Source organism: Paenibacillus sp. FSL R5-0887 (assembly GCF_038002305.1).
GTDB lineage: Bacteria > Bacillota > Bacilli > Paenibacillales > Paenibacillaceae > Paenibacillus_AQ > Paenibacillus_AQ odorifer.
The window spans coordinates 2,766,755-2,882,097 of the sequence record NZ_JBBOCE010000001.1 but is presented as its reverse complement, the minus strand read 5'-3'; the positions used below and the strand labels follow the sequence as shown (position 1 = coordinate 2,882,097).

The window sequence follows — 115,343 nt, the reverse complement described above, 5'->3', positions numbered from 1 at the left end:
TGGGTCTGGTTCTCGGTGGCATGATGGCCATAGATATGGGTGGACCTTTCAATAAAGCTGCTTATACTTTTGCCATCGGTGTATTCACTACCAGTGGCAATACCAACGGCTTCATGATGGCTGCTGTAATGGCGGGGGGGATGGTGCCTCCACTTGCAATAGCACTGGCTTCTACTTTCTTTAAGAATAAATTCACGGAAGAAGAACGTAAATCAGGCTTAACGAACTATGTGCTGGGCTTGTCGTTCATTACGGAAGGGGCCATTCCATTCGCCGCAGCCGATCCGCTTCGTGTCCTAACCTCTTGTATTCTTGGTTCGGCCGTTGCTGGAGGTCTTACACAGCTTTGGAATATCAACGTGCCGGCTCCGCATGGCGGGATCTTTGTAGCTGCCCTTTCAAGCCACGCGCTGTTGTTCCTCTTAGCTGTTCTGATCGGTTCGGTCATCTCCGGATTGATGCTCGGATTATGGAAGAAACCGCTTGAAGCAAAGTAACTTTATAAATAAATTGAACTGCTGGGTGCCAGAATTTTCATTCTGGCACCCAGCAGTTTTTGCATGGACATTAATCACCCACCTCCTCGCCCATAGGTAGATTTATCTCCATAAATGAGGTTTAATTTTATATAATTGAAAATATATATAATCAGAAGGAAAAGGAGCGAGCGAGATGATATTACATAAGGGGGAAGTCTTGTTCCGCCAAGGAGACAGCTGTGATTTTTTATTTAAGGTAAAAAGCGGGCTGTTCAAGGTCACAAGACTTCATGAGAATGGGAACATGGTGTTATTCAACATCCTGTATCCCGGTGAGATGGTTCCCCATCATTCACTCATTTCGCCAAAGGAGGCGCATGGAACGGCAGTTGCGATGATGAAGAGCGAGGTGGAGGCAGTTCCATCAGCAGAATGGTATCAACAACTGCGGGATGATTCTGGTCAAGCGATGGAAATCGCCAGACTGCTTCAGGAGAAGGTACGGTTTATGCAGACACGGCTGGATCATCTGACTGTAGGTACACCTGCAGAACGTATGGAATTGCTAACCCGCTGGTTTAATGACTACTCTCATGGCGCAGCGCTAACAGAGTTATTGACCCAGGAAGAAATAGGACAATTGATCGGTGTAAGACGTGAAACAATCAACCGTTTGCTGCGGAGTACAGAGTGATTCCTGCTTTTTTCTGGCAAACTGTTTAGAGTAGGGTGGCTCCGTGGTATAATGTAAACAGAACTTATCAAATTAGAGAAAGGATCAGGATACCATGTGTCCCCGAAGGACGATTCCCCAAAGGACGATTTGGAAACGTTATGATCTGTCTTATACTTAGCTTCCCTGTAGAAGGTGCGTAAACCGTTGTTACTTGACGAACCGCCTCTGCGAGGGGAAGGAGTATATATATGCGAAGGAGCAATACCTCCGGTTTTACCCGTCGTAGAGGTTGGTGGGACGTCTAGCCGCCATATACGATAAGGGGAGACCTGTATGAGGAACCACAATTACGGAGTGAATGTACTGCTCCGATTGACAGTCATTTTGTTTGGAACATTTTTGCTTGCATTTACTTATTATCACATCAATTTTCAGAATCATTTGTCAGAGGGCGGATTCGTAGGATTATCGCTGCTTGGCAAATACGTATTAGGAATTTCACCTTCGATTTCAACTCTGCTTCTAGACGTTCCAGTACTCTTGATAGCATGGATGTTCAAAGGGAAAGCGTTCGTGTGCAACACTTTTGTTTCTGTAGGAGCTTTTACAATCTTCTATGGTCTCATGGAACGTTATTCCGGTTTGGTCATCAACTTGCAGGACAATTTGGCATTAGCAGCTCTATTGTCCGGCGTACTGACAGGTTTAGGAGCGGGAATTATCCTGCGGAGTGGCGGGGCTAGCGGTGGAGACGATATTTTGTCGCTGCTGGTTAGTGAATGGAAGGGAATCAAAGTAGGTACGGTATTCATCATGATGGATGTAATCGTTCTGGCACTATCACTCTTTTATATGCCTGTTAAAGAAACGATGTATACAGTGATGGCAGTAGTCGTAGCCGGCTATGTGATCACCTTTACAACCTCTTTAGGCAAACCAAAGCTAGTGAAGGCGCCAAAGATTCAATCTACACTGCGTAAACCGCATGATGGTACGGTAATGTGAAGAAGGCTGGTATAAACAGCTTATTCGGGGATATACTACATTTAAGGTCAGCCAGAGTTTCTGGTTGACTTTTTTTTGCTGGATATGACGTAATTTAAAGGGTGTAGTCCTTAGGGTCGTTGCTCGGACGTTTCGCTCATAACAAAAGGTGGCGTACAGTGAAAATCCTGTACGCCACCTTTTAGTTAACTTAAGACTCACTAGTGCTCGTAATTGAATCGTGCAGAAACATTTGCGGCCAGCTTGTCCTTTTATTTAGCCCACAGCATTCGTGATAGCTTCGCATTCGTCCGAGCAATGACCACTGTGCTGTGTTTCACAGTCCTCACAGCAAATATGCTGAAGATGACAAGCATCGTTAGCACAATTGATAAATTGGTCAGCTGGCTGACCGCAGTGATGGCATCGTCCGACAACGATATCCTCGTCGGTATGATTAATCTGTACGGAAATCCGCTCATCGAAGACATAACATTTGCCATCAAACAGTTGGCCCTGTACCTCAGGGTCTTTACCGTAAGTCACAATGCCGCCATCCAGCTGGTACACCTGTCCAAAACCTTCCTTCATCATAAACCCGCTTAATTTCTCGCAGCGGATCCCGCCTGTACAGTAGGTCAGGATTGGTTTATCCTTAAGGTCGCTCATATTCTCGCGAATCCAGTCCGGGAATTCTTTGAAGCTGTCTACTTCGGGGCGGATGGAGCCGCGGAAATGACCAAGATCGAATTCGTAGCCGGTACGACCATCCAGAATCACCACATCGTCGCGCTGCATCATTTCATAGAAATCTTTAGGCGCCAGATGCTTTCCGGTAATCACGTTAGGGTCCAGTTCATCCTCGACCCGGAACGTCACGAGTTCTTTTTTATAACGAACGAAGATCTTTTTGAAGGCATGACCCTCAGCCTCATCGATCTTGAAGATGATGTCGCTAAACAGAGGGTTTGCGCGCAAATCCTTCATATATTGCTCGGTTTGGGCAACCGTACCTGATAGTGTTCCGTTAATGCCTTCATCTGAGATGAGAATTCGTCCCTTTACATCAAGCTCTTTGCAGTAAGCCAAATGCTCCTGGGCGAATTGTTCTGCATCCGGCACTTTTACAAATTTATAGTATAGCAGAATTGCATATTCCGATTGTGGATTCATTCATTTCACCTTTATCATTAGAATTAGACTACTAAATAAACATTTAAGTATAAAAAGTATTGTAACATATTATCAAGTATTGACAAGAGATGTGGTACAGTAACCTCAAGAAAGCTGGAATAAATAACATTTTTCAGGGATACCGGATTAAGGTCAGCCAGAATCTCTGGTTGATTTTTTTGCTGAATATAGGAGGTTTTCATGGATAGTTAGGATTAGCGAAACCGTGAATCGCCACGCACGTATATATTTTCATTCATAAGTCACATGTTGACTTTAATTATAAGGAGGAACTGCGGGATGAGTGCTCATGAGATTGATTATGCCATTATGGGTGAGGAAATACAGTGTGTAGAGGTGCAGCTTGACCCAGGAGAGAGTGTAATTGCCGAAGCCGGGAGCTTCATGATGATGGATCAGGAAATAACAATGGAGACGATATTTGGCGACGGCAGCGGAGGCTCGCGTGGAAGTGGCTTGATGGGGAAGCTGATGGGCGCGGGCAAACGTCTGTTGACAGGTGAAAGCTTGTTTATGACTGTCTTTACACACAGTGGTTCTTATGGACGTAAAAGTGTCACCTTTGCTGCTCCGTACCCAGGCAAAATCATCCCGCTCGACCTGCAGCAATACGGTGGAAAAATCATCTGTCAAAAGGATTCATTCCTTTGCGCGGCAAAGGGAGTTTCAATCGGTATTGAATTTCAGCGTAAGCTGGGTACCGGCTTTTTTGGTGGTGAAGGTTTTATTATGCAAAAGCTGGAGGGTGACGGACTTTCATTTGTACACTCTGGCGGTTATGTTATGGAACGCACACTTCAACCGGGAGAGACGCTTAAGCTGGACACTGGCTGTTTAGTCGCTATGACGTCTTCGGTGGATTACAATATTGAGTTTGTAAAAGGGGTCAAAACCGCGCTGTTCGGCGGCGAAGGCCTGTTCTTCGCAACGTTGCGCGGACCCGGCAAGGTGTGGGTACAGTCGCTGCCATTCAGCCGAATGGCCGATCGCATCCTGTCCGCTGCCGGCAACAGCGGTCGGAAAGAAGAAGGAAGCGTGCTTGGCGGGCTCGGCAATCTGCTGGATGGTAGATAAGTCTGCGTGAGCGCATTGCACAGCGTGGAAGTAGAGGATATAGAATGTGGAGTGAGCGTGTGAAGTGCTGAGTAGGTGAGGCAGAGAGCGTGCGAAATATGGAGTGAGCGTGGCATTGCTGAGCATATGAGGCAAAGAGCGTGCGAGATGTGGAGTGAGCATGGAAATGCTGAGCATATGAGGCAAAGAGCATACGAAATATGGAGTGAGCGTGGAAATGCTGAGCATATGAGGCGATGAGCGTGCGAGATGTGGAGCATACGAGGTATACAACATTACAAGAGGACGCGTCGTTTCAGCGGTGGCGCTATAGGGTGTGGTGAAACAAGGGCAGAAATGCCCTTGTTTTGCTGTAAAGGTTTAGTATCGCGCGAAAGAAGGGCAAAACTGCCTTTAATTTACTCGACACTGTCAAATGTACGGTATAAATCCCGTAGAATAGAGCCGATGGAGCACATATAGCCAAATGTACGGTATAAATCCCGTAGAATAGAGCCGATGGAGTACATATAGCCAAATGTACGGTATAAATCCCGCAGAATGGAGCCGATGGAGCGTATACGGTCAGATGTACGGTATAAATCCCGTAGAATGGAGCCGATCGAGCGTATACGGTCAGATGTACGGTATAAATCCCGTAGAATAGAGCCGATCGAGCGTATACGGTCAGATGTACGGTATAAATCCCGTAGAATGGAGCCGATGGAGCATATATAGCCAAATGTACGGTATAAATCCCGTAGAATAGAGCCGATCGAGCGTATACGGTCAGATGTACGGTATAAATCCCGCAGAATGAAGCTGATGGAGCACCTACGGTCAGATGTACGGTATAAATCCCGTAGAATAGAGCCGATCGAGCGTATACGGTCAGATGTACGGTATAAATCCCGCAGATAGAGCCGATGGAGCACATATAGCCAAATGTACGGTATAAATCCCGTAGAATGGAGCCGATAGAGCGTATACGGTCAGATGTACGGTATAAATCCCGTAGAATGGAGCCGATGGAGCATATATAGCCAAATGTACGGTATAAATCCCGCAGATAGAGCCGATGGAGCACATATAGCCAAATGTACGGTATAAATCCCTTAGAATAGAGCCGATGGAGCACATATAGCCAAATGTACGGTATAAATCCCGCAGAATGGAGCCGATGGAGCACTCCTACAGTCAAATGAGCGGTATAAATCCCGCAGATGAGCTACTCCAACAAGCAATAAGTTACTTATGTTCGATGGGATATCACCGTTCGGCGTCTGCAATATCAACTTTAAATTGTCCTCCACTACCGCTACCACTACTACTGTTACTGCTACCACCACCACTCCTGTATCTTTAAACCAATTTATAGTTTGTTAGAGCCGTAATGAGCTATGCTCATTTACGGTTTTTTATGTTTTTTAAGTAATGGTTGGCCGAAGTAGATGACCACTCAGGTACAATTGGGATAGTTTAATTGATAACTATATAATACCAGCTCATGAGTAGCTGGTTCAGTTATGATGTGTTCAACACTATTTCGTACTTTGGAGGAATGTATATTGCTAATGGACGTGGAATTTGGCAAGGAAATTGAGAGTGCTATTTGTTGGGCTAAGGAGCGGCTGGGGTCGCAGGAGTATCCGCTGCGTTGTCTTGCTTTTGTTGAGGATGCATATGAAAGAAGCAATGGGATCGAAATGTGGGGAGGCAGCGATGCACGCGAATCCGCAGAGCTGTACGATGCGCACAAGAATCCGGGGGCTCCGCCAGCTGGCGCGTTTGTTTTTTATGCTTGCTCAGGTTTGGTGGACGGTGAGCTTAAGGATTGGGGGCATGTAGCTTTGGCCCTTGGGAATGGCGAGGCCATTCATGCCTGGGATATAGTTAGGATAGATCACTACATGGAAATTTGCCATCTGCAAGCTGCTCCGGGCTGGAGCCAACCAGAACTTATCGGCTGGGCACCTGTAGAGAGAGTTCTTGCCGGGATTCAGAAGAAACAATGGGACTAGTTGATATCCTTAAACCTAACTTATCCAAGAACCTAGAAGGTGCCGTAAACAGGTGCTTCATGGGTTCTTTTTTCTTCCTTCCGATTTGACTAACCCTATGCACGGTGTATATATTATTTGGCAGACCCCCTTATATTGTTAAGGCTGGACCGGAGGCATGATATGTTCAAAATATTTATTATAGAAGATGACCGTGGACTTGTGGCTTTGCTGCAGGATTATTTACATAAGTTTGGATATGAAACGCAGGCGGTGAGTGATTTTGAGCGGGTCCGCACTCAGTTTGAGGCGTTCACGCCACATCTGGTACTCCTTGATGTTAATTTGCCCAAATATGATGGTTATTACTGGTGCCGCCAGATTCGCGGAATTTCAACCTGCCCTATTCTTTTTATATCTGCCCGCGATGGCAAAATGGACCAAGTAATGGCGCTGGAAAATGGAGCCGACGATTATATCACTAAGCCTTTTGATTACGAAATCGCGATGGCCAAAATCAAAAGTCAGCTGCGGCGCGCCTACGGCACCTATGCCGGTGGGAATAATGAACGCACACTAAACGTTGCCGGAATGACGCTGGATGTAGAGCGGCTAATCCTTACCCGAGGCGAAGCTAAAGTGGACTTAAGCCACACGGAAGCCAAGATACTAGATGAGCTAATGCAAAAATCAGGCGTCATCGTTACCCGGGACAGGCTGCTCGAAAAAATATGGGATGATCAAGCCTTCGTGGATGAAAATACCTTAAATGTATATGTTACACGTGTACGCAAAAAACTTGCCGCTCTCGCTATCACAGATGGACTACAAACCGTGCGCGGTCAAGGCTATCGTTTGATTCCGAATTGGGGGGATGAGGAATGAAATTGTTATTACGGGAACAGTTCCCCCTGATCGTGGTCTATCTAGCCCAGCTAGTCCTGATCACATTAGTGTATCGGCTGGATGGAGGCAGCGGTCTGAATGTAAGTTTATATGCCGCGCTGCTCAGCACTTGTCTACTGATTGGCTACCTCGCTTACCGTTACGTCACCAATCGCACGTTCTATGAACGTTTGGAGACTACGCCCTCCTCTCTCGATGAGGCAGGTGGCCCTACACAGGATTCTCCGCTAGCCGTAAGCTTGCGAGGTTTACTGGGGTCGCAATTCCGCCTCTACAAAAATGATTTGCACAGCTACCGCCACAAATTAGAAGAGCATATTCACTTTATTAATCAATGGGTACATGGCATGAAGACGCCGTTGTCTGTCATTCATCTGATCATTCAGGATAAGGATGGTCCGCCTTTTACGGCAATTGGTGATGAACTGGATCGTCTGAAAAAAGGACTGGATACCGTGCTTTATACGGCCCGTCTGGATACTTTCGAGCACGATTTTTATGTGGAACGGCTGAATTTGGAGACCATCGTACGTGGTGTGACCTCTGAGCAGAAGCGTCTTTTTATTCGAAAAAGAGTATTTCCAGCTATACAAATAGATGAGCAGATTACCGTAACCACGGATGAAAAATGGCTCACTTTTGTCCTTACGCAGCTGATTACGAACGCTGTACGTTATACGACAGAAGAGGGCAAACATGTTTATTTCCAAGGGATGGTCACGGAAGATAAGCAGACTGTGCTTGAGATCCGGGATGAAGGAGTAGGCATACCAGCAGGAGATCTGCCGCGCGTGTTCGATGCTTATTTTACCGGGGTGAATGGACGAACCTTCCAGGAATCTACGGGGATGGGTTTATATCTCGTGAAGCAGATCTGCGGCAAGCTTGGACATGAGGTGAGTATCCGTTCCGAAGAAGGAAGCGGGACCACCGTGCGGATTGTATTTAGGGAGCAGCATATAACAAACCTTACAAATGTGTAAGGGCATTGTAAGTTTCAGAAATAGCAGCCTATGTGTACACTTTGTATAATGAAGGCAATCCAGTCGAAAGAAGGAGAGGTAACACTTGCCCATTCTAGATGTTCATAATTTATCAAAAATATATGAGGGTAAAGTGTCCACTCAGGCGCTGAATCATATCCGCTTTTCTGTAGAAAAGGGGGAGTTTGTTGGCATAATGGGTCCATCCGGGAGCGGGAAAACAACGCTGCTCAACACGATTGCCACCATCGACCAACCGACCTCCGGTCAGATTCTAATCAAAGGCCGAGATCCTAATCTGCTTAGCAGAAAAGAAAAGGCGCTTTTTCGCCGTCATGAGCTAGGCTTCGTCTTTCAGCATTTTAATCTACTGGATACGCTCACTGTAGAGGAAAACATCGTATTACCTTTAACGCTTGCAGGTGCTCGTGTCCCAGAGATGGAGAGCAGGCTGAAAGAGGTCACTACCTTGCTTGGCATCGAACATTTGCTGAAGAAGCGCACGTACGAGGTCTCAGGCGGACAAATGCAGCGGGCGGCTATCGCCCGGGCGATGATTCATCGTCCATCGTTAATTTTGGCGGATGAGCCCACAGGCAATCTGGACTCCAAAGCCTCAGGGGAAGTCATGAATATGTTGACAGAGGTGAATAAGGAAGAAGGAGCTACGGTGCTGATGGTCACACATGACGCAGTGGCGGCAAGCTTTTGCAACCGGGTCATCTTTATTAAAGACGGACGTTTCTATAGTGAAATGTACAAGGGCAGTAATAGAGGCGCTTTCTTCCAAAGTATTATTGATATGCTGTCTCTGCTTGGGGGAACCAGCCATGACCTTTCGGCAATTCGCTTATAGGAATGTAACACGTAATAAACGCAAATATGCCGCTTATTTTGTCGTCAGTGCTTTTTCGGTGATGATCTTTTTCGTGTGCGCTTTGTTTATTTACCATCCGGATATTTCAAAGAGCTTAATTTATAGTACGGCGGCTCATACGATGATGGTGGCAGAGGCAATTATTTATGTCTTTTGTTCTTTGTTCGTACTCGTATCCGTTGGATCCTTCCTGCAGTCGCGCAAGATGGAGTTTGGAATTTTATTGATGCATGGAATGACGAAGAGACAGCTGAACACCATGGTTTTTCTGGAAAATATGATGATCGGCACCTCTGCCATCCTGACAGGTACCCTTCTCGGGTTACTTCTGGGCAAATTATTTTTGATGATCGGATCTACTTTTTTGGGAATTCCCCTGTTAACCTTTCATCTCCCATGGCAGGCACTTGTGCTTACGATTTGCAGCTTCGTGTTATTGTTTTTTCTGATATCGCTTTGCACCTTTGTTTTTATCGGCAATGAGTCACTGATGCATCTGTTTCAGGGAGAGCGTAAGGCAGAAGAAGAACCCAAAGTATCCTTTGTATTATCTATTATTTCTGCTGTACTGCTGATCAGTGGTTATTATATGGCGGCTACTGCAAAAGCTGCTTCCGTAGAGAAAGTCATGTTTCCGGTCGTTGCGATTACGGTTATCGGGACGTATCTCTTTTATACCCAGCTAAGTATTTGTTTGGTTAAGCTGCTTAAGGACATTCGGCGCTTGTATTGGCATCGTACGAATATCATCACTTTATCCGGTTTGTCCTACCGCTGGAAAGAGAATGGCCGGATGTTTTTTATGGTGACGATTGTATCCGCAGTCTCCTTCACTTCCGTAGGGGTATTTGCATCGATACATACACTTTCCAGAGAGCTGAAATTGGATTATCCCGCAGCAGTGGGTTATGTAGCCAAAGGAAATCAGACGGGTGTACCCTTTGATCAGCATCTGAACGAAATTAAGGAAGAGCTCAAGACGCACGGACTCCCTTATGAAGCGCTTAGTATCCCGATTAAATATGCTGAGGTCGAAGCTCAGACTGGACCCGATCGCACTTTACGCCTTCCCTTGATTGCTTTCAGTGATTATAATCTCGCCCTGCAACGTGCAGGTTTCCCAACAGATGAGCGTGCTCTGGTGGGCAACGAAGGTCTGGTGATGATTGGTTCGCAGCGGGATCGCAGTTTAACAGAAGGCAGAGTAAAAGCGGTCTATTCCTTGCAGCAAGGACTTGCCATTAAAGAAATAGGTTATACCGAGCAAGTCCCCATTGCCGAATATTTATTGCCGGAGCTGGATGGTAGAGATGGCGGGGATTTTAGTGGTGTCGTGATCAGTGACGAGCTTTACAGTGCTATTGATCCCGTGCAGACGGATCTTTATACAGGTTTTTATGTAGAGGATTTTCCGCAGACGGTAGGTATCGCAGCTGATCTTGCCCATAAAGGCAAACAGTCCTATGAAAGTGATTCTCCGTATGCGATTGTGATCAGCGGCACGCTGTTTGAGCTTCAGAAAACATTGTATAACACAATGCTTTTTGCTTCCTTGCTGGTGGGTACTGTCTTTTTTATTGCGGCAGGCAGCTTTCTTTACTTCCGGTTATATACCGATCTTGATCATGATCGCAATCAATATTCCACTTTGTCCAAGATGGGGCTTACGGATAAAGAACTCAATCGAATAGTTACGATTCAGCTGTCTTTGTTGTTTTTTGTGCCGGTCGGAATAGCTATTTTACACAGTGTGTTTGCCTTTATTGCGCTTCAACGGTTGTTCTACTTATCTATCGCAACGGAGACAGGCGCGGTGTTACTCGGATATTTGGCTGCTCAAGGACTATACTTCTTTTTTATTCGCAGCCGCTATTTACGCAACCTGAAGAAGAACTTGATATGAGAAATGGGGATAACAAGATGCAAGCATGGATTACAGATTTTATGGAGCAGTTTGGTTACTTCGGTATTTTTCTGATGCTGGCCTTTGAAAATATATTTCCACCAATTCCTTCAGAAGTGATCCTGCCCTTTGGAGGATTTATGACGACTACGACGAGCTTGACGATCCTTGGTGTAATCATTGCTGCCACGGCTGGTTCACTACTGGGTGCAGTAATTCTCTATTATATTGGCCGATTATTGGATGTGAGCCGGTTAGAGAAACTGGTTGAACGCTGGGGGGGCCTAATTCGCGTCACTAAAAAAGATATCCACAAGGCTGACGCCTGGTTTGATAAATATGGCTATTGGACTGTATTGTTTTGTCGGATGGTTCCGCTGGTCCGCAGTCTGATTTCGATTCCGGCGGGAATGTCGGGCATGAAATTTGGAGTATTTATGATCTTCACAACGATTGGCACATTGGGATGGAATTTGCTGCTTGTGCTTATTGGCGCGGCTTTAGGAGAATCCTGGGAAGACATTGCTATGTACATGGACGTGTACTCCAATGTAGTCTATGTACTAATTGCTGGTGGATTAGTTATTCTTGGGTTTCTGTACTTCCGCAAACGCAGCCGGAGAATGAACACTGAGGGCTAAGCGGGTAGTGGACTGATAATAGAAATGACTATTAAAAAGGAGGGAAACACATGGAGCTATTAACGATTATTAAAGCCATTATTTTGGGGCTTGTTGAAGGTTTAACCGAATTTGCTCCAGTATCCTCCACGGGTCATATGATTATTGTTGATGATATGTGGCTGAAATCACAGGAGTTATTTGGACAATATACGGCAAATACCTTCAAAGTAGTTATTCAACTGGGTTCAATATTAGCGGTTGTTGTGATTTTTAGAAATCGGTTCATTGATTTGTTAGGCTTAAAGCGTTTCAGCCGTAAGCAGTTGGATCCTGTAACAGAGGAGCTACCGCAGTTGGAGCAGGGCGGGCATCTCAAGCTGACTCAGGTTCTGGTAGGGTTAGTGCCTGCAGGTGTGTTAGGTGTTCTGTTTAATGATTATATTGATGAGCATTTATTCTCTACCTCAACAGTGTTAATTGGTCTAGTGATTGGGGCTGTATTAATGATTATTGCCGATCTGTTTGGGCCGAAGAAGATCAGAACTGAGAGTGTAGATCAGATTACATACAAACAGGCACTTGGTGTAGGTCTTGTACAGTGTTTTTCGTTATGGCCTGGATTTTCACGCTCGGGCTCGACGATTTCTGGTGGCGTACTCCTCGGGATGAGCCATCGTGCCGCTGCTGATTTTACGTTTATTATGGCAGTACCCATCATGGCAGGTGCCAGTTTGTTGTCACTGATGAAAAACTGGCAATATTTCACCATGGATGCATTGCCGTTTTTTATCGCAGGCTTTATTAGTGCCTTCCTATTTGCGCTGTTATCGATGCGATTCTTCTTAAAACTGATCAATCGTATCAAGCTCTTACCGTTTGCTATATACCGTATAATTCTTGCTGCTGTAGTATATTTCGTATTTTTCTAAGTCCGTTATAAGGAATCGATATAACAGAAGCCCCAGTAATCTATTGCAGATTGCTGGGGCTTTCACGTATGATGACATCAGATTAAGACACTCAAATGATGAATGATATCGGAGACAGGTGCTGACCGGGAAATAGTAATTCGGTAGGCTTAATAGGGAAATTCGGTTCGAAGCCGATGCGGTCCCGCCACTGTAACGGAAGAATCTCGAGCAACAGAGGTCACTGGCAATTTACTACTGCTGGGAAGACTGTTCAAGATGTTGACGCCGCTAGCCAGGAGACCTGCCTGTTTCAACAGCACTGCTTCACCTACGGAAGATAGGGAGGTGTTAGACGTTAACCATGGGTATATCATGGGCGTCTTTCCCTTTGACTTTTTTAGGGAAGGGCGCTCTTTTTTATAGGAAAGCAAGTAGCTTTGGAGTTTGAAATAAGAGATGGAAGAGGGAGTGTATCGAGATGATGAATAAAGTAAAAGTAAGCAATCTTGGATATCCGAGAATCGGAAAGAACCGCGAGTGGAAAAAGACACTGGAAGCCTACTGGCAGGGGAAAATAAATGAGGAGCAATTCCGCTCCGAAATGGCAGCAATTCAGCTGCAGCATTTGAAGACCCAGCAAGAGGCAGGAATTGAGCTTATTCCGGTGAATGATTTTACTTTTTATGACCATGTGTTGGATACGGCTGTTATGTTTGGAATTGTACCTCCACGGTACACGTATGATGGCGGCGACATCGGGCTTGATCTTTATTTTGCAATGGCCCGTGGTAATGCTGAGGCTACTGCCTGTGAGATGACCAAATGGTTCAATACGAACTATCACTATATCGTTCCAGAGATCGGCACACAAACACCACGCCTGACTGAAAATAAACCTCTAGCGGCTTATCGTTTTGCTAAATCGCAGGCAGGGATTGAAGGTAAACCGGTACTTTTAGGTCTGTATACCTTCCTTAAGCTGTCCAAAGGTTACGCAGCGGCAGATATCGCCAAGATTGCTGCACGTTTTGTTCCAGTCTATGTTCAACTGCTACAGGAACTGAAGCAAGAAGGGGTAAGCTGGGTACAAATCGATGAGCCAGCGATTGTTACAGGCATAAGTAAAGAAGAATTAACACTGCTTAACTCGATATACACAGAAATTGCCGGCTCCGTGCCGGGCTTGAATATTATTTTACAGACGTATTTTGAAGCTGCTGAACCGTTGGAAGCACTGCTAGAGTTGCCTGTTCAAGGCTTGGGTCTTGACTTTGTGCACGATGGTGGAGCAAATCTGGCTTCTATCGAACGTCTTGGCTGGCCGAAGGACAAATGGCTGGGTGCCGGAATTATTGATGGACGGAACATCTGGCGTTCCGATTTAGACGCTAAGCTGCAACTGGTAGAAAAGCTCAGTGTTCATGTGCCGCTTGATCGTCTTATTCTTCAGCCTTCTTGCAGTCTGCTGCATGTCCCAGTCACCGTTCAAGGTGAGGTGAAGCTGAAGGCGACAGTTAAGAATGCGTTAGCTTTTGCCGATGAGAAGCTTGCAGAGCTTAGTCTGCTCGGAGCAGCCCTCGCAGATAAAGGAGAAGCTTCTAAAGCAGCGCTGGCCGCTAGTCGTGAAGCTATTGCAGCATTCCGCGCACTACCTGAGCGTGGCCGTAAGGATGTGGCGGAGCAAGTGCTTGCACTTGCAGCTTTGCCGGACCAACGCAGTTTGCCTTTTGCTGAACGCTTAAAGGTGCAGCAAGAGAAATGGCAGCTTCCACTTCTGCCAACCACTACAATTGGTAGCTTCCCGCAGACAGTAGAAGTGCGTCAGGCGAGATTGAAATGGCGTAAAGGGGTCTGGAATCAGGAGCGTTATGATGGATTTGTTCGTGAGCAGATCGCGGATGCAATTACCTTCCAAGAAAAGCTAGGTCTGGATGTTCTGGTCCACGGTGAGTTCGAGCGTACAGATATGGTGGAGTTTTTCGGAGAAAAGCTGGACGGATACTTGTTTACTAGTAATGGCTGGGTTCAATCCTACGGTTCCCGTTGCGTTAAGCCACCGGTGATCTACGCGGATGTTGCATTTATACAGCCTATGACTGTTAAAGAAAGTGTCTATGCACAATCGTTGACGAAGCTTCCGGTTAAAGGAATGTTGACGGGTCCTGTAACTATCCTCAATTGGTCATTTGTACGTGATGATCTCAGCCGGGAAGAGGTAGCCAATCAAATTGCTCTTGCCCTTCGCCATGAAGTAAAAGCGCTAGAAGATGCAGGCATCGAAATGATTCAAGTGGATGAGCCGGCTATACGTGAAGGACTTCCGCTTAAGGCAGAAGACCGTGAGCATTACCTGAACTGGGCAGTGAAGTCGTTCCGCGTTGCTACGAACCATGTGAAGGCTACGACACAAATTCATACGCATATGTGCTATAGCGAATTCAATGACATGATCGATTCCATATCGGCTATGGATGCTGATGTAATCTCCATTGAGACTTCACGTAGCCATGGGGAGCTGATTATCAGCTTTGAGGAGCAGGCCTATGATAAAGGAATCGGTCTTGGAGTGTATGACATCCATAGCCCGCGGGTTCCGGCTGTAGAAGAAATGACGGCGAATATCGATCGTGCGCTGCGGGTGCTGGACCCTGAACAGTTCTGGATTAATCCGGATTGCGGTCTGAAAACACGTGGCTGGCAGGAGACAGAGGATGCACTACGTAATATGGTAAGCGCTGCTGCTATTGCGAGGGAAAAGTCAGGGGTTATTGCTTCAAAATAGACATAAATAAATTAGAGCCAGGGTAATTTACCCTGGCTTTTTAGTTCACTTATTTTTTTATAATCAGCTACTTGATAATAATTCTCAATCTTGTTAGAATGAAAAAGAAAAAGAAGGAACCGTGGAGGGTCCCTTCAGGCATTTACTTATTTACTTTCGAAAGTTTTGCAATCTGTTTCTTCTGCGCGTTTTGGTTCTTGGGAGCTGTGGAAAGCTACGAAGATCGATTCAGCGCTGCATTTGTTCTCTTCTGCCCAGTGGGTGCAGGAGTTAACTTCACAAACTACGTCTTTTGCCATGAGGGTTCACCTCCCCTTATAGTAATTGATAGTATCATTCAATGAACGGCTCTGTTCAGCAAGGTGGAGCTTGTCTCAACAAAGCCGTGTCACGCCCTCATTCATTATGAATAGAGGGTATTTGGCTTTTTTACTAGGTTAGACGTGGTAATTGTACCAAATAATGAGTTTGTAAGCAAATGAGTTCTTTAACTTTCGGGTCACCTTCCCACATCAAAAATATGTCCAATAAGAGCCGCAGAAATGCGGCTTTTTGTGTATTCAACATGAAAGACCAAAAGAAATTTACCGAAATTCCATATTCCAGTGCAACCTTCCAAGTTTTGGGGCGTTATAGAAATGAGAGACGGAAGAGATCTGTACAAAACATGACATTCCGTAACGTTACAATGCTAGGGATAACCACTACACTTTTGGAGGAATGAGAATGCGCAAATGGGGTCTGCATTACTTATGTTTATTAATTCTTGCGGTGGTATTGGCAGGTTGTGGCTCGGGTGATAACAATTCGGCGGCAGACAAATTAGCTGGTGACGGCGGAAATACGAGTAATTCTGCTGCAGCAACCACTGAGCAATCTTCGAAAGCTACATTAGCGGATAAGAGCACCTCAGCAGAAGCTGAGACAGCAGCGGGAGGCAACGAAGCCCCAGTTGAAAAAGGTTTGACATCAGAGAACACGGATCAAGGGAACGCGGGATTCACGGGCAGTGATGTCGTGGAAGGATTGAACAAGAAGCTAATCTATCATGCCAATCTGACTATGGAAGTAGAAGATTACGGTAAAGCTCAGACTGAAATCCGCAACATGGTAACGATGGCTAAAGGATATATTATAGAGTTTAACGAAAACATGTCGCAATATGAGCAAGGAGGGACGTTTATCCTTAAGGTGCCTGCCTCCGGGTTCTCTCCTTTTCTGAATAATTTGGAAAAAGTAAAACACGAATCGCTACAGCGCAGTATTCAAGGTCAGGATGTCTCGGAGGAGTATGTTGATCTGGAGTCGCGTCTAAAGGCAAAGCAGTTAATGGAAGCTCAATACACAGAGTTTATGAAAAAAGCAACGAAATCAAGTGATCTGGTCGCCTTTGCAAACGAGCTTGGTTCGATTCAAGAAACGATTGAGCAGATCAAAGGCAGAATGCGATATATAGATCAGAACGTATCCTTTTCAACGGTAGAGCTTAGAGTGTACCAGACGGATGAGAGCTTAGCCGTGAAGGAAAAGGCAGAGCAAGGTCCATTGCTAGAACGGGCATCGGATGCTTTAAAAGGAAGCCTGAACGCACTATCTGTTATGTTTCAGTGGATTTTTGTAATTCTTGCAGGTGCATTGCCGATTCTAATCGGTGCGGGCATTATTTTAGTCATCGTTTGGTTTGCCCGCAAAAATATCCGTGCACGACGGGAGCAGCAGACCCAGCGGATACGGCAGGAAAATCGGGAACTGAAAAAGGCGGTACTCCCTGGACCAGCAGAGCCAAAGGTGACAACCTCAATAAAGGATAAGAAAGCTAACGAGGACGAGAATAAAGAATAAGCTTCTATGAATTAAAAAGCCTCCAATTCATGGTATACCGTGAATTGGAGGCTTTTCTTTTCTGTAAGACAGTACAGTATTCGCTTTTATCGAAGATTAGGCAGGCTGGAAGAGTACACGATACTCGCCATAGCCCTCTTTCTCCAGATCCTCTTTTGGTATAAAGCGCAGTGCCGCTGAATTAATGCAGTAGCGCAGGCCGTTTTCCCCTGGACCATCGTCGAAGACATGACCTAGATGGGAATCTGCTACTTTGCTGCGCACTTCTGTGCGAACCATCAAATGGCTGAGGTCCGTCTTTTCCTTCACGGCGTAATCGCGAATCGGACGTGTAAAGCTGGGCCAGCCACAACCGGAATCGTATTTATCCTGCGAACTGAATAATGCTTCACCAGATACGATATCTACATAAATGCCTTCTCCGTGGTGATCCCAAAAATCATTTCGGAAAGGTGACTCTGTAGCGCTATTCTGAGTGACTTCATATTGAAGTGGCGTCAGACGTTCTTTTAAGCTTAGTTTGTCTTCTTTATGTGTCCAGTGGGTTTCGATAAAATCCTCTCGGCCGGAACCCTTACGGTAACGTTTGTAGTGGCCCGGGTTCTTACGATGGTAGCCCTGATGATATTCTTCGGCAGGATAGAAGGTTGCTGCCGGGAGGATCGGGGTAACAATCGGGCTAGCGAATCGGCCGCTTTCTTGCAAAGCTGCCTTGGAAGCCTCTGCTTGTTGCTTCTGCTCTTCAGAATGGGTGAAGATAGCCGTTCCGTAAGAGGTGCCGCGATCATGGAATTGTCCACCCGCGTCGGTTGGGTCAATTTGCTGCCAGAATAACTCAAGCAGCTTGCTATAAGGGAAAATTTCTGGATTGAACGTAATTTGTACGGCTTCAACATGTCCTGTAGTTTCGGAGCATACCTCTTCATAGGTAGGATTCACTGTATGCCCGCCAGTATAGCCGGAGACGACACTAATAATGCCTGGCAATTCCTCGAACGGCGAGACCATGCACCAGAAGCATCCACCTGCAAAGGTTGCTTTTTCCGCCTTGGAATTTATATGGTTAGTCTGATGTTCACTCATTAATATCCCTCCATTCATGTAATGCAATTAAATAGATCACAATCTAATTATAAAGCAAATAACCACAGCCTGCCAGCTTACGCCAAATAAGCTCTCTGTTACCTAGTGTTTTTTACTTCCTGTGAACTGTAACGAAAGCTTAGTCCGGCTATAATAAGCACAATGGCATAAACAATGATGGCTATAATCGCATTTCCAGGGTTCTGGAACAGTTGATCCCCAAGGAAGGCATACAAGGCGATGCCTGGGATTTTTCCAATAGCTGAGGCAGCAAGATAACTCCAGAAGGGCAGTCCGGCTGCTCCGGCATAGATGTTAACTGCTGTCTGCGGGATAATCGGCAAGAGACGTGCTAAGACAATAGAAGCAAAGGGCCGCCGTTCTATGCCTTTTGTGAATTTTTCGAGTAGGGGAATAGAAGTCAGATAAGCTCTCGCTTGATCTTGAAATAAGAACTTCACTACGCCGAAAAGGAATGCGGCAGCAAGGGTTGTAGCTACCCAGCAAATTAAAGCACCTGCCAAACTTCCGTATGCATAACCAAAAAATCCGATGACCGCTTTGTACGGTACAACTGGAAAGAGAGCCAGTAAAGTTGCGATCCCTATAGAGCTGAAAAGATTATGATCCTCTTTCATCCAGCTAAGGATGTCATATCTGTAGATAAACGCAAGGATTGTGCCCGAAACATAAAGAATAATCGAGAACCATTTTCTCATAGCTAATATACCCTTTCTTCCACTCATTCATCTCATCATACGGGATAAAAAGTAAATATTGAAGTGAAGATCATTGTCGGCGAACGCCAAGCAGGTATAATAGCATTTATAGAGAACAAAGAGAGAGATAAATTCTTGAATTATAAAGAGGGGAGTTAGATCAGTGATCGTTTCTGCACGCAAAAGAGTCGCCATCATCGGGATTGGCAATATCGCCCGCAAAGTATATTTGCCACTGCTCTCTCAGCATGGACAAGTTGAGGTAGTGGGGGTTCTCAGTCACTCATCCACAACAGTAGAGCAAGCTGTTAAAGCCTACCGTTTTCCTAAAGGTACGACAAATTTGGACGAGCTGTTGTCTTGGGATCTGGATGCAGTATTTGTGCATAGCCCAACGACGACCCATTATGATATAGTAACAAAATGTCTCGAACATGGGATTTCGGTGTATGTAGATAAGCCGCTGTCCTATGATCTGGAAGAATCCAGAAGGATGGCAGAGCTGGCAGAAAATAAAGGGCTGCTGCTAGGCGTGGGCTTTAATCGGCGTTTTGCCCCAATGTATGTCACTGCCAAGAGTTGGCTCGAGGAAGCCGGAGGCATTAGCCATTGCCACGCGATTAAACATCGCACGAAGCTGCAGTTAGGCAGCAGCCGTGAGACTGTGCATGACGACTTGATTCATATGCTTGATCTGCTGTTATGGTTATGTGGAGATCAGTATGAGCTGCTTCGCAGTAATCTTCAATCCAATGGAGAGGGACGACTTGTGCAGGCATCTGGAATGCTGGGTTGGAAGCAAGGCTCAGTGGGGATGTATAGTATGGTTCGTGAGGCGGGTGTTGATTTGGAGAAGCTGGAGCTGCACGGTAATGGACGTTCGGTGGAAGTGGCAGATCTGGACCAAGCCATCCTATATGAAAAAAATGCTTTGCCACGGACCCAGAGCTTTGGAAGCTGGGATACGGTGCTGGATAGAAGAGGTTTTGGTGGAGTGGTAGATCATTTCCTGAACAATATAAATACACCAGAGTTATGCAGTATTGCTGCTTCAGCAGTTCTGCCTAGTCATAGATTGGCAGCTCAGCTTGCTGAATGAGGTCTCTAAGAAAGGAGTAAAATATGGAAGACAACCGTAAATTAGTGGAGGAACAAATCATCGAAAGCTATAAGCGTGAGGAAGAGATGATGATCCTTGTATTCGCCCAGTGGTGCGTGAATCAAGGACTCGACCCGCACAGTTTATATTTACAGGCTTATCCACAGCAAGAAGGGAATGAAGCCTTGCGAAAAGCGCTTGCCCTAACGGTTTCTGCGGAGGAAGCAGGGGATATTTCTGATGACACAGTTCTGGGCGTACTCTCCTTATTCGGAAATGATGACTTGGCGCAAATCGTGACAGAAGCGATCTCTAAAAGGGAATCTAAAGCACATACAGGGGATTGACAACGAGGATATAATGATAATGTCAGATGAACTTTTTTTAGTAAACGATGTTCATCAGGGATGAAATGTGTTAATATTATATATACTAACTAATAGTAAGTTTCGCTAGTGAGAGGTGAGAACAATGGAAGAACATCAAATTTCGATGTGTCCCAGATTTGAGACAGCCTTCTCTTTCTTAGGCAAACGTTGGAATGGACTTATTATTCAGACATTGATGAGTGGACCGAAGCGGTTTAAAGATATTTCCGGCCTCATTCCTTCAATGAGCGATAAGATGCTGTCCGAGCGGATGAAGGATTTGGAAGGTGAGGGTATTCTGGTTAGACATGTATACCCGGAAACACCTGTGCGTATTGAATATGAACTAACAGACAAAGGCCGTGCGCTGGAGCCTGTTATGCAGCAGATTCAGTCTTGGGCTGAGAGCTGGGTAGAGTAGAAATCAAAGTCGTGTTGTGGCCCTTTTTCCTGAAGAACGGAGGAGGGCTTTTCAATTTTTAAATAAAAACCTTGCACAGATCGAAAAAATCTGTAATATAATAGAAAAAACGTTGTATGTTCCTTGCATGGAAACGCTTGCAATATTGGTTTTTGCTCAAATCTACTCAGCTGGAGTACAGGCATAGCAAAACTATTAGGAGGCGAGGGAGATGAAGACCACCCTGTTTTCCCGGGAAATAACGTATGGAAAAAAGGATGTTGCTGAGCTGGAGAACGCTTCGATCAAAGTACAGCTCATCTATGACAAGACGTTGTTCATGCTGCATAGCCATCTTCCAGATTCCTTATGGGATGCGTGGATTGGCGTGCCTTACAGCATTATCTCTTCACTCTACAAAGGCAACAATGATAGCGGGACTATTTTTCAAAAATGGATTCAAAGTCCTTCTGGCTGGAAATGTATTGGCTGTGAACGGCATTGCCTGGAGTCGACGGAACCTCTTCAAGAAGTGAATGTGGCGAGTAATCAACGACAATATAAGTTCCATAATGGCATTCGCCAAAGCATGGTGCTACAAGCCCTAATTTGGTCCATGTACGAGAATACCGTATTATTCAAACCCTTTTTAGGGGATGAGCCCTTTTTTGATGAAGATGATTTGCATACGATATCCTCTTATTTCGTGCCAACTTACCTTAATGATCTACGTCTTCTGGAGCAGTCTAAGCCTTGTAAAGAGTACAAAGATCAGAATATAAAGATATATCAGGAATGGATATCCGCCCCTGACCTTGTCCTCAAATGGAACGGAGGCCTAACAGAAGGCCGATGGATGACTGGTGTTTATATGGATCACTCCCGCTTTGCTGGCTTAGGACCTTATTTGAAGGACGCAAAGGGTAAGCGAACGTATATGCAGGCTTATGTTCAATAGAAGATACAGATTTGGTGTGATCAAATAGATAAATGTAAGACAAATAACATTATTGATGCCCGTGTGGTAAACAAAGGACAGGTCAATTGTGGGGATTTATCACCATAATTGACCTTTTTCGTTCAACAAAGAGATACAATTTTCGTGAGTACAATCACAAGTCAAAACTCCTTTCAGGGTTAAGGTGAACAGGTAGAAAAGATTTTTTCAGAACCTGATCACATATCCCGAGGAGGAACTATTATGGAAACTAAACAACCTAATGATAGAATTTCGGATTTACAGCATAAGCAATCGGTGCAACCTGGATTTACTCCAGATGCCCTGGTAAAAGATATTGTGCTACAATTCCCAAAAGCTGCGGATTATTTCAAGTCCAAACGGATTGATTTCTGCTGTGGAGGCGCCAAACCTCTTGCTGAAGCAGCTGTAGAGCGTGGACTAGATCAAGAGATGATCATTAGTGATCTCAACAAGCTGTTCGAGGAATATCCGGTACCTCAAGAAGAACTCGCATGGAACACAGCACCTTCTGCAGAGTTAATCGAGCATATCGTGAGTAAACATCACCATTACCTGCGTGAAGAGCTGCCCCTGATTAGCCAAAATGTAACTAAGGTATACCGGGTTCATGGCGGAGATTCCCCTCATTTAGAAGAGTTATATAGTTTGTTTAATGCACTCAAGGAAGATCTGCTTCAGCATACAGCTAAAGAAGAGGAAGACGAGTTTCCAAAATTATTAGCGTATGATGCCAATCCAAGTGAAGAAGGGCTGACCATACTTCGTGAGGCATTAGTTGACCTTGAGAGTGAACATGACACAGCAGGCGATATATTGAGACAAATACGCAAAATAACAGCTGATTTCACCCCACCGGCTCATGCTTGTACAACCTATCGTTTGACTTATGCCCGGCTAGAGGAGCTGGAGAGCATGACTTTTGAACATGTTCATCTGGAGAATAATATATTGTTCCCTAGATTCCAGTAGAAAAAATGAGTTTTCATAGAGTCCCTTAGGGGACTTTTTTTATATTTGAGAACAAAGCTTATTTACGTTATTCTTAAATAGACAGTATGCATAACTTACTACAAGCCTGAGACGCTGTGTGGTCATTAGGCGGGACAAGGCGGTGTCACTATGCCCACGAAATATATGTGGAGGTTGTTACTAGGATTAGTCATCGTATTCATAATAGGTGGGTGTTCCACTCTTGCTGACATTAATAATGAAGGGAATAATGGCTTAGCAGGATCAGACGGGCCTACGCTTTCGCTTATCGTTGCGGGAAATGACTTGCTTACCAACCCTTTGGACAAGCAGCTTAGCGAGAGCTACAGAAAAGGGATAACGATCTTTGACCTACTGAAAGGTAGTGGGAAGGCCACCTTTTCTGAGGATAACACAAGCATTCTAACGGTGAATAATATTTCACTCGGTCCAGGAATGAATTGGGAGCTGCAAATGGATGGGGAGACCATTGGACCTGAGGATTGGGGTCGAACAGTCGGGCATGAATCAAAATTAGTAATTACGGCGATGTCTAAGGAACAAGAGGAACCCCTTCAAATTGTGTTGTTGACCGTGAATGGTGGAAGTGAGCAAGTGAATTTGAATCATTCATATGTTATGGGATTTACTGAAGATTTAACAGTGAGAGGTTTGTTGAAGAACAGCAGTGTGGTGCAGTTGACCGAAGACAACAAAAAGGTGTTATCCATTGGTGATTATACTCCTCTTAGCAATGAAGTTTGGAAGATGAAGGTGAATGGGAAGCAGCTGCTTGAGAATGGAATGGACATGAAGCTTAGAGTGCAGGATGAATTGGAGATTTTATTGGCTATACGTTAAAAAAAAGTACATAAATGCCAGATCTACGGTTGCTCAGAATCCGTGATCTGGCTTTTTTAATTGGAAGTTATAACCTAATAAAGTTGTCTTATTTTTATGTGAAAACATTCACATTTAATGTGACTGTAATCACAATCTCTCTTAAATTTTGAAATGTATAATTCCATTATGTAGAAGAGAAGTTGAAGCAAAGTTCAACAAGAACGGATAAGACTGAGGAGGCACCTAACCATGGCAGCGAAGAGAGAAAAATTAGTATTAGTCGGCAACGGTATGGCAGGCATAGGTACGCTAGAGCAAATATTGAAGCTAGGTGGAGCTTATGACATTACGGTCTTTGGAAGCGAACCTCATCCCAATTATAATCGGATCATGTTGTCCTATGTTCTCGAAGGCAGCAAAACCATCAACGATATCATCCTAAACGACTGGAATTGGTATGAAGATAACAACATTACCTTGCATACAGCAACAACAGTTACACGAATTGACGAGCATTCCAAGCAAGTAATTGCGGATAACGGTATGGCTGTTTCTTACGATAAAGTGATTATTGCAACGGGTTCGAATTCATTTATTTTACCTGTACCTGGTTGTGATAAGGAAGGCGTAGTGGGTTTCCGGGATATTGCAGATTGTGATGCGATGCTGGCTGCGGCTAAACAATACAACAAAGCGGCGGTAATCGGCGGGGGTTTACTTGGATTGGAAGCGGCAAAGGGTCTTGTGAACCTTGGCATGGACGTTACTGTAGTACATCTGATGGAAGATCTAATGGAGCGCCAGCTGGATCGTAATGCCTCTTCTATGTTGCAAGCTGAGCTAGAGCGTCAAGGCGTGAAATTTGCCATGGGCAAACAAACAGTAGAATTGACCGGGGAACAGAGAGTAAGTGGATTACAATTTAGTGATGGCACTTCACTTGCGGCTGATTTTGTAGTTATGGCTGTAGGCATCAAACCGAATATAACTGTGGCAAAAGAAAGCGGAATTGCCGTTAATCGTGGGATTGTAGTGGACGATTATTTGCAGACCTCTATGCAAAATGTATATTCCATTGGCGAATGTGCCGAACATCGCGGAGTTTGTTACGGATTAGTAGCGCCGCTCTTTGAGCAGGGGATGGTTCTAGCTAAACATCTCTGCGGAAGTGATACAAATCCATATGAAGGTTCTGTTGTCTCCACCAAATTAAAAATTTCCGGTGTGGATGTATTTTCTGCAGGTGAGTTTATGGATTCTCCTGAACATACTGTAATCTCAAGCAAAGATGAATGGAAGCGAACCTATAAGAAAATTCTGCTCAAAGACAATGTCATTGTTGGTGCAGTCCTGTTCGGGGATGTGACAGAGTCGGCTAACCTGCAAAAGTTAGTAAAACAAGGCGCTGTAATGACCGATGAAATTTATACAGAGGTTATGGGTACGGGCTGCTGCGGAAATGGAGCCAAAAAGAGCACATCCGTAGAAGCGATGGCGGACGAAGAAATCGTTTGTGGCTGTAACGGGGTTACGAAAAAAGCGATTGTGGATGCGGTCATAGAAAATGGTTTTACTACTGTGGACGAAATAAAAGCATGTACAGGAGCGACGCGCTCTTGCGGAGGTTGTAAACCGGTTGTAGAACAAATTTTACAATTTGTCCTGGGTGATAGTTTTGAGCAGTCTGCCAAGCAAGGAATTTGTAGCTGCACAACGCTTAGCCGGGATGAGATTGTTGCTGAGATTACAGCTAAAGGTCTTAGTACTACTAAAGAGGTTATGCATGTACTGGGTTGGAAACAAGAGGAAGGCTGCTCTAAATGCCGTCCGGCGATTAACTATTATCTGGGGATGATAAATCCGGATACACATCAAGACGAGAAGGAATCACGCTTTGTTAATGAACGTATGGGAGCCAATATTCAGAAAGACGGAACCTATACCGTTATTCCACGCATGTACGGCGGGGTAACGACACCGGAGGATTTGAAGAAAATCGCTGATGTCTCCCTTAAATATGATGTGAAAGTTGTGAAGGTGACGGGTGGGCAACGCCTGGATCTAATCGGGGTGAAAAAAGAGGATCTGCCGAAAGTATGGGAAGAGCTCGATATGCCATCAGGTTATGGTTATGCCAAGTCGCTACGTACCGTTAAGACTTGTGTGGGTTCACAGTTCTGCCGTTTCGGCACACAGGATTCGCTGGGAATGGGCGCGCTCATAGAACGTAAGTATGAACGTCTTGATTTTCCTGCCAAGTTTAAAATAGCTGTCAACGGCTGCCCGCGTAACTGTGCGGAATCCTGTACGAAGGATATTGGCATCGTCGGTAATGATGGCGGTTGGGAAGTGTTTATCGGTGGTAACGGTGGGATCAAGCCACGGATCGCTGACTCCTTCTGCAAAATAAAGACCGATGAAGAGTTGATCGAAGTGTGCTCCGCTGTGATGCAATATTACCGTGAGACCGGCAATTATTTGGAGAGAACCTCCGAGTGGGTTGAGCGTATGGGACTTGAGCAGATTCAAATGGTCATTTTGAATAATGAAGATAACCGCAAAGAGCTGGCCGCACGGATTGACTTTGCTCTGACTCAGGTTACGGATCCTTGGAAAAAAATGCTCAATGACAGCAGCACTCGTACTGCGCTTTTTGAAGAAACAAGAGTCTAGCGGATATAACGCACACAGAAGGGGAGAGACCAATGAATAAGACCACACAAACGTATGCAATAGGATCAGTACAGGATTTCCTGCTGCAAATTGGCCGCGTAGTGATTGCTGGAAATGTTGAACTGGCTGTGTTCCGTGCCTCTGACGGAGCCATCTATGCAGTAGAGAATCGCAGTCCTCATCCTAAGGGGGGCCCGCTTGCTGAAGGGATCGTGTCAGGTCACTATCTGTACGATCCACTGTACGATTGGAAAATCGATCTGCGCACGGGTGAGGTGCAGGTACCAGACCAAGGTAGTGTGGTGACTTATCCAGTCACACTGGACGGAGAGAAAGTTACAGTGAGCGTGTAGACACCGAAGAGTGTAGTAATAGATTTAATAGAAAACGGTGGGGTGGAGTATTATGTTTACGCAAAGTGTGGAGAGCATCGTAGAGACGGCAGTCAGTAAGCGGGACAAAATGAATGAAAGCATACCAAGATATTTTCTAGCAGCCCTATTGGCAGGTGCTTATGTAGGTATTGGGATTATCCTTATTTTCTCCCTAGGAGCACCGCTAGCGGCTGCCAAATCTCCTTTCCAACCGCTTATTATGGGCACATCCTTCGGCATCGCCCTGACGCTTGTAGTATTTGCAGGCTCAGAGCTGTTTACCGGGAATAATATGTTTTTTACTGTAAGTACACTGGCAGGCAGAACCAGTATCTGGGATACCGTTAAGAACTGGATTCTTGTATTCATCGGGAATGTGGTAGGTGCAGTGATTTTAGCACTTTTAATTCGTGGGACTGGGTTGTTCAGTGCTGCGCCGCCGGAGCATTTGATTTTTACAGCCGCTGCTAAAAAAATGAGTCTCCCGTTCTCCGAGCTGTTTTTTCGTGGAATCCTATGTAACTGGCTGGTCTGTTTAGCGCTATGGATGTCCTCACGCGCTAAAAGTGAATCTGCTAAGCTAATCTTAATCTGGTGGTGTCTGTTTGCCTTTATCGCAAGCGGATATGAGCATAGTGTGGCTAATATGACTCTGCTTAGTGTTGCTGTGTTGCTTCCAAATCATCCGGAAACCATTACGATAGCTGGATGGCTGCATAATATGATCCCTGTAACTTTGGGGAATATCATTGGTGGAGGCGTATTCGTCGGTATGGCCTATTGGGTGATCTCACCAGTGCGTGGTGCTCGCAACAACCGTTAAGATCCATTATTAATTAACTATATTAGAGCTGAACCGATCTTGGGTTTAGCTCTTTTTTTGTTGAATATAAAAAAAAGACACCTGCATTAGGCGCCTTGGACCACTCTATTTTATATTATGCAGAATAATTGGGTCATGTATGTTTCATTGAGGTGAATAGAGGGTATATTATAACGGAATTAGATCCGGCAGATTTCGTTCGGACACAATTCGCAGTGGCAAATTTCTTGCAGCATGCCAAGGTCCTTGATGACAATCATACCGTTCTCATACTCAACAGCATCTTTTTTACGCAGGTCGCTCAGCATCCGGTTAACACTTTCACGAGTGGCACCGATCATGTTGGACAAATCTGTATGCGTAATTTTTTTGTTGATAAGGATATTCTCACCATCGCTGCTCTTCTCACCGTAGGTGTTGCCAAGACGAATGAGCGTGGAGCAGAGTGCACCTGGTTTGCCGTACATCATTAGATCACGGAATTTAGTTTGGGTGAGACGGTGATGAATACCCATCCATTTCATAAAGTCGATAGCAAAGTCACAATGTTGGCAGATGAGAATTTCTAGATCTTTTTGTTCGATGACGCCAACTTCACTTTCTTCAATCACTTCGGCTGTAAAGCTATGCTTAGTGCTGAAGAATGGATCTGCTTGACCTACCATATCACCAGCTTGATACATATAAAGAATGAGTTCTTTACCTTCATCAGTAGATTTAGTTAATTTCACACGTCCACGTTTGATATAAAACAATTTATCCGAGTAGTCGCCTTCCCAGAATAGATGTGAACCCTCTGGAACTATGCGCTCTTTCATTGTAACTAGAAGTCTGTTGAAATTCTGTTCGGAGAAACAGTTTGTATTTCCGTGGGCTTCGATAACATTGTAATGTTCTTTTAGCATAATCGACATCCCCTTTATTCCCTCAGTTTTTCAGTAAATTTTAAATTAATTATACCTTGAAAATCCCTCGAATTGGTTATAAAAAATCGTTTAAAAGTGTCGAATTTTCAACATTGTGATAAATTTCACTTCTAAAGTGTTCGATGTAATATTCTTTTTAACTAAAAAAGAGTAAGTGATCTCACGTTTATGATATATGAACAGCGGCTATCCATTATTCTCAAATACTGGGTTAATCGCTGTTTTTTTGCGTCCCCGTTAGATTGTAACATATAACACAGTTGAAATTCATGTTCAAGAAATTAGTTTTATCTCAACTCCGTATAAATGCACACATCTTCATTACGGTCGGACATTGGCTGTACTGCTATGCAGCGATATCCTGAAATTGGAGCAAAAATCAGGAGAAGGAGAAATCATATATGGCAAAAGTAGCAGACAAATATCTTAAGGTTGATCCGTGGGCAATTATTGAAGAGGGCTTTGATCCAGAAAGAAATCGGACTTCGGAATCTATTTTTTCATTGGGTAATGAATATATGGGTGTAAGGGGATATGCAGAGGAAGGGTATTCAGGTGACACCCTGCAAGGAAGTTATTTTAATGGATTAAATGAACAATTGGATATTGGCAATCACTACAAAGGGATTATTCGCTCGCTGAGATATATGGTGAATGCGGTGGACTGGCTGTATACACGTCTATCTGTAGATGGTGAACAGCTTGATTTAGCAAAAAGTAACGTAACGGATTATGTGCGTAGGTTGGATCTTCGTAAGGGTACGTATCGGAGAGAGCTAGTCTGGCATCTAAACGATGGCAAGTCGCTAAAAGTAGTCTTTACACGTCTGGTCAGCATGACTATGTCTCATTTGGGGTTGCAGCGGGTGGAATTTGAACCCCTTAATTTCTCGGGGAGCGTGGACATTTGTGCAGGTCTTGATTTCGGCATTATTCATGAAGAACGCGGCGAATGTATGTGGAACAGTCTCCGCAGCGGAGTAAGTGGAGCGTCCTCTGCTATTATGGCGAGTACCGTGAATACTGGGAACAAGCTGTTCTCAAGCTTTACCTTACAATCCTCGCAGCCGTTGCAGCTTACTGCTGTCGAGAGTGATAAGTTTATTGGACAAAATTTCACCCTCAACCTTACGAAAGGAGAAGTCTCCTATTTTACCAAACTGGTTATGAACTATTCGGATAGTGATTCTGCCCATACAGCTGAAGAGCTGTGGAGCAAAGGTCTGTCTCTTGCTGAAACCGCAAGCCAATTGACGGATACTCAAATAATCGCTGATCAGACAGCTTATTGGAAGGGCATCTGGGAGACAAGTGATATCCGAATTGAGGGCGATCCTGAGAATCAACAGGGTATTCGTTTCTGTATCTTCCAGCTTTATCAGACCTATCATGGCGATCATCCCGGTTTTAATATTGGTGCCAAAGGGCTGACGGGGGAAGTATATCGTGGGTTGGCTTTTTGGGATACAGAATCCTATTGCTTACCGTTCTATATGTTCAATAATCCAAAGGCTGCCCGGAGCTTATTGGAATTCAGATATAAAACATTGCCACAGGCTATGCAGCGCGCTAAAGAGGTGGATTGTGAGGGAGCTTGCTATCCTATTGCTACTATAGATGGAACAGAAAGCTGTGATCTCTGGCAGCACTCTAATCTTCAGCTTCATGTAGGGACTGCTGTTTCTTATGGCATTTGGCATTATGTCAAAAATACCGGTGATAAAAGCTTCCTGCATAGTAAAGGGGCTGAGATGCTGATTCAGATCAGCAGATTCTATGCTACACGTGGTCAATGGGGGCAACGCAGCGGGGAATATGGTTATTTTGGCGTAATGGGTCCTGATGAGTTCCAATTGATGGTCAATAACAACTGTTACATTAATCTGATGGCTCAACAATCTTTTGAATACACCCTAGAGACTCTTCGGGAGATGAAAGAACAAGCTCCTGCTGCTTTTGCAGCTGTGGTAGAGAAAACAGAACTTCATGACGAGGAACTCACCGATTGGGAAAATAAGGCGCAGCATATGCGGATTCCGGTTGACGAAGTGACAGGAGTTTATGAAGAGCATGATGGGTTCTTCGATATGCCACATATTGATATTCATTCGATTCCGGTAACAGAATTCCCATTATATTCGAACTGGTCATATGATCGTTTGTATCGCTATGACATGATTAAGCAGCCGGATGTACTTATGTTTATGTTCTTGTACAGCGGACAATTCTCTAAAGAAGCGAAGCTGGCGAACTACGAATACTACGAGCCTAGATGTATTCATGAGTCTTCGCTGTCACCTTCGATCCACTCCATTTTGGCAAGTGAAATCGGCAAACCCGAGGAAGCATATTCGTTTTTTGAATTTGCTACTCGACTGGATTTAGACAACTATAACCGCAATACCCGTGAAGGGCTGCATACTACCTCAATTGCTGCTGCTTGGATGAATATTGTTTACGGCTTTGGCGGAATGCGATCGGATGGAGCGCGTCTGTCCTTTCAGCCAACCCTGCCAGAACGCTGGGATGAATATAGCTTCCAAGTGTTGTATGAAGGAGTGCTTCTGAGAATTGTGGTCGACAAAAATTCCGTAACAATCACTGCGGTTAATGGTGGAAGTACCGAAATTATAGTGTACGGACAGTCGATTACAGTGGATGCTTCCGGAAAGACGCTTCCACTAGGTGAAGGGATGCTGGCAGGATGAACTGGATCGTAAAGGATAGTTGTTTTGATAAACAGCTTGTGACGACGAACGGTAACAAATATATGTTAGGCAACGGCTACATGGGATATCGCGGCACACTGGAGGAATTCAGTAAAACCGAGCTAGCAGCTGTCACCCTCGCAGGTCTATATGACAGAGCAGGAGACAAATGGAGAGAACCCGTTAATGCCCCTAATGGATTGTTGACCAAAATTTTCTGTAATGATCAGCTCTTAAGTGTGCTTGACCGTGAACCGGTCGCTCATACTCAGGAGTTAAATATCCGAAATGCCATTCATCATCGGAGCACTGAATTTGCTGTATCTGACGGAGGGACGTTGACGTTTACCGCAGATCGTTTCGTAAGCCAGGATAATCTTCACTTGCTCGTTAGTAAATACTCTATTCGCAGCACACAAGACTGTCGAGTAGCCATTGAGACGGGAATTGACGTAGATGTGTGGGATATCAATGGACCTCATCTCTACGGACAAACGGTGCAATTGAAGGACGAGGTGCTGATCTCTTCATCGGTTAGCGGAGAATTGAAGATTCCGGTGGTTGTGGCGGAGAGGGCGGTATTCAGTTTTGGTGAGGAGCTACTGGAAGATGGTGCTGCTGTTCGCCGGATTTCTTTTGATGCCCGTGCGGGTGAGACGTATGAATGGTTTAAGTATGTAGCAGTCTATACTGGACTTGATGCTGATCAGCCGGAGACGGAAGCTGTTAAATCTGTCCATGCTGCTGAGGCGCTGGGTTATGAGGCGTTATTTAAGTCTCACCGTCTGATATGGGATGAGAGATGGTCACACAGTGATGTAATCATCGAAGGTGATGAAGCTGCCCAATTTGCCTTGAGATATAGTATCTATCAGCTGTTAATCATTGCGCCTACAGTTTCGGAGAAGGTGTCTATTCCAGCCCGGGGATTATCGGGTCAGGTATATAAGGGAGCTGTATTTTGGGATACGGAAATGTTTATGTTGCCGTTTTTCCTGCACAGTGATCCTAAGGTAGCGCGGAACTTGATGATGTACCGGATTCATACATTGGATGGTGCTCGCCGTAAGGCAGCGGAATATGGATTTTTGGGCGCATTTTATGCTTGGGAAAGTCAGGATACGGGAGACGATGCCTGTACTTTGTTTAATGTGAATGATGTATTTACAGGCCGGCCGATGCGCACCTATTTCCGCGATAAGCAGGTTCATATCAGTGGTGACGTTGTACATGGGATCTGGAAATATGTTCAATTCACAGGCGATGAAAGTCTGCTTACTAGTGGAGGAGCAGAGGTCATTTGGGAATGCGCTCGCTTTTTCTACTCTTACGCTTACTATAATTCGGTTAAACAGCGGTTTGAGATTCTGGATGTTACAGGTCCGGATGAATATCATGAGCGTGTGAACAATAATGCTTTTACGAATGCACTGGTTAAAGAGACGCTTGAGATTGCCTTGCGTACGGCAGCTTTGCTGCAAGAGAAGTATCCTGAGGATTACAGTCAATTGTCCGCTCAGTTTAGCTCAGGGCCATTCCTAGAGGAGTTCAAAACGATGCTGGATAGCTTTTATGTTCCACAGCCTGATCCTGCAAGTCTTGTTATTGAACAATTCGACCGGTACCTCACCTTGGAGGATGTAGAACTAACAGAACTGAAATCACGTGTGCTTAATAAAAATGAGTATTTTGGCGGCGGCAATGGCTTAGCTACCACCACAACCATACTTAAACAAGCAGATGTTGTGTTGATGCTGAATTTGTTCAAGCACTCCTTTAGCAAGGAAGTGAAACAAGCGAACTGGGAATTTTACGAACCGCGTACGGAACACGGATCAAGCTTAAGCCCTTGTATCTACGCTTTGGTAGCTGCTGATATTGGTTCACCGGATTGGGGCTATCCGTATTTTATGCGTACGGCTACCGTCGATCTCACCGGCGAATCTAAGCAATATGTAGGGGATCTCTACATCGGAGGGACTCATCCGGCTGCGAATGGTGGTGCTTGGATGGCTGCGGTTCTTGGCTTCGCTGGGTTGGACTACGATGGAGGGGTTGTGCACATCAATCCATCTCTGCCGCAACATTGGCAGTCCGTTCAGCTTCCGGTTACCCTGCGCGGCGACACCATCCAACTGCGGATCAGTAAGGATGAAGTCACTGTGATCACAGCTGCTGATTACAGTGGAGACTTGGTATTCTCGGTGCAAGGCGGAGAAGGCAAGTCCTGCTCTGCAGGTGAGATCCTTCGATTGGCCTTTGACGAAACGGGATTATAAATATTAATACACAACGGAGAGGAAGCAAATCAATGTTGGAAAATATGAAAGGCGCCATCTTTGATCTGGATGGCGTGATCGTAGATACAGCCAAATATCATTATTTGGCGTGGGCGAGTCTTGCAGATGAGCTTGGCTTTAAATTCACGGAGGAGGATAACGAACGGCTTAAAGGTGTGAGCCGGATGAGATCACTTGATATCCTGCTGGAAGTGGGTGGCCTGGAATTTGAGGAAGCAGAGAAGCAGGCAATGGCGGAGAAGAAAAACCGCCTGTACGTAGAATACATTTCTCGACTCGAGGAATCGGAGCTGCTGCCTGGAGTGAAAGAATACCTAACAGGATTGAGATCACGTGGGATTGGCATTGCATTAGGATCAGCCAGTAAGAACGCTGAGTTTATTTTGAATAAGCTGAACATTACAGACTTATTTGATGCAGTTGTTGACGGCAACAAAGTGTCACTAGCCAAACCGGACCCAGAGGTGTTCCTGATCGCGGCTCAGGAGATAGGCTTGCAGCCGGATGAATGTGTTGTGTTTGAAGATGCTGAGGCAGGCGTTCAAGCAGGTAAAGCTGCTGGGATGAAGGTTGTAGGTATCGGCAAACCTGAGGTGCTGAAGGAAGCAGATCTGGTCGTAAAAGGATTGTATGAGCTGCTGACAGACTAAGGCTCTAAATGAACATGGGACCGACTCCAAAGTAGCGGATGACTTTGGGGGCGGTCTTTTTTTGTGCAAAGTCTCTGTATTTAGCTAGCTCAGACTGTCTATCGGACCTCATAGTCGCTATTAGCCATAATACGGCTCATTTGCGAGCCTATCGGACCCCATAGTCGCTATTGGCTCGAAAAGTCCTCGTTTCGCGCATGTTTGGAACGAATAACGCCTCTGGAGTCCGAAACTCCCCGTAAAAGCAGGAATTTGTTCAAATAGCTGCATCTGAGTCCGATCGCTCATCGTGCTGAGAGTGTATGGGAATGCAAAGTGCCGAATAAGTAGCTGAGCTGCACATTAAGTAATTCAGATAGTTAGTCTTAAGCTCAGGCGGTGATCGGATCCCATAGTTGCTATTAGCTGCATATTAAGTAATTGAGAACGTTAGTCAAAAGCTCGGACAGTGTATCGGACCGCATAGTCGCTATAAGTAATAATCCGGCTCATTTGCGATCCTATCGGACCGCATAGTCGCTATTGGCTCGAAAAGCCCTCATATCGAACATGTTTGGAACGAATAACGCCTCTGGAGTCCGAACCTCCCTGTAAAAGCAGGGATTTGTTCAAATAGCTGCATCTGAGTCCGATCGCTCATCGTGAAGAGTATGTGTGGGAATGCAAAACGTCGAATAAGTAGCTGAGCTGCACATTAAGTAATTCAGATAGTTAGTCTAAAGCTCAGACGGTGATCGGACCCCCATAGTCGCTATTAGCCGTACATTAAGTAATTCAGAAAGTTAGTCAAAAGCTCGGACAGTGTATCGGACCTCATAGTCGCTATTAGCCAAAATTACGCTCATTTGAGAAGATATCGGACTCCATAGCCGCTATTGGCTCGAAAAGCCCTCGTATCGCGCATGTTTGGAACGAATAACGCCTCTGGAGTCCGAACCTCACCGTAAAAGCAGGAATTTGTTCAAATAGCTGCATCTGAGTCCGATAGCTTATCATGAAAATAGTGTGTGTTGGAATGCAAAACGTCGAATAAGTAGCTGAGCTGCACATTAAGTAATTCAGATAGTTAGTCTAAAGCTCAGACGGAGATCGGACCCCCATAGTCGCTATTAGCCGTACATTAAGTAATTAAAAAGTTAGTCAAAAGCTCGGACAGTGTATCGGACCGCATAGTCGCTATTAGCCAAAATTACGCTCATTTGAGAAGATATCGGACTCCATAGTCGCTAATGGCTCGAAAAGCCCTCGTATCGCGCATGTTTGGAACGAATAACGCCTCTGGAGTCCGAACCTCCCCGTAAAAGCCAAAAATCAGCCCAATAGCTGCATCTGAGTCCGATAGCTCATCGTGAAGAGGGTGTGTGGGAATGTGAAATGCCGAATAAGTAGTAAGTCGCACATCAAGCAACCCAACGCCCTACAACGCCACCATCGCACATCAAGCAATCCAGACGCCCAACAGACAAAGTACATTCATGTATTGAAGTACTTGAGTATTCAAGTGTTCAAGAACATACATGGCACTTCTTCCATATAGAGTTCATTTCTCCTAGCCTCACGCAGTGTCCTTTACGTCGCCTCCCACTTTTTCTGTTTGCGGTTTTTAAGAGTTCCGTTGATAGAGTTGCGAAGTGGAGGTTTGGAGCTGGAGAAACGCCAGTGGTCGCCTTTATCCTCGGATTTCTACCGCTCAGCGGTATAAAATCAGGAAATCTGAGGATAACAGCGATCGTAAGCCCAAACGCTCTACGTAGTGGCGAACATATCATCGTGCTCTTTTTATCCGCCCAACAGAAAAAACTACATACAAATGAACATAAAAAACTTTAAAATAAACATATGTAAGCGTTTATCACTTTGATATAGTTATTGAACCCGGAGGTGTATCTCGATGTTGTCTAGGCTGATTAGGCCGATTTTGAAGCTAAACGTCAAACAACAGCTTATCCTGCTGTTTCTGATTATGATCTCGCCGATTCTGTTTTTGAACATTTACGGGAATATGAAGGCTGAGCAAATTCTGAAGCGCCATGTGACGAATGCTTATGTAGAGCTGAACAAGCAAAACTTCACCATCATTAACCGAGATATTGATACCGTAAATAAAATTACTACCACTGTAATTCAAAATCCTCTGATTCAACAGATTAATATGACGGGTTCGGATACCATTCTGGAGCGGGTTAAACGTTATGAGACGATAGAGAAGCTGTTGGTCAGTTACTCGCAGGGAGCGGAGCGTGGGGACGGCATCTATTATTCCCTTTATATATACGATCCCGAGGATTATTATTTTTTTGCACCCAATTTCCCACAGGTTAAGAAGGCGGGGGTATATTTCTTTTCCAAAGCGGAAGAGCCCTATTGGTTCGAGGAGGTTGTCCAGAAAAAGGGTCGCGGATCTCTAAAATTTACAGGGAAGCTAAGTGCACAAGCGGAAAACTTGAAGACTCTTACCTATATGAGAGCTGTCAATAACATCTCCAGAAAAGCTGAGACCATTGGGGTTTTAGTCATTACCAAAATGGACGCAAAAATCGGAGAATCCCTTAAATCCATATCGTTGCCTGATGGTGATATTTACTTAACAGATCTGGATAATCGTGTACTCGCTTCTACTACGAATAATACTGGTGAGATCATTACGCTGCCGGAGACGGTCGTTGCTGAGGATTTGGAGGGAACCGTGGATGTTATTACCTCGGATTTTATTTATGTGGTCAATAATAACCATGCCTTAGGACAGAAGCTAGTCTACAAAATCGCCGTAAAAGCGCTGCTGCAGCAACAAAACGAAATGAAAAGTGTGATTCAATACATAACTGTGGCCTATGCTGTTTTTGGATTAATCATGATTACTTATTTCTGGCGTTCATTAATGACGCCTTTGCAAAAGTTAGCTTTTTTCGTCCGGAAGTTTGAGCCAGGCAATCGTGTCCCTGAGACGCCAAAAAGAGGGAGTAACGATGAGGTCAGTGTGCTGATTGGCTCTACCTATGACATGGCCCGCAGGCTAAATGGACTAATTACTTATAAATACCAGATGGAGCTAAAACAGAAGGAATCACAGCTTCAACTGCTCTATCAGCAGATCAATCCGCATTTGCTCTACAACACTTTGGAGAGTATTTACTGGAAAAGCTCGCTGGAAGGTAACGTTGAATCCGCCGAGATGATCAAGGAATTATCCAAGCTTATGAAGATTAGCCTCAGTCGGGGAAGGGAGCTGATTAGCCTTGAAGAAGAGCTGGAGCATGCAACGGCCTACATCAAGCTGCAGCAGCACCGGTATGATTATATATTTCGTGTAGTAATGGAGATTCATCCAGATACGAAAAGAAATCTAATTCCTAAAATTACCCTGCAGCCGTTAATTGAGAATGCTATTATTCATGGTGTCAAAAATATGGGCGAGGATGGGGAAATCATCATTAGCGCAGTTTGTGTGGACGATACCGTCGAGATCACTATTGAAGATAATGGCTATAAGACTGTTGATTATCAGGCCATCGAAGCTGTGCTGAATGACGACAGTCCAAATCCGGCCAGCGGTTACGGGATTCGCAACATTAACCAGCGTATTCATTTACACTTCGGCTCTGATTATGGCATCAGCTATACCCCTCGTAAAGAGGGCGGTACATTGGTGACGGTTAAGCTTCCGAAATCAGAGAATATGGACTAAGGAAGGGGAGCATACAGATATGTTCAATATATTAGTTGTGGATGACGAACCCTTGATTTGTAAAGGGCTGAGCAATTTATTAGCTTCTTCGGGGTTAAACATAGACCATATTTATACAGCAAACAGTGGTTTTGAAGCGCTGGACTGCATTCGGATGGAGGAAATAGACCTGCTCGTTACTGATATTCAGATGGGTGCAATGAGCGGGATTGATCTAATGCAGCATGCAAAATTGGCCAAACCCTGGGTACAGACCATCGTGATTTCTGCACACGAGACGTTTCAATATGCGCAAATGGCCGTTAGGCTTGGAGCGAAGGATTATTTGATCAAACCTTTGAATAGTGAGCAATTTCTGGATTCGGTGCGAAATGTGCTGCTTAAGATGGGGAAACCATCACCAGAATTGGATATTTTCATGTCAGGAATTAACGAAAGCTTTCGGCTGGAAGAGCCGCTTCCGGAATACAGCAAGTTATTGAATGAGCTGCTCATTGAGCCTGAAGGTGTACTGTGTGATGCAGAACGCTTGCAAAAGCTGGATAACCTGAAGCTGCAAGGGCCGTATTTTTCCGTCTTAAAAATTAAGGTACCTCTGGCTGGAACGAATCAGGAGAAGCACTACACCCTGCGGGACAGACGGCTTCTTTGTTATGCCGCGCTGAATATCGCCAAAGAGCTGATGGATCAGGAGTGGAACTCGACAGCCTTTTACGCAGAGGATGAAGAGATTACGATCATTATTCAGTGGGATGAAAAAAGCTATGAAGATTCGTCTGCCAGCCAAATTAATAGGCTAGATATCCTTGGCCGTAGTCTTCATTTTAATATTCAAAAATATCTGCACTTAAATGCAGTTATCGGCATCAGCCAGATTCTCAAGGGTCTTTCTTTTATGGCTGTATTGAACCGTCAAGCCTCCAAAGCCATTCTCTGGAATAATGAACACAATGACCATTATGTGTTTTACTACGGGGATTTTAATTGGAACAGCTACACAACCGATCCTTCAGTAGAAGAGCTTCATACACGCAGCAATCTGATTGTAGAGAAAGCGAGAGAGTATATTGACGAGAACTATGCGCAAAAAGGATTAACCATCCATGAAGTGGCTAAGAAAAACCATGTCAGCCCCAATTATTTGAGCTATCTGTTTAAGAAAAATACAGGTTACAACCTGTGGGAATATGTAATTAAGCTGCGGATGGAAGAAAGCCGGGAGATGATTTTGAACACAGATCTTCGCAGATACGAAATCGCCGAGCGTGTAGGTTATGAATCACCGGAGCATTTTAGTAAAATTTTCAAAAAATATTATGGGATTAGCCCCAGTGAATTGAAGAAGTAAAAACACATACTACTTCGGTAGATTTAGACATGTTCAGTACAACCCTCATTTTCTACAATTTAAGGTAGGAAGCATTTTGCGAAAAATGCTGAAAGAAAAATGGAATGAGGGAGCCTGATGAATCAAACCGCAGTTGTATCCGAAAATCCGCCGGCGCTGAAGGGTACACCTTACAAGCAAAACCGCTGGAAGAAAAACTTTTGGGGATATATGTTCCTCGTACCTGCTGTGATTATTTTTGTAATGTTCTTGTGGGTGCCAATTTTTAAAGGCTTGTTGTACAGCTTCTACCATGTTGATTTTGTAAAAGGGAATAGCTTTGTTGGCTTTGAGAACTATGCTAGAGCCCTTAGTGATCCGGATGTTTTGACCGCGTTAAAAAATACAGGGTATTACATGCTTCTATGTCTTATTATCGGGTTCTGGGTTCCGATTGCTTTTGCTATTATGATCTCGGAGCTGAGAAGGTTTGGGGGCTTTGTGCGGGTAGCGGCTTACCTACCTTTTGTAATGCCTGGTGTGGTGCTATATGGACTCTGGAGATGGCTTTATGATCCTGTGGGCCCAATCAATGCAGTATTAAGCTCGCTTGGTGTGGACCAGGTTGCCTTCCTGACAGATACAAGGTGGTCGATGATTTCCCTTGTTTTTATGGAGACGTGGCAGCAGTTTGGATCAGGGATGTTAATATACTTGGCTGCTGTACTCAGCATTCCGCGGGATTGGTATGAAGCAGCTGAGATTGATGGGGCGGGTGTGTGGGCACGTATAAAGTACATCACATTGCCTTCGCTACGTAATTTGATCATTTTGATGTTTATATTACAGATTATCGGGACTTCACAAGGGTATCAGTCACAAATGGCGCTGCTTGATGGTGGGCCGAATAATACTACGCTTACCTATGCGCTGCTGATCGTAAAATATGCTTTTACGCGACTCGATTATGGAACAGCGACTGCGCTTGGCATGCTAATGTTCATAGTCCTAGGTGGTTTGGGCATTTTACAGTTCAAGCTTAACAAGGAGGACAACTAAGATGAAGAGCGCAGATAGAGGGATTCTCTCAGAACATGATTTGAAAAAAACAAGCAATAAGATCTTTTATGGCTTGATGTGCGTGGTTATTTTGATTATGGTGTTTAGCATGCTGTATCCGATTTGTATGACGTTATTTAACGGACTGAAATCGAATCAAGAGGTGAACTCATTCCCACCGCATTTTTTCCCGCAGGAATGGCACTTCAGCAACCTTAAAGAAGCGATGAGCTACATTGATCTGCTGATGTTCCTTAAGAACACTATTTATATTTTTGTGGGGAATATGGTCGTGACACTAGTCGTATTGGGAATGTCTGCTTTCAGCATTTCTCGTATGAATGTTCCTTACAGAAAGGCAATTTATTTCTTTTTCCTGATGACATTGTTTATTCCGGCGACCAGCTACATGATTCCCAACTTTGTCAATCTAAAAGAGCTTGGATTACTGAATCAGTACGCTGCCTTTTGGCTGCCGGCTGGTGCGAATACATTCTATTTTCTACTCTTAAAGAACTTTTTTGATGGGATACATCCTGAAATTTTTGAAGCCGCGCGGATTGACGGCTCCTCTGAGCCGAGAAGCTTTTTCTCCATTGCAGTGCCATTGTCGGTTCCGATATTTGCTACGCTGGCGATCTTTATCTTTTCTACTGCATGGAATGACTGGTTCTGGCCATCTCTGGTTATGCACAGTGAAGAGAAATATACGCTCGCGACAGCAATCTATAAATACGTTATTAATGTAAAGGCACTTAATACGAATATTAAATTCGCTATCCTATTTATCGTATCGTTGCCGCCGATCCTTGTCTTCCTGATCTTCCAAAAGTTCATTATGCGTGGCGTCGCATTATCAGCAGTTAAGGGATAAGCGCGGATCGACGAATTTAGTCACGGATCGTAAACATGCACATGAAAGGAATATAAATGCACCTCGTTTGTAAACGATTTCTCTTTTATGATCGATATGTAAGATAACTATGAATTGAAAAGGGGAGTTTCAATGCGTAAGTACTCTAGCGTGCTACTAAGCCTCCTTGTGGCCGGATCATTGTTAACCGCATGCGGCGGTAACAACAATAACGGAAACACGACAGGAAACAAGGAAGGGGAAGCGACTACTGCGCCAACGAATGCTGCAACAGATAATGCTGGCAGTGCTACAGCAGCGCCAACTGATGATATCACACAAAGAAAAGTGACCATCAAAATTCACTATCCAACCCCTGACCTAACCGAAGTTAGAGCACAGGAAGATGACAAGATCAAACGTTTCCAAGAGGAGTATCCGAATGTTGAAATCGTCAAAGACGATTGGCAGTACAATGTAAGTGAAATCGGCATCAAAATGGCAGCGAATGAAGCTCCAACCTTCTTTAACACTTACGCTACAGAAGCAAAATTCCTAGTTGAAAAAGGCTGGGTAGCTGACATTACGGATCTGTGGAATAAATACGAATTTAAGGATCAAATTAACCCGGTTCTCCAAAACCAATTTATCATTGACGGAAAAGTATTCGGCGTAACTCAAAAGGGTTATGTAACAACCACAATGATCAACAAAAAAATGCTGGATGAAAAAGGCGTTGCTGTTCCATCTATGGATTGGACTTGGGATGATATGCTGAATACCGCGAAAGGCGTAGCTGATACCAAAAAAGGGATTTCCGGTATTGCTCCAATGGGTAAAGGGAATGAAGCAGGCTGGAACTGGACCAACTTCCTGTTCGAAGCTGGCGGTGAAATTCAGAAGATTGAAGGCGGTAAGGTTGTAGCTACTTTTAATTCTGAGGCTGGGATTAAAGCGCTGGATTTCTACAAGAAACTTAGATGGGAAGCAAACGCGATTCCTCAGGATTGGGCACTGGGCTGGGGTGATGCTGTAGGCGCATTCCAACAAAGTCGTACAGCAATGGTAATGGCTGGATCTGACGGTGTTATTGAGCAAGCGTTGAATCAAGGCGGTCTGAAACCAGAAGATGTACTTACGTATCCAATGCCTGCGATGGAAAAAGGCGGAAAACACACTGGGGTACTTGGTGGTGACTACCTTGTAATCAATCCAAATGCAACACCAGACGAGCAAGAAATGGCATTCCGTTATATTACATTTGATTACTTCTCCGATAAAGGTCTAGAAGCACTGGATGCGGTTCTGCAACAACGTACAACGGATGGCAAATACTTTATTCCGCCGCTCTTAGATTACTATTCTGCAGATTCTGACTTCGGCAAGAAAACAAAAGCTGTGTATGATAAATATACAAATGTATATCAATACAGCCCTGATATTTTAGGCTTGCTGGACGGTAAACCGGAAGCGCAATACAATACACAGGACTACTACGCAACCATGTCCAATGTAATTCAAGAGCTGTTCTCCAAAAAGGGAACAGATTCCAAGACACAGCTTGAAGCTGCTGCAAAAACAGTGCAAGAGAAATTCTTCGATACAATTAAAGTAGAATAGGCAAGGAAGGACAGAACCGGCTCCTTTAGGAGTCGGTTTTTTTATGTTTATATTATTGATATTTTTATAAATCAACACGACGGATGGTTTCCGACTATTTTTTAGAGGGTCATGGGAAAAATAGAGTGTCAACAAAAATAGATTTGCATTTTTAAAATATTTTTGCGAGCGGAAAGGTAGAAAATGGGTATTGGTTCTTGTCTTTTTAAACATAAACTTTAGATTTAAGGGATATTACAGCATAAATAATGGTAAAAAACCTATAAAATGATCGAATGAAAGCGCTTTGAAAACAAATCAAAAAAACTTTATACTTTGTGAAAGATTTCACTATACAAGGTGGAAATGATGTGATAAGATAAATGTGTAGAGAAAAACAACCTAAAAATTGACAGGAGGACGAGGGAGATGGCAGTTAAGAACGAAGTCGCCGCCCAAGTTAAACAAACTACCGCTGAAGAGTATATTCAGACTTTGGTGGATAAAGCGAAAAAAGCACATGAGGCATTCATGGCGCTGGATCAAGAGCAAGTTGACACAATCGTTCATGCAATGGCGTTGGCTGGACTCGACAAACATATGTACCTCGCTAAATTGGCTGTAGAAGAAACTGGCCGCGGGGTTTACGAAGACAAAATTACTAAAAACATCTTCTCGACAGAATATATCTGGCACGGAATTAAATACGATAAAACAGTAGGCGTTATTGAAGACAATGCTTATGAAAGCTTCCAAAAAATTGCTGAGCCCGTCGGAATTGTAATGGGTATCACACCGGTAACCAACCCTACATCCACCACGATGTTTAAAGCGTTGATTTCGATTAAGACACGGAACCCTATTATATTCGGTTTCCACCCATCTGCGCAAGAGTGTAGTGCAGCAGCTGCTAGAATTCTTCATGATGCGGCTGTAAAAGCTGGCGCACCTGAGAACTGTATCCAATGGATTGAAATGCCAACGATGGACAAAACAAATGCTTTGATGAACAACCCTGACGTTGCACTTATTCTCGCAACAGGCGGTTCTGCAATGGTAAAAGCAGCTTATAGCTGTGGTAAACCAGCTCTTGGCGTAGGTCCTGGTAACGTACCTGCATTCATCGAAAAGAGCGCGGATATCGATCAAGCCGTAACGGACATCATTCTTTCCAAAACATTTGATAATGGTATGATCTGTGCTTCCGAGCAAGCTGTTATTATCGAAGAACCAATCTTCGATCAAGTGAAAAAGAAAATGATCGCTAATGGCTGCTACTTTGTTAACAAAGAAGAAGCTGCCAAACTTACTAGCGGCGCTATGAACGTTGATAAATGTGCGGTTAATCCAGCAATCGTTGGACAATCCGCAGTGAAAATTGCTGAAATGTGCGGCATTCAAGTTCCTGCCGGCACTAAGATTCTGGTAGCAGAACTTGAAGGTGTAGGCACTAAATATCCATTGTCCGCTGAAAAATTGAGTCCTGTGCTTGCTTGCTACAAAGTTAAAAACGCAGATCAAGGTATTGAACGCGCAGCACAAGTTGTTGAATTTGGTGGTATGGGCCATAGTTCGGCTATTCACTCCAACAACGAAGAAGTAATCATGAAGTTCTCTAACCGTCTGCAAACAGGACGTATTCTCGTTAACTCGCCTTCCACTCATGGTGCGATCGGCGATATCTATAACACTAACATCCCTTCGTTGACGCTGGGCTGCGGATCTTATGGTCGTAACTCCGTGTCGCAAAACGTTACAGCAATCAATTTGATCAACGTGAAAAGGGTGAATCGTCGTACCGTGAATATGCAATGGTTTAAAGTACCTGACAAGATCTATTTCGAAAAAGGCGCTACTCAGTACCTGACCAAAATGCCTGATATCACACGTGTCGCAATTATCACTGACCCAATGATGGTTAAGCTTGGATATGTTGAGAGAGTTGAACATTACCTGCGTCAACGCCAAACTCCTGTAGCGATCGAAGTGTTCTCGGAAGTTGAACCAGATCCATCGACAACTACAGTTGAAAAAGGTACAGCAATGATGAACAGATTCCAACCGGACTGCATCATCGCACTTGGTGGTGGTTCCCCAATGGATGCTGCAAAAGGAATGTGGTTATTCTATGAACATCCAGACGCAGACTTTAATGGTCTGAAACAAAAATTCATGGATATCCGTAAACGGGTTTACAAATTCCCTAAACTTGGAAACAAAGCTAAGTTTGTAGCGATTCCAACTACTTCGGGTACAGGTTCGGAAGTAACATCTTTCGCAGTTATTACCGATAAAACAACTGAACAACACACTAAATATCCTTTGGCTGACTACGAGCTAACTCCAGACGTAGCTATCATTGATCCAGAGTTCGTATATAGCTTGCCAAAAACTGCTGTAGCTGATACAGGTATGGACGTATTGACACATGCCATCGAAGCTTATGTATCTGTTATGGCGAGTGACTACACGGATGGTCTGGCAATTAAAGCAATCCAATTGGTATTCCAATACCTTGAAAAATCGGCTCTTGAAGGCGACAGAGTTGCCCGTGAAAAAATGCATAACGCATCAACACTTGCTGGTATGGCCTTTGCTAATGCTTTCCTGGGTATTAACCACAGCTTGGCGCATAAATGGGGCGGTCAATATCACACTGCTCACGGTCGTACTAATGCGATCCTTATGCCACACGTTATTCGTTACAATGCTAAGAAACCTACGAAGTTCGCTTCGTTCCCTAAATATTCACACTTCGTAGCTGACGAGCGTTATGCAGAAATCGCCCGTATTCTGGGATTGCCAGCTCGCACAACTGAAGAAGGTGTAACTAGCCTGATCAATGCTATTCGCGACATGAACAAAAAACTGGGTATCGAAGAATCCTTCCAACAATTGGGCTTTGATCCTAAGGATTTTGAATCCCATGTAGATTACTTGGCTGACCGTGCATTTGAAGATCAATGTACAACTGCCAATCCTAAGCTGCCGCTGGTATCTGAACTCGCAGATGTATATCGTAATGCTTTCTACGGAAGATTTGATAATTAATATTTGGTTAAGTAGATAATAGGATGGTTGTGGATTAGATATAAGTGACAAATATCACCGGAAAGGTGATATTTGTCACAGTCTATTTATAGAAAATAAACTAAAATGTTTATATAAACAACGGTCCCATATATGGAACAATGATTGTGAATTTTCGAACAACCATATTTTTCTTGGGATCACGAGACACGGGATCAACCTTCAAGCCCGCGATCTCTACAAATATAATATAAATATAGATGGAGGGATTTAGCATGTCGGTGATTGAAAAAGATGTACAAGAAGTGAAATCCGGTTGGAGAAGTTTTGCAAAAGGTAAATGGTCCAGAAAAGTTGACGTTAACAACTTTATCGCAAGCAACATTAAGCCTTATGAAGGAAGCGAAGAATTCCTCGTAGGACCTACTAGTAACACAACTGAACTGTGGAAGATTATTTCCCAATTGAGCAAGGAAGAAAGAGAAAGAGGCGGCGTATGGGATGTTTCCCTAGATACTGTCTCCACAATCACTTCACATGCTCCAGGCTACATTGACAAGGACAAGGAACAAATTGTAGGCGTACAGACTGATGCTCCTTTTAAACGTTCCATCCAGCCATTCGGCGGGATCAAGATGATGGTTGATGCTACGAAGGCTTATGGCTTCGAGCTTCCACAAAACATCGTTGACATGTTTACGAACATTCGCAAAACGCATAACCAAGGCGTATTTGATGCATATACACCAGACATGAGAGCTGTGCGTAAATCCGGCGTAATTACAGGTCTTCCTGATGCTTACGGCCGCGGACGCATCATCGGCGACTACCGCCGCATTGCTCTGTACGGTATTGATTTCCTCATTAAAGACAAAAAACAACAACAAACTGAGCTTGAAGTAGATTCCATGACTGAAGATATCATTCGTTTGCGTGAAGAGCTGTCCGAGCAAATTCGTGCACTTGGCGAATTAAAAGAAATGGCAGCTGCTCATGGTATGGATATTTCCAGACCGGCGACCAACTTCAAAGAAGCTACTCAATGGGTATACTTCGGATATCTGGCAGCAGTTAAAGAGCAAAATGGTGCGGCGATGTCCCTGGGCCGTGTGTCCTCTTTCCTGGACATCTATGCAGAACGCGATATTGCTGAAGGTACTTTGACTGAAGAACAAGTACAAGAAATCGTCGATCATTTCGTAATGAAACTGCGTATCGTGAAATTCTTGCGTACACCTGACTATAATGATCTGTTCTCCGGCGACCCAACATGGGTAACTGAATCCATCGGTGGTATGGCTGAAGACGGAACAACTCGTGTTACTAAGAACAGCTTCCGTTTCTTGAACACCCTGTACAACTTGGGTCCAGCTCCGGAACCAAACTTAACTGTACTGTGGTCCGAAAAATTGCCTGAAGCCTTCAAAAAATATTGTGCTAAGGTTTCCATCGAAACTAGTGCAATTCAGTATGAAAATGACGATGTAATGCGTCCATACTGGGGTGAAGATTATGCGATTGCTTGCTGCGTATCTCCAATGCGTATCGGTAAACAAATGCAGTTCTTCGGTGCTCGTGCCAACCTGGCAAAAGCATTACTGTATGCTATCAATGGTGGTGTAGATGAAAAATCCGGAGCACAAGTTGGACCGGAATTCCCAGCGATCACTTCTGAATATCTGGATTATGACGAAGTAATGAAACGTTTCAAACCGATGATGGAGTGGTTGGCTAAGACTTATGTTAACACTTTGAACATCATTCACTATATGCATGACAAATATTCTTACGAACGTATCGAAATGGCGCTGCATGACCGTGACATTCTGCGTACGATGGCTTGTGGTATTGCTGGGCTGTCCGTTGCAGCTGACTCACTAAGCGCAATTAAATACGCCAAAGTAAAACCTATTCGTAACGAACAAGGTATTGCGATCGATTTCGAAACCGAAGGCGAATTCCCTTGCTACGGTAACAATGACGATGCTGTTGACAGCATCGCAGTAGAATTGGTTGAAACCTTCATGACTATGATCCGTAAAAACAAAACATATCGTGATTCTGTGCCGACTCAATCGGTACTGACCATTACTTCGAATGTAGTGTACGGTAAGAAGACAGGTACTACACCTGACGGACGTAAGAAAGGTGAACCTTTCGCACCAGGTGCTAACCCAATGCACGGACGTGACAAGAAAGGCGCCTTGGCTTCCCTGAACTCTGTAGCTAAACTGCCTTACTCCGATGCACAAGATGGTATCTCTAATACGTTCTCCATCGTACCTAAGGCACTTGGTAAAGACGAGGATTCCCGTAAGTCTAACCTGGTACACATGATGGATGGATACTTCCATAACAACGCTCAGCATTTGAATGTTAACGTATTTAACCGTGAACAGCTGATGGACGCTATGGAGCACCCAGAGAACTATCCACAATTGACTATCCGTGTATCCGGTTATGCAGTTAACTTCATCAAGCTGACTCGTGAACAACAAATGGATGTAATCAACCGTACATTCCACGGTTCGATGTAATTTGTTCCTGTCATGAAGATCTTTGAATTAGTACTACTATTGAAATAATTGCAAGGAAGATACCGCCCTTGTCTCAAGGGCGGTAATATCTTGTTTGAGAATTGTTAAAATTTTAAATTTTATTGCCGCGATATAGGGATATGACAGTCTCAAGGACAGGGATCTTCATCGTTGAAAAAGGGACTGTTAGTCTGGCGTGGCGAAAGGATGACATCCTATGATTAAAGGTCGCATACATTCTTTGGAAACCTTTGGAACCGTTGATGGACCTGGTATTCGATTTGTCTTATTTATGCAAGGCTGCTTGCTGAAATGTCAGTATTGCCATAACCCTGATACCTGGGCTTTAGATGAAGGTAAAGAAATGACTCTAGAAGAAGTGCTTTCGGAAATCGAGCCATATATAAACTACTATCGTTCATCCGGTGGCGGGTTAACTGTATCCGGTGGAGAACCAACCTTGCAGGCGCAATTTGTAAAGCAGTTATTTACGGAAGTGAAGAAGCGTTGGAATTTGCACACCACATTAGACAGTAATGGTTACAACGAAGGTGACAAGATTAATGACTTATTGGATGTAACAGATTTGGTTATGCTTGATCTGAAGCATATTGATGAAGAAGCGCATATCAAATTAACCGGTAAATCCAATGATCGAACTTTGAAGCTTGCACGCTGGCTCTCAGACCATAATCGTAAGATGTGGATCCGACATGTATATGTTCCTGGTATTCATGATCGTGAAGAGGATCTCATTAACTTAGGTCGTTATATTGGAACCTTAAATGGCGTCGAGAAATTCGAAATCTTACCTTATCATCAGATGGGTATCTATAAATGGGAAATGCTCGGCAAAGCTTATGAACTGGATGGAGTACCTTCTCCAACAGAAGAAGAAGTGCAACGGGCATACCGCTTGGTCGAAGAAGGTCGTAAGCAAACGGCATTGGTATAATAGAAATCTATTTTTAAGAGAGACCGTACCCTCAGTGGTTGATCATCACTGAAGGTGCGGTTTTTTGTTATGAGGAAGTAAAAAGGGAGGGGTTAAAGCTCCTCTGAGGGGGAATTTTATATTATTCCTAATAAAGACATGCTATAGTTACACGTGGTTTATGGGGTAGATAATAAATGAATATGTCAGGTAATATGACTAATTTTATATTTTAATTAAATGTTTTTAAAGAGAAACAAACTTTTGTGATGAGAAAAACAAATGAATAAAGCGATTTAACATTTTAATGTTATAAAATATAACTTATCGTGTAGTTGATTCCGCTTACATTAGAGATTTTTATCCCTATAGTGGATGAATCTTAACCTTACGATAATGAAGTCTGTTTTCTATAATAAGAAGTGTAAAGCACATCAATATATAGGGAGGGTCACAAGAAATGAAAAAAAGTATGACTTTGCTATTGTCCCTGATTTTCGTATCATCAGCTTTACTGACTGGTTGCGGAGGCAACAACAATGCGTCTTCTAACAAAGGAGATGGAAACGCTACCGCGACTAACTCAGCCGCTACAAATGCTCCAGCAACAGAAGAACCGGTAAATAACGAGCCATTTGAAATGACGATTCGTCACACTCAAATCGGTGCAGACAAGCAGAAACGTCTGGCTATTCTCGAAGAAGTAGTTAACAAAGTACAAGAGGATGTACCGGGTCTGACCTTTAAACTCGATGGGGTAGATTCAGATGTAAACCGTAAAGAAAAATTGCGTGGTGAAATGGCTGCGGGTAATCCACCGGAAATCTTCGATCTGTTCGGCAGCCCTGACTCCAAGATCTATGCTAAAGAAGGTAAATTACTTGACCTGACTCCAATCCTTGAGGAACTTGGAATTAAGGATAAATTCTCAAATCTTGATCCTTTCACTTATGAAGGAAAAATCTATGGATTGCCAATCGGTGGTTCTGGTGAAGGTTTCTTCTATAACAAAGAATACTATACAAGCAAGGGCTGGAAGGCTCCAACAACATTTGCTGAATTGGAACAACAATTGGCTGATATCAAGGCTGATGGAAAAGTACCTTTGGCTGGTGCATCCAAAGCTGGTTGGGTACCACTTATGTTAGCTAACCACCTGTGGTCACGTTATGCAGGTCCGGATGTAACTGCTAAATTTGCAACAGGCGAAGCTAAATGGTCTGATCCAAATGTAGTAAAAGGATTTGCGAAATACAAAGAATGGGTTGATAAAGGCTACTTCAAAAAAGGCGAACTTGGCTTTGAATATGCTGAATACACAACACAATTCACTAGTGGTGAAGCGATCCTGCTGTATGATGGTACTTGGAAATCTTCCGTATTTAAAACGGGCCAATCTGGCGAAGGTTTGATCGGTAAAGTTGGATTCTTCAACATCCCAGCAGTTGAAGGCGGAGCGGGTGACCAAACTGCATTGATGCGCGATGTGAACAATGGTTATGGTTTCTCTGCATCTGCTGAGAAAGATCCACGTCAATTGGCTGCTGTGAAATCTTTTATTAAAAACTTATTTAATGAAGAAATGCAATTGCGCGGACTTGTTGAAGATGGTGTATTGCCAGCAATGAAGATTGACCAAAACGTATTGAATGAGAATATTACTGATGATCTGATGAGCGAAATCGTAGGTGTACTTAACAACTCACAATCTTCGTTCCCAGCATTTGACTCTCTTGTTCAAGCTGATGTAACTACAGAAATCAGTAACATTCAAATTCAAAAACTGATTGGCGATCAGACGACTCCTGAGAAAATGGGCGAAGCTTTGCAAAAGGTACAAGAAGAAGCAAACGCAGCAGTTGAATAAATAGCTGCAAACTGAATGTACCCTGGTGCTAAATCCAGGGTACATTTTTAAAATCAAAGAAAATATGTGTTTGCACTTGATCTGAAGCATTCACTATTCGCCAGATGTCAAAGCAACCGGAGGTAGTCATGAATAAAGCATTAAGAAATCCAGTGGTATTTTTCCTTTTCGTTCTTCCAGCATTGATATTGTTCACGATGTTTTTCATTTACCCCATTTTTAGTTCTATTTATTACAGCTTTACTAGTTGGAACGGTGTATCGGAGACGGTTAAATCAGCCGGATTAAGTAATTATGAGAAAGCACTAGGAGATGAACGATTCTGGATATCCGTTAAAAACAACGGTTGGTTTATTCTTTTCTCCGTATGTATACAGGTACCGTTGATCGTATTCTTCTCGTTATTAATTTCTAATGTGAAGAAGTTAAAGGGCTTATATAAGACAGCAGTCTTTATGCCTTCCATTATGTCTACAGCGGTTATCGGTATTCTCTGGGGGTTTATCTATGAGCCCAACATTGGACTTTTTAATAAGCTCCTTAGTCTAGTAGGAATTAATCCTATTTACTGGCTGTCAGATGAAAGATTTGCAATGCTTTCTATTTTGTTGACGAATGCTTGGCAGTGGACTGGATTTTATATCGTTATGGTCCTAGCGGCGATTCTAGCTATTCCTGGTGAATTGGATGAAGCTGCAGCCATTGACGGCGCAACTGGATTTCAACGCGCTACTCGTATCACGCTCCCACTAATCGTACCGATCATCTCGGTTGTAATTATGCTATCCATTGCTGGAGCAATGAAAGCTGCGGATATCGTCATCGTTATGACTAAGGGGGGACCTGCAGGTTCAACCGATGTAATGGCAACATACATGATTAAATATGCGATCACGAACTTTAAGTATGGATACGGAAATGCCATCGCTGTCCTGATCTTTGCATTTACACTGGTGGTTACAGTCCTTTATCAGCTGCTGATTGCACGTCGTACAGAAAGGATTGAATACTGATGCCACGCGCCCTGAAAAAGAGTCTGCCACATATTGCCCTTTTATTCTATTTGTTAGTGATCCTGTTTCCTTTCCTATTCGTATTATTCTCATCTGTGAAAAAGGATAATAATGAGATTGCGCTTAATCCTTTTGGCATCCCCAAGGAATTCGTCTTCAATAACTACGTGGAGGCTTGGGTAAATGCCAAGATTAGTACTTACTTTTTCAACAGTTTGTACATTTCGATCCTTGCCTCTGTAGTGTCCATTCTGCTTGCGTCTATGTTTGCTTTTGCGGTTACGCGGATGCGTCAGGGGAAATGGAATACTATTTTGTTCTCACTGGTTTTAGTAGGAATGCTCATCCCGAATAATGCTTTAATGCTGCCGATTTATACGATTGTACGTAAGTTAGGAATACTGAACACCCACTGGGCGTTGATCATTCCTTATATCGCCAATGCGATTCCATTTACCATCATTATTTTAGCAGCATTTATGCGAAATTTACCTAGAGAAATAGAAGAAGCTGCGGTCATGGATGGCTTGAAGGCACCGGGTATCTTTGCTAGAATTATTGTACCTCTAACGGTTCCGGCTATGGTTACTGTATTCATTGTTAATTTCCTGGGAAATTGGAACGAGTTCTTGCTAGCTAACTACTTCCTGTCGAATGACGAGCTGCGAACGCTTCCAGTAGGTATGGTCCAATTCCGGGATCAATACCAGATGAACTATGCACAAATGTCAGCCGGTATCGTCTTCAGCGTACTGCCGGTAATTATCATTTATGCAATTCTTCAGGAGAAGATTATTGAAGGTGTAACAGCGGGCGGCGTAAAAGGATAACTTTATTCTCAGTCAGGAGCACTAGCCGATGAATTTGCGCTATAAATTATTTACGGCATTTTTGGGCCTGATTATCATTCCTTTATTTATTCTAGGCATGCTTATGTTTTTTGTGACTTATAATTCTATTGAGAAAAAGTACAGCCAGCAGTCGGAATACTCACTTAAAGCGATTAGTTACAGTATTTCTAATGTATTAAAAGATATGGATAACGTTACAGACAACGGAATTGCTACCTCGGTGTTTCATATGGCTCTTAGTGCAGATGATCCTAACAACCAGGATTTGACTGATGCTGAGCAACTGAATCTGAATGCGAGCCAGCGCAATTTCCGTAGTCTGTTGTTTAATCATCCATCGATCAGTTATGCATTTTTGTACAATTTTAACGGTAGAGGTAACTCTGAAATCGTGTCGCTTTTTAACAAGGAAAATTTCCGAACGCTACCCTATGATACATTCAAAAAAAGTGATCTGTACCAGGAAGTTATGGACTTAAATGGTGTGCCGAAATGGCTGGCTCCTCACGAGTATCCTGAGCTTACGGGTACTGAACCTGTGTTTACACAAATTCGGCTAGTGAAGGAATTGAGCTTCTTTCAGAACATAGGTATCCTAGTTGTGCAGATCAAGAATTGGGAGTTCGAATCCATATTTCGCAATTTAAAAATTGGGGATAGCAATCAGGATGTTTCCTTTATGCTTGTAAATGATGATGGAATGATTCTTTTTGACCCGGATCAAAAGCTGGATGGACAGGACTTCCAGTCTTTCGCGGATAAAGAGATTACCTTTAAAAAAGGGTTTCAGAGTTTCAAAACAGAGTACAACGGGGAGAAAAGCATTCTTTCCATGTATCATTTGAAGGACTATCCATGGAGTCTGGTATCTGTGACTTCTTGGGATACGTTGTCTCATGAAGTTACAGTATTTGCTCGCTGGTTCGTCGCTGTGATTTTCCTTTGCTTATTGGCAGCTGTGATCTTCAATTTATTTTTTATGAACCGGATTACCGGCGGCATCGCTGTCATTGTTCGTTTTATGCGCCGGGTTGAAGACGGAGATCTGACCACTAGGGTAGAAGTTAAAGGGAATGATGAGCTAACGCTGCTTGCTAAGGGTTTTAATGATCTTATGGATAAAATCAATGGATTGTTTAACAGAATTCATGTGGAGCAGCGTCGCAAGAATCAAGCTGAGATGCGTGTTCTGCAGGCACAGATTAAACCACATTTTTTATTCAATACATTAGAATCAATCAATGTTCTCGCTATTCAGAATGAAGGCAAAAAAGTTAGTGAGATGGTCTACAGGCTGGCTAGTATTTTGCGAATCAGCATTCAGGATCGGGAAGAGATTACGCTGGATGAAGAAGTTAAACATTTACGCAATTATTTGGATATACAAAAATTCCGCTTTGAAGATTTGTTCGAATACGAGATCGATATTCCGAATGAATTGATGAGTTGCGGTATCCTTAAACTCACGTTACAACCGCTTGTAGAGAACAGCATTCAACATGGATTTGAGGGCATTGATTACAAAGGTCATGTTTCTGTGAAAGTTTGGGAGAAGCAGGGGGATTTGATTTTACGTATTGAAGATAATGGTATTGGTATTACACCTTCTCAGTTGGCTATTTTTCAATATATTGTGAATGATCCTGTGGAGCAAGAAGTTAAGGCTGAACGGGATAACCGGATGAATCTTGAACGCAGAGGTCTTGGTATTCGCAGTGTAGCAGATCGCATCCGCATTGAATACGGTGACAGGTACGGAATATTTATCTGTTCTAGTCCAGGTCATGGTACTATTATCCAATGTGTCATACCTAAATACGAGCAGGGGGAAGATCATTATGCTAAAAGTATTATTGGTTGATGACGAAGCCCCAATTCTGAATAATCTGAACAGGGTGTTGCCTTGGCAGGAGATGGGGATGGAGGTTGTCGGTATGGCGCGAAGCGGAATGGATGCTTTGCGTATTGCCGAGGAGAAACAGCCTGATCTTGTGTTATGTGACATCCGTATGCCAGTGATGGACGGGTTAACTTTTATCGGTAAGTTGCGGGAGATGGGATTGGATAGCGAGGTGCTGCTTCTTACCGGATATCAGGAGTTTGATTATGCACGGGAAGCGATTCGGCTAGGTGTTAAAGAGTATATTTGTAAGCCGATACATTATGAAGAGCTTGGCAATAAGGTACGGGAGATTGGGGCTAAGATCCGTAGTAAGCAGTTTAAGAATAAACTGTATAATAGCATTCCAATTTTTCAGGAAATCCCTGAAGGTGAAGATGATTCTGGCAAAAAAACACCGGATCAGCTGATGAACCAAGCAGCTAAGTACATCACAGAACATCTCCATTCTGATATTGGGATTGAGGAAGTGGCGAATAAGATCGGGATTAGTGGCAGTTATTTCTGTCTCTTGTTTAAGAATCGTTTTGCTATGACTTTCGTGGAATACGTGACCCTACAACGAATTGAAGCTGCTAAGTTTATGCTAACTAACAGCGATAAGAGTATTACGATGATTGGCTCGGGAGTTGGCTATCAGGAGCGGCGTTATTTTACCAAGGTATTTCAGAAGCAGACAGGGATGTCGCCTAAGGAGTATCGCGACCGATGCCGGACCGAAGTGCAGTGAGGTTAGCTGCTGAGTGGTGAGGTTAGCGTCGCTCCAAGGAATGTTTGGACTTCCGGTCGCTGTTATCCTCAGATTTCTTGATTAGATACCGCTATTAGCGGTTGAAATCCGAGGATAAAGGCGAACGCTACGCTCCTACAGTTCCAAACTTCCTCTCCGTTCCTTCTCCCTCCCCCCTCTTCGTAGTATAGGGGCCGTCCCACACCTACGGATGTGGGCCTCTCTGGGAACACAAGGACTGATTGCCTAGTTAATTTAAGGCAGGAATTATCAACCAGCCTTTGGCTGTGATAAATGCGATTAAGGTACATAAGCTATGATTAATTAAATTTTTTGCCTCTATATAGAGGCTGAAGAGATGGTTTTCCTCGATTTTCGAGGATAATCGTCTCTTTTTTTATAGAAATATAATATGTTCCCTATACTCCCATAAATTATCATATGTTTTAATTAGAGTGTAAGGAGGATACACAAAACGTTAGGCAAGCAAGAGTAATTGGGGCTTAAGAATGGGATGATGGAGAATGGGGGAACCAAAAATGAGTGTGACGAATCCTTCCGTCAGCTTGTCAGAAGTAAAGAAACCAGGCAGGGGAAGAACGCCGAATTTTCTTAGAGTAATGAAGAAATATTGGGTGTTCTATTTGATGATGTTACCTGCGATAGTGATTCTAATCATCAATAATTACATACCGATGTTAGGGACGGTAATTGCATTTAAGGATATCAATTACCAAAAAGGGATTCTGGGTAGTGATTGGGTCGGGTTAGCGAACTTTAAATATTTAATCTCGACGGAGACGGCCTGGATCATTACGAGGAATACGTTATTGTATAATACAGCGTTTATTATACTGACGCTATTTTTTTCGCTGGCTTTCGCAATTATGTTTAACGAAATGCGCAGCAGATGGCTATCGAAATTCCATCAAAGCGCTATGTTTCTCCCTTATTTTCTCTCTTGGGTCGTCGTAAGTTACTTAGTATACGGCTTTCTGAGTGCAGAGCATGGGTTCATGAACAAGACATTACTCCCGTTCTTTGGGGTAGATCCTATCGAATGGTATTCACAGTCCAAATATTGGCCTGGGATTCTAGTAATTGTGAAGATATGGAAAGAGATTGGGTATACAACGGTTATTTATATGGCCGCTATTATTGGAATAGATAATGAATATTATGAGGCTGCACTAATTGATGGAGCTTCTAAATGGAAGCAGATTCGAAAAATCACACTGCCGCTAATCAGCCCAGTTATTATAGTAATGACGCTGCTGCAGATAGGTAGGATTTTTAACGCAGACTTCGGATTATTCTTTCAGGTTACGAGAAATGCAGGAGCGTTATACTCGACGACGCAGGTTATCGACACATATGTATATCAAACCTTCCTCGCAATCGGTGATATAGGAATGTCTTCAGCCGCGGGTCTCGTTCAATCTGTTGTAGGATTTCTATTGATTTTCTTAGCGAATCTTGCAGTGCGGCGAATCAGTAAAGATGATGCTTTATTTTAAAGGGAGGTGGGAGTGTTGAGCCAGACAGAAACAGCATTAGGGTCGTCACGGCGTACAGGAAAGCGCACAAAACGGCAAAGACAACCCAATGAAATATCTAATATATCTAATTTGCTAATTAATATATTCTTTTGGATATACACAGCGATTTGTGTGGTGCCGCTGATCCTCGTAGTTATTGTATCGTTTTCGGACGAGAATTCCGTTATCCAGAACGGCTACAGCTTTTTTCCTAACAAGTGGGATATTTCTTCTTATGAATTTCTGTTAAAAGATTATTGGCAAATTATCGATGCAGCTTCCGTTTCGTTATTTGTGACTGTGGTGGGCACGATTCTGAGTCTTATCATTATGGCTATGTACGCTTACCCTATCTCACGTGGAGATTTTCCACATCGTAATTTCTTCTCATTTTTTATGTTTTTTACAATGTTGTTTAATGGGGGCCTTGTGCCTTGGTATCTGGTCTACACGCGCATGATGCATATGAAGGATACGTTATGGATTCTAATTATGCCGCTGCTGGTTTCTGCTTTCTTTGTTATCATCTTACGGACCTTTTTTGCCAATACCATACCGCCAGCTTTAATCGAATCTGCTAAGATCGATGGGGCACCAGAATTCCGGATCTTCGTTCAAATTATTTTGCCTTTGTCTATGCCAGTGTTAGCTACAGTAGGTTTGTTTCAGACCCTGGCCTATTGGAATGATTGGTACCTTAGTTTGATCTTTATCTCACCCGAAGGTCATGTCAATTTACAATACCTAATGTATAAGACGATGCTGAATGTTCAATTCCTGACAGCAAGTCCTCAGGCGATGGCTGCCTTGGCTGCACAGGGTGTAGAAATCAATATTCCAACAGAAACGGTAAGAATGGCGATGGCTGTTATTGGTATCGGACCTATCGTGTTTGTATATTCCTTCTTCCAGAAGTATTTTATTAAAGGGCTTACCGTGGGTGCTGTCAAAGGTTAAGGACGATTGTAATGGCTTAATTCGGCCGCTTTATGCTAAGGTGTGAACGGCCGATTCAGCATATATAAATATTTTGAGGGAGGTTATGGTGTATATGAAAGCTGTTAGAAAAAGCGCACTAATGACACTATTGCTAACGATGGTACTGAGTCTTAGTTTAGCAGGCTGCGGTGGGAATAACGGGAATAATGAAGCAGCTTCACCTGCTCCAAGCGAAAATGCAACCGCTACCAATGCTGCTGCTACGGATGAGCCAGCCGCGGATCCTACTGCCGAACCGGCAAAAGAATTGGAGCCTTATACCGTCAAGTTAATTTATGTCGGTGCCGTGCAAAAGGATGAAAAAGCTGTAGAAGATGAAATCAATAAGTTATTGGAACCTAAAATCAACGCCAAATTGGATATCGCACCGATCGATTGGGGTCCATGGGACAATGATGTCAATCTGAAAATTGCGAGTCAGGAAAAATTCGATATCATCTTTACAGCTCAATGGAAGAACTACGTAACGAATGCAGCTAAAGGCGCTTATCTCCCGATTAATGACGATAGCGGCAAATATGGTAATCTCCTAAATGAATACGGCCAAGGAATTCTAAAAAATCTGGATCCACAATTCTTAAAAGGTTCAGCGATCAATGGTGTGAATTATGCTGTTCCTACAAACAAGGAGCTGGCTGCACAAGGTGGGGTTGTCTATCGCTCCGATATTGCGGATGAACTGGGCATCGATATGTCAAATGTGAAATCCATCCAAGATCTGGATGCAGTTCTCAAAGTAGTGAAGGAGAAAAGACCTGACCTGACTCCATTGTATTTCAAACAAGGTGAGACCTTTAACTCACAGTACATGGCACAATACGATACACTTGGTGATGCTGCCATTCCTGGTGTTCTGCTTAAAGATTCCTCAGATACTAAGATTCAATCGATGATTGAGATGGATCGTTATAAAGAAATCATTAAACTTACTCGTGAGTATATGAAAAAAGGTTACATTAACAAAGACGCAGCTGTTGCTACAAATTCGACTCAGGATGCAATGAAGGCTGGCAATGTCTTTATGACAGTGCAATCGCTTAAACCAGGTAAAGATAGTGAGCTGGCGAATGCTACCGGCTTGATTGGCAAGCTGAAACAAATTGCATTCAATGATCCAACGATTTCTACAAGTGATGCTGCTGGATCTATGCTTGCGATCTCCGCTTCCTCTGGTGATCCGGCCCGGGCCATGATGGTGCTAGATATTCTGCACACAGATAAAGATATCAACAATCTGCTTGTTTTCGGTATAAAAGGTGTGCACTATGAAGTCGTAAGTGGTGATACGATCAAAGCTACAGATAAAACAGCTGATTATAATACGGCTGCAGCTTGGATGCTTGGAAGTCAATTCCTGAACCCCGTGTGGGAAAGTGAAGCTCCAGACAAATGGGAACAATTCAAAGCCTTTAACTCTAAAGGTAAAGCCTCTGTAGCGCTTGGTTTCAACTTCGATGCCTCCTCAATGAAGACTGAAATGGCTGCTTGTAAAGCTGTAATGGATGAATACGACATCAGCTTGGATACGGGTTCTGTTGATCCTGATACCGTACTGACTAAGTATGCTGATAAGCTGAAAAAGGCAGGGCTCGATAAGATTATTGCAGAGAAACAAAAACAGCTGGATGCTTTCCTGGCTGCGCAAAAATAAAGCGAAAATGAATTCAAAAAAGGCTCTCCCCGGCAGGTTAATTTAGCCGGGGAGAGCCTTTTTATGATAGTACTTAGCGGAAGGAGCTGTCTATTTGCTTTGCGGCTTGAACAGCAAGGGTCCAAGCCAGTTCAGGAGTTAGCTCGCCTTTTTCAGCTTTGGTCAAGTATTCGAGCATGCTTGTCTCCACGTCAGCGTGATGAGGGCCGTAGTAGGTCGGAATTACTGCTTTTGCTGCTGACGAAAGGGTCAGACCAAGCTCTGAATTAGGAAAATAGGGATCGTGCAGATCGTGGATCTCTGGGTCATCATAGATTTCGGGGGTGGAAGGGAAAGCCCCTTGTACCTTGAAAGAAACCAATTGCTGCGTTGGTTCGGTTAGCCATTTAATAAGAGCAAAGGATTCATCAGGATGATTACCTGTCTTTGGTAAGGTCAGAACGGAGCCTCCGCGATTAGCACTGTTTTCTGGGATTTGTGTTACATTCCATAAACCGCTGGCAGTTGGAGCACTGCTCTTGATATGACCAATCATCCAAGCCGGACAGAGCATGACTGCAAAATCTCCGTTGAGCAGGCCTGCACCCCAGCGTTGGGTATCCACTGCAATACTGGCGGACAGATTTAGCTTAAGGGCTTGAATTGAGAAGTCCCAGGCTCGTTTGACCGCTGGATTATTGTCGAGGATCAATTCTTGTGTTGTGGGACTGTAATATTGAAGCTTGGACTGACGTAGAAGGGTGAGATAGAGGTTCTCCAAGTCATTTACAAAAGCTTTTCCTGTTCTCTCCTGTACTTTGGTGCCCGCTTCAAGGAATTGATCCCAAGTTTGGATTTCTTTAGCCACTTCCTCTGGTTTAGTAGGGAGGCCTGATAATGCGAATATATCCGTTCGATATAACATGGCATAGGGTCCAATTTCCGTTGGTAATCCGAAAATAAAATCATTACCCAGCACCTCCTGCCACTTCCAATTCAGAAATTGGTCCTTCAGATTGTCAGCTTCAAAGGTTTTTAGATTATAAAAATAATCAGGAAATTGTTTGAAGCGATCTAAATAGCTAATATCAATGGCAGCCACATCCGGCGAACTATATCCAGCTGCGAACGAGGTCTGTAGCTTGGCTGGAAGCTGCGTGGAGGTGGAGGTCTGAATATGAATCTCTAGCTCGGGATGTTGGGATTGATACTGGTCAATGAGCGACTCAAGACCTGATCCAGCAGTGAGCCAGATGTTCAGCTGTATCGGGTCTTGTAAAGCGGTATCTTCCTTGGAAGGGGAGAGCTGACAACCACTTGTATTAAGTAACAAGCCAAATGTTAATAGGACAGTAATCAACTTACCATTTACATTCAAGAGAAACACACCTCTGCTTTATTTGTTGTGCTTCTGAAATTCCTGAGGAGTCATCCCCATGTATTTCTTGAAAATGAGACTGAAATACGCAGGATCCTTAAAGCCTACTAATTCGCTAACCTCATATACCTTGAGAGTAACATTCTCTAATAATTCAGTAGCTTTTTGAATACGAAGTTTGGTAAGAAAGCTAGAGAAAGGCTCCCCTACATCATCTTTAAACAATCGGCCGAGATACGTTGGATTCATATACAGTTCGTCTGCGATCATTTTGAGGGAGAGATTTTCTTGGAGCCGGGAATTCATAACCTCAATCATCATAGAGATTACCCTGCGCGTTGCCTTTACTTGTAGTTGTTCAGTGAGCTGTGGAGAAGCCGAATGCATGGAGAGGTCTCTGAAAAAGATAACGGATGGCGTACTCTCTTTTTTGACCTGCTGACAAGCTTCCAGACTCTCATGATAGGCGGTTGCGAGCGCCCCCAATTGATAGTGAGGGTTGGAGACCCCTGCACAAAATGGCGATTTCAGAATGCCCGATAGCTTATGCAGCAGCTCTTGTGTCAATACCTCATCAACGCCGTTAGGCTGCTCAAGAGGATAGAATAATAGCATGATGGCTTCCTGCTCCTCTTGAATGCCAACAACGTTGGCGTACAGCGCAAAACATTCTTCTAATATATTTATAACTGCTGCATACATGGCTTGTTCCGACCAGTTCTGAGGCATGCCCACTCCAAGATGGTTTACGGTTACGACTACAAAGGAATGAAAAGGAGGAATAAGTTGTTCTTCAAAATAGGGCAACGGGATGCCGTAAAGAAGATCAGATAAGCGTTTCTCCCGAAGGTTTTTTTCTCTTAGCTGCGTTAATTGCCTCTGCTGTTTCTTCAATTGAAGACGTTCATATACGCCTGTTGCGACTTCAAGAATATGTTCTACTGAATTTGGTTTAACCAAATATTCCTTTACACCATAACGGATGGCTTGACTGGCATAGGTGAAGTCCTGATAACCTGTGAGCAGCACGGTTTCAGTGTCTGGATAACATTCATGGATATGCTTAGCGAGTTCCAGCCCATCCATGCCGGGCATTCGGATATCGGATATCACCAGATCAACCATATGCTCTTTTAACAATTGCACAGCCTCTAGACCGTTCTCTGCCGAGCCAATAATGCTAAAATTGTGATTCGCACTTCCCAGCATTTCTGACAGAGAACGGCGAACAAAACTTTCGTCGTCCACGATTAACACATTCATCGTTGTGCCCCCTTAACTTTGATCATACTGTAATGGAACAGTGACCTTCACAAATAAGCCACCAAGCTCGCTTGTTGATAGCTGTAGACCAAATTCCTGTCCGTAGATTAGCTCTATGCGATGATTTAGATTAGATAGTCCAATTCCGGTATGAAGCAGCTTCTCCGGATTAACCTCACCGCCGACTAATGCGTCTGCCATACTTTCCTCGCTCATGCCGTCCCCGTTGTCTTCTACAGTTAACACCAGAGATGTTCCTTCACTATAGGCGCGTATGCGAATTAGCCATACTTCCCGAAGTGTGGGTTCAAGTCCATGAGTAATGGCATTTTCGACAAGTGGCTGAAGGGTTAATTTCATAAGCTGGCCATTCATAACCTCAGGATTTACAAAAAGATCAATCTGCAATTTGTCCTCGTAGCGCAGCTTCTGGAGAAAAATGAACCGTTCTAATTGCTTTAAATCCTCCTCAACTGTAACGAATTCGGATCCGCGGTCAATACTATAGCGGAGCAGATCACTTAGAGCGAGTACCATTTGGGACTCTTCCTGCATGCGCTTGTTGGCGAGCGACCAATAGATTGTATTCAAAGTGTTATAAAGAAAATGCGGGCGGAATTGCGCTTTGAGTGCTACGATCTGAGCTTGCTTTTCACTGATTTGTTTGCTGGATAGGTCAGCGATAGTATGATCCAGGTTTTGGAGCATCGAATTATAGCTTGAATAAAGGATAGCCATTTCTTTGTTCATGGTTGTTTTTACAAAAGGTAAAGTAGTTCCCCGTTCGACATTGCTCAGCTTGGTTGCCAGATTACGAAGGGGCTTGGATAGGGTCCAAGAGAAAAAGAAAGTGAATAGTAGGGCAGCACCCATCCCCAGCAGGCCAATTAAAATAATATTCCGGCGAATCGTATTTAAATCTTTAACAGCGTCTTTAGAATCAATGTAAGCAAAAACGCTCCACTCGCTATAGTCGGAATAGGCATAGGATACGAACAGATTGCGTGAGTTTATTTTTTGTGGAACGATTCTGGCTTTATGATTGCTGAATTGTTTTAGAAGCCCGTCGTTCATATAGAGTCCAATTTCTTTTGGATCTGTGGAATAGACAATGGTATTAAATGAATCAACAACTTGGATTTTCTCGTTTTTGCCGAGGTGAAATTGGCTGACAGCGTTATGGATAACCTCGACAGGGAGGACAAGAAACAGGGTTCCTAACCGGTTTAGATCATTCCAATCATTAATTTGTCTGGCTCCCATCACCACAGGGATATTACCGTTCTGCCATACATCTACACCGAACCAGACCATTCGGCCTTTATTCTGTGCTATAGCCGGAAACCAATAAGCATCGCGGATTTCCTTTTCGCTGTCCCAGATGACCTTTAAGGAACTGCTGTTGGTATACACCTGATCATCGGACAGACCGAGCAGCTTGAACTGGATGTCAGAGTTTATGGAACGTGTCTGTTGATCTATGTAACGAGTAATTTCCATGGCGTCTGTACGAGGTGAACGTGACAACGCTAAGTCTCCCAAGGTTTCTTGAATCAAGGGACTGAACATGATCGTAGAAGAAAGCTTATCGTTATCCTGAAGAATTGCGTCCATTTTACCTTGAAGTTGCTTGACGGATTCCAGGATATATTGGTTGGAGCGGTTTAGAACAGCTTGAGAGGAAGAGCGGTAGGACAAAAAAATGGTGAATCCTACGATGGTGAAGATGATTAGAGAGAAGCCCATGATTAATTGAACGAGGATGGAGATTTTTTTGGACATGTTATCCCTCGCATGTAAAAGATATTCTTCCATACATTGTAACAAAAGCAAATGAAAGCGAATATAGTCAGACGAAAAATAAACATATTTATAGAAAAAATCTCATTTTTTTCAGGGGAAACAGCGTGGTTGTCCAACAATATTTAATACAGCGTTAATCTTTCTTTACTTAATAATGAAACTTTTTATGGTGGCATGCGTCTAATACTATGTTTGTTATGACGATCGTGGCAAAAGCTTTTTGCCGCCCTACCGTGGGTGGCAGCATTTTGCGGGGAATATAAGAGGAGTATGAAAAAGACAGAGACCTACTTATATTTACAAATAGGAGCAGAGGAGTTATATCATGGATTTGAAAAAGTTAACGTTAGTTGCTGTTTTGGCCGTATCTCAGGCCGCCGCGGCAGTGCCGGCTTTTGCTGAAGCTGTCAATAATACCCCAAGTAATTCTACTGTAGTTGGGACAGTTGTTTCAGCTGCGCCGGAGGTAATGCCAGAATCTACTGATCCATTGCCGCCATTGCCGACGGAGACGCCAGGAGGAGTAGTGTCACCGACACCAACACCTACTCCAATTCCTGCAGAGACAGTTGATCCTACGGCTACTGTTGAACCTACAGCAACAATTGCACCTACTGCAACACCGCTTCCGACTGCAACACCTGGAGTTACTGCAGAACCTACAACAACAGATGGTGCTCGTGCTGCGGCTAACAGTCAGCTTATTCTTATGATGAACAGCAACAAAATGTATCAGAACGGCCAGGAATATTTAGCTAATCAGCCTATGGCAGTGAAAAACGGCGTATCCTACGTTTCGATCCGGGCTATGGTAGAACGTGTAGGTGTGAAATACGTTTATGATTATAAAACGAAAGAAACCATTGTTACCAAGGGAAGCGACGTTATGCGCTTTAAGACCGACAGCAAGGTCTATACAGTTAATGGTGAGAAGAAGACGATGAAAGGTCCAGCTTACCAATACAAGGGGACTTTCATGGTTCCATTGACATCCATAACTGGAGCACTGGGCATTCCATATACCGTTGATAATGTGCAAAAACGAGTAATCCTTACATTAAACAACAAACCTAAAGCTTCCTTCACAGTGCCAACTGAAATTTACGCCGGTGAACCAGTGACCTTCGTAACCTCCAGCTCGTCACCAAATGGTGTAGCTATTGTGGATGAAAGCTGGGGAGGTAACAAGCAGGATATCTATGATCAACCAGGATATTATGTAGTAACCTATTCCGTAATGGATGCGAATCAACAGTGGAGTGATCCTTACACCATGACCATCACAGTGCTTAAACCTAATACACCTCCAGTTGCTAATTTCACTACAGACAAGGATTCATACAAGATGGGTGAAATGATTACTTATACCGATCTAAGTAGCGATCCTGATGGTGATGAAATTACCGTAACTTGGACGAACAAGGCCGAGGCTTTCTTTACTCCGGGTCCAGCGACAATTGCTGTCCAAGTAAAAGATTCACATGGCGCGATCAGCACGTTTGAGAAAACCGTTAATATTTCGGATGAAATCTTGTACAGTAAAGAAGATTTCAACAGATTATTTGCATCTCCGGGCAGTGTGTTTAGCATCGATGGATCGATGGTCCCTACTTGGCAGCAAGTAGCTTATAATCTTTCTTCCGAGCCTTATAAACTAATTCGCAGCAACAGCCCAGAAACGGTGTATACAGAAGGTGTTACTTACCGTGAGACTTCTTTGGGTAAAACCCGCTTCTTGATTCACCACAAGAATAACCTGAATATTAAAGCTAAAGTGTATGTGATTGCTACGAATAACAATTTGTACCCAACGACGCTTACAACCGAATATGTGGGCTTTGCAGGCCCAAGCACATATCCTGAAGGTACTGGTAAAATGTCTGTAGAACGTTATTGGAAATCTATGCTTACAAATGAGCATTATAAAACGATTGTTCTGCAACCAGGGGAAAGTGTCTCAATTCTGACCGATCTAAACCAAATTGCTATGAAACCAAGTGAAATTGTTTCACTTCAAGCGGACTTATTTAGTGATTATCCAATCGATTATAATGTCATGTTGATTGATGCGAATAAAGATCCACTGACTACACTTCCAACACTTCCAGTTCTGGATCGAGACGGAGTGCATAATCGGGGAACTTACGAAGATTCTACTCGTATTATCACGGTTACCGATGAGGTAGGAAAAACTCCTGCAAAACTTCTGCTAGGCGATAATTACAGTGATAAGAACCTGGCTGGCGTAGACCCAATGGCAGGTACGGAAGCATCCAATGCCGGTAATTTCGGGGTATTATACAAGATCAGATTCGAAAATGTTGCACCAAACTCATTGATTACGTTTAATCCACGTGGCGGTAACTATATGGGGCCGGTTATGGTTAATAACCAAATCGTGCATATGCCAAGCGTGGGAAGTCTCTCGAACGCTGACATGAACAGTGTGGTTTATCGTAGTGGTGAGTATGGAGGTTCTGTGGAGATTTTGTTCACAGCAGCTTCAGGCAGTAACTTGCCGGTCAATTTCCTCATCACTCCACTTCCAGCAAAGAAATAATAAATAGGAATATCCCTATAAGCTCTATTGGGGAATTATCTACAATAAAGGCCCGGCTGAATATTCCGTAAAGGAATACGCAGCCGGGCTTTTGTTTAAATATAATAATTCAGAGGTTGCGTAGGGGCGCTTCATGGTGCTTCATTGACGGGGCATTTATTTTGGGGCATTATTAAGAGAGTGAAATATAAATGAACTGATCTTATGGGAGATGAGCGTATGCTGTCGACAGAACAAATATTAGAAGTCATGTCGGGGCAAGGACTGCGAATCACCGACCAACGCAAAACGCTTGCCCAGTTATTCGGCGAGAATAAGGGATATTTGTCAGCGAAGGATGTATATGAGCATATGGGCCGTAAGTATAGCGGACTTAGCTTTGATACGGTGTACCGCAATCTTCGTGTAATGGAAGAGCTTGGTGTGCTTGAACAGATTGTCTTTGAAGACGGAGTGAAGTTCAAGGGAAGCTGCAATCATCAGGATCATCACCATCATATGATCTGCCTTCAATGCCAAAAGACCTACCCGATTAATTTCTGCCCGATGAATTTAACGGATACACCCGATCAATTCCGGGTAGTCAAGCATAAATTTGAGGTGTTCGGTTATTGCAAAGAATGTGAAGAGAACCGGGAAGAAGAATTAGTTGCAGCATCAGATAAACAAAAGGGACTTTAGAAATGGTGACCCTACGCAGAACGATTCAGGCGCCTATTCGGGTGTATCGCAGGTACATTTCCCCTATTAAACCTGCAACCTGCCGCTTCTATCCAACCTGCTCTGCCTATGCCCTGGAAGCCATTGAAGTCCATGGTCCATTGAAAGGCTCATGGCTTGCAGCTAAGCGGATTGCCAGATGTCATCCCTTTCATCCTGGAGGACTTGATCCTGTGCCGCCTCTTCAAGATGAATCTGCTGAGAAGGATTCTGCCCCTGCGACTTGACATGGGGCCTTACCATTGGGTATATTCACAAGTAATAGTATGAATTCCGAAGAACGGATAAGTAAATCGTTACGTCCATTACAGAGAGCCGGAATATGCTGAAATCCGGTATGGAGCGTTAGATTGAATATGGTCCGGGAGGAACTGTGTTCGAGCGGGAACTGCAATTGTGGTTCACGTAAGATAACAGCGTGATCCAGCGTTAATGGACAGTTCCCGCGAGGGAACTGGCGAAGCCTGCGCTCTGTGAAGAGACAGGAAATTTGGGTGGTATCGCGTGAGTTATACTCTCGCCCCATTATGGGGGCGGGAGTTTTTTGTTTTTTAATAAGAAAGGATGATTACTGAATGAGTGAGAAAAAAACGTTTTACCTAACGACACCAATTTATTATCCAAGTGACAAGCTACATATCGGACATGCTTATTCAACCGTGGCAGGAGACGCAATGGCCCGTTACAAACGTCTGCGCGGCTACGAAGTGCGTTATCTAACCGGTACAGACGAACATGGACAAAAGATCGAGCGGAAGGCAGAGGAAGCAGGAAAGACCCCTCAGCAGTTCGTAGACGACATTGTTGTTGGTATTAAGGAGCTATGGCGTAAGCTGGACATTTCGAACGATGACTTCATCCGTACTACGGAAGAGCGTCATAAAAAAGTGGTACAGGATATTTTTGATCGGTTGCTGCAGCAAGGAGACATCTATAAAGGTGAATATGAAGGCTGGTATAGTATCCCAGATGAAACCTTTTACACAGAAACGCAATTAGTTGATATAGTGCGTGATGACAACGGTGTGATTACTGGTGCAAAAAGCCCAGATAGCGGCCACCCGGTTGAGCTGGTGAAGGAAGCAAGTTATTTCTTCCGGATGAGTAAATATGCGGATCGTTTGCTGCAATTTTACGAGGAGAATCCAGAGTTTATTTTGCCGGAATCCCGTAAGAACGAAATGATTAACAATTTCATCAAACCCGGACTGGAAGACCTTGCAGTTTCCCGTACAACCTTTGATTGGGGCGTAAAAGTTAAGGGCGACGAGAAGCATGTCGTGTACGTGTGGATTGATGCTTTGACTAACTATATTACTGCTCTGGGTTATGGTTCCGAGGATCGCACCTTGTATGACAAGTTCTGGCCTGCGGATGTACACATCGTTGGTAAAGAAATCGTTCGTTTCCATACGATTTACTGGCCGATCATTCTGATGGCGCTTGGGGAACCCCTTCCGAAAAAGGTATTTGCCCATGGCTGGTTGCTCATGAAAGATGGAAAAATGTCGAAATCTAAAGGTAACGTAGTTGATCCTGTGACACTGATTGATCGTTATGGCTTGGATGCATTACGTTACTACCTGCTGCGCGAAGTACCGTTTGGTTCGGATGGCACGTTCACACCGGAAAGCTTTGTAGACCGGGTTAACTATGATCTTGCCAACGACCTTGGTAACCTGTTGAACCGTACAGGGGCTATGGTTGAAAAGTATTTTGCAGGCGAGATTCCGGCATATGAAGGAAATGTAACAGCATTTGATGGTGAGCTTCAAGCTGCGGCTGAGAATACTTATGCCAAAGTAGAAGAAGCTATGGAAAAAATGGAGTTCTCCGTGGCGCTGACAGCTATCGGAATATTCATTAGCCGCACCAACAAATATATCGATGAGACACAACCTTGGGTGCTTGCCAAAGATGAAAATAGAACCGCCGAGCTGGCTTCTGTGATGAGACATCTGGTGGAAGGTCTGCGTACCGCTTCACTCCTGCTGCAGCCGTTCTTGACACAAACACCAGCGAAGATCTGGGAACAGCTGGGTATTGAGCCTGGTGAGTTAACGACTTGGGATAGCGGTAAGACCTTTGGCCTGATTCCGGCAGGAACAAAGCTGGTGAAAGGCAATCCAATCTTCCCACGTCTGGATGTGGAGCAAGAGGTAGCTTATATTGCCGAGGCTATGGGTGCTGGCAAAGCGGCTGCTGAAGTGGCGGAAGCGGCTGCTCCTGCTGCTGCGGACTCCGTGCCAGTGGAAGAGCATAAAGAGGAAATCGGCATTGACGATTTCGCTAAAGCAGAGCTGCGGGTAGCCCAGGTTATTGCTGCAGAGCCAGTGAAAAAAGCTGACAAGCTGCTGAAGCTGCAACTGGATCTGGGTTATGAACAACGTCAAGTGGTTTCTGGTATCGCGAAATTCTATACACCGGAAGAGCTGGTGGGACGTAAAGTGATTTGTATCGTAAACCTTAAACCGGTGAAGCTGCGTGGGGAGTTGTCCCAAGGGATGATTTTGGCGGCTTCTAAAGATGACCAGCTAACGATCGCTACCGTGCCAGACAGTATGCCAAACGGAGCAGTAGTGAAATAAGACAATACTGTTGTAGAAATTTTTTAATGAGGTTGCTTGAACAAGGGAATGCTCCTTCAGCCGGGTTGGTTGTGGGAGCATTTCTTTTTTATAAAGGACGATACCGTCTTTCTTCTGAGTGAGGTTTCTTTGTTGACTTATCGTAACGATTACTATTATACTACTAATAGTAAAATTTACGATTTGAGGGGTAGATCAATATAATGGCGGCAATGAAATCGCGTATAAGTTTGCTCGTCCTTGCACTGGTACTTGTATTTACACTAAGTGCATGCGGACCTAAGAGCAGTGGAAGTATAGTTGAAGGGAAAGTAAATGTAGTTACAACCTTTTATCCTATTTACGAGTTTGCTAAGGAGATTGGCGGGGAAGATATCAATGCTATTAACCTGCTTCCAGTGGGTGTGGAGCCACATGATTGGACACCGCGCAGTCAAGACATTATCAACACTTCTAAGGCACAGCTATTTCTATATAACGGTGCAGGCTTAGAAGGCTGGGTTCCTAACTTTTTAAAAGGTCTTGATAGCAGCAGTAAAGTTAAGGCGGTTGAAGTAAGCCAAGGTATTGATTATATCATGACCGATGAAGATGACGGGCATGATCATGGGGCAAGTGAGGAAGAGTCTCATCAAAATGAGGACACGGATCATAACAGTAATGCCTCAGGAGACAGCCTGCATACAGACCCGCATACTTGGGTAAGTCCAAAATCAGCCATTGTCATGGCTCAGAATATTAAAGAAAGCCTTCAGTCCGTGGATCCTGAGCATAAAGAAGGTTATGAAGAGCGTTACAATAAGCTTGCGGAACGTTTGCAGGCGTTAGACAGTAAATTCAAAGAGGAGCTTGCTAAGCTGCCCAACCATAAGATCGTAGTATCACATCAGGCTTTTTCTTACCTTGCCCGTGATTATGGATTGGATCAACATGCGATTATGGGACTTTCGCCAGACGCTGAGCCGCGCGGACAGGATTTAGTGAAGCTTGCGAAAATGGTAAAAGATGAAGGGATTAAGTATATCTTTTTTGAAGAGCTTGTCTCCGATAAACTGGCTAAGACTCTGGCAGCCGAAGCGGGCGTTTCCACTATGGTGCTTAATCCGGTAGAGGGACTTACTGCGGAGCAAGAGAAGAACGGCGACAATTACTTCACTCTGATGGAGAAAAATTTGCAAAATCTGATTATGGCCTTACAATAATAAGGAAAGTATAAGGGAAAGGCGGTACTTAAGCATGCAATCGGTATCCTTGGACTGCCATCAGCATATCATCGATATACAGGATCTTTCTTTTTCATATGGGGAACAGAAGGTGATATCGAATCTTAACTATAGTGTAAGAGAACGAGATTTCCTTGGTATCATTGGTTCTAATGGTGCTGGTAAAACAACATTGATGAAAATGATCGTTGGCTTGCTTCCAGCGAGCTCTGGTGAAATTAAATTATTCGGAACGCCTGTCCGCAAGTTTAAAGACTGGGAACGGATCGGGTATGTTCCGCAAAAGAATGCCTTCAACCCGTTGTTTCCAGCAACGGTGCGTGAAGTAGTTCTGTCAGGTCTATATAATAACAAGAATCTGATCCGCAGAGTATCTAAGGCTCAGCATCGTCAATGTGAGGATGCACTTGAAGTCATGCGGATACAAGATATCGCGGAGAAAAGAGTAGGCCAGTTGTCAGGCGGTCAGCAGCAGCGTGTTTTTCTGGCTCGGGCGCTGATTAACCATCCTGACCTGCTGATTTTGGACGAACCTACCGTGGGTATTGATGCCGAATCACAAGCGGGATTCTTTGAATTAATTACCCATATGCATGCTCATCATCATATGACCTTCCTGATGGTGTCGCATGATATCGACATGATCAAAAATTATTTAGGTCATGAGCCCGTGCAGACGAATGGTAAAATCAACTTTTACTCCCGCCACTCACATGATCTCCAGAATTGCACAGAAGAGAATCTGCAGCACACGCTCTCTTAAGTCATAATTAAACTCTGAGCAGAGGTTTGCCTCTGTTCTCAGTGCATACATAACTTGCGTGTGGAAGTTAGTCAGTAGACAGGGTTTTTACTAGGAGTATTTCGACCTTGTTCCTATTTCTTGTTTTCTCTTATCTAAGCACCGCCAGTCTGCAAGCGTGTCCCTCTAGGGACGAAAGCGATCTTTCCCCGACCTAACTATGTTCAGTAACACTAACTCCTACGCTAGTTGCACTTAACGGGTGTCCAGAGGGCAGAGCCCTTGGGGCCCACCCTTGGAAGGGAGGGTTTGGGAGGGATCGAAAAAGGTTTGAAAAAGGCTTTAAAATGGTTTGAGTTTTGTATGAAGGAGAGTTTAAGTTGGAAATACTATTTAGCGATTTTTTTCAGCGGGCGCTTGCGGGCGGACTGCTGATTGGTATAACAGCGCCGCTTATAGGCGTTTTTCTTGTGCTTAGACGATTATCCATGATTGGTGATACGCTGGCTCATGTTACTATAGCGGGGGTGGCACTCGGTTTTCTAACAGGATTTTATCCGCTGGGCGCAGGCCTTATCTTTGCAGTGGTAGCGTCCTTCGCGATTGAAAAGCTTCGCAAGGCTTATAAGAGTTATGCGGAGCTGTCGATTGCCATTATAATGTCAGGCGGAGTGGCGTTGGCTTCACTCTTTTTCACCTTAGGAAAAGGGTATAATGCGGACGTAATGAGTTATTTGTTCGGCAGCATTTATACGCTCGATAATACCGATTTGATCGTTGTAGGCATAGTGACTATAGCTGTTGTAGTGGTAGTTTCGATGTTCTTTAAAGAGTTCTTTTTGCTTAGCTTTGAAGAGGATGCAGCAAGTGTAAGCGGGCTTCCGGTGAAACTGCTTAACATGCTGATCACCATTCTGACAGCACTTGTGATTAGCACAGCCATCAAGATCGTAGGCTCGCTGTTGGTATCTGCTTTGTTGACTATTCCGGTTGCAATCAGCTTATTGCTATCTCGCAGCTTTAAATCCTCGGTCATCCTGGCGGTTATTATTTCGGAGATAGCCGTTGTAGGTGGACTAGTGGTAGCTGGAGTCTGGAATTTGGCTCCCGGTGCAACTATTGTGCTTTTGCTCATATCATTATTGGTATTAACCTTGATCGGTAAAAAGGGATTGCCAGCATAAACAGCGAATTAAGTAATCGGTATCGCATTAGGCAAGCATAAACGCCTTCGGTGTCCTTGTAAGGACGATAAGCGAAAAAAAGGAGCCATAAGCAGCTCCATGAAGTGACTCGAATGCCGGAAGGAGAGCCGCTATTTGTCTAATATCAATGCAGGAATTGCTTTAGCCGCAGGGGTGGCATCGTTTATATCGCCATGCTGTTTACCGCTGTACCCCTCTTATTTATCGTACATTACCGGGTTATCCGTTCAACAATTAAAATCAGGCAGCAACTCTAAAGAGGTTCGTGTACGCACCCTGACTCATACATTGGCATTTATATTAGGTTTTTCTGCAGTTTTTTACACACTTGGTTTTGGGGCTGGGTTATTTGGGCAATTCTTTAATGGCCAGCGTGATCTGATCCGGCAATTGTCGGCGATTCTAATTATTGTAATGGGTTTGTTTTTGCTTGGGATTTTTCAGCCGCAGTTTTTACTTCGTGAACGTAAGCTTGATTTAAAATGGAAACCGGCGGGTTATGTGGGCTCCTTTATTTTCGGAATTGGTTTTTCAGCGGGTTGGTCACCCTGTATCGGGCCGATTTTGACGGCAATTATTGCTCTTTCGGCAAGTGACCCGGGCACTTGGTTTACATTGATTACCGCGTATAGCATCGGATTTGCTCTGCCATTTTTTCTCTTAGCCTTTTTCTTAGGCGGAGTGAAGCGTATCCTCAAGTATTCGAATCTGCTGATGAAGATTGGCGGCATACTTATGGTATTTATGGGTGTTTTGCTGTTCACGGATCAAATGTTCAGGATCACAGTGTGGCTACAAGGAATAACGCCGGATTGGCTGATTTTTTAGGTGAAGTAATCAATACCTGCTTCCGGAAAATGCTCAAAAATCCGCTCTGTGATAAATTCTCGCAGGGCGGTTTGCTGTTCATCCGGATAGACATATTTGTTCTGTCCCCAGCGGCCCCATTTCTTTTTGCGTTTCTCCATGTCCATTTCTAGTTTAGATTTCGGGTAACGTTTCTCAATTACAGTCTTGGCTGTTTTGGTGAATCGGTGCTGAATCATTTCAAAGGTTAGACCTTTTCCGATTTCCGGCGGAAGGGTCTTGGCTAATTTGGCCAGCAGCTCCGCATAGCCTTCCTGCCAGCCGTCATACCAAATAATTGGGGCAATGATGAAGCCCAGTGGATAGCCGGCGCGGGCAACCTTTCCAGCCGCTTCAATTCGCTCTTCAAACCGCGAGGTAGCAGGCTCGAAATTTTTGATCACATAGTCAGCATTCACGCTAAAACGAATTCTGGTATGTCCGTTATGCTGCAAATCGAGTAGGGGTTCAACATGTTGGTATTTGGTCACAAAGCGCAGGCGGCCAAGGGGCTCCGCTGCCATGAATGTGATGAGTTCTGAAAGAGACCCGGTAATATGCTCCAGTCCTAACGGATCTGAGGTACAGGCTGCTTCAAAAGTCGTGATTTCAGGGCTGCGCTCCTCGATATATTTTTTTGCGGCGTCAATGATGTCTTCGGTGTTTACATATACACGAATGTAAGGCTTTGCCCCTAAAGTAGTCTGCAAATAACAATAATGGCAGTGGCCCATGCAGCCAGTTGCGATCGGAATTGCATAATCTGCGGAGGGTTTGGATTGGTCAAACTTTAAGGTTTTGCGAAGACCGACTACAAGTGTTCTTTTGGCAATTTTATATTGCTCGACCTCTGTGTCACCCGGGAAATTCATTATACGGTTATGCGATGTAGTCATGCGATAGGGAATATTGTTAGCCTTCACCCATTCCATAATTCGTTCACCTTTCGGGTAATTTAAAGCATCCGGCTCGAAGAAAACAAGCTCGGGGACAAAAAGGGCTGTAGCTTTTCTGGTTCTCTTTACGGGAGGGGTCTCAGGTGTCACTATAGTCATGAATTCACGCTCCTTCTGAAAGATGAGTACGTTTATTATGCCTAACTGAGTCTCATTAGAAGCATGGCAATCATGGGTAACTCCGCAGTATGTTCTCTTGAAGGACTTGCCAAGGGGCGTTAGAAACATGTATCATTGTTAGAGCAAGGTTTGGCTCGGCGCCAGGTTCATTATAGAAAAGAGGTAAATTTTAATGCCAACACCCAGCATGGAGGATTATTTGGAGCGCATATATAAGCTCATTGATGAGAAAGGTTATGCGCGGGTCTCGGATATTGCCGAGGGACTGGAAGTACACCCCTCCTCTGTGACCAAGATGATCCAAAAACTGGATAAGGACGAATATCTCATCTATGAGAAATATCGTGGGCTTGTCCTAACCAACAAAGGGAAAAAAGTAGGGAAACGTCTTGTTGATCGTCATCAACTATTGGAAGAATTCCTCGGTTTGATCGGAGTACAGCAGGAATTTATCTATAATGATGTTGAAGGGATCGAGCACCACCTGAGTTGGGATTCGATTACACGTATCGAAACGTTGGTGGAATATTTCCGCCGCGATGAAGAACGTCTGCAGACTTTATATGCTATTCACAATGAACTGGCAAGCGATTCTTGAAATGTTTTTTCCCGAAACGGATATCGTCCTTAAAGTTATGCCCAGCAAGGCTTTGGTGAGCATAAACTACTTGATGGTATAGCCGTTTCTATTTTGTTTAGTGCAACCTTTCCCAGTTTTTAGCGTCAAAACGGATAAGTCCTTTTTCTGGCTGAGACTGATACCGCTCTTTTGAAGGGTGGAATCGGTACATCCACTTGGAGGATTGATCCGTTTTTTCTTTTTTTATAGGATACATATTATTTTAGATTTGGGGAGGAATTATGAATTATCGTAAATGGATGTTGGGATTGCTAGTATTAGTATTGTTTCTGCCTTTATGGTCTCCTGGGGCACGTGCGGCAGCTGTGCAGATTACCATTGAACTGGATGGCGAGGCGCTGGCAAGCGATGTGCCGCCGTATATCACAGCTTCGAATGTAACGATGGTGCCAATTAGCGTCATTAGTAAAGGGTTGAGTGCTGGAGTAGTTTGGAATCAAAGCAGTAAGACAGTTACAATCACGCAAGGAGATACAGAGATCAAGCTGACCAGTGGCCAGAAAAGTGCATTAGTTAATAATGCTTCTGTAGCCCTTGACACCTCAGTACAGATTAAGCAGGGACGAGTTATGGTGCCGCTTCGTTTTGTAAGTGAGCAATTGGGGTTACAGGTTATCTGGGATCAGGCAACCAAACATATTTCTTTGTACTCTAATACAGAGCCGCCGCAGGCTGCTGATCCGGAAACACCAGCAGTACCTACAGCGACTCCAGTCGTTACGCCAACGCCGGCCCCAGCCCCTACAGCGACTCCAAAACCGACCTCACCAACAGTTCCAAGTATTCCTGGTGCGTCGGCTAACAAGGAGATGAAGGGAGCCTGGATCTCTACGGTATTTAATCTGGACTGGCCTTCAGTAGCTTCTGCAGGTAACGAAGCGAAACAAAAACAAGAATTTGATAATCTGCTGGACAAGCTAAAAGCTGTTGGTTTTAATGCTGTTTTTGTACAGGTTAGAACCTCAGCAGACAGCCTGTACCCTTCTGTTCTTGTTCCTTGGTCTAAGGTGCTGACCGGCACCCAAGGAAAAAATCCGGGTTATGACCCGTTGAGCTATATGGTCAGCGCTGCACATTCACGCGGTATGCAGTTCCATGCATGGTTCAACCCATTCCGCGCGACAACAGATGCTTCTACATCCGCATTAGCAAGTAATCATGTGGCTAAGTCAAATCCGGAATGGATTGTAGACGCCGGAGGTAAAAAATACATCAATCCAGGGATCCCAGCAGCCCGCCAGCACATTATCGATACAGTGTTGGAGGTCGTCAAAGGCTATGATGTAGATGGTGTCCATTTGGATGATTATTTCTATCCTTCAGGTGTATCTTTTGCCGATGATACTGCTTATAAGACTTATAACACGAAGAACCTGTCCTCTAAGGCGGATTGGCGCCGCGATAATATTAATGAATTCGTCCGTCAATTGGGAGAACAGATTCATAAGGTGAAACCGAAGGTTTCTTATGGAATTAGTCCGTTTGGTGTATGGCGTAATATCAAAAAAGACAGCACAGGTTCGGATACCACAGCTGGAGTTACCGCTTATGACGATATGTACGCCGATGTTCGGACATGGATCAAGCAAGGCTGGATTGACTATGTAGCACCGCAAATTTATTGGAGTCTGTCCTTTAGCACTGCCCGTTATGATAAGCTAGTAGATTGGTGGGTTAAAGAGGTAGAGAATACAAATGTTAAGCTCTATATTGGGCAAGCTGCTTATAAGGTTGGAGCAAGTGACCAGAAAGCAGAATGGCAAAGTGGCGACCAAATCATCAACCAGCTTAAATATAATGAGAAATATAAAGAGGTTGCAGGCAGTATTATGTTCAGAGCAAATGACATTGTAGTCCGCAATCCGTTTGGATTATCAAATTTGCTGACCTTTTATTTTCAGTCCAAATAAGATAACTGTTCTAGATAAGGAGTCATGAATGCTCCCCCGTGCTCATAGATAAGCAATAGAATCTATGGGAAACGGGGGATTTTTGTGTATGGAGATTAACGCTGTGTTTGAAGGAGGGGGAGTAAAAGGGATTTCTCTCGCTGGAGCAGTTGAAGCCACGGAAAGGGCGGGGCGAACCTTTAAAAAGGTCGCTGGAACCTCCTCAGGCGCAATTGTAGCGACTTTACTGGCTGCGGGTTATGAAGGTGAGGAAATGAGTCGGATGATCCAAGGAACTTCTTTTTCATCGTTTATGAAGCGAGCTCCCATCTATAATACGGCTTGGGTAGGTCCTGCACTGCGAGTGTTATTGAAGAAGGGATTGTATTCGGGTGAAGCCTTGGAATCGTGGATGAGATCGCTTTTGCTAAAAAAGGGAATTATCACTTTTCGTGATCTGCCTCCAGGCAAACTATCTATAATTGCTTCCGACATTACCAATGGCCGGATATTGGTCTTACCAGATGGGTTGGAACAGTATGGAATCTCTCCTGAACATTTTGAGGTGGCTAAGGCTGTGCGCATGAGCTGCAGTATTCCTTATTTTTTTGATCCAGTGATGCTCAGGTTAAATGGACAATCTGCTAGAGGGAAGTCTTTTATTGAGCAATTTGTATACGTTGTGGATGGAGGGTTATTAAGCAATTTTCCTTTATGGCTATTTGACGGGATGAATGAGAATAGTAAAGTGCCGGGGAGAAGAATCCCTACGGTAGGGTATCAAACAGTAGGTAAAACCGACCCGCAGCCCCACAGGATTAGGGGACCGTTCAGTATGCTGCAAGCTATGGTAAGCACCATGCTGTCTGCTCATGATGAGAAATATATTGAAGATGATAAATATGTCCGCACGGTAACCATCCCAACGCTTGGTATAGGCACGACGCAATTTAATATTACGAAGATGCAAAGCGACGAATTGTATGCCGCCGGACTGAAGGCAGGGGAAGACTTCTTTAAGGAGTGGCGCCCCAGATAACAAGCAAGCTTTATAATATCAGAAAAAAAGCATCCCACACGTTATTTTGAAACGTGGAGATGCTTTTTGGTGTTTGTTTTTATTTAGTTAATGGTACTTCGGAAGCTGATCATCGTTTTTCCCTTTATTTCCTTCGATGACTTGGAAGGGATAACTTTTACGTTTGCCTGGTGCTGCTTGTGTCTTGCGAATCCCAGCAACCTTGGTCATGGTTTTCTGCGAAGGTTTGACTTTGATTCTAGATCCATTACTGCTGCGAGCGTATTTCCCTGGTCCCATTTTGTAAGCATAATAGATAATCGCTAACAGTACTAAGGGGAGAATCAGCTTCGACAGCGTATAGAAAGGCTCAGTCAAGACTCCAATCACAAAACCGAATGTTGCAAGAATTACTGAAATCCAAAAAATTAAAGCATGCCTGATCATAGGACACTCATCCTTTCGCAGGATCCAATATGCCGCCTGACACACTTGCCTCCGTATATCCTCTGGCTTCAATCTCTGCATCAAGCTCACGCATACGATTGAAAGAGGCGATGGATACTTCTACCTGATCATCCTTTGGTTCTTTGGTAGTGAGCAGCTGCAGCCATAGTCCAGGGTATCCCAAGTATTTGAGACCTGGAATTTCTCTTACTGCGTTGGTACCCTTCAGAACCTCAAACGAAACACCGATTACGACAGGCAGCAGAATAATCCGTTGGATCACACGTTCCCAAAGATTATCCCAGGGGACTACGGAGTAAATAATAACGCCGAGGATAATCGTCAGCATCATAAAACTGCTTCCGCAGCGGTAATGCAGACGGCTGTATTTCTGAACGTTCTGGACAGTCAGCTCTTCGCCTGCTTCAAAGGCGCTGATGACTTTGTGTTCCGCACCGTGATACTGGAATAGCCGCTTGATCACAGGTGTTTGCGAAATCGCCCATAAATAGACCAGCAAGAGAACCATTTTAATGCCGCCTTCTATGAGGTTGTGCAGTACATAATTATCAAATGCATTCTTGAATAAAAAATCTTCGACAAATACTGGTACAAGCGTAAAAATGAGCTTTCCGAATAAGAAGGAGAGAATACCCATTACAGCAACGCCAAAAATCATTCCGAGGCTCCAGCCTTCGTCCTTTTTCTTCGGCTTAGCTTTCTCTTTCGCCAGTTCTTCGGGTTCCAATTCATCTTCGGCATAGGATTCAGCCGAATAGTTCAAGTGCTTAGAGCCTTTGGCGCTGGCATCTATAATACTGACAAGGCCGCGAAGCAGCGGAATCTTGCGCAGTTTAGTGACCCAGCTCTTATCGCTTCTTGGCACCTCCAAAAATGTAATCTCCTGATTCTTTCGTCGCACGGCTGTTACATTAATATGCTTGCCGCCGAACATGACGCCTTCAATGACGGCTTGGCCGCCATAGCTGGGAGTTTCCTGGGACAACCAATTCACCTTCCCGTAATTAATATGATTTATATAATACATTGTAACTAATTTTTGAAGACATTACTAGTTGGATCGCCTTTTGCTGCACATACTACCTTATATGGACAAGGAGAGACAAATCGTTATTAAAAATACGGAAAGAGAGGTAATTCTATGAGCAAATCACATCAACAACAATCAGATCATACTAATATTTGGTTTTTTGCGCTCGAATTAGGTTTTTTCGCAGGTTTGATTTGGGGAGGGCTGCACTGGTTAATCTACTGGTTCAGCTTTACCAAGGTTAGTCCTGGTTATTTAGCAGAGCCGTTTTTTAAACATACTTTTCTGACAACAATGTATGGACATCTCGTGGGTTATTTGTTTTTCATCTTATTTTCAGTGATAGCCTCACTGCTATATGTGCTTATTCTGCGCAAGCTGAAGGGACCTTGGCCAGGATTGGTTTATGGTGTTTTGTGGTGGGTAGTTATATTTATTCCCGGCTCGCAAATGTTTCTTATGCAGCCGCCTTTTAAGCTGCCGTGGAACACTGTGATTAGTGAGTTCTGCCTTTTTTTACTTTGGGGGATGTTCATTGGATACACAGCGGCGATTGAGTATACCGACGAACGAAAGCGTGAGCAAGCGACTGCACTTGCCTAACGGCTCGAAAAAACTTCTCAAGGGGATATCCCTATGTTAAAATACAATGTGGCTATTTCGAGAGGAGAATGAAAATGGGTAACGAGCGCGTCTCCAAGCTGCGTAAGGTTTTGCAGGATAAAGGATTGGAAGCAATGTTGATAACCAGCGGTTATAACCGCCGCTATTTAAGTGGATTTACCGGATCGTCCGGTTATGTATTGGTGACAAGCGATGATTGTTATCTGCTAACTGACTTCAGGTACATGACACAGGCTGCGGATCAAGCGGTAGGAGTTAAGGTTGTAGAGCATGGTCCTAAATTTATTGATACAGTACGCGAGTTGCTGCCAACAGGCAGTGAGGTACGTGTTGGTTTCGAACAGGATGATGTCTCATTCAGCGCTTATACCTCATATGCGGAAGCCCTTAAGCCGGCAGTGTTAGTTCCAGTTTCCAAAGCCGTGGAAGACCTCCGTATGTTCAAGGATGCTGAAGAGCTTGCTGTTATGCAACGTGCAGCTGATCTGGCTGATGCTACATTCAATCATATTCTGAATGTGATCAAACCAGGCATGACTGAAAGAGACGTCGATTTGGAAATGGAATTCTATATGCGTACCCACGGGGCAACTGCGTCATCGTTTGATACGATTGTTGCTTCAGGTGAACGTTCGTCCATGCCGCATGGCGTAGCAAGCAGCCGTGTAATTCAAGGTAATGAATTTATTACGCTTGATTTCGGTGCATTACTCGATGGATACTGCTCAGATGTGACTCGTACCATTGCACTCGGAGCTCCAGATCCGAAGCTGAAAGAAATCTATGATATTGTGCTGGAAGCTCAGCTACATACGTTGGCACATATCAAACCGGGTATGACTGGACGGGAATGTGATGCACTGGCACGTGATATCATCGCTAGCTACGGATATGGTGATCAATTTGGACATAGCACGGGTCATGGACTTGGAATGGAAGTTCATGAATGGCCGCGTTTGTCCAAGCTGAGTGACGATATCATGCAGCCGGGAATGGTCGTTACTGTAGAACCAGGTATCTATTTGCCGGGGATTGGCGGAGTACGTATTGAAGACGATATTGTGATCACCGAGAGCGGAATATCGCTGCTGACCCATTCGTCCAAAGAATATACAGTACTGTAAGTAAGAAAAGTAGTAGTTTAATTATCGAATTCAGGAGGGATTTTTAGTGATTTCAGTAAACGATTTTAAGACAGGCTTGACCGTAGAGGTGGACGGTGATATTTTTACCGTTCTTGATTTCCAGCACGTTAAACCAGGTAAAGGTGCTGCGTTCGTTCGCTCTAAGCTGAAAAACCTGCGCAATGGTAACACTGTTGAGCGTACTTTCCGTGCTGGTGAAACTATTGGCCGTGCTATTATTGAGAACCGTGGCGTGCAATATTTGTATGCAAGCGGATCGGAGCATGCTTTCATGGACAACGAAACTTATGACCAATTCGAATTGTCCAGCAAGCAGCTTGAATGGGAATTGAACTTCCTTAAAGAGAACATGACTGTAAACATCATCAGTTACCAAGGTGAAATCCTTGGGATTAACCTGCCTACCAGCGTAGAGCTGAAGGTTGTTGAAACTGAGCCAGGTGTGAAGGGAAATACTGCTCAAGGCGCTACTAAATCGGCCAAGCTTGAAACAGGTCATTCTGTACAAGTTCCTCTGTTCATCAATGAAGGAGATGTGTTGCTTATTGATACTCGCGAAGGTAAATATATCTCCCGCGCGTAGGAAGCATCATACTTGCCGAACTTATAACCAATCAGCCTCCCCCGTTATTACGGTGGGGGGTTTTTGGTATATAAACGAGGATGCATGAGGAACAGTATGGGTGTGGAATGTTATACTTACGAATTAAAGCATTAGAAGGAGGCGCATATGAGAAAATTAATTATATCTGAGTTCATATCCCTTGATGGTGTTATGGAAAATCCACAATGGACCTTCTCATTCGGAAGTGAAGAACAGGAGCATTTCAAGTTTGCTGAACTGAAAGCTGCTGACGCTCTAATGTTAGGACGGACAACCTACGAAGGTTTTGCAGAGGCTTGGCCAAATATGGTTGAGCAGACAGGTGAGTACGGTGAAATGATGAATGGATACGCTAAGTACGTAGTCTCCACAACTCTCGAAGAAACAACATGGAGCAATTCAAGCTTGATCAAGGGCGATCTTGCTCAGGAGGTGTCCAAGCTGAAGGAGCAGCCGGGGAGAGATATTCTCGTTTTTGGCAGTTGTACGCTTGCGCAGAGCCTGATGCAGCTTGGCCTTGTCGATGAATATCAGCTTCTGGTCTTCCCGATTCTGCTGGGTAGCGGTCAGCGCCTGTTCGAAAACGTTGGTGAAGAGAAGACTTTGGAGCTAGTGGACTCCAAAAGATTCAGTTCTGGAGTGATGGCCTTGACTTATCGACCAGCTTCTCAATAAAAAACCGGAAGACGAGTGAAATGAGGTCAGCTAGTGTCTTGAAGCTGACCTTATCTTTTTGTTAGCTTCTGGAAAATCAATAATTTTTTAATGAAATCATTAACGCATTACGCTATTTTCGTATTATACTGGTTTAAAGCGGGAAACCGATTAGAAGCAACTACATAGACCGATATGGGGAGTGAGTGGGACTTTGTCACTTTATGTTATGAAATTCGGAGGCAGCTCCGTCGGCGACACAGAACGCATGCAACGTGTTGCCAAGCGCATCGCAGACAAGCAGGATGAGGGACATCGCTGCGTTGTAGTTGTATCTGCTATGGGGGATACAACAGATGATTTGATCGATACGGCGAAGCAATTAAACGGGCAGCCGCCTGCACGTGAAATGGATATGCTGATGACAACAGGAGAGCAGATTTCCGTTGCTCTTTTGTCCATAGCTCTTCATGGGATCGGGCGGAATGCAGTATCTTATACAGGATGGCAGGCCGGGTTCCGTACAGACGAAACCCACGGTAGAGCTCGTATCAATGATATTGATCCACACCGTGTAGTAGCGTCTTTGGAACGCGAACAGATCGTTATCGTTGCCGGTTTCCAAGGGATGACTTTGGATGGTGAGATCACTACCCTGGGCCGCGGAGGATCGGACACGACAGCTGTAGCCCTTGCGGCTGCTATTCAAGCAGATGTATGTGAGATTTATACCGACGTTGATGGTATCTATTCTACAGATCCACGCATTGTGAAAACAGCCCGCAAGCTGAACGAAATCTCATACGATGAGATGCTAGAGCTTGCCAATCTGGGAGCGGCGGTACTACATCCGCGTGCAGTGGAGTATGCTAAGCGTCATCAAGTTAAGCTGGTCGTTAGATCGAGCTTTAATCATAATGAAGGTACTGTTGTGAAGGAGGAAGCAAGCATGGAGCAAGGAGTCGTAGTTAGTGGGATTGCTTATGATAAGAATGTAGCACGTGTCAGTATTCTAGGAGTACCTGATGTACCGGGTGTACTCGCCCAAGTCTTCGGTAAGCTGGCTGAAGAAGGCGTAAACGTTGATATCATAGTACAAAGTGGTGTGCAGAATGAGCAGGCTGACTTCTCATTTACAGTTTCACTTGATGAACTGGACCGTGCGAAGGAAGTCATTAAAGAAATCCATAAAACTTTACCTTACCGTGAAGTAACGTCCGAGGATAACCTCGTTAAGGTTTCTATTGTTGGCGCGGGTATGGTTAGCCATCCTGGTGTTGCAGCTCAAATGTTTGATGTGCTCTCCCAAGAGGGCGTAAGCATTAAGATGGTCAGCACGTCTGAGATTAAGGTTTCTTGTGTAATCGAATCCGGCAATTTGCCATCGATCATTCAGGCGCTTCACACTGCTTATAATCTGGATACAACTGAGCAGGCCTTTGTTGGTGGTCCTAAGGATCGTCGTTAAGAGCCGTTCAATCAATAAAAAGGGAGATCCTACAGCTATTTAGCTACGGGGTCTCCTTTTTGGGCATCAGCAATAAATGAAAAGGAACGCTGCAGGTTTGAATGCAGCGTTCCTTTTTACATCTATATGGGTATTTATCCTAAACGTCTAAACCGGCCTAGAATTTCAACAGTCTCAAGTACATTGACGAAAGAGCTTGGATCCGTCTCAAGGATAGTCTTACGCAGCTCTGACAGCTCATAGCGGGTCGTTACGGTCATCAGCATTGTATTACCCTCGTGACTGTAACCGCCCTCTGCGTTGACTACTGTGATGCCATGAGGCAGCTCTCTAAGACGATTCAGCATTTTATCCCGTTCCTTGGTAACAATGAAGCAGGTTAGCTTAACATGACGAATATGAATCATATCAACCACTCTGCTTTTCACAAAAATACAGAGCATAGCGTATAAGGCTGAGTCCCAGCTTTTAAAGAAGCCTAAACTCAGAATAACGATCCCATCCATTACGAAGAGTACATTCCCAATAGGAATATCCCGCTTACGTGTAATAATCGAGCCTAATATATCAAATCCTCCAGATGAACCCCCGGCACGGAGAGAAAATCCAACCCCGCCAGCAATAATTACGCCGCCAAAAATACTAGCCAAAATCGGGTCTTTGGTCACTTTTACCGCAGGAATAATTGTCATGAACCAGGTGGTAGCTAAAACGGAAAGCATGCTTAGTAAGATGTACTTTTTCCCCACTGCAATAAATCCCCAGATCAGAACAGGAAGGTTTATCGCAAAATAAATGATTGAGATGTACTTCGGATTAGTTACATACCCGATGACTGAAGCCACCCCTGCTACCCCGCCGCTTAGCAGTTGATGAGGAATTAGAAATAATCTCATCCCTGCGGCGACTAAAAAAGCTGAAAAAATAATGATTGCCGCTTCTCTTACTGGTCTGACTACGGACCGCATGCTGAGCGGTAGCCCGTAATTTCGTACGTGCATGACACAAATCCCCTCTTTTTCTTATGTCTTTTTAGTTTGCCTTTTTTTGAAAATATAAACTCACTATATTTCCAATTAAAAAGGATACCACAGATGAAGGCGTTCGTAAAAATTATTTTATCGTACTGATTATATTTATTTATGAACCCACTCACTATGAATTCTTTCACAGTCTGATCAGCAAATCTGTCATTTCTCATTGTCTAAAGTGAAAAAGCCACGCATATCCATGAGTAATAGAAAGCTAAACAAGCCTCAGATCTCTTTTGGTATGAATGAATTAGTAAAAGGAGTGGAGTAGATTGGACAAGTATGTAAGCTGGATGGCAACTCTGCGGTTGTTCTCGGGCAGTGCAGAGATTATAGCTGCGCTGATAATGCTCAGATTAAATCAGGTCGATAAGGCGCTGGCTGTCAATTCTGGACTGGCTTTGGTAGGCCCGACCATATTGATATTGACGACAGCTATTGGTCTGACTGGGATGGCACAGCAGCTGTCATGGAGCAAATTAGGCTGGGTGGGCTGCGGTGTAGCCTTTCTCTTAATCGGGATTTTGAAAAAATGATAGATGATAGGCATATTGGGCGCGTACAAGCATAAATATGGAATAAAGCAATTAAGTAGAGGACAGCTTGGGGGTACTTTGTATGGCAGATGATTGGCTGCAATTGTTTCCTGAAAAAGTAAGAGCGCTGTTAAAGTGCCTTCCCCTTCCGCTGCTAGGAATGGTGGAGGAGATTCGTGTCCGTGAAGGTCGTCCGCTGGAAATTAACTACTCTGGTAAATATCACTTTCTAAGAGTGAATGGCAGTTTGACGCAGAGGCCTGAAGAAGCTTACAAGCCGGATCGGGAAGACACTCATCGACTGCTAGACCTGATCAGCAACCATTCGCTATATACGATGGAAGAAGAGCTGAGAAAAGGATTTATTACGATTCCCGGCGGTCATCGGATAGGACTTGCTGGTCGGACAGTACTGAGTGGCGGAGGTGTAGAGCATCTTCGTGATATCACTGGCTTTAATGTCCGTATTGCTCGAGAAGTACCTGGAATCGCAGATGGAGTGCTGCCTTATTTACTGGACAAGGGGCGGCAGCGAATGATGCACACCTTGATTCTCTCCCCTCCACAACATGGCAAGACTACCCTGCTCCGCGATCTTGCAAGACAAATCTCCTTAGGGGAATTGGGCAAGCGCGAAGGGATTAGACCGGGGCTGAAGGTGGGAATTGTTGACGAACGGTCTGAAATTGCTGGCAGCCGGCGTGGTGTTCCCGCTTTTGACGTGGGTCCGCGGACTGATGTTCTTGATGGCTGTCCCAAGGCAGAAGGCATGATGATGATGATCCGGTCGCTATCGCCAGATGTATTAATCGCGGATGAGATTGGGCGTCCTGAAGATGCCGAAGCAGTTACCGAGGCCCTGCATGCCGGAATATCTGTCATTGCTTCCGCTCACGGAAAAGATGTAACAGAGTTGGCTCGTAGGCCGGGTCTTGGAGGACTGCTGGAACAAAAGATGTTCGAGAGATATGTCATACTCCATCGTTCAGAAGCAGGCCTCACGTTTCGTATTCTGGATGGCCAGAAAAGAGGAATGCTGCTTATCTCTCCCGGGGATCGACTAGGTGGTGATTTGCATGCTTAAGCTGTTCGGTGCTGTGCTCATTGTGGTGGCTGGTACGCTTGCAGGTCTCCAGTTTGCTCGTCAATATGCAGACAGGCCCAGACATATCAGAGGTTTAATAGCAGCACTACAGCGGTTGGAAACAGAGATCATGTACGGCTTCACCCCACTGCCGGAAGCCATGCGGCGGATTGGGAATCAGTCGAAGGACCCGCTGAAATCGTTGTTTGTCAAAACAGCGGAGGAGATGAGCCCTCCCTATGACAGAAGCGCCCAGGATGCCATCCAGCGGGCGATGGAAGCATATTGGAAGTCTACCGCTATGAAGGGGACAGAAAGAGAGATTCTTCGCCAGCTCAGCTGTACTCTCGGCACAAGCGATAGGTCGAATCAGAGCACTCATATCGCGTTAGCATTGCAGCAATTGAAGCAGGAGGAGTCGGTGGCCAGAGAGGATCAAGGCAAATATGAAAAGTTAAGTAAAAGCCTGGGTCTGCTGCTTGGAGTACTGATCGTCATTTTGATCTTTTAGCGAGGTGCCAGGAATGAATATTGAAGTCAATGCGATTTTTCAAATTGCCGGCATTGGCATAATTATCGCCATGATACACACGGTGCTCAAACAGATGGGAAAAGAGGATTTCGCACATTGGGTCACCGTGATCGGGTTCGTAGTCGTGCTGTTCATGGTGATTCGTATGCTGGACGGGTTGCTGCAGGAAATAAAAACGATCTTTCTTTTTCAATAGGCGTGCCATGGAGATTATTCAAGTTGTTGGGGTTGGGCTGATATCGACCATATTGATTCTCGTACTGAAGGAACAAAAACCGATGTTCGCCTTCCTTCTTGCTACTACAACAGGAATTCTAATTTTTATGTTTCTCATCGGCAAGATCGGAATGATCCTCTCTACACTGGAGCGGGTGGCTGAGTCATCGGGGATGGAAATGATTTATTTGAAGACTGTTTTCAAAATCATCGGCATTTCCTATATCGCGGAGTTCGGTGCACAGATTGTACGAGATGCCGGTCAGGAATCGATTGCTTCCAAAATAGAACTCGCCGGCAAAGTGCTAATTATGGTACTAGCCGTACCCATCATCAGCATCATTATCGAAACCGTCATGAAACTACTGCCTGCTTAAAGCAATCGTAAAGAGAGCTGAGCAACGAATCGGAAGGAGAAATTATGCAAGAGCGCAGTGTTTTCCGTCCTCCAAAACTAAAAATAATACTGCTGCTGCTTCCATTCTTTTTCATTCTATGGTTTGCAGGTACAGCTCAGAGTGTGCAAGCTTCCTCAACACCAGAATCCGGCAGTTCCTCCCCGGTAGACCAGTGGGTCAAGAGCCAGGTGAATAATTTGCCAAAAGATAAAGTCGAGTCGTACTGGGATCAGCTGATGAAGGATTATGGTGGTTTTTTCCCGGACGGGGCCACACCCACGCTAATGGACATGCTGCTTCCAGGAGATAAGGGGCTCAGCTTGAAGGGTGTGTTATCTGGGCTTCTAGGCTTTATGTGGCATGAGGTGCTGTACAACGGAAAGCTGCTCGTGACGATTGTGATGATCAGTGTGCTCAGCATGATTCTGGAGACGCTGCAAACCGCTTTTGAGCGAAAAACGGTCAGTAAGGTCGCTTATACGCTCTGTTATATGGTGGTGCTGGTAATTGCCGTGAACAGCTTCAATATCGCTATTGGTTATGCAAAGGATGCTATCGATCGGATGATCGATTTCATGATGGCGATGATTCCACTGCTGTTCGCGCTGCTGGCTTCGATGGGGAATATCGTTACGGTCTCTGTCACCCATCCGTTAATTGTTTTTATGATTCATACGGTTGGCACCATGATCCACACCCTTGTTTTTCCGCTTCTTTTCTTCTCGGCAGTGCTGCATCTGGTCAGCGCATTGTCAGAGAAATATAAACTAACCCAGCTGGCTAACCTGCTGCGAAACATCGGTGCTGGACTGTTAGGTGTACTGCTAACTGTGTTCCTAGGTGTAATTTCCGTGCGAGGGATAACAAGCTCAGTAACGGATGGGGTCACCATTAGGGCCGCTAAATATATTACAGGGAATTTTGTTCCGGTCATCGGCAAAATGTTCGCGGATGCCACAGACACAGTAATCTCAGCTTCACTGCTGGTGAAGAATGCGATCGGGTTATCGGGTGTCATTATCATATTGTTCCTGTGTGCTTTTCCGGCAATCAAAATCCTGGTGCTTGCCCTTATCTACAACATAGCCGCCGCTGTGATGCAGCCGCTGGGAGAGACACCGATTGTAGTCTGTCTCCAGACGATTGGAAAAAGCATGGTGTACGTATTCGCTGCTTTGGCTGCTGTTTCCTTAATGTTTTTTATGGCGGTTACGATCATGCTGACTGCGGGCAATTTGACCGTAATGATGAGGTGAAGCAACAAAACCTTTAGGAGGGAAACCATGAGCTGGTTAGGCGGTTGGCTGCGGGAGATCATCCTGGTTGTGCTGTTGGCGTCATTTGTTGAATTGCTGCTCCCAAGCAAATCCATGGAGCGTTATGCAAGATTGGTGCTAAGTCTCCTAATCCTGCTCACGATGCTCAGCCCTATTGTCTCTCTCCTGAAAGGTGATGCAATCTCCGAACTGAGTGTCGCTATGGGACAGCAAGAGAAAGAGGGCGGTTTGTTCACTGGCGGAGGGAAGGGAAACCCATCCTTGGAACAGATTCTGGCAGATGGGCAAAAGCTTGCACAAGGCCGTCAGGAACAGAGTCTGCAGCTCGCTGCCGAAGAGGTGGCGGGTCAGATGAAAGAGCAGATTATCAGTGAGACCGGCAAACGCGGGGTTAATGTCACCGTAACGCTGGGCATGGGGAAGTCTGGCGGCACTGGTAACGAAGACGTTCCTGTCATTTCCAATGTAAGGGTCTCTATGCCTCAGACAACGGCTAAGTCCCCTGGTACTTCCGGAGCTTCCAGCACAGCGACTACAGCACCCATTACAATCTCTCCTGTAGCACCTGTAGAAGTTAAAATTGGCGCTAATCCGGCAGATAACGTAGAGAGTGAAGCAACATCATCAGCTGAACCTAATAAAGCAGTGAACGGAACTGTAGCTGAAGACAGCGCGTCCTCGAGTGAAATGGAGTCCATTGTAAAGCTGCTGGAACTGAAGTGGGATTTGGATCCCAAAGTCATTCAGGTGGATGGCAGCGTGGCTAGTAACGTCAAATCATGAGCTTGATGTTTCTAAGAAACTATAATTTTTAGGAGGGATGGGAGTGAGCAATTGGCTGAAAAAGCTTGAGCAGTGGGCTGGGGGTGGGGCCGGCAGTCCGAAGAGAAGCCATACCTTTCGCTGGCTGATCATTCTGGGTCTGCTGGGCGCAGCGATCATGCTATTCAATTCCTTCGTCAATGTGAAGAGGATTGATAACGAGAATACAGGGCGTGAGCCGCCGGTGAATCAGTCCTCTCAAACGGCGCTGGTGCAGAGTGATCCAACCACAACGACCAATTCATTCGACAGCATCGAACTAGCGATGGAGAACCGGATGAAGGAAATTTTGGAGAAAATCGTTGGCGTCGGTACAGTCGATATCATGGTTACAGTGGAGTCTACAGAAGAAATTGTCGTGGTGCGTAATATGAATGACTCCCAACAGCTTAGTGAAGAGACGGATGCCAGTGGGGGGAAACGTCATACGACACAATATACGAGGGATGGCGAAATCGTAACCTACTCGCAATCAGGGGACGAGACACCCATCGTGACGAAGCGGATCAAACCTCAGGTACGCGGCGTACTGGTAGTTGCCAAAGGGGCAGAGAACAAGGTTGTTCGTGGACTTGTCGAGCAGGCTATAGAAAAAGGCTTGAACGTCCCGATCCAGCGCATTTCAGTAGTACCACGCAAACAAGAGTAGCAGGAGAAAGTCAATAAGTGAGTGCTTCCGAAGCAGCCACTAGATTAAATTTTAGGAGGAATTAGGAATGAACGGCAAAAGACAAACGATATGGTTGGTTTCTATGCTCAGCTTGATGGTGGTCCTCTCTGCATACTATTTATTCACTGAAGACTCAGGTGCTTCGATTCCAAAAGACACGGCTGGCACAATGCAGGTTGATTCCCTGAAAGACACAGCAGGTGCAGCGTTGCCAACGGTTGGTGACAAAGGTGTTGTTGTGAACGAAGTTGTTAGTCAAGGCGATGTTGTTGCCGATGAAGGCGTTGTAGATAGCACTACTGGCGCCGCTACTACGGACGACAGCGCTACTGCCGCCAAAACGGATGACAGTGCTGCTACCGCTAAAACGGATGATAGCACTACTACTGCTAAAACGGACGAAAGTACAACTACAGCTGCTAAGGACGATAGCAGTAAAGCTGCCGCAAATAGCAGTGACTCAGAGAAGGCAACAACCGACACTGCTGCTAAAGATGCCGCGAAAACAGATACATCTGCTAAAGATACAGCCGCAAATACAACAACCAAGACTCCAGCTAAAAATGACAAAGAAATTCTCGATGAAGTAGCTTCTCAAAGTGTATCGGCGAGCAGCATGTTCACTAACTACCTTTATGAACGTGAGCAAAAGAATCTTAAGAACCAACAAGACTTGCTTGCTTTGATTAATGACATGGACAAAACACCTGCTGATAACGCAGTCGCTCAAGAACAACTTCTTAATCTTGAAGAAAAAGAATCCAAAATTACCGGTATTGAAGAACAGCTTCAACAAAAATATGGCGAAGCGATTGTAAAGGAAGAAGCTGGAGACAGCTATAAAGTAGTCGTTCTCAGCGACAAACTGGATGTAAAGCAAGCGGTCAGCATCGTGGATCTCGTAATGAAGGAACTGAGTGTATCTCAAGATAAAATTAGTGTACAATACGTTTCTGAGCAATAATAAGCTGTATAATTAAAAGAAAAATGACGAAAGAGCTCGGGTTGCCCCGGGCTCTTTCCATTTTTACCGATTGTGATATAATACATAAAGTTATCTTGTCCGCTTAAGAAGTGGCTTCGAGAGAAAGCTGAAGGAGTGAACTGATATATGTTCAAGTTGAGCGAAATTAAGGAATTGATTAAATTGCTGGACCAGACCTCCTCTGTACATGAGTTGGAGATCGAAAGCGAAGGAATGAAGCTTGCAATTCGCAAACCGGATCGCCCTGAAGCTGATGGAACAGCAGTACAGGCGACTCCTTATGCTGCCTATCCCTTTACGCCTGCCCCGCAGCCGCAGAGCGTACCGCAAGTATCCTATCCGGTAGTAGGTGAAGTTCCTCCAGCGCAGCAGCCACAAGCAGCTGCAGAAGGCAAACTACATAAAATTGTGTCTCCAATGGTGGGGACCTTTTATAGTGCCGCTTCTCCGGAAACGCCTTCGTTTGTTAATGTTGGAGACCGTGTAAGTGAAAAAACAACGGTTTGCATTATTGAGGCGATGAAACTGATGAATGAGCTGGAAGCGGAGATCAAAGGTGAAATCGTGTCTGTGCTTGCTGAGAACGGTCAGCTTGTAGAATACGGTCAACCACTATTCTTGGTTAAACCGGAATAAATACCGCAGACTACTTAAGGAGCGGAAGCTTCGCAAAACTTTGGGAGGAAACGCATGAACATTCAAAAAGTGTTGATTGCCAACCGCGGCGAAATCGCGGTCCGCATTATTAGGGCCTGCCGTGAGCTGGGCATTTCCACCGTCGCGGTCTATTCGGAACCCGACCGGGATTCACTGCATGTCCGGTTGGCTGATGAAGCTTACTGCATCGGTCCGATGCCGGCCAAGGACAGCTATCTGAACTTTACAAATATTATGAGTGTAGCCACCTTAACGGAATGTGATGCCATCCATCCTGGCTATGGATTTTTAGCTGAAAATGCGGATTTTGCAGAGATTTGTGAATCTTGCAATATTATCTTCATAGGACCTTCTCCAGATGCCATAAACCGTATGGGTGATAAGGCTGTGGCGAAGGAAACCATGAAACTGGCTGGAGTTCCGATTATCCCGGGCTCAGATGGTCTTGTAGGCGATGTAGAGGAAGCTGTCATGCTGGGCCGCGATATTGGGTACCCAATCATCGTTAAGGCGACTGCAGGTGGCGGAGGTAAGGGAATACGGATTGCTGAGGACGAGGAATCTTTAGTGAAGCAGATTACTGCTGCACAACAGGAAGCACAAAAGGCGTTTGGTAACGCTGGTGTATATCTGGAGAAATTCCTAACAGGCATGAAGCATGTGGAGATTCAGATTATTGCAGATAAACATGGCAATGTAGTGCATTTAGGTGAACGGGACTGCTCCGTGCAGCGTCGTCGCCAAAAGCTGATTGAAGAGGCACCTTGTTCAGTGCTCACACCGGAAATTCGTGAAGCAATGGGTAATGCAGCAGTTCGAGCAGCACTTGCCGTGAATTATTCGGGAGCCGGAACACTTGAATTCCTGCTTGGACCGGATGGACAGTTCTACTTCATGGAGATGAATACCCGTATTCAGGTTGAACATCCAGTAACAGAAATGGTTACAGGTGTGGATTTGATTAAGGAAATGATCTCTGTAGCAGAAGGCAATCCGCTGTCATTCACTCAGGAAGATATCGTGATTAATGGCTGGTCCATTGAATGCCGTATAAATGCTGAAGATCCTGAGCGTAATTTCATGCCTTCACCAGGAAAAATCGGCTTTTATTTGCCACCAGGAGGCCTTGGCGTTCGTGTAGATAGTGCGGCGTACCCAGGATATACGATTTCCCCTTTCTATGATTCTATGATTGCAAAACTGATTGTCTGGGCTCCTACACGTCAGGAAGCGGTTGCGAAGATGAAGCGCGCCTTGGCTGAATTCGCCGTGGAAGGCATTCATACCACCATCCCTTTCCATCAGAAACTGTTGGAGCATCCTGTATTTTTGGATGGTAACTTTGACATTAAGTTTCTTGAAGAGTATGAAATTTAGGACGACTTCGGTTTGTTTGTCATAAAGTTCGTCAAATGATATAGTATGTTTAATAAGAGACGTGCTTTACGCTTGAAATCATGAACAATCTTTCTTGAAAGGTGTGAAGTCTAAAATGAGTACATTGCCGACAGAATACGAACGGACGGAAATCGGTGAAATCCAGATTGCTCCTGAAGTAATCGAGGTTATTGCAGGTCTGGCGACCGTTGAGGTTAAAGGTGTAGCAGGTATGAGCGGCGGATTCGCCGGTGGTATTGTTGAACTTCTTGGACGTAAGAATCTGTCCAAAGGAGTTAAAGTAGAGGTTGGACAACGTGAAGCTGCGGTGGATGTTTCTGTAATTATTGAATATGGCAATCGCCTTCCTGAAGTGGCTGCTGAAATTCAACGTAATGTTAAGCGCTCCATCGAGACTATGACTGGTCTGACTGTTGTGGAAGTGAATGTGCATATTCATGATGTGCAATTCAAGAACAACAACACTGTAGACAAGAACGAAGAAACTGAAACGATTCTTCGTGTGAAATAGCAGTCATCGTTCTTCCATAAACCCCCGACAGCAAAGTCGAGGGTTTACTCTAATTTAAGGAGGTTATGAGACTCGTGGCAAAAATTTTGGACAGACTTTTGCTGTTTGTCTACAGCTTAAGTATCGGAATACTATCTGTTATTGCCATCCTCCTCTTAAGCGGTGCGATTCCTAGAACTTTGGAGATTGAGAATGGACCAGCAGCTTATATTACAGCAATAATAGTAGCAGTTGTCTTGTTCCTTCTGAGCATCCGATTTTTCTACATCTCTCTGCGCCGTGATCGCGCTTCATTGCCTTCGGTCGATCAGCGTACAGAGTATGGGGATATCCAGATTTCAATGGAAACTATTGAGAATCTGAGTCTTAAGGCTGCCGGTAAAGTGAAGGGAATCAGAGATCTCAAGTCACGTATTCGTGTCTCGCAGGCTGGCCTTGAAATTACAATTCGTGCAGTAGTCGACGGTGAGCATTCATTACCGCTGCTTACCACAGAAGTACAACGTCAGGTGCATGATTTCGTGCAGGAGACAACCGGCATTCCGGTTGCTGATGTGTCTGTATATATTGCTAACCTCACGCAGTCTCCAAGCTTCAAAAGTCGAGTGGAATAGAGGTGAGTTTCCCTTATGTCTTGGAAAGAAGTATGGGAAAGTCACGGGGGTAGAATCGCCGGAGTGACTTTCGGCATTGGTCTGGGTTTGATTTATTTAATTTGCGGTTTTTGGGATATGCTGTTCTTTGCACTGGTAGTGTTCATCGGATATACGCTCGGCAAAAGAAAGGATACCGCGCAAGCGCCCCTGTTTCAATGGCAGGAGTTGGTTTCGCGATTATCCGGACGCTGGCGTCCCTTTAAGTGAACCGCGATAGTCTTTTTCCCGGAGCAGGAAACCGTAAGTTTGTGTTGTCCGTTGCCCCCGGAAGAAAGGCTTTGCGGTTTTTTTGCGACAAGGGATCGGTATATTTGCGAGCTTCCTCTGAAGGTATCTTCGCTTTGTGCAATAATCCTCACAGGATTAGGGAAAGAATGAATAAGTGTGAAGCAATATTTGGGTTGTAGACGTTGTTGCAGTACAAGTGAATATTTTAATGCGATATAAGATTTTAGGAGGAACACATGAAAAGACGTATAGCTAGAGAGATTATTGTCCAAAGCCTGTATCAGATGGAAATGAACGATGTGGAAAGCGCGGAAGCCGTAGAAATGCTGCTCGAGGAAGCTTCAGAAGAGAATGAAACCGAACGTGTAATCACGGACGAGATTCAGCTTAAACACTATGTGGTAGAGCATGTGAATGGGGTATGGGAGCACAAGGTAGCGATCGACGATATACTTGAACATTACCTGAAGGGCTGGCAAATGAGCCGTCTGTCACGTGTGGATCGTCAGATTCTACGTTTAGCAGCGTATGAAATGGTGTTCGCCAATGATGTGCCTGCGAAGGTTGCGGTGAATGAAGCGATCGATTTGGCCAAGCATTTTGGAACGGATGATTCCGGGAAGTTTGTTAACGGAGTACTCGGCAAGATGATCCAAGAGATAGATACTATTAAAGCTGACCATTCTTAATTTATAAACCATAGTAAAGTATATAAAAGGGGAGAGACTAACATGACAGCAGCAATCATCAGTGGTAAACAAGTATCCGAGGAAATTCGTATTAGCATTGCCCAAGAGGTTGCTGAACTGGCGAAACGCGGCGTAAAGCCCGGTTTGGCTGTTATTCTAGTAGGTGAAGACCCGGGATCTCAGGTTTATGTTCGCAATAAGGAGAAATCTTGTATCAGCTTAGGATTCCATTCGGAAGTGCATAAATTGGATGAATCCACTTCTCAAGAAGAACTTCTGGCACTGGTAGCAGAGCTAAACGGACGCGATGATATCGACGGAATTCTGGTTCAACTCCCATTGCCTAAGCATATCGAGGAGAAGGCTGTTATTGATGCAATCTCCGTGGAAAAGGATGTAGACGGCTTTCACCCTGTCAATGTAGGCAACCTGGTCATCGGTGCTGACAGTCTTCTTCCATGTACTCCTGCAGGAGTAATCGAACTGATCAAACGTACAGGAACAGGTATGGCAGGTAAACATGCCGTTGTAATTGGTCGTAGCAATATTGTAGGAAAGCCAGTTTCCCTCTTGTTGCAACGCGAAAATGCTACCGTAACTATGTGCCATTCCCGTACAGCTAATATGCAAGAGATTAGCCGTCAAGCGGATATTTTGGTTGTAGCGATCGGACGAGCTAATTTCATTGATGCTTCCTATGTGAAGCCGGGTGCTGTTGTCATTGATGTGGGCATGAACCGTCTGGATAACGGTAAACTCGCAGGTGATGTTGATTATGAAAGTGCAAAAGAAGTTGCCGGATACATCACGCCTGTTCCAGGCGGGGTTGGTCCGATGACTATTACAATGCTGATGAGCAACACGCTGATTGCGGCTAAACGCCGTCACGGCCTGGAATAGGGGTAAGATTCATGGCGGCAGAGCGGCAGGTTTATTCGATCAAAGAACTCAACCGTTATATCCGCATGAAGCTAGACTCGGATAATTTACTTTCGGATGTGTGGATTCGCGGAGAGATATCCAACTTTACACATCATGGCAGCGGGCATATGTATTTTACACTTAAGGACGAGAGCAGCCGCATTAAAGCGATTATGTTCGCTTCTCATAACCAGCGGCTACCCTTTATTCCGAAAGAAGGCGCTCGGGTAATTGCCAGAGGTAATGTGACCGTTTATGAACGGGATGGGCAATATCAGTTCTACGCCACACATATGCAGCCTGATGGGATTGGCAGTTTATATCTGGCCTATGAGCAGCTGAAGAGCAAGCTTGAAAAAGAAGGCCTTTTTGCAGAAGCTCGCAAGCGTTCGTTGCCGCGGTTTCCGAAGTGTATTGGTGTGATTACTTCCCCAACAGGAGCAGCTGTACGAGATATTGTGATTACGCTTCAGCGGCGGTTTCCGCAGGTAGCTATTGTAATCTATCCCGTACTGGTGCAAGGCAAAGGCGCTGCGCCTTCGATAGTGAAGGCGATTGGTGCGCTGAACGCCATGGGTGAAGCCGACGTGCTTATCGTCGGCCGCGGCGGCGGTTCGCTGGAGGAGCTGTGGGCGTTCAACGAGGAGGAAGTCGCGCGAGCGATATCGGCATCAAGGATTCCGGTCATCTCGGCCGTCGGCCACGAGACCGATTTCACGATTGCCGATTTCGCCGCCGACCTCCGCGCGGCTACGCCCACAGCGGCCGCTGAGCTGGCCGTGCCTCATGCCGGCGAGCTAGCTGCGCAGCTTCGCCAGCTGCAGCAGCGGCTGCGCCAGGCGCTGCAACAACGCGCCCAGCGTGGACGCGAGCACCACTCGGTGCTGCAGCGCTCGCTGGCGCTGGCAGGGCCGCGCCGCACGCTGATTCAGCACACGCAGCGGCTGGACATGCTGCGTGAGCGGCTCCAGCGCTCGGCGGATGCACGGCTCAGCCGTTCCCGCGAGCGCAAGGCGGTGCTGCATCACAGTCTGCAGCGGTTCCATCCGCGCGACAGTGTTGCCGCAGCACGTCAGCGCACGGACAGTATGCGCCGTGAGTTAATGGGCGCTATGCAGGCTCGTTTGCAGGAGAAGCGATCTCGCTATGTGGCAGAGATTCGTCACCTGGATGCGCTGAGCCCGCTAAAAGTTATGTCGCGAGGCTACAGCTTAGTGTATGACGAGGCGGAAGAACATTTAATCAAATCGCTGACCGAAGTGCAGCTTGGCGATCTTGTGGTGATAAAGATGAATGACGGACAGCTGAACTGCCAAGTATGGGGGATGAAGGAGGATGGCAAAGACGATGACGAAGGAAGCGGAACTTGATTTTGAAGGCGCTATGGACCGACTGGAGGAAATCGTTCGTGAGCTTGAACACGGCGACGTTCCTCTGGAGAAGGCCATCGATTTATTTCAGCAGGGCATGAAGCTGTCGCAGCTTTGCGGCAGCAAGCTGGAACAAGTAGAGCGTAAGATCGAAATGATTACCCAAGAGGACGGAGAACTGCGCAAAAAGCCGTTTGGTGCACGTCTGGAAGGGGACGCCGATGAATCGCTTTGAGAATGATCTGGAGGGAAGCTCCGCAAGTGAAAGCATGCGGCAGCCGCTGGAGGATTACATCGCATCGATAAGTGATTTGCTCTCACATGAGCTTGAGACTATTCTTCCCGCAGCGTGGACGGTTCCAGAAAATTTACAGCAAGCGATGAAGTATTCGCTAATGGCAGGGGGCAAACGCCTCCGGCCGTTGCTTGTGATCGCTGCTTGTGAATCACTGGGAGGCAGCCGTGAAGCAGCCTTGCCTGTTGCAGCCGCGATTGAGATGGTACATACCTACTCGTTGATTCATGATGATCTGCCTGCCATGGATAATGATGATTATCGGCGCGGCAAGCTGACGAATCATAAAGTCTTTGGTGAAGCATCAGCTATTCTTGCGGGTGATGCGCTTTTGACCCATGCTTTTTATAGTGTGGTACAAGCCTCGCGTAAATTTGGCATTCCTGCTGAAAATGTTTTATCCATAGTGGAGGATCTGGCGGAAATGGCAGGTCCACGCGGCATGGTCGGCGGTCAGATTGCAGATATGGAAGGCGAGCAAGGACTAACAGATCTTGCGCAGTTGAAGTATATTCATCTGCATAAAACCGGAGATTTAATTATCTTTTCGTTGTTAGCCGGCGGACGTATCGCAGGGGCAACAGAGAAGCAGCTTGAAGCTCTGCGTGATTTTGGTACAAGCATCGGACTAGCTTTTCAAATCCAGGATGATATTCTTGATTTGGTTGGTGATGAAGGCAAGCTTGGCAAAAAAACAGGTAGCGATATCAAGCAGCAGAAGGTAACCTACCCTTATTTTATTGGGTTGGAGGAATCTCGTGCTGAGGTGAAGCAGCTTACAGAAGCAGCCCGAAATGCTGTGCTGAATGGCGGTTTTTACGACAACCAGCGCCTGCTGGAAATTGCAGATTATTTAATGGCACGTGATCACTAAGTATGAACTTTCGAAGCGGCTGTATTTCGACAGCCGTTTCGTTTGTGTTATAATGGTTTTTATATATTTTACAACATCTAGGAAAGCGGGGAACTATTCGTGCTGCTTCCACAAATAAATGATCCACAACAACTGAAATCACTGTCAGTCGAAGAATTAACTACTCTTGCAGAGGAGATTCGACGATTTCTGATTGAGAAGCTTACAGCAACCGGCGGGCACCTCGGTTCTAATCTGGGGGTGGTGGAGCTCACGCTGGCCTTACATTATTGCTACAACAGTCCTCGTGACAAAATGATCTACGACGTTGGCCACCAAGCCTATGTCCACAAAATACTGACCGGCCGTCAAGATCGCTTTGATACCCTGCGCAAATATCAGGGATTGTGCGGCTTTGTTAAGCGCTCTGAAAGCGAACATGATGTGTGGGAGGCTGGACATAGCAGCACCTCTTTGTCGGCAGCGATGGGGATGGCTATGGCTCGTGATCTAAAAGGCGAAGACAACAAGGTGATTGCCGTGATTGGTGACGGTGCGCTTACCGGCGGGATGGCTTTTGAAGCGCTTAACCACATTGGCCATGAGAAGCGTAAGCTGATGGTTATTTTGAACGATAATGAAATGTCGATTGCTCCGAATGTAGGGGCGATGCACAATTATTTAAGCAAAATTCGTTCGGACCGTCATTATTTGCGTGCCAAAGACGAGGTTGAAGGGCTGCTTAAGAAGATTCCAGCCATCGGTGGACGATTAGCGAAAACCGCTGAACAATTAAAAAACAGTCTTAAATATATGATGGTTCCTGGAGTATTGTTTGAAGAGCTTGGCTTTACGTATCTTGGGCCAGTGGATGGACATGATCTGGAGAAAATGATCGACACCTTCCATCAAGCAGATAACGTGGCGGGTCCTGTGCTTGTGCATGTGCTGACGACCAAAGGCAAGGGCTATAAACCGGCTGAGACTGATTTTTATAAATCGCATGCTATTTCCCCTTACAAAATTGAGTCAGGTCAGGCACTTAAAGCTGTAGGTCCTCCAATGTACACCGAAGTATTTGGTAGTACACTGATTGAGCTAGGACGTGAAGATTCGCGTCTGATTGCAGTTACCCCTGCGATGCCAGGCGGTTCAGGTTTGTTTCCTTTTGCGAAGGAATTCCCGGATCGTATGATTGACGTGGGGATTGCAGAGCAGCATGCAGCAACCTTGTGTGCAGCTTTGGCTATGGAAGGGATGAAGCCGGTATACGCCGTGTATTCTACCTTCATGCAGCGTGCCTATGATCAGATCGTCCATGATATTTGCCGCCATAATGCCAATGTTATGTTCGCCATTGACCGTGCTGGATTTGTGGGTGCGGATGGTGAGACTCATCAGGGTGTGTACGATGTTGCTTTTATGCGCCATATCCCTAATATGGTTATGATGATGCCAAAAGACGAAAATGAGCTGCGTCATATGATGAAGACGGCACTTGAATATAATGACGGTCCAATTGCTTACCGCTATCCGCGTATTAACGGAACAGGTGTGGCATTGGACGCTGAACTGCATACCCTTCCTATAGGATCATGGGAACGACTGCGTACAGGAGAAGGATATGCTGTTGTGGCATGTGGTCCTATGGTTCAAGTGGCTGAAGAAGCCGCTGATTTGCTGAAGCGGGAAGGGATTCAGGTGGGCGTTGTGAATGCGCGTTTCCTGAAGCCGCTTGATAATTCCATGCTTCTGGATTTGGCTCATGCTGGAACCAATATGGTTGTTATTGAAGAGGCTTGCCAAGCGGGAAGTCTCGGCAGTGCGGTATTGGAGTTCTACGCGGAGCATGAAATTTATGACGCCCGTGTACATCTGATGGGTGTGCCCGACATCTTCGTGGAGCATGGCTCCATTAAAGAACAACGTCAGCAAACAGGTCTTACCGTAGAAGCGTTATGTGCACGTATCAAGTCCATGATGGCTCTAAGTGCTTATAATTACAAAACGACTTCGTCTTCCTAAGTGGAAGCCGGAAATTAGTAACCCTTGAACGATCGGGAGATGACCATGGAACACCGTAAAGAACGGATTGATGTACTGCTTGTGGAGCAAGGTTTTTATGAAAGCCGGGAGAAAGCTAAAGCTGCTATTATGGCAGGGTTAGTGCTCGCGGATGAGGAACGTATTGAAAAAGCTGGCATGAAGGTCTCGCGGGAGTCTACCCTTAAGGTTAAAGGCTCTGTGCATCCGTATGTCAGTCGTGGAGGCCTAAAGCTGGAGAAGGCTCTTCGCCAATTTAATATTGATCTTACCGGTCGGAACATGCTGGACATTGGTGCTTCCACTGGCGGCTTCACAGATTGTGCGCTTCAGAATGGTGTAAGCCATGTGTACGCCATTGATGTTGGCTATAACCAGCTGGATTGGTCACTGCGGAATGATGAGCGAGTGAGCGTTATGGAGCGTACGAACTTCCGGTATATGACACCTACAGATTTGCAGGGTCCTGTTCCGGACTTTGCCAGTATTGATGTATCTTTTATATCCTTAAAAATAATTCTCCCACCCCTCAAAGCCTTGCTGCAACGTCCAGCAGATATCGCTGCACTCATCAAGCCGCAATTTGAGGCTGGACGTGAGAAGGTTGGAAAATCAGGTGTGATTCGTGATTCTGCTGTCCATAAAGAGGTTTTGATTAATGTACTGACTATGGCTGCAGAGTTAGGATTCGGTCTCCATGGATTGACTTTTTCGCCAATTACAGGCGGGGAAGGCAATATTGAGTTTCTTGCTCATTGGAGACTGACGCCAGAAGTGGCGGAAGGCGAAGAATCATCCGTACAGCCGGCAGCTGCTGTTGCAGCAGTCATTCCAGTAGAGGACTTTCCATCCCTTGCTGATGAAGTGATTAAGCAGGCTACGGGTACTTTTAATGTGAGTTCTACTCATGGAAACTCCGCGCGCCGTTAGAGCTTTATGAACACCCCGTCAACCTCAAATGGTCAGCGGGGTGTTTTTTTTGAGTGGGAAGTCTGAAGAGTTCAACCTTGAAAATTCCTCTTCATCTGTTAAGATTGAGGGAGCAGATTTGCTCAAAGGGATTGAATTTATTAAAATAAAGACCCGGTATAAAATCCGGGTCTTTATATTTTGAATCTTTTTTTGGATTTACTGTGCTCGTTGTAATTGTAAATTGCTGAATTAGCGAATAATATCAATTATGCGGAAAGCTTATAAAAAGACAGCTTAGAAGCAGGATTTACCAGGGCTTCACGCGAATAAATCACCGAGGTGATTGATAGTGGCGGGTAGCTCTGACAAGGTCGTTATGGCGTTTATTGGGGTAGCATTATCGATTTTTATAATATATCGGATATATGTATGGCTGCAGAGTTCTCCGCGTTCTTTTATGAAGGATCAAATTCCGTTCAATAAAGTGATTATTCCACATCCCTCTATTGATATACTTGAGGATGAAGGATATGAGGTCGTTGGAGGGAAATTAAAAATCCCCTTGTCTTTCAACGTAAATGGGGCGCAGATGTATAGCCGGTTATTTATAGATTATGTGGCGACAAAAGAGGAAGGAACTTTATATTTAGTTATCCTTTCCAGACCACGCAAGCCTTTGGATTTCACTGGCAGTGGCTTACGTGATACCTTGCTTCCCTACCTGCTGATCTATCCGGAATGCAGCGGCGTTCTATATGTTAATGTAGCAACAGCATCGATCCATGTCATTAAGCTTGGCAAAGACGACGGAGAATCAAACTGAGTCCATATTTTTTATATACCAGGAGGCAACAATGAAGGGACAACGACATATTAAGATTCGTGAAATTATTACACAAAAGGATATCGAGACACAGGACGAGCTTGTGGAAGCCTTGCGGGAATCAGGTTTTCAAGTTACTCAAGCCACAGTATCTCGAGATATAAAAGAGCTGTTGCTCATCAAGGTACCCATGGATGATGGAAGATATAAATATTCACTTCCAACGGATCAACGGTACAATCCCATTCAGAAGCTTAAGCGCGTTCTTGTGGATAATTTTGTGCAGATCGATTCCTCGGCTAATCTTGTGGTGATGAAATGTTTACCAGGTACGGCTAACTCTGTCGCTGCTTTAATTGATAATATTGACTGGCCGCAAATTATGGGAACCCTTTCTGGTGATGATACAATCCTTATCATTTGCCGTTTACCTGAGGACAGCAAGACCGTAATTTCACAAATCATGGGTTATATTTCTTAATTATAATTAATCAGATGCCTGTCATCTTCTCGGAGGTGCTCTATTAGTGTTAGAAACCTTGTCTATACGCAATCTTGCCGTCGTTGAGGCGGTAGATGTGCATTTTTATCCTGGCTTCCACGTGCTTACGGGGGAGACCGGGGCAGGTAAATCCATTATTATTGATGCGCTTGGATTGATTGTTGGAGGCCGCGGTTCTGCGGATTCCATTCGTTATGGTTGTGAAAAAGCGGAGATGGAGGCGCTCTTCAGTCTTCCCAGCGGTCATCCCGTTTGGGAGACTTTGGAGCGTCTTGGCATTGAGGCCCAGCGCGAGGAGCATCTTATTATACGACGCGAGCTTACCTCTCAAGGTAAAAGTACATCACGTGTAAATGGGCAGATGGTCAATCTTACCATGCTTCGCGAGATCGGCGAGCAGCTGGTTAATATACACGGCCAGCATGAGCACCAGAACTTGCTGAAGGCGGAACGGCATCTGGGACTGCTGGATACATACGGAGAACCGATTATTGGTCCGCTAAAGGCAGTTTTTCAGGAAAGGTATTCTGCCTTCGCGAAGGTGGAGAAAGAGCTGCGAGAGCTGCAGGAATCCAGCCAGAAGGCATACCAAATGCTTGACTTATATCGTTTTCAGCTTGAAGAAATTTCATCCGCCGGATTAAAACCGGGAGAAGATGAATTACTTACCGAAGAACGGGTCAAACTATCCCACAGTGAGAAAATGATGGATTCCGTATCGGGTGCATATGAGCTACTTTACGACAGACAAGGCTTGGAATCGATCGGTAATGTTATTTCCAGACTTGAGGATGCAGTTCGTTACGATGAGAAGGGTCTGCGAACAGTGCTCGAACAGCTGCAGTCCTCATATTACCAGCTAGAGGATGCTGCTTTTCAGCTTCGTGATTACCGGGAAAATATCGAGTTCAATCCGATGCGACTTGAAGAAATAGAGAATCGTTTGGATTTGATCACTGGACTCCGACGTAAATATGGAGAAAGTGTAGAACAGATTTTGGCTTATTATGAACAAATTCACCGGGAAACTGATTTGCTTGAGAATAAAGATGAATATCTGGAGAAACTGACGGCGAAGCGCGATTCGTTGCTGTCTGTATTAATGGAAGCAGCTACGGAATTAAGTGAAGCACGAAAGCTTTGTGCTGCTGATCTGGCCACCCAAGTGGAGGGTGAGCTCAAAGACCTTCAAATGGAAAGAACCTCGTTGCAGGTCAAATTGGACAGGCTGGAGGACCCGCGTGGAGTCGAATACAATGGTCGGCGTATTCGCCTCACAAGACAAGGGATAGACAGCGCAGAATTTATGATATCCCCTAACCCGGGCGAACCCCTGAGACCTCTTGGCAAAATTGCCTCTGGTGGTGAGCTGTCGCGTATTATGCTGGCAATGAAAAGTATTTTTGCGCGCCATGATGCAATTCCAGTTCTAATTTTTGACGAAGTGGATACTGGTGTCAGCGGCAGAGCTGCTCAGTCCATCGCAGATAAGCTGTTTAAGCTGTCCTCTACCTGTCAGGTGTTCTCCATTACTCACTTGCCGCAGGTGGCTTGTATGGCTGACCATCAGTACTTAATCCGCAAAAAGGTTGAGGATGGAAGAACCATGACTGAAGTGGAATCCCTAACGAACGATGGACGTGTAATGGAGCTGGCCAGGATGCTGGGTGGCGTAGAAATTACCGAAAAAACATTGCACCACTCGCAGGAAATGCTTAATCTGGCCGAGGCAAGTAAGGCTGCAACAAGCTAAGCGGAGCAATGATTGACAGTAATAAAAGCCTGGGGGCAAGGTTATCTTATAGGTACGCAATTGGCGACCACCTTTTTCGTCAAGCGAAAGAAGCAAAAGGGAGCGTGACAGCCATTGAAGCCTAACCTCAGGAAGTTAATGCCAGGCCTTTTATTTGCCTTCTTTCTTAGTTTATCGGGCATAACGGGAACAAACCTAAGTTCTGCTGCACCACTGCAAGGTGAACCAGCCAAGGTGACTGCACAAGGAATTCATTCCGAGCTTAAGGTGATCCCGGGAGGTCAAACGATCGGTGTGAAAGTGAAATCAGCAGGTGTTTTGGTTGTTGGTCATCATCTGATTGAAGTATCCGAGAAAACTAAGCTTTCCCCAGGAGAGGTCAGCGGTTTAGTGCCGGGTGATCTGATGATCTCCATGAATGGTGAGAAATTGGACGAGTTGTCCAAGGTGGCCAAGCTGGTGGATCGTGCTGGTAAAGCGAATAACCCCTTGACCATTGTCTTCAAACGCGGAGGTAAAGAGCATACAGCTAAGTTAAAGCCCGCGTATGACATTCATGACAAAGTGTGGCGGTTAGGCCTGTACATTCGTGATTCAGCAGCGGGTGTTGGCACATTAACTTTTTATGCTCCAGAGCAAGGTGTATATGGAGCTTTGGGACATGTGATTACAGACATGAATACCGGTACTCCAATTGTTGTAGGCAGTGGTCATATCGTTCAGTCCAGTGTCACCTCCATATCCAAAAGCCAGGATGGCGATCCGGGCGAGAAACGAGCGCATTTTTTGAAAGAAAGCCAAGTGCTTGGAAATGTGGAGAGCAATACTGACTTCGGCATCTTCGGTAAAATGAGCTCCAATCCCGAGCACAGTCTTTACAAAGAACCTATCCCCGTGGCGATGAGCGATCAAGTCAAGGAAGGTCCAGCTGAGATCCTAACTGTAGTTGACGGACAGCAGGTGGAACGGTTTAAGGTTGAGATCATTCATGTAGCACATCAGCAAACGCCAGCCACTAAAGGAATGGTGCTGCGGATCACCGATCCACGTCTTATCGATAAGACAGGCGGTATCGTTCAAGGCATGAGCGGAAGTCCTATCGTACAGGATGGCCGTCTCATCGGAGCCGTAACTCATGTATTTGTAAATGATCCTAAGTCCGGTTATGGATGCTTCATCGAATGGATGCTTCAAGATTCAGGTGTGACCAAACAGGAGAATAGGTATTCATTAAATCTTAAGGCGGTTTAGCCTTAAGATTTTTTGTCGAACGATTACGAAGAACCTCGAACATTGAGATAAAATATTTAATTATAATCCAACGCAGAAAAAAAATAAAGAAAAATAATTTTCGACAGAAGGGAATTCGATCTCCATGTCGAAAACGTAAGAGACAAGAAAAAAATGTTATTTTCGAATAGCAGATATAATTAAGGAGGAAGCAGCCAGTGCAGAATATTGAAGTGTTGTTGGCCGATGATAACAGGGAATTTACGAATTTGCTTTCCGAGTACATTTCTGAGCAAGAAGATATGACCGTAACGGGTATCGCCTACAATGGTGAAGAAGTGCTTCAAATGCTTAGCGAAGCGCGTAAAATTCCCGATGTTCTTATTCTTGATATCATCATGCCGCATTTAGACGGCCTAGGTGTATTGGAACGTCTACGTGATATGGATCTGAATCCTCAACCGAAGATCATCATGCTGACTGCTTTTGGTCAGGAGAACATCACTCAAAGAGCTGTACAGCTTGGTGCATCCTATTATATTTTGAAACCGTTCGATATGGAGGTCCTGGCAAATCGTGTACGTCAGCTTGTCGGCTCTCAAGGCAGCATGAGCTCCTCCTCCAACATGTACAATTATTCGTCGACGTCCAGATCGAATGTAGTGCCGCTCTCTAAGGGCAAGAACCTCGACGCTAACATTACCTCGATCATCCATGAAATCGGTGTCCCAGCGCATATCAAGGGCTATCAGTACCTGCGTGAAGCGATCACCATGGTATATAACAATATCGAGATCCTTGGTGCGATTACGAAGACACTCTACCCAGCAATCGCTGAGAAGTTCAAAACCACGCCTTCACGCGTAGAACGCGCGATCCGCCACGCGATTGAAGTCGCTTGGACCCGTGGCAACATTGACTCCATCAGCCATTTATTCGGCTACACCATTAATATCTCCAAATCTAAGCCTACTAACTCGGAATTTATTGCCATGGTAGCGGACAAGCTGCGGATTGAGCATAAGGTTAGTTGAAAGGGTTAGGGGCAGTGTGTGGTACAGTCAGTATAAAATCGATAAACTTGTTTTGAACCGATAAACTTTTTTAAATCTCGCCCGATAAACCTAAATGGTTTATTGGGTTTTGTTTTTATTTAAAGATTAGCCATCTTATAAATGGTGAAACTCAAGCAGGGGCTTAGAACAATCGGGCCAGCTGGTTAGATAAACCAATTCTTCTATCAGAATATAGAGAACTACATTTGTGAGTTAAGTCGGAGGAATCTTCATGAATTATTACGAATCAGGTGTTGAAAGAATTAAGAACATTGATGCGAATTTATACATTGGAATTTCAAAAAAAAGATATGAAGAAGTAAGATCTAGAGGTGAATATGAAGCAGATGCTAATTTGATTGCAGAGTATTACCGAAGAGTCGGCATGTTTTTGCAGTTTATCTCTAAGGAAGCAGCAAGTATATACATAGGTATGGATATGTTATTAGGTTTTAAGATGGAGGAAAATGAGTGGGACATCTTCTTAGAAACGTGTCCGAATTTTAATAAAATTGATATTATGCTTATGAAATTAATAAGTATACATTATTTACGCTGGTGCTCTTTGCTTGATTCGCGCGACAATATCGCATTGCAGTTTCCAGATATATATGAACCGATGATCAAATTATTTGAGAGAGGTGGGGGACGGATTAATACCCATCACCACGAACTGGTTGGTGGATTTGGAGCTTTTTCACGCTCTATTTATGCAAATAGAGGAGATATGACAACTTTTGATATAAGCGATGTTGCTCTAGAAAATATAATTAAGGAAGTAGAACTAGCAGAAGGTTACTTAGCGGACTACAAGAACGGAAATTTATCAGAAAATAATTGTATCCGCTGTGGTAACAAATTATTGATCCTACCAAACTTATCGGATTATGGTTATCAATGGTATAAAATTAAATGCGAGACTAAAGACTGTTTTGATAAAAATTTCTCATGATGCTTCATTAAAGTTATATCAATCGGAGAGATGAAGAGAAGTTTGGAAAAAAATGTGTTGAAAAAGATTTTTATTGATAAGTGACCACTGTCCGTGGCAAGAGCTATCAATAAAATCAATGCAGTAAAAAGACACTGAGATCTATTCATCAGTGTCTTTAATGTGGATACTTTTCCACCAACATTTTATTTCATCGTTCTTGTAATCATTTCATTCAGAAGGTTGGAATTTAAAGTAACTTAATCAGCTCTTCTAACTCATCAACTAATACTTTTGCTAGTTCAAAATTAGTCTCTTTTAAAGCTAATTCTATTTTCATTTCAACTGCTTTTTTATTTTGTTCATTTTCTAAATAATCTTTATCAAAATGACTGGCATAAATCATCTTTCTGAATTTTCGCATACTCATTTTTCTAATCGTCTTCTCGTCAATGATTAGTACATAATCCATACCATTTACTACAGAATAGAAATCATGAGAAATCATGAGAATTGCACCTTTATAATCTTCAATGGCTTTCTCCAGTGCGATTTGTGTATAGGTGTCTAAATGGCTTGTCGGTTCATCAAGAAGCAATAAGTTTGCTTTGCTAGCAGAAACTTTCGCCAATTGCAGTATATTTTTTTCGCCACCAGATAAAGATTCTATCTTTTGAGTAAGAATTTCTCCTTCAAAGCCATAGTTTGAAAGATGTGCTCTAATCTCGTCATAAGTTGCAAACCCAGCATCGATGAAGTCTTCTAGTATGGTATTAGAATCCTTTAGCACTTCGTCTTGAAGCTGAGAAAGATAAGCCACTTTAATATCAGCATTTATTTCAATTGAATCATGATTATTTTTAAAGATATCTCGGAGTAAAGTCGTTTTCCCGGTACCGTTTGGACCGATAAGGGCTACTTTATCTGTAGGTTTCATCTCAAAGTTAACATTTTCTAAAATCAACTCATCAAAGGAAACACTATAATTATTCACATTTAAAACAGTGATGTCTTCTTCAAATTCATTGTCCACACCAAAACTGATTTTTGGTTGCTTAATATCAACGAATGGCGCTTTAATTTTTCGCGCTTCCAATCTTTCTTGAAACTTAACCCTAGCTTTTAACGCTCTCCCTCTAGATGCTTCTGAATTATAGGTTGCGATCGCTCTAAGATTATCAATAATGTTATCGTATCTCTCTATTTCTTCTTGTTCAGCGACTGCGATTTCTTGTAACTCAATTTTCGTCTGAAGTAATGAGAAGTTATACTCAATATATCGCCCATCGAACTCTTGGATCTCCATGTTTTCAAGGTGTATAATTTTGTTAAAACAATGATTCAATAGATAACGGTTATGCGTAACAACTAGCAATATTCCTTTGTGAGCATTAATCAGATTTTTAAGTGCATTTAGGTTTTCAAAATCTAAAAATACATCGGGCTCATCCATAATCATTAAGTCTGGACTAGTCAGCATTTCCTTCATCACTTGAATAAGCTTGAATTCCCCACCACTTAGGTCGGATACCCTAACATCTTTTAGCTTCAAGAGGTTGGCTAAATTTAGTTTCTTATTAATATTGCTTTCAAAATCATTTCCATCCATTAAATCAAAGGCATCTAGAGCTAATTGATACTTTTCGAGTAATGAATCAATATCTGATGATGTTTCCATTTCAGTGAGAATCGCTGTTATTTCATTTTGTATCTTAATAAATTCTTCTCCTATATATTCAAAAACGGTTGTTTCTTTAGATTTGTCTAGTTGCGAAAACTGACTTACATATCCAATTTTGCAGGTGGGGTCCATCTCTAGCTTGCCTTCGAACAAATATTTTTCTGGATCCATCAGTATATCGATCAGTGTACTTTTACCACTGCCGCTTGTTCCTATAAAAGCGCAATGTTGTGCTTCTTCAAGCGTAAATGAAATGTTTTTATATAGTTCTTTTTGCGGGAATGCGAAGGATAAGTTATCAACTTTTATCATAGTGTTACCTTTCTTAACTAAAAATAGTGACTATTATAAGATGTATTGAAGAGTACAGATTTTGAGTTTACCGTTGATAGAGTAACACTGTTTACAAGCAACTTCAATCATTTCGCATTAAAGGTATCAAAATCATCTGATAATACAATCTTACAGACTAATAAATTATGGTTATAAAACCTATAAATACCTAATGGCTACAACTCGGAATTTATTGCCTTGGTAGAAGATAAGCTGCGGAAAATATTCCATTTAATGTTATAGTGGAGTTAGTAGGGTAAATCCTTTGTTATTTTAGATACGTACATGCTTGAATTTATTAAGGCTTGCCCTATATTTATATTTATCGTAGTGCTTCTGACTATACTAAATCTACGGCTATGATACGAGATGAGATAGCTATTGGTGGTTTAGAGAAAGGTTCAATTGGCCTTGTAATTAATAATACGCAAGTTTTAAAAGATGCTAAAACATTTTCAGTGGTGATTGACAGTAAGACTCGTGAGTATGAATATACAGGTGGGAAATATCTAATTATAAAAGATAGTAGGATTTGGAATCCGACTGCTCAATTAAAAATTATTTTCTCAAATGATAAAAATGAAACAATATTTGAATCAGATTATTAAAGAAGATTTATTGGTGTTTACTACTATTTACATATTCTTATTTTGCTGATTTTCTATTACATGAGTATCACTTGAAAATACATATAAGAACCTTCTTTGCGTATAACCTTCATGCGTAATCAACAAAGTTTACGTAGATTATGATGATACTTATCTTCAAAGTTAAATTGGTAAACAAATAAGGAGAACTCTTTATGACAATCTCATCAGGAATAACACGTGAACACGTAATCAGTTATAAGAACAAGAGTCATATAAAGTGAATTTGAAAGTGGGAGAATAGTTTATGGATTTAAAGAAAATTAATTCTTTAACAAAGTACCCAAGCATTCTTACATATCATCAATTAGGTGAACGAGGTCGGTTAAATGATGTTTTAACGGAGTCAAGAGGCTTCGCAGAATTAGACGATGTTTTTGTTTACGAAAAAGTAGATGGTGAAAATTCAAGGATCATTTTATTAAAAAATGATGATAACGAAGTTGATTATCTAATTGGTTCCAGAGAAGAATTGTTATATGCAAAAGGAGATAGAATCGGTAATCCTTATGGGAACATTGCGGAATTTCTTAAGCCGTTAGCAGAAAAAGTAATTGCAGATATCCTTCTTGAGGGTGACTGGGCATTAACCGTAATTTATCAGGAATCTTATGGAGGGAAAACTAAAGCATCCAAGAACTATTCTGACAGAAAAACTCAAGGGTATCGTGTATTTGATGTGTTCTCCTTGAATAAGGATGAATTATATAGACTTCTTGAGTTATCGCAGGAGAAAATTGCGATGTGGCGTGATCACGGAAATCAACCATTTTATGATGAAATTGAGAAGAAGAGATTTATTGAAAGTATTGATTTGCAGTCTGCACCACTTCTTGAAACCATAAAGGGTTCCGAGTTTCCAACTTCTCTTGAGAGTACATATTCTTATTTAAAAAGATTCGAAAACACGCAAGTAGGCATCGACGCATCAGGCAAATCAGAAGGAATCATTGTTAGAACAACGGATCGTAAACAAATTAGAAAAATACGGTTTGAAGATTATGAAAGAACGTTTAGAAAGTAATAGCTGGAATTATTATCAATGCTGATATTTTCAGAATTTAGCATAAGGTTCCTTAAGAGATGGCGGTTGTGAACAGCCCTCAAAATACTGCTTATTCATTGGTCCAAAACCAATAAATATGCGGTATTTTTTTGTGCAGTTTTGATCCAATTAGATAAATCCCTATCGACTATAACTAATACCATGTCCTTGCCATTCGCAAAACCTCCCCACTTCACAAAACATACACCCATTTGGCAAATAATGTTTGACATGTGAGGAATGTCACTGATAAGATGATGTAAATTAAACCTAGTTGAATAATCGGATAAGGTTCTTCAGAGGATTTCATTATTTTTTTAATCTGAATACCTATTAAATACATAAGTATAGTTTAGTTTAAATTTATCGGAAAGGGTGAATGGAGTGTCGGAGGAAACACTGGTTATCGAACATTTGAATAAAGTATTCGCCGCGCCTGCAGGTGATGTTATCGCATTAAGCAATATTCAGCTGAAGGTGAAAAAAGGCGAGTTGATTACGATTATAGGTCCCAGCGGCTGCGGAAAAAGTACCTTGCTAAAAATTGTGGCAGGATTGGATACGAGCTATAGCGGCACGGTTCTACTGAATGGCAAACAGATCGACGGTCCGAGTATTGAGAAGGGATTTATTTTTCAAGAACCAAGACTTTTTCCGTGGTTGACGGTGGAGCATAATATTGCAGCAAATTTATCGCTTAAAAATCCAGAGGTTCGCAAAAAAGTAGATGAATTGATTGAACTTGTACGATTAAAGGGTTTTGAGAAATCCTATCCACGTGAGCTGTCAGGCGGGATGGCCCAACGAGTATCTATTGCTAGGGCGTTGCTCCGTAATCCGGATGTATTACTGCTCGATGAACCTTTTGGCGCACTAGACGCTTTTACTAGATCACATCTGCAAGAGGTACTTCTTGATATTTGGCAGAGCAATAAGACGACTATGTTATTTGTGACTCATGATCTGGATGAAGCTGTATTCCTGGGTGAGCGGGTAGTCATTATGAATCCCCGACCTGGGCATATTCGCAATATTCTTCCCATCGATTTACCGTTTCCGCGAAAAAGATCCAGTACTTCTTTCCAAGAATTACGTCGACTGGTTCTGAGTGAGTTTGAGAAAGTAGAAGAACCGGCAATCGATGTTGGAGCTGGTATCTAGATAAAGAGAGTCCATTTTTTTATAAAAAGGGGAGAGATGATCCATGAAATTATTTCGTAATTCACTACTTCTTATGCTTGTTTTGACTGTATTTGCAACAGGCTGCGCTTCGAATGAAAAGAGTGTGGGAAAGAACGACGCCAACAAATATGAAGGTGTGACCATTAAGATTGGCGTGCAGGGCAGCGGGGGGATGTTTGGTAAAGCCCGTGAGGAAAAATGGTATGAGCAAGAATTTGATAAGCTGGGCGTAAAAGTAGAATGGACGGAATTTCAAAGTGGACCCCCAATGACAGAGGCGATCGCTTCTAATAAGTTGGACATAGCGACTCTTGGTAACATGCCGGTGATCGCAGCCCAAGCTGCGGGTATTCCTATTAAGATTATCTCACAAGTATTAGAAGGTACGAATAACGTTGCTCTTCTTGTACCTGGTAGTAGTACTGCTCAGAAACTGGAGGATCTGAAAGGCAAGAAGATAGCTGTTACAAAAGGCAGCAATGCTTACAACTTCCTTTATCGCGGTATTGAGGAATCAGGTCTTAAAGAAGCAGATTTTGAGATTATCCAGTTGCAGCCTGATGAAGCACAACCTGCATTTGAAACCGGTGGCGTTGATGCATGGGCTACATGGGATCCGTATATTACTCTAAACGCATTGACCGGTAAAGGGAAGGTTTTGACGGATGGTGAGCAATTGGGTGTCTTATCTCCTTCTTTTGTGATCTCCCGTTCAGCGTTCGCAGAGAAATATCCAGAACTAGTTACGCTTTATTTAAAAGTAACCAACAAAGCTATAGCTTGGGAGACAGATAATCGCGCTGAAGCGACTGAAAGATATGCAGCTGAGCGGAACATTCCGGCAGCGGTAATCGAAGGTACGTTTGAACGTTCCCAGATGATCAACATTCCAATTAGTGATGCTGTTGTTGAAGAATTGCAGAAGACAGCCGATTTTCAATTTAATATTAAGAACATCCGTAAAGAGATTGAAGTTTCTAAAATAACAGATAATCAATATATTGAAGCAGCACTGAAGGAACCTTTGAAGTAACGGATGAAACCACAGATGTAGAAAAGAGGTTGTTTACATGCAATTCAGTGCTGAAAAAGCTGTGATCTCGCCACTAATTCATAAGAAGAATCCAGTAAAGAAGCGCGGACTTTCCATCCAAACGACGAATATATTGCTTGGACTTATCTTGCCAATTGCTTTACTCCTGATTTGGGAGATAGCCGGAGCGATGGGAAAGTTAAATCCTATATTGCTGCCAAGGCCAAGTGAAATATGGCGGGAACTGGTTAGCTTGACCGCGTCCGGTGAGCTGGCGAAACATTTAGGCATATCCGCTTGGCGGGCACTGCTTGGTTTCTTAATTGGGGGAGGGCTTGGCTTAGCGGCTGGTTTGTGGGTAGGCTTTTCATACAAAACAGAACGTTTGCTGGATCCGTCGCTGCAAATGCTGCGCACG

103 protein-coding genes, 1 riboswitch and 1 other annotated feature (2 of these 105 running past the window's edge) are annotated in these 115,343 nt (G+C 44.2%); of the genes, 89 read left to right on the top strand and 14 right to left on the bottom strand.

What is annotated here, in order from left to right:
• From MKY14_RS13020 to MKY14_RS13010, 3 genes are all read left to right on the top strand, one after another.
• Positions 1-497: the final stretch of a PTS fructose transporter subunit IIABC gene (locus tag MKY14_RS13020; RefSeq protein WP_076277387.1), read on the top strand. It extends 1,432 nt beyond the left edge of the window; only the last 497 of its 1,929 coding nucleotides appear in the window; its start codon lies off the left edge, out of view; it ends in the stop codon at positions 495-497.
• 175 nt (positions 498-672) lie between these two features.
• The gene (locus tag MKY14_RS13015) at positions 673-1,173 is read left to right on the top strand and encodes a Crp/Fnr family transcriptional regulator (RefSeq protein WP_076134543.1); all 501 of its coding nucleotides are present in this window, start codon (positions 673-675) and stop codon (positions 1,171-1,173) included.
• Positions 1,174-1,488: 315 nt separating this feature from the next.
• Entirely contained in the window at positions 1,489-2,160 is a 672-nt protein-coding gene (locus tag MKY14_RS13010) for a YitT family protein (protein WP_076130250.1), read from the top strand.
• A 255-nt stretch (positions 2,161-2,415) separates the two neighbouring features.
• Here MKY14_RS13010 and trhO read toward each other — a convergent pair whose 3' ends face one another.
• A complete protein-coding gene (trhO, locus tag MKY14_RS13005; protein WP_076130251.1) occupies positions 2,416-3,312 on the bottom strand; it encodes an oxygen-dependent tRNA uridine(34) hydroxylase TrhO in 897 nt (298 codons plus the stop codon).
• A gap of 300 nt (positions 3,313-3,612) precedes the next feature.
• On the opposite strand from trhO, the gene MKY14_RS13000 reads away from it, so the two are divergent.
• The gene (locus MKY14_RS13000) at positions 3,613-4,407 is read left to right on the top strand and encodes a TIGR00266 family protein (RefSeq protein ID WP_038572584.1); all 795 of its coding nucleotides are present in this window, start codon (positions 3,613-3,615) and stop codon (positions 4,405-4,407) included.
• Between the two features lie 307 nt (positions 4,408-4,714).
• Here MKY14_RS13000 and MKY14_RS12995 read toward each other — a convergent pair whose 3' ends face one another.
• A complete protein-coding gene (locus tag MKY14_RS12995) occupies positions 4,715-5,587 on the bottom strand; it encodes a hypothetical protein (RefSeq protein WP_340976588.1) in 873 nt (290 codons plus the stop codon).
• 367 nt (positions 5,588-5,954) lie between these two features.
• Here MKY14_RS12995 and MKY14_RS12990 point away from each other — a divergent pair, with 367 nt between their 5' ends.
• The 8 genes from MKY14_RS12990 to metE all read left to right on the top strand — a co-directional run bounded on the left by MKY14_RS12990 (position 5,955) and on the right by metE (position 15,371).
• A complete protein-coding gene (locus MKY14_RS12990; protein WP_339187988.1) occupies positions 5,955-6,407 on the top strand; it encodes a hypothetical protein in 453 nt (150 codons plus the stop codon).
• Positions 6,408-6,569: 162 nt separating this feature from the next.
• Positions 6,570-7,271 carry a response regulator transcription factor gene (locus MKY14_RS12985; protein WP_038572574.1) on the top strand — a complete coding sequence of 234 codons (702 nt, stop codon included), beginning with the start codon at positions 6,570-6,572 and terminating at the stop codon, positions 7,269-7,271.
• The gene (locus MKY14_RS12980) at positions 7,268-8,275 is read left to right on the top strand and encodes a sensor histidine kinase (RefSeq protein ID WP_076130702.1); all 1,008 of its coding nucleotides are present in this window, start codon (positions 7,268-7,270) and stop codon (positions 8,273-8,275) included. Before MKY14_RS12985 ends, MKY14_RS12980 begins: the two co-directional genes overlap by 4 nt.
• An 85-nt stretch (positions 8,276-8,360) precedes the next feature.
• A complete protein-coding gene (locus MKY14_RS12975) occupies positions 8,361-9,131 on the top strand; it encodes an ABC transporter ATP-binding protein (RefSeq protein ID WP_340976587.1) in 771 nt (256 codons plus the stop codon).
• Positions 9,106-11,055: an FtsX-like permease family protein gene (locus MKY14_RS12970; protein WP_340976586.1), complete on the top strand. Its 1,950-nt coding sequence runs from the start codon at positions 9,106-9,108 to the stop codon at positions 11,053-11,055. Before MKY14_RS12975 ends, MKY14_RS12970 begins: the two co-directional genes overlap by 26 nt.
• A gap of 17 nt (positions 11,056-11,072) precedes the next feature.
• Positions 11,073-11,696 carry a DedA family protein gene (locus MKY14_RS12965; RefSeq protein ID WP_340976585.1) on the top strand — a complete coding sequence of 208 codons (624 nt, stop codon included), beginning with the start codon at positions 11,073-11,075 and terminating at the stop codon, positions 11,694-11,696.
• Positions 11,697-11,746: 50 nt separating this feature from the next.
• Positions 11,747-12,607 (top strand): undecaprenyl-diphosphate phosphatase, encoded by an 861-nt coding sequence (locus MKY14_RS12960; protein WP_076184194.1) that lies wholly within the window; start codon positions 11,747-11,749, stop codon positions 12,605-12,607.
• Positions 12,608-12,706: 99 nt separating this feature from the next.
• Positions 12,707-12,912: riboswitch (cobalamin riboswitch) on the top strand.
• Between the two features lie 155 nt (positions 12,913-13,067).
• Positions 13,068-15,371 carry a 5-methyltetrahydropteroyltriglutamate--homocysteine S-methyltransferase gene (metE, locus tag MKY14_RS12955; RefSeq protein WP_340976583.1) on the top strand — a complete coding sequence of 768 codons (2,304 nt, stop codon included), beginning with the start codon at positions 13,068-13,070 and terminating at the stop codon, positions 15,369-15,371.
• 146 nt (positions 15,372-15,517) lie between these two features.
• Here metE and MKY14_RS12950 read toward each other — a convergent pair whose 3' ends face one another.
• Positions 15,518-15,670, bottom strand: a complete 153-nt coding sequence (locus tag MKY14_RS12950) for a DUF1540 domain-containing protein (protein WP_076098619.1) — start codon at positions 15,668-15,670, stop codon at positions 15,518-15,520.
• Positions 15,671-16,097: 427 nt separating this feature from the next.
• On the opposite strand from MKY14_RS12950, the gene MKY14_RS12945 reads away from it, so the two are divergent.
• Positions 16,098-17,213, top strand: coding sequence for a DUF4349 domain-containing protein (locus tag MKY14_RS12945; RefSeq protein ID WP_339187980.1), 1,116 nt, complete (start codon positions 16,098-16,100; stop codon positions 17,211-17,213).
• A 96-nt stretch (positions 17,214-17,309) separates the two neighbouring features.
• Here MKY14_RS12945 and msrA read toward each other — a convergent pair whose 3' ends face one another.
• Together msrA and MKY14_RS12935 are read right to left on the bottom strand one after the other, a co-directional pair.
• Positions 17,310-18,296 carry a peptide-methionine (S)-S-oxide reductase MsrA gene (gene msrA, locus MKY14_RS12940; protein WP_038572566.1) on the bottom strand — a complete coding sequence of 329 codons (987 nt, stop codon included), beginning with the start codon at positions 18,294-18,296 and terminating at the stop codon, positions 17,310-17,312.
• Positions 18,297-18,394: 98 nt separating this feature from the next.
• On the bottom strand, positions 18,395-19,015 hold the full coding sequence (locus MKY14_RS12935; protein WP_076184190.1) for a TVP38/TMEM64 family protein: 621 nt from the start codon (positions 19,013-19,015) through the stop codon (positions 18,395-18,397).
• 166 nt (positions 19,016-19,181) lie between these two features.
• Here MKY14_RS12935 and MKY14_RS12930 point away from each other — a divergent pair, with 166 nt between their 5' ends.
• The 9 genes from MKY14_RS12930 to MKY14_RS12890 all read left to right on the top strand — a co-directional run bounded on the left by MKY14_RS12930 (position 19,182) and on the right by MKY14_RS12890 (position 27,546).
• Positions 19,182-20,114 (top strand): Gfo/Idh/MocA family protein, encoded by a 933-nt coding sequence (locus MKY14_RS12930; protein ID WP_370511609.1) that lies wholly within the window; start codon positions 19,182-19,184, stop codon positions 20,112-20,114.
• A gap of 23 nt (positions 20,115-20,137) precedes the next feature.
• Positions 20,138-20,461, top strand: coding sequence for a hypothetical protein (locus MKY14_RS12925; protein WP_076184188.1), 324 nt, complete (start codon positions 20,138-20,140; stop codon positions 20,459-20,461).
• A 124-nt stretch (positions 20,462-20,585) separates the two neighbouring features.
• Positions 20,586-20,903: a winged helix-turn-helix transcriptional regulator gene (locus MKY14_RS12920; RefSeq protein ID WP_036682958.1), complete on the top strand. Its 318-nt coding sequence runs from the start codon at positions 20,586-20,588 to the stop codon at positions 20,901-20,903.
• Positions 20,904-21,114: 211 nt separating this feature from the next.
• Complete coding sequence (locus MKY14_RS12915) at positions 21,115-21,840, top strand: hypothetical protein (RefSeq protein ID WP_076302708.1); 726 nt, start codon at positions 21,115-21,117, stop codon at positions 21,838-21,840.
• Between the two features lie 297 nt (positions 21,841-22,137).
• Positions 22,138-22,833, top strand: a complete 696-nt coding sequence (gene ric, locus MKY14_RS12910; protein WP_076184247.1) for an iron-sulfur cluster repair di-iron protein — start codon at positions 22,138-22,140, stop codon at positions 22,831-22,833.
• Between the two features lie 150 nt (positions 22,834-22,983).
• Positions 22,984-23,694 carry a hypothetical protein gene (locus tag MKY14_RS12905; protein ID WP_076130686.1) on the top strand — a complete coding sequence of 237 codons (711 nt, stop codon included), beginning with the start codon at positions 22,984-22,986 and terminating at the stop codon, positions 23,692-23,694.
• A 231-nt stretch (positions 23,695-23,925) separates the two neighbouring features.
• Positions 23,926-26,349 carry a nitrite reductase large subunit NirB gene (gene nirB, locus MKY14_RS12900; RefSeq protein WP_340976581.1) on the top strand — a complete coding sequence of 808 codons (2,424 nt, stop codon included), beginning with the start codon at positions 23,926-23,928 and terminating at the stop codon, positions 26,347-26,349.
• A gap of 32 nt (positions 26,350-26,381) precedes the next feature.
• The gene (nirD, locus tag MKY14_RS12895) at positions 26,382-26,702 is read left to right on the top strand and encodes a nitrite reductase small subunit NirD (RefSeq protein ID WP_340976580.1); all 321 of its coding nucleotides are present in this window, start codon (positions 26,382-26,384) and stop codon (positions 26,700-26,702) included.
• A gap of 52 nt (positions 26,703-26,754) precedes the next feature.
• On the top strand, positions 26,755-27,546 hold the full coding sequence (locus tag MKY14_RS12890; protein WP_076280502.1) for a formate/nitrite transporter family protein: 792 nt from the start codon (positions 26,755-26,757) through the stop codon (positions 27,544-27,546).
• A 179-nt stretch (positions 27,547-27,725) separates the two neighbouring features.
• Here MKY14_RS12890 and MKY14_RS12885 read toward each other — a convergent pair whose 3' ends face one another.
• The gene (locus MKY14_RS12885) at positions 27,726-28,451 is read right to left on the bottom strand and encodes a Crp/Fnr family transcriptional regulator (protein WP_036682945.1); all 726 of its coding nucleotides are present in this window, start codon (positions 28,449-28,451) and stop codon (positions 27,726-27,728) included.
• Between the two features lie 422 nt (positions 28,452-28,873).
• Here MKY14_RS12885 and MKY14_RS12880 point away from each other — a divergent pair, with 422 nt between their 5' ends.
• The 19 genes from MKY14_RS12880 to MKY14_RS12790 all read left to right on the top strand — a co-directional run bounded on the left by MKY14_RS12880 (position 28,874) and on the right by MKY14_RS12790 (position 59,703).
• The gene (locus MKY14_RS12880; protein WP_312150454.1) at positions 28,874-31,180 is read left to right on the top strand and encodes a glycoside hydrolase family 65 protein; all 2,307 of its coding nucleotides are present in this window, start codon (positions 28,874-28,876) and stop codon (positions 31,178-31,180) included.
• Positions 31,177-33,459 (top strand): glycosyl hydrolase family 65 protein, encoded by a 2,283-nt coding sequence (locus MKY14_RS12875; RefSeq protein ID WP_076280500.1) that lies wholly within the window; start codon positions 31,177-31,179, stop codon positions 33,457-33,459. Before MKY14_RS12880 ends, MKY14_RS12875 begins: the two co-directional genes overlap by 4 nt.
• A gap of 32 nt (positions 33,460-33,491) precedes the next feature.
• A complete protein-coding gene (gene pgmB, locus MKY14_RS12870; protein ID WP_076280499.1) occupies positions 33,492-34,130 on the top strand; it encodes a beta-phosphoglucomutase in 639 nt (212 codons plus the stop codon).
• Between the two features lie 1,891 nt (positions 34,131-36,021).
• Positions 36,022-37,815, top strand: coding sequence for a cache domain-containing sensor histidine kinase (locus tag MKY14_RS12865; protein ID WP_340976578.1), 1,794 nt, complete (start codon positions 36,022-36,024; stop codon positions 37,813-37,815).
• Between the two features lie 19 nt (positions 37,816-37,834).
• Positions 37,835-39,163 carry a response regulator gene (locus MKY14_RS12860; protein ID WP_076278412.1) on the top strand — a complete coding sequence of 443 codons (1,329 nt, stop codon included), beginning with the start codon at positions 37,835-37,837 and terminating at the stop codon, positions 39,161-39,163.
• A 210-nt stretch (positions 39,164-39,373) separates the two neighbouring features.
• Positions 39,374-40,201, top strand: a complete 828-nt coding sequence (locus MKY14_RS12855) for a carbohydrate ABC transporter permease (protein ID WP_370510708.1) — start codon at positions 39,374-39,376, stop codon at positions 40,199-40,201.
• 1 nt (position 40,202) lies between these two features.
• The gene (locus MKY14_RS12850) at positions 40,203-41,075 is read left to right on the top strand and encodes a carbohydrate ABC transporter permease (protein WP_076278411.1); all 873 of its coding nucleotides are present in this window, start codon (positions 40,203-40,205) and stop codon (positions 41,073-41,075) included.
• 132 nt (positions 41,076-41,207) lie between these two features.
• The gene (locus tag MKY14_RS12845; protein WP_076129626.1) at positions 41,208-42,674 is read left to right on the top strand and encodes an ABC transporter substrate-binding protein; all 1,467 of its coding nucleotides are present in this window, start codon (positions 41,208-41,210) and stop codon (positions 42,672-42,674) included.
• Positions 42,675-43,082: 408 nt separating this feature from the next.
• Complete coding sequence (adhE, locus tag MKY14_RS12840; RefSeq protein WP_036682925.1) at positions 43,083-45,704, top strand: bifunctional acetaldehyde-CoA/alcohol dehydrogenase; 2,622 nt, start codon at positions 43,083-43,085, stop codon at positions 45,702-45,704.
• A 254-nt stretch (positions 45,705-45,958) separates the two neighbouring features.
• Complete coding sequence (gene pflB / locus MKY14_RS12835; RefSeq protein ID WP_076129627.1) at positions 45,959-48,220, top strand: formate C-acetyltransferase; 2,262 nt, start codon at positions 45,959-45,961, stop codon at positions 48,218-48,220.
• 217 nt (positions 48,221-48,437) lie between these two features.
• Complete coding sequence (gene pflA, locus MKY14_RS12830) at positions 48,438-49,175, top strand: pyruvate formate-lyase-activating protein (RefSeq protein ID WP_036682920.1); 738 nt, start codon at positions 48,438-48,440, stop codon at positions 49,173-49,175.
• A 439-nt stretch (positions 49,176-49,614) separates the two neighbouring features.
• Positions 49,615-51,021: an extracellular solute-binding protein gene (locus MKY14_RS12825; RefSeq protein WP_076129628.1), complete on the top strand. Its 1,407-nt coding sequence runs from the start codon at positions 49,615-49,617 to the stop codon at positions 51,019-51,021.
• 128 nt (positions 51,022-51,149) lie between these two features.
• Complete coding sequence (locus tag MKY14_RS12820; protein WP_036682917.1) at positions 51,150-52,034, top strand: carbohydrate ABC transporter permease; 885 nt, start codon at positions 51,150-51,152, stop codon at positions 52,032-52,034.
• The gene (locus tag MKY14_RS12815; RefSeq protein ID WP_036682912.1) at positions 52,034-52,864 is read left to right on the top strand and encodes a carbohydrate ABC transporter permease; all 831 of its coding nucleotides are present in this window, start codon (positions 52,034-52,036) and stop codon (positions 52,862-52,864) included. The genes MKY14_RS12820 and MKY14_RS12815 overlap by 1 nt, the downstream gene beginning before the upstream one ends.
• A gap of 28 nt (positions 52,865-52,892) precedes the next feature.
• On the top strand, positions 52,893-54,746 hold the full coding sequence (locus tag MKY14_RS12810; protein ID WP_076129629.1) for a cache domain-containing sensor histidine kinase: 1,854 nt from the start codon (positions 52,893-52,895) through the stop codon (positions 54,744-54,746).
• Positions 54,724-55,515 carry a response regulator transcription factor gene (locus MKY14_RS12805; protein WP_036682908.1) on the top strand — a complete coding sequence of 264 codons (792 nt, stop codon included), beginning with the start codon at positions 54,724-54,726 and terminating at the stop codon, positions 55,513-55,515. The genes MKY14_RS12810 and MKY14_RS12805 overlap by 23 nt, the downstream gene beginning before the upstream one ends.
• A gap of 539 nt (positions 55,516-56,054) precedes the next feature.
• A complete protein-coding gene (locus MKY14_RS12800; RefSeq protein WP_235219484.1) occupies positions 56,055-57,032 on the top strand; it encodes an ABC transporter permease in 978 nt (325 codons plus the stop codon).
• A gap of 15 nt (positions 57,033-57,047) precedes the next feature.
• The gene (locus MKY14_RS12795) at positions 57,048-58,010 is read left to right on the top strand and encodes a carbohydrate ABC transporter permease (protein ID WP_081387086.1); all 963 of its coding nucleotides are present in this window, start codon (positions 57,048-57,050) and stop codon (positions 58,008-58,010) included.
• 94 nt (positions 58,011-58,104) lie between these two features.
• On the top strand, positions 58,105-59,703 hold the full coding sequence (locus MKY14_RS12790) for an ABC transporter substrate-binding protein (RefSeq protein WP_076184178.1): 1,599 nt from the start codon (positions 58,105-58,107) through the stop codon (positions 59,701-59,703).
• A gap of 73 nt (positions 59,704-59,776) precedes the next feature.
• Here the strand turns inward: MKY14_RS12790 and MKY14_RS12785 are convergent, their stop codons facing one another.
• From MKY14_RS12785 to MKY14_RS12775, 3 genes are read right to left on the bottom strand one after another with little or no spacing between them, the layout of a single operon-like run.
• Positions 59,777-61,060, bottom strand: a complete 1,284-nt coding sequence (locus tag MKY14_RS12785; RefSeq protein ID WP_076184177.1) for an ABC transporter substrate-binding protein — start codon at positions 61,058-61,060, stop codon at positions 59,777-59,779.
• A gap of 18 nt (positions 61,061-61,078) precedes the next feature.
• Entirely contained in the window at positions 61,079-62,323 is a 1,245-nt protein-coding gene (locus tag MKY14_RS12780; protein WP_076184175.1) for a response regulator, read from the bottom strand.
• 12 nt (positions 62,324-62,335) lie between these two features.
• Positions 62,336-64,105 (bottom strand): sensor histidine kinase, encoded by a 1,770-nt coding sequence (locus MKY14_RS12775; RefSeq protein WP_076134511.1) that lies wholly within the window; start codon positions 64,103-64,105, stop codon positions 62,336-62,338.
• A gap of 346 nt (positions 64,106-64,451) precedes the next feature.
• On the opposite strand from MKY14_RS12775, the gene MKY14_RS12770 reads away from it, so the two are divergent.
• From MKY14_RS12770 to MKY14_RS12735, 8 genes are all read left to right on the top strand, one after another.
• Positions 64,452-66,686, top strand: a complete 2,235-nt coding sequence (locus MKY14_RS12770) for a copper amine oxidase N-terminal domain-containing protein (protein WP_340976575.1) — start codon at positions 64,452-64,454, stop codon at positions 66,684-66,686.
• 219 nt (positions 66,687-66,905) lie between these two features.
• A complete protein-coding gene (locus tag MKY14_RS12765) occupies positions 66,906-67,367 on the top strand; it encodes a Fur family transcriptional regulator (RefSeq protein ID WP_036682896.1) in 462 nt (153 codons plus the stop codon).
• Between the two features lie 2 nt (positions 67,368-67,369).
• Positions 67,370-67,633, top strand: a complete 264-nt coding sequence (gene yidD / locus MKY14_RS12760) for a membrane protein insertion efficiency factor YidD (protein ID WP_036682893.1) — start codon at positions 67,370-67,372, stop codon at positions 67,631-67,633.
• Between the two features lie 40 nt (positions 67,634-67,673).
• Positions 67,674-67,934 (top strand) — a binding site (T-box leader).
• A 47-nt stretch (positions 67,935-67,981) separates the two neighbouring features.
• Entirely contained in the window at positions 67,982-69,994 is a 2,013-nt protein-coding gene (metG, locus tag MKY14_RS12755; protein WP_340976574.1) for a methionine--tRNA ligase, read from the top strand.
• A 203-nt stretch (positions 69,995-70,197) separates the two neighbouring features.
• The gene (locus MKY14_RS12750) at positions 70,198-71,196 is read left to right on the top strand and encodes a metal ABC transporter solute-binding protein, Zn/Mn family (RefSeq protein WP_076277679.1); all 999 of its coding nucleotides are present in this window, start codon (positions 70,198-70,200) and stop codon (positions 71,194-71,196) included.
• Between the two features lie 34 nt (positions 71,197-71,230).
• On the top strand, positions 71,231-71,980 hold the full coding sequence (locus MKY14_RS12745; RefSeq protein WP_036682888.1) for a metal ABC transporter ATP-binding protein: 750 nt from the start codon (positions 71,231-71,233) through the stop codon (positions 71,978-71,980).
• 359 nt (positions 71,981-72,339) lie between these two features.
• Positions 72,340-73,143 carry a metal ABC transporter permease gene (locus tag MKY14_RS12740; protein WP_036682884.1) on the top strand — a complete coding sequence of 268 codons (804 nt, stop codon included), beginning with the start codon at positions 72,340-72,342 and terminating at the stop codon, positions 73,141-73,143.
• Between the two features lie 135 nt (positions 73,144-73,278).
• Entirely contained in the window at positions 73,279-73,992 is a 714-nt protein-coding gene (locus MKY14_RS12735; RefSeq protein WP_339187953.1) for a cytochrome c biogenesis CcdA family protein, read from the top strand.
• Here the strand turns inward: MKY14_RS12735 and splB are convergent.
• Entirely contained in the window at positions 73,989-75,065 is a 1,077-nt protein-coding gene (gene splB / locus MKY14_RS12730) for a spore photoproduct lyase (RefSeq protein WP_036682882.1), read from the bottom strand. The two genes, MKY14_RS12735 and splB, sit on opposite strands and share 4 nt — an antisense overlap.
• Positions 75,066-75,258: 193 nt before the next feature.
• Here splB and mntR point away from each other — a divergent pair, with 193 nt between their 5' ends.
• From mntR to MKY14_RS12715, 3 genes are all read left to right on the top strand, one after another.
• A complete protein-coding gene (gene mntR, locus MKY14_RS12725) occupies positions 75,259-75,684 on the top strand; it encodes a transcriptional regulator MntR (RefSeq protein ID WP_036682880.1) in 426 nt (141 codons plus the stop codon).
• 263 nt (positions 75,685-75,947) lie between these two features.
• Positions 75,948-77,636: a family 10 glycosylhydrolase gene (locus MKY14_RS12720; protein ID WP_076220441.1), complete on the top strand. Its 1,689-nt coding sequence runs from the start codon at positions 75,948-75,950 to the stop codon at positions 77,634-77,636.
• Positions 77,637-77,724: 88 nt separating this feature from the next.
• Positions 77,725-78,654, top strand: a complete 930-nt coding sequence (locus tag MKY14_RS12715) for a patatin-like phospholipase family protein (RefSeq protein ID WP_076193098.1) — start codon at positions 77,725-77,727, stop codon at positions 78,652-78,654.
• Between the two features lie 87 nt (positions 78,655-78,741).
• Here the strand turns inward: MKY14_RS12715 and MKY14_RS12710 are convergent, their stop codons facing one another.
• Positions 78,742-79,080 carry a hypothetical protein gene (locus tag MKY14_RS12710; protein WP_339169024.1) on the bottom strand — a complete coding sequence of 113 codons (339 nt, stop codon included), beginning with the start codon at positions 79,078-79,080 and terminating at the stop codon, positions 78,742-78,744.
• 7 nt (positions 79,081-79,087) lie between these two features.
• Positions 79,088-80,035: a DUF1385 domain-containing protein gene (locus MKY14_RS12705; RefSeq protein WP_094901946.1), complete on the bottom strand. Its 948-nt coding sequence runs from the start codon at positions 80,033-80,035 to the stop codon at positions 79,088-79,090.
• 207 nt (positions 80,036-80,242) lie between these two features.
• Between MKY14_RS12705 and MKY14_RS12700 the strand changes: the two genes are divergently transcribed.
• The 5 genes from MKY14_RS12700 (at position 80,243) to MKY14_RS12680 (ending at position 84,626) form a co-directional block, all read left to right on the top strand.
• On the top strand, positions 80,243-80,734 hold the full coding sequence (locus tag MKY14_RS12700; protein ID WP_036682865.1) for a YqhR family membrane protein: 492 nt from the start codon (positions 80,243-80,245) through the stop codon (positions 80,732-80,734).
• Between the two features lie 74 nt (positions 80,735-80,808).
• The gene (locus MKY14_RS12695; protein WP_036682862.1) at positions 80,809-81,879 is read left to right on the top strand and encodes a M24 family metallopeptidase; all 1,071 of its coding nucleotides are present in this window, start codon (positions 80,809-80,811) and stop codon (positions 81,877-81,879) included.
• Between the two features lie 46 nt (positions 81,880-81,925).
• A complete protein-coding gene (gene efp, locus MKY14_RS12690) occupies positions 81,926-82,483 on the top strand; it encodes an elongation factor P (RefSeq protein WP_038572538.1) in 558 nt (185 codons plus the stop codon).
• Between the two features lie 147 nt (positions 82,484-82,630).
• Positions 82,631-83,179 carry a dihydrofolate reductase family protein gene (locus tag MKY14_RS12685; RefSeq protein ID WP_076278401.1) on the top strand — a complete coding sequence of 183 codons (549 nt, stop codon included), beginning with the start codon at positions 82,631-82,633 and terminating at the stop codon, positions 83,177-83,179.
• Between the two features lie 193 nt (positions 83,180-83,372).
• Positions 83,373-84,626: an aspartate kinase gene (locus MKY14_RS12680; RefSeq protein WP_036682855.1), complete on the top strand. Its 1,254-nt coding sequence runs from the start codon at positions 83,373-83,375 to the stop codon at positions 84,624-84,626.
• A 134-nt stretch (positions 84,627-84,760) separates the two neighbouring features.
• Here the strand turns inward: MKY14_RS12680 and MKY14_RS12675 are convergent, their stop codons facing one another.
• On the bottom strand, positions 84,761-85,627 hold the full coding sequence (locus MKY14_RS12675; RefSeq protein ID WP_081382367.1) for a YitT family protein: 867 nt from the start codon (positions 85,625-85,627) through the stop codon (positions 84,761-84,763).
• A 302-nt stretch (positions 85,628-85,929) separates the two neighbouring features.
• Here MKY14_RS12675 and MKY14_RS12670 point away from each other — a divergent pair, with 302 nt between their 5' ends.
• The 27 genes from MKY14_RS12670 (at position 85,930) to MKY14_RS12540 (ending at position 109,025) form a co-directional block, all read left to right on the top strand.
• Positions 85,930-86,193, top strand: a complete 264-nt coding sequence (locus MKY14_RS12670) for a YqhV family protein (protein WP_371915730.1) — start codon at positions 85,930-85,932, stop codon at positions 86,191-86,193.
• 82 nt (positions 86,194-86,275) lie between these two features.
• Positions 86,276-87,277, top strand: a complete 1,002-nt coding sequence (gene spoIIIAA / locus MKY14_RS12665; protein WP_076129644.1) for a stage III sporulation protein AA — start codon at positions 86,276-86,278, stop codon at positions 87,275-87,277.
• Positions 87,270-87,788: a stage III sporulation protein SpoIIIAB gene (spoIIIAB, locus tag MKY14_RS12660; RefSeq protein WP_076104383.1), complete on the top strand. Its 519-nt coding sequence runs from the start codon at positions 87,270-87,272 to the stop codon at positions 87,786-87,788. Before spoIIIAA ends, spoIIIAB begins: the two co-directional genes overlap by 8 nt.
• A gap of 13 nt (positions 87,789-87,801) precedes the next feature.
• Positions 87,802-88,005, top strand: coding sequence for a stage III sporulation protein AC (spoIIIAC, locus tag MKY14_RS12655; protein WP_036682849.1), 204 nt, complete (start codon positions 87,802-87,804; stop codon positions 88,003-88,005).
• A 7-nt stretch (positions 88,006-88,012) separates the two neighbouring features.
• Positions 88,013-88,402, top strand: a complete 390-nt coding sequence (spoIIIAD, locus tag MKY14_RS12650; protein ID WP_340010838.1) for a stage III sporulation protein AD — start codon at positions 88,013-88,015, stop codon at positions 88,400-88,402.
• A 44-nt stretch (positions 88,403-88,446) separates the two neighbouring features.
• Positions 88,447-89,679: a stage III sporulation protein AE gene (gene spoIIIAE / locus MKY14_RS12645; protein ID WP_036682845.1), complete on the top strand. Its 1,233-nt coding sequence runs from the start codon at positions 88,447-88,449 to the stop codon at positions 89,677-89,679.
• 27 nt (positions 89,680-89,706) lie between these two features.
• Positions 89,707-90,483, top strand: a complete 777-nt coding sequence (spoIIIAF, locus tag MKY14_RS12640; RefSeq protein WP_340976570.1) for a stage III sporulation protein AF — start codon at positions 89,707-89,709, stop codon at positions 90,481-90,483.
• Positions 90,484-90,526: 43 nt separating this feature from the next.
• Positions 90,527-91,171, top strand: a complete 645-nt coding sequence (spoIIIAG, locus tag MKY14_RS12635; RefSeq protein ID WP_175617305.1) for a stage III sporulation protein AG — start codon at positions 90,527-90,529, stop codon at positions 91,169-91,171.
• Positions 91,172-91,238: 67 nt separating this feature from the next.
• Entirely contained in the window at positions 91,239-92,156 is a 918-nt protein-coding gene (locus MKY14_RS12630) for a SpoIIIAH-like family protein (protein ID WP_076278399.1), read from the top strand.
• Between the two features lie 147 nt (positions 92,157-92,303).
• On the top strand, positions 92,304-92,813 hold the full coding sequence (gene accB, locus MKY14_RS12625; RefSeq protein WP_340940721.1) for an acetyl-CoA carboxylase biotin carboxyl carrier protein: 510 nt from the start codon (positions 92,304-92,306) through the stop codon (positions 92,811-92,813).
• 54 nt (positions 92,814-92,867) lie between these two features.
• Entirely contained in the window at positions 92,868-94,211 is a 1,344-nt protein-coding gene (gene accC, locus MKY14_RS12620; RefSeq protein ID WP_076129648.1) for an acetyl-CoA carboxylase biotin carboxylase subunit, read from the top strand.
• 115 nt (positions 94,212-94,326) lie between these two features.
• A complete protein-coding gene (locus MKY14_RS12615) occupies positions 94,327-94,743 on the top strand; it encodes an Asp23/Gls24 family envelope stress response protein (protein WP_076129649.1) in 417 nt (138 codons plus the stop codon).
• Positions 94,744-94,817: 74 nt separating this feature from the next.
• On the top strand, positions 94,818-95,357 hold the full coding sequence (gene amaP / locus MKY14_RS12610) for an alkaline shock response membrane anchor protein AmaP (protein WP_036682827.1): 540 nt from the start codon (positions 94,818-94,820) through the stop codon (positions 95,355-95,357).
• Between the two features lie 15 nt (positions 95,358-95,372).
• Positions 95,373-95,606, top strand: coding sequence for a DUF2273 domain-containing protein (locus tag MKY14_RS12605; protein ID WP_036682825.1), 234 nt, complete (start codon positions 95,373-95,375; stop codon positions 95,604-95,606).
• A 257-nt stretch (positions 95,607-95,863) separates the two neighbouring features.
• A complete protein-coding gene (gene nusB, locus MKY14_RS12600) occupies positions 95,864-96,316 on the top strand; it encodes a transcription antitermination factor NusB (protein ID WP_036682824.1) in 453 nt (150 codons plus the stop codon).
• A 42-nt stretch (positions 96,317-96,358) separates the two neighbouring features.
• Positions 96,359-97,216, top strand: a complete 858-nt coding sequence (gene folD, locus MKY14_RS12595; RefSeq protein WP_036682821.1) for a bifunctional methylenetetrahydrofolate dehydrogenase/methenyltetrahydrofolate cyclohydrolase FolD — start codon at positions 96,359-96,361, stop codon at positions 97,214-97,216.
• An 11-nt stretch (positions 97,217-97,227) separates the two neighbouring features.
• Positions 97,228-98,607 carry an exodeoxyribonuclease VII large subunit gene (gene xseA, locus MKY14_RS12590; RefSeq protein WP_340976568.1) on the top strand — a complete coding sequence of 460 codons (1,380 nt, stop codon included), beginning with the start codon at positions 97,228-97,230 and terminating at the stop codon, positions 98,605-98,607.
• A complete protein-coding gene (xseB, locus tag MKY14_RS12585) occupies positions 98,585-98,842 on the top strand; it encodes an exodeoxyribonuclease VII small subunit (RefSeq protein WP_036682818.1) in 258 nt (85 codons plus the stop codon). Before xseA ends, xseB begins: the two co-directional genes overlap by 23 nt.
• Positions 98,829-99,776 (top strand): polyprenyl synthetase family protein, encoded by a 948-nt coding sequence (locus MKY14_RS12580; protein ID WP_076281389.1) that lies wholly within the window; start codon positions 98,829-98,831, stop codon positions 99,774-99,776. Before xseB ends, MKY14_RS12580 begins: the two co-directional genes overlap by 14 nt.
• 99 nt (positions 99,777-99,875) lie before the next feature.
• The gene (dxs, locus tag MKY14_RS12575) at positions 99,876-101,780 is read left to right on the top strand and encodes a 1-deoxy-D-xylulose-5-phosphate synthase (protein ID WP_076129652.1); all 1,905 of its coding nucleotides are present in this window, start codon (positions 99,876-99,878) and stop codon (positions 101,778-101,780) included.
• A gap of 45 nt (positions 101,781-101,825) precedes the next feature.
• Positions 101,826-102,728 carry a TlyA family RNA methyltransferase gene (locus tag MKY14_RS12570; protein ID WP_076129653.1) on the top strand — a complete coding sequence of 301 codons (903 nt, stop codon included), beginning with the start codon at positions 101,826-101,828 and terminating at the stop codon, positions 102,726-102,728.
• Positions 102,729-103,059: 331 nt separating this feature from the next.
• Entirely contained in the window at positions 103,060-103,533 is a 474-nt protein-coding gene (locus MKY14_RS12565) for a hypothetical protein (protein ID WP_254857028.1), read from the top strand.
• 31 nt (positions 103,534-103,564) lie between these two features.
• Positions 103,565-104,014: a transcriptional regulator AhrC/ArgR gene (ahrC, locus tag MKY14_RS12560; RefSeq protein ID WP_036682813.1), complete on the top strand. Its 450-nt coding sequence runs from the start codon at positions 103,565-103,567 to the stop codon at positions 104,012-104,014.
• A 46-nt stretch (positions 104,015-104,060) separates the two neighbouring features.
• Positions 104,061-105,788: a DNA repair protein RecN gene (recN, locus tag MKY14_RS12555; RefSeq protein ID WP_076129654.1), complete on the top strand. Its 1,728-nt coding sequence runs from the start codon at positions 104,061-104,063 to the stop codon at positions 105,786-105,788.
• Between the two features lie 138 nt (positions 105,789-105,926).
• Positions 105,927-107,039: a SpoIVB peptidase gene (spoIVB, locus tag MKY14_RS12550; protein WP_081383394.1), complete on the top strand. Its 1,113-nt coding sequence runs from the start codon at positions 105,927-105,929 to the stop codon at positions 107,037-107,039.
• A 197-nt stretch (positions 107,040-107,236) separates the two neighbouring features.
• Positions 107,237-108,052, top strand: coding sequence for a sporulation transcription factor Spo0A (gene spo0A, locus MKY14_RS12545; RefSeq protein ID WP_036682806.1), 816 nt, complete (start codon positions 107,237-107,239; stop codon positions 108,050-108,052).
• Between the two features lie 253 nt (positions 108,053-108,305).
• Complete coding sequence (locus MKY14_RS12540) at positions 108,306-109,025, top strand: hypothetical protein (protein WP_340976565.1); 720 nt, start codon at positions 108,306-108,308, stop codon at positions 109,023-109,025.
• Between the two features lie 229 nt (positions 109,026-109,254).
• Here MKY14_RS12540 and MKY14_RS12535 read toward each other — a convergent pair whose 3' ends face one another.
• Complete coding sequence (locus MKY14_RS12535; protein WP_340397017.1) at positions 109,255-110,997, bottom strand: ABC-F family ATP-binding cassette domain-containing protein; 1,743 nt, start codon at positions 110,995-110,997, stop codon at positions 109,255-109,257.
• A 326-nt stretch (positions 110,998-111,323) separates the two neighbouring features.
• On the opposite strand from MKY14_RS12535, the gene MKY14_RS12530 reads away from it, so the two are divergent.
• The 5 genes from MKY14_RS12530 to MKY14_RS12510 form a co-directional block, all read left to right on the top strand.
• Complete coding sequence (locus MKY14_RS12530) at positions 111,324-111,626, top strand: hypothetical protein (protein WP_076308888.1); 303 nt, start codon at positions 111,324-111,326, stop codon at positions 111,624-111,626.
• Positions 111,627-111,912: 286 nt separating this feature from the next.
• Positions 111,913-112,689: an RNA ligase family protein gene (locus MKY14_RS12525; protein ID WP_340397015.1), complete on the top strand. Its 777-nt coding sequence runs from the start codon at positions 111,913-111,915 to the stop codon at positions 112,687-112,689.
• Between the two features lie 405 nt (positions 112,690-113,094).
• Positions 113,095-113,871, top strand: a complete 777-nt coding sequence (locus MKY14_RS12520) for an ABC transporter ATP-binding protein (RefSeq protein ID WP_076129471.1) — start codon at positions 113,095-113,097, stop codon at positions 113,869-113,871.
• A 43-nt stretch (positions 113,872-113,914) separates the two neighbouring features.
• A complete protein-coding gene (locus MKY14_RS12515) occupies positions 113,915-114,925 on the top strand; it encodes an aliphatic sulfonate ABC transporter substrate-binding protein (protein ID WP_340976562.1) in 1,011 nt (336 codons plus the stop codon).
• Between the two features lie 37 nt (positions 114,926-114,962).
• On the top strand, positions 114,963-115,343 hold the 5' portion of the coding sequence (locus MKY14_RS12510) for an ABC transporter permease (RefSeq protein ID WP_038572516.1). Its footprint extends 471 nt past the window's final position; only the first 381 of its 852 coding nucleotides appear in the window; the start codon lies at positions 114,963-114,965; its stop codon lies beyond the right edge, outside the window.

What these genes read in the sequence shown, in the direction of transcription:
- MKY14_RS13015 (WP_076134543.1), top strand. Translation starts at nt 673, where the DNA reads ATGATATTACATAAGGGGGAAGTCTTGTTCCGCCAAGGAGACAGCTGT.
- MKY14_RS13010 (WP_076130250.1), top strand. Translation starts at nt 1,489, where the DNA reads ATGAGGAACCACAATTACGGAGTGAATGTACTGCTCCGATTGACAGTC.
- trhO (WP_076130251.1), bottom strand. Translation starts at nt 3,312, where the DNA reads ATGAATCCACAATCGGAATATGCAATTCTGCTATACTATAAATTTGTA.
- MKY14_RS13000 (WP_038572584.1), top strand. Translation starts at nt 3,613, where the DNA reads ATGAGTGCTCATGAGATTGATTATGCCATTATGGGTGAGGAAATACAG.
- MKY14_RS12985 (WP_038572574.1), top strand. Translation starts at nt 6,570, where the DNA reads ATGTTCAAAATATTTATTATAGAAGATGACCGTGGACTTGTGGCTTTG.
- MKY14_RS12980 (WP_076130702.1), top strand. Translation starts at nt 7,268, where the DNA reads ATGAAATTGTTATTACGGGAACAGTTCCCCCTGATCGTGGTCTATCTA.
- MKY14_RS12970 (WP_340976586.1), top strand. Translation starts at nt 9,106, where the DNA reads ATGACCTTTCGGCAATTCGCTTATAGGAATGTAACACGTAATAAACGC.
- MKY14_RS12965 (WP_340976585.1), top strand. Translation starts at nt 11,073, where the DNA reads ATGCAAGCATGGATTACAGATTTTATGGAGCAGTTTGGTTACTTCGGT.
- MKY14_RS12960 (WP_076184194.1), top strand. Translation starts at nt 11,747, where the DNA reads ATGGAGCTATTAACGATTATTAAAGCCATTATTTTGGGGCTTGTTGAA.
- metE (WP_340976583.1), top strand. Translation starts at nt 13,068, where the DNA reads ATGATGAATAAAGTAAAAGTAAGCAATCTTGGATATCCGAGAATCGGA.
- MKY14_RS12950 (WP_076098619.1), bottom strand. Translation starts at nt 15,670, where the DNA reads ATGGCAAAAGACGTAGTTTGTGAAGTTAACTCCTGCACCCACTGGGCA.
- MKY14_RS12945 (WP_339187980.1), top strand. Translation starts at nt 16,098, where the DNA reads ATGCGCAAATGGGGTCTGCATTACTTATGTTTATTAATTCTTGCGGTG.
- msrA (WP_038572566.1), bottom strand. Translation starts at nt 18,296, where the DNA reads ATGAGTGAACATCAGACTAACCATATAAATTCCAAGGCGGAAAAAGCA.
- MKY14_RS12935 (WP_076184190.1), bottom strand. Translation starts at nt 19,015, where the DNA reads ATGAGAAAATGGTTCTCGATTATTCTTTATGTTTCGGGCACAATCCTT.
- MKY14_RS12925 (WP_076184188.1), top strand. Translation starts at nt 20,138, where the DNA reads ATGGAAGACAACCGTAAATTAGTGGAGGAACAAATCATCGAAAGCTAT.
- MKY14_RS12920 (WP_036682958.1), top strand. Translation starts at nt 20,586, where the DNA reads ATGGAAGAACATCAAATTTCGATGTGTCCCAGATTTGAGACAGCCTTC.
- MKY14_RS12915 (WP_076302708.1), top strand. Translation starts at nt 21,115, where the DNA reads ATGAAGACCACCCTGTTTTCCCGGGAAATAACGTATGGAAAAAAGGAT.
- MKY14_RS12905 (WP_076130686.1), top strand. Translation starts at nt 22,984, where the DNA reads ATGCCCACGAAATATATGTGGAGGTTGTTACTAGGATTAGTCATCGTA.
- nirB (WP_340976581.1), top strand. Translation starts at nt 23,926, where the DNA reads ATGGCAGCGAAGAGAGAAAAATTAGTATTAGTCGGCAACGGTATGGCA.
- nirD (WP_340976580.1), top strand. Translation starts at nt 26,382, where the DNA reads ATGAATAAGACCACACAAACGTATGCAATAGGATCAGTACAGGATTTC.
- MKY14_RS12890 (WP_076280502.1), top strand. Translation starts at nt 26,755, where the DNA reads ATGTTTACGCAAAGTGTGGAGAGCATCGTAGAGACGGCAGTCAGTAAG.
- MKY14_RS12885 (WP_036682945.1), bottom strand. Translation starts at nt 28,451, where the DNA reads ATGCTAAAAGAACATTACAATGTTATCGAAGCCCACGGAAATACAAAC.
- MKY14_RS12880 (WP_312150454.1), top strand. Translation starts at nt 28,874, where the DNA reads ATGGCAAAAGTAGCAGACAAATATCTTAAGGTTGATCCGTGGGCAATT.
- MKY14_RS12875 (WP_076280500.1), top strand. Translation starts at nt 31,177, where the DNA reads ATGAACTGGATCGTAAAGGATAGTTGTTTTGATAAACAGCTTGTGACG.
- pgmB (WP_076280499.1), top strand. Translation starts at nt 33,492, where the DNA reads ATGTTGGAAAATATGAAAGGCGCCATCTTTGATCTGGATGGCGTGATC.
- MKY14_RS12865 (WP_340976578.1), top strand. Translation starts at nt 36,022, where the DNA reads ATGTTGTCTAGGCTGATTAGGCCGATTTTGAAGCTAAACGTCAAACAA.
- MKY14_RS12860 (WP_076278412.1), top strand. Translation starts at nt 37,835, where the DNA reads ATGTTCAATATATTAGTTGTGGATGACGAACCCTTGATTTGTAAAGGG.
- MKY14_RS12855 (WP_370510708.1), top strand. Translation starts at nt 39,374, where the DNA reads ATGTTCCTCGTACCTGCTGTGATTATTTTTGTAATGTTCTTGTGGGTG.
- MKY14_RS12850 (WP_076278411.1), top strand. Translation starts at nt 40,203, where the DNA reads ATGAAGAGCGCAGATAGAGGGATTCTCTCAGAACATGATTTGAAAAAA.
- MKY14_RS12845 (WP_076129626.1), top strand. Translation starts at nt 41,208, where the DNA reads ATGCGTAAGTACTCTAGCGTGCTACTAAGCCTCCTTGTGGCCGGATCA.
- adhE (WP_036682925.1), top strand. Translation starts at nt 43,083, where the DNA reads ATGGCAGTTAAGAACGAAGTCGCCGCCCAAGTTAAACAAACTACCGCT.
- pflB (WP_076129627.1), top strand. Translation starts at nt 45,959, where the DNA reads ATGTCGGTGATTGAAAAAGATGTACAAGAAGTGAAATCCGGTTGGAGA.
- pflA (WP_036682920.1), top strand. Translation starts at nt 48,438, where the DNA reads ATGATTAAAGGTCGCATACATTCTTTGGAAACCTTTGGAACCGTTGAT.
- MKY14_RS12825 (WP_076129628.1), top strand. Translation starts at nt 49,615, where the DNA reads ATGAAAAAAAGTATGACTTTGCTATTGTCCCTGATTTTCGTATCATCA.
- MKY14_RS12820 (WP_036682917.1), top strand. Translation starts at nt 51,150, where the DNA reads ATGAATAAAGCATTAAGAAATCCAGTGGTATTTTTCCTTTTCGTTCTT.
- MKY14_RS12815 (WP_036682912.1), top strand. Translation starts at nt 52,034, where the DNA reads ATGCCACGCGCCCTGAAAAAGAGTCTGCCACATATTGCCCTTTTATTC.
- MKY14_RS12810 (WP_076129629.1), top strand. Translation starts at nt 52,893, where the DNA reads ATGAATTTGCGCTATAAATTATTTACGGCATTTTTGGGCCTGATTATC.
- MKY14_RS12805 (WP_036682908.1), top strand. Translation starts at nt 54,724, where the DNA reads ATGCTAAAAGTATTATTGGTTGATGACGAAGCCCCAATTCTGAATAAT.
- MKY14_RS12800 (WP_235219484.1), top strand. Translation starts at nt 56,055, where the DNA reads ATGAGTGTGACGAATCCTTCCGTCAGCTTGTCAGAAGTAAAGAAACCA.
- MKY14_RS12790 (WP_076184178.1), top strand. Translation starts at nt 58,105, where the DNA reads ATGAAAGCTGTTAGAAAAAGCGCACTAATGACACTATTGCTAACGATG.
- MKY14_RS12780 (WP_076184175.1), bottom strand. Translation starts at nt 62,323, where the DNA reads ATGAATGTGTTAATCGTGGACGACGAAAGTTTTGTTCGCCGTTCTCTG.
- MKY14_RS12775 (WP_076134511.1), bottom strand. Translation starts at nt 64,105, where the DNA reads ATGTCCAAAAAAATCTCCATCCTCGTTCAATTAATCATGGGCTTCTCT.
- MKY14_RS12770 (WP_340976575.1), top strand. Translation starts at nt 64,452, where the DNA reads ATGGATTTGAAAAAGTTAACGTTAGTTGCTGTTTTGGCCGTATCTCAG.
- MKY14_RS12765 (WP_036682896.1), top strand. Translation starts at nt 66,906, where the DNA reads ATGCTGTCGACAGAACAAATATTAGAAGTCATGTCGGGGCAAGGACTG.
- yidD (WP_036682893.1), top strand. Translation starts at nt 67,370, where the DNA reads ATGGTGACCCTACGCAGAACGATTCAGGCGCCTATTCGGGTGTATCGC.
- metG (WP_340976574.1), top strand. Translation starts at nt 67,982, where the DNA reads ATGAGTGAGAAAAAAACGTTTTACCTAACGACACCAATTTATTATCCA.
- MKY14_RS12750 (WP_076277679.1), top strand. Translation starts at nt 70,198, where the DNA reads ATGGCGGCAATGAAATCGCGTATAAGTTTGCTCGTCCTTGCACTGGTA.
- MKY14_RS12745 (WP_036682888.1), top strand. Translation starts at nt 71,231, where the DNA reads ATGCAATCGGTATCCTTGGACTGCCATCAGCATATCATCGATATACAG.
- splB (WP_036682882.1), bottom strand. Translation starts at nt 75,065, where the DNA reads ATGACTATAGTGACACCTGAGACCCCTCCCGTAAAGAGAACCAGAAAA.
- mntR (WP_036682880.1), top strand. Translation starts at nt 75,259, where the DNA reads ATGCCAACACCCAGCATGGAGGATTATTTGGAGCGCATATATAAGCTC.
- MKY14_RS12720 (WP_076220441.1), top strand. Translation starts at nt 75,948, where the DNA reads ATGAATTATCGTAAATGGATGTTGGGATTGCTAGTATTAGTATTGTTT.
- MKY14_RS12715 (WP_076193098.1), top strand. Translation starts at nt 77,725, where the DNA reads ATGGAGATTAACGCTGTGTTTGAAGGAGGGGGAGTAAAAGGGATTTCT.
- MKY14_RS12710 (WP_339169024.1), bottom strand. Translation starts at nt 79,080, where the DNA reads ATGATCAGGCATGCTTTAATTTTTTGGATTTCAGTAATTCTTGCAACA.
- MKY14_RS12705 (WP_094901946.1), bottom strand. Translation starts at nt 80,035, where the DNA reads ATGTTCGGCGGCAAGCATATTAATGTAACAGCCGTGCGACGAAAGAAT.
- MKY14_RS12700 (WP_036682865.1), top strand. Translation starts at nt 80,243, where the DNA reads ATGAGCAAATCACATCAACAACAATCAGATCATACTAATATTTGGTTT.
- MKY14_RS12695 (WP_036682862.1), top strand. Translation starts at nt 80,809, where the DNA reads ATGGGTAACGAGCGCGTCTCCAAGCTGCGTAAGGTTTTGCAGGATAAA.
- MKY14_RS12685 (WP_076278401.1), top strand. Translation starts at nt 82,631, where the DNA reads ATGAGAAAATTAATTATATCTGAGTTCATATCCCTTGATGGTGTTATG.
- MKY14_RS12675 (WP_081382367.1), bottom strand. Translation starts at nt 85,627, where the DNA reads ATGCACGTACGAAATTACGGGCTACCGCTCAGCATGCGGTCCGTAGTC.
- spoIIIAA (WP_076129644.1), top strand. Translation starts at nt 86,276, where the DNA reads ATGGCAGATGATTGGCTGCAATTGTTTCCTGAAAAAGTAAGAGCGCTG.
- spoIIIAB (WP_076104383.1), top strand. Translation starts at nt 87,270, where the DNA reads ATGCTTAAGCTGTTCGGTGCTGTGCTCATTGTGGTGGCTGGTACGCTT.
- spoIIIAC (WP_036682849.1), top strand. Translation starts at nt 87,802, where the DNA reads ATGAATATTGAAGTCAATGCGATTTTTCAAATTGCCGGCATTGGCATA.
- spoIIIAD (WP_340010838.1), top strand. Translation starts at nt 88,013, where the DNA reads ATGGAGATTATTCAAGTTGTTGGGGTTGGGCTGATATCGACCATATTG.
- spoIIIAE (WP_036682845.1), top strand. Translation starts at nt 88,447, where the DNA reads ATGCAAGAGCGCAGTGTTTTCCGTCCTCCAAAACTAAAAATAATACTG.
- spoIIIAF (WP_340976570.1), top strand. Translation starts at nt 89,707, where the DNA reads ATGAGCTGGTTAGGCGGTTGGCTGCGGGAGATCATCCTGGTTGTGCTG.
- MKY14_RS12630 (WP_076278399.1), top strand. Translation starts at nt 91,239, where the DNA reads ATGAACGGCAAAAGACAAACGATATGGTTGGTTTCTATGCTCAGCTTG.
- accB (WP_340940721.1), top strand. Translation starts at nt 92,304, where the DNA reads ATGTTCAAGTTGAGCGAAATTAAGGAATTGATTAAATTGCTGGACCAG.
- accC (WP_076129648.1), top strand. Translation starts at nt 92,868, where the DNA reads ATGAACATTCAAAAAGTGTTGATTGCCAACCGCGGCGAAATCGCGGTC.
- MKY14_RS12615 (WP_076129649.1), top strand. Translation starts at nt 94,327, where the DNA reads ATGAGTACATTGCCGACAGAATACGAACGGACGGAAATCGGTGAAATC.
- MKY14_RS12605 (WP_036682825.1), top strand. Translation starts at nt 95,373, where the DNA reads ATGTCTTGGAAAGAAGTATGGGAAAGTCACGGGGGTAGAATCGCCGGA.
- nusB (WP_036682824.1), top strand. Translation starts at nt 95,864, where the DNA reads ATGAAAAGACGTATAGCTAGAGAGATTATTGTCCAAAGCCTGTATCAG.
- folD (WP_036682821.1), top strand. Translation starts at nt 96,359, where the DNA reads ATGACAGCAGCAATCATCAGTGGTAAACAAGTATCCGAGGAAATTCGT.
- xseA (WP_340976568.1), top strand. Translation starts at nt 97,228, where the DNA reads ATGGCGGCAGAGCGGCAGGTTTATTCGATCAAAGAACTCAACCGTTAT.
- xseB (WP_036682818.1), top strand. Translation starts at nt 98,585, where the DNA reads ATGACGAAGGAAGCGGAACTTGATTTTGAAGGCGCTATGGACCGACTG.
- MKY14_RS12580 (WP_076281389.1), top strand. Translation starts at nt 98,829, where the DNA reads ATGAATCGCTTTGAGAATGATCTGGAGGGAAGCTCCGCAAGTGAAAGC.
- MKY14_RS12570 (WP_076129653.1), top strand. Translation starts at nt 101,826, where the DNA reads ATGGAACACCGTAAAGAACGGATTGATGTACTGCTTGTGGAGCAAGGT.
- ahrC (WP_036682813.1), top strand. Translation starts at nt 103,565, where the DNA reads ATGAAGGGACAACGACATATTAAGATTCGTGAAATTATTACACAAAAG.
- spoIVB (WP_081383394.1), top strand. Translation starts at nt 105,927, where the DNA reads ATGCCAGGCCTTTTATTTGCCTTCTTTCTTAGTTTATCGGGCATAACG.
- MKY14_RS12540 (WP_340976565.1), top strand. Translation starts at nt 108,306, where the DNA reads ATGAATTATTACGAATCAGGTGTTGAAAGAATTAAGAACATTGATGCG.
- MKY14_RS12535 (WP_340397017.1), bottom strand. Translation starts at nt 110,997, where the DNA reads ATGATAAAAGTTGATAACTTATCCTTCGCATTCCCGCAAAAAGAACTA.
- MKY14_RS12525 (WP_340397015.1), top strand. Translation starts at nt 111,913, where the DNA reads ATGGATTTAAAGAAAATTAATTCTTTAACAAAGTACCCAAGCATTCTT.
- MKY14_RS12515 (WP_340976562.1), top strand. Translation starts at nt 113,915, where the DNA reads ATGAAATTATTTCGTAATTCACTACTTCTTATGCTTGTTTTGACTGTA.